Consider the following 95,127-nt stretch of genomic DNA (forward strand, 5'->3'; position numbering starts at 1 on the left):
AATGTATCAACAAATACATTCGTTAAAAAATACCATTCATATTCTTTCGCGTTATGTTCCTATAGAGGAAAGAGATAACCCCGAGTTAAAACTTTGTATTGCCCGTGGGCATCAATCTACGATTTCTTTAGTTCGCTTTTTATATAAACACGATGAAACTGAGTTTTCTTCAAAAGATTATGAGTTTTCCCGAAAAAGTATTTCGGAACGCATAAAACATGGCTATCTTGATGGACAAAAAGCCATCAAAAAATCTCCCTGGGACCAACCCGTCTCACACACAGCAGGTATTGCCGTATACGATATGTCCCCCAATCAACATTTAAAAGAGGAGCCTGAAAATGAATGAAGCAGAAGTAAAAAAGAATGCTTTTGCCATGCCACTCATCAGCCCATCTTATCCTCGTGGCCCTTACCGCTTTATTAACAGGGAATTCTTAATAATTACCTATGAAACGGATATCGATCTGCTCCGCGAAATAGTTCCCGCACCCTTAGAAGTAGTAGAACCTTTGGTCAAGTTTGAATTCATTCGTATGCCTGATTCCACAGGATTTGGAGACTATACGGAATCAGGTCAGGTGATACCGGTACGTTATAAAGGTAAAATGGGAGGCTACACACATGCCATGTTTTTGGATGATCTCCCACCTATAGCAGGCGGCCGCGAAATTTGGGGATTTCCCAAGAAACTGGCCCAACCTAAACTAGAAGTCGTTCATGAAACTCTATTAGGTACTCTAGAATATGGCCCTTATCGTGTTGCTACGGCAACCATGGGTTATAAATACGAAACCATGGACTTGAAAAAAGTAGCTGAATCACTAAATACACCAAATTATTTACTTAAAATAATTCCTCATGTGGATGGCAGCGTTCGAATTTGTGAACTTGTTGAATATTATCTTGCAGATGTTGATATCAAAGGGGCGTGGCAAGGACCCGCACAGTTGCAATTAGCACACCATGCATTAGCTCCGGTAGCTAACCTTCCCATACGACGCATAGTAAGTGGTGTACATTTATTAACAGATCTCACTTTGCCTTATGGTCGTGTTGTTCACGATTATCTTAAATAATGGATTTAAACGATTTAAAAAGGACTTGGAGATCGAATATATATGTTAATTATAGTAGGCTATTTAGTTATATTACTCTCTGTTTTTGGAGGCTTCGCTCTATCTGGCGGTCATCTTGCGGCGGTTTTTCAACCCATAGAATTGCTTATCATTGCTGGAGCAGCGGTAGGGTCGCTTATTGTAGCCAACAGTGTAACGGTATTAAAATCTCTCTTAAAAGCATTGCCTAAAGTTTTTCGAGGAGAACAATCAGTTAAGGAAAATTCCAATGACCTATTAGGCCTGTTATACAATCTGTTGAATAAGTCGCGGCAGCAAGGACTGATGTCATTAGAAACAGATATTGAAAACCCTCAAGAAAGTCCGATTTTTAATGCTTATCCTTCGCTCATGAAGAAACATCATATCATTGAGTTCATTTGCGATTACTTAAGATTGATCATTACTTCGAACATACAGCCTTTTCAGCTTGAAGCGTTAATTGATATGGAAATTGAAACCCATCATGAAGAAGAAATGATCCCGGCAAATGCCTTAGCAAAACTTGCTGATGCCATGCCTGCTTTCGGTATTGTTGCTGCGGTTCTTGGCGTGGTCCATACGATGGAATCGATCAACTTACCGCCACCAGAACTAGGGGTACTCATTGCTCATGCTCTTGTAGGAACCTTTTTAGGTATTTTAATTGGGTATGGATTTGTGGGTCCTGTAGCTTCAGCAATGGAACATCAGGCCAATCAGACTCAATTGATACTGCACTCTATAAAAGCCACGATATTAGCAAGTCTACACAATAATCCACCTATTATTGCTGTTGAATTTGGACGTAAAGTTTTATTTTCTGCACAACGCCCTTCTTTTACCCAGCTTAATGAAGAAATTAAAAATTCCAAACCAGTGTCATCTTCATCTGGCTCTGAAGAAAACTCCGCTGCGGAAACGACACCGGGTTAATGAGGTTACAGTATGAGTGAAAACGGTGGTAAAGGAAAAACTGGTCCAACCCCTATAATTCGAAAAATAAAAAAGAATAAGCACAAACTACATGGGGGATCATGGAAAATTGCTTTTGCTGATTTTGTTACAGCAATGATGGCTTTCTTTTTGTTAATGTGGTTGATTGCTTCACTAAATAAAGCACAAAAAGATGGTATTTCCGAGTATTTTAAACAGCCCATGAAAATCACTTTTTTTGGCGGCGAGAACGTAGGTAATCAGCAAATTAACCTTAAGGGTGGAGGACCTAATCTCAAAGACACCAATGGTCAAGTTTCTAAAACGGAGCTGTCATCCGCACCAAATAAAAAACCCCAAAATATTCAAGTAATTCAATCCACTGAAAATGAGACACAGAAACTCGAGGAATTAAAATCAAAAATTAATTTAAGTATCCAACAAGATCCTTCACTTTCTGGTTTAAAAAATCAATTAATCATGGAGGTAGTAAAAAATGGATTGCGTATCCAATTAATCGATAATCAGAAAAAACCCATGTTTGATGTGGGCTCAGACAAACTTAATCCGGGAATGGAGCCGCTTTTTGCGCAGATCGCCAACCTACTTAAGACAGTTCCCAATAAAATTACTATTGAAGGACATACCGATGCCCATCCTTACCATAATCCAGATGAATTAGAATATACCAACTGGGAGCTCTCCACCCAAAGAGCCAATGCTGCCCGCCGTGCTTTGGTTAAGGTAGGTTTGGATCCTGATAAAGTGATGCGCGTATCCGGCTTCGGATCAACTTTGCTTCTGAACACCAAAGATCCTTTCAGCCCAGAAAACAGACGAATTAGCATCATCGTCATTAAAAAAGGAGATGAAAAACAAGTGATGAAGAGTAAATAACACTAATGACACCTTCAAAAGCAAAATAGCCTGGCTGCTTGCAACAGGGATTTTCCTGGATATATTCCAGTGGTTCAGGGCTGTGAGCAGTCAGGCTATGATAATGGTTTTAGCAACAGAGTTCTAAGCAGCAGATGCGTTCAACATCCATCGTGCTTTTTCATGCGCAGCAATACGTTCACTGAGTAAAGCTACCGTTCCTTCATCATCATGTTCCTGAGCGAGTTTAACTGCTTTGTTTAAATCTTTAACCAGAATCCCATTGTCCTGGGCCAACTCACTCACCATCTGATTCGCATCAATATTGGAGTTGCCGTCTTGAATTGTTTTTAATTGGTTCAATATAGTAAAGGTAGCAGGTGCCTTATGACCCAAAATCAGAATTCGCTCTGCAATTTCATCCACCGCTTCTGCCAATGCTCTATATTGCATTTCAAACAATTCATGCAAGCTTTTAAACTGAGCTCCCTTAACATGCCAGTGATAATTTTGTGTTTTAAGATATAAGGCGTATGTATCCGCTAAAACTATTTCCAACTTTTTAATTATTGCATCCATCATTACTCCTAACTTTATAATTCCACATCATTGTGGACGATACATTGCAAAAATTCCAGGGTTTGTTCCATTTCCACTAGAGTCAATTAAATTTTGAATCACTAATTTTCTTTTTTATTCGGTAATTACTTGTGATATTCAATAATCTACCCTAATTTCCTGAACGTCTTCATAATTCATAACGAAATTACTTATTGTGTTAAAGGTTATTTTTTGTAACTATAAAGTTCGGCGTTCGTGAATGTATCACTTGCGTAAGCCCATTTGCATTTAACTGATGAATTTTATCTCACAACGGAGTGTCTGGCATGCATCTTAGGTTAAAAAAAGTCGCGATCTTTTTGTTTACGGTAGTACTACTCCCTGCTTACGCAGGTGATATGGGGCCTGTAACATACAAAAAAGAGCAGGGTTTTTATGTAGTGGGACTTGCCACTTACAACGCATTTAATTTTAACCGAGCAGAGACTGCTTCTTTTTTTTCTCCCAATGCAATTACGCCACCAGCGGCTTCTATAGGAGATCATTGGGGATACTCCTTCGGAGTTGGTTATCGTTTCAATCCTTTTTTCCGAACAGATTTTCGAGTGCAAGGGCTGTCAGACATTCCTTTCTCAGTTACAGATGATGGAAATGAAACAGCTCACGGGCGAGTTGACACTTACACCTATATGATCAATGGGTATTTTTCTTATCCCCTGCCTATGAATCATCGCATAGAACCTTATCTCGGTGGCGGTTTAGGTGCAGCAAACTCGAAAACCAATACCATTTATTGGCCTCTAGCGGTCCAACATGAATCAGGACTTACTACCACCCGCTTTGCCTGGCAAGTCGGTGCAGGCAGCCTTTATCGAGTGACCGAGCACTTCGACATCGATATCAGCTACAGTTATCTAGCCATAGGCCAAACGAGCAATAGCGGTCAATATGATGTAATAGCCTCGAACGGTGTCCCAGCTAGTGGCGCCCCCACCAGGTTTTTGCGAGTCTACAGTAATCAATTGAGCTTTGGACTGAATTATCGCGTTTAGATTAATTGCTACCAAATAGCTTGTGGGCAGACCGTAATTAATAAACTGCTTATATCCCATATAATATATTATAAACCATTCATTGGCTTTGATATTTAATGGGGTATATTTAATCCAAATGAGCAGAAATAGAGTAATAAAAAACCCGCCATAAAGGCGGGTTTTTAAAGGAATAGGAACGAGAGAGGCTTACATCATGCCACCCATGCCTCCCATACCGCCCATTCCACCCATGCCGCCCATATCACCAGCAGCTTCCTCTTTCTTTGGCAGATCAGCAATCATGCACTCGGTAGTCAGCATTAAACTTGCTACAGAAGCAGCGTTTTGTAATGCCATACGAGTTACTTTAGTTGGATCTAAAATACCCATGTCAACCATGTCACCAAATTCACCAGTCGCAGCATTGAAACCATAGTTGTCTTTGTTTTCAGATACTTTGTTTACAATTACTGAAGCTTCGTAACCAGCGTTTGATACGATCTGACGCATTGGTGCTTCAATAGCACGACGCAGAATGTTGATACCCATGGTTTGGTCGTCATTGTCGCCTTTCAAAGAATCCAGAGCTTTTTGTGCACGAATTAAAGCAACACCACCACCTGCTACAATACCTTCTTCTACAGCAGCACGAGTAGCATGTAATGCATCTTCAACACGAGCTTTTTTCTCTTTCATTTCTACTTCAGTAGCAGCACCAACTTTGATAACCGCAACACCGCCAGAAAGTTTAGCGACACGCTCTTGTAATTTCTCACGATCGTAATCAGAAGTAGTTTCTTCGATTTGAGCACGAATTTGAGCAATACGGCTGTTGATTTCGGCAGCTTTACCTTCACCATCAATAATTGTAGTGTTTTCTTTGGTTATTACGATACGTTTTGCAGAACCTAAATCTTCTAAAGTAGCTTGCTCTAAGCTCTTACCGATCTCTTCAGAAATTACTTCGCCACGAGTCAGAATTGCGATGTCTTGCAACATTGCTTTACGACGATCACCGAAGCCAGGAGCTTTAACAGCACATACTTTAACAATACCACGCATGTTGTTAACAACCAGAGTTGCTAAAGCTTCACCTTCAACATCTTCAGCGATAATCAACAATGGACGACCTGATTTTGCAACACCTTCCAATACAGACAGCATGTCACGAATACTGGAGATTTTCTTGTCAACCAACATAATGAATGGTTGCTCAAGCTCGCAAGTCATGCTTTGCTGATTGTTGATGAAGTATGGAGAAATATAACCACGATCAAACTGCATCCCTTCAACAACAGATAATTCATTTTCAAGACTATTACCGTCTTCAACAGTAATAACCCCTTCTTTACCTACTTTATCCATAGCGCTAGCAATAATTGCACCAATTGCTTCATCAGAGTTAGCAGAAATAGTACCTACTTGAGCAATTGCTTTATTGTCTTTGCAAGGCTTAGACATAGCTTGTAATTTTTTAGTGATTGCAGTAACTGCTTTGTCAATGCCGCGTTTCAGATCCATAGGATTCATGCCGGCAGCAATTGCTTTGTAACCTTCAACGACAATCGCACGAGCCAATACAGTAGCTGTAGTAGTACCATCTCCAGCAGTATCAGAAGTCTTGGAAGCAACTTCTTTAACCATTTGAGCGCCCATATTCATGAAGCGTTGGTCAAATTCGATTTCTTTAGCAACAGACACACCGTCTTTAGTTACTGTAGGCGCACCATAAGCCTTTTCTAATACAACATTACGACCACGTGGACCCATAGTCACTTGTACTGCATCCGCTAATGCATTAACACCAGCTAACATTTGTAGACGAGCATCGTCACCAAAACGTAATTCTTTAGCCATTATCTCTATCTCCTAATGAAACGATTACTTCTCGATTACACCCATGATGTCGTCTTCACGCATCACAACCAGTTCTTTACCGTCGATTTTCACTTCGGTACCTGAATATTTACCAAACAGGACGATATCTCCAACTTTTACTGCTAAAGCGCGAACGTCACCGTTGTCTAAAATCTTACCAGCGCCAACAGCAATGATTTCACCGCGCATTGGTTTTTCAGTAGCGCTATCTGGAATAACAATACCACCTGCTGTGGTACGCTCTTCTTCCATACGACGAACAACAACTCGATCGTGTAAAGGACGAATTTTCATACTTTTATCTCCTGATTAATTAAACTTTAAAGTCAATTTGCAATGTTACTGATTGCCATATGGGGTCAAGACAAAGAGTTTCAAGGGTAAAAATAAAAAAAATTTTTGGTTTTAATTTTATTCACACTCCATGATGTTCTGATATAGTTACATATATGTTTTTACTCCTCTGTATTATAAAGGTTTTCAGAATGAGAAAATGGTTTTTACTGTTATCCTGCTATATAACTACATTTGCTCTATATGCAAACCCGCTTCCTGCTGCAGAAGTATTCCATGTCAATGTCAGTAAAATTGATCCTAATACTTTTGCCATCAATTTTCAGGTAAAGCCAAATTATTTTCTTTACAGTGATCGCATTAAATTAACTGAAAATACGAACGGTGCAATTCACTTAGGCCCTTTGCGTCTCCCACCAACAGAGCAAAAAGTGGACAAACAAGGACATAAGTATACTGTTTATCGCAATCAAGTTTCCATTCCTGTTGGAATTTTAGGGGATAAACAAGGAACAGCCTTAATTGATTTGCATTATCAGGGTTGTTCTGATGATGGTTTTTGTTATGCCCCTGAAACGAAAACAGTTCAGCTTACCATAGATGACAGTTTGGCGTTAGCGCAAGTAAATCTGAAACAGCCTCAAAATACTCAAACCGCAGACACTGAAGAATCACAAAATGACAGCATCGCTAAAATCTTTTTAAGCCACAACTGGCTACTGATTCTGCTTACTTTTTATGGTTTTGGTTTGCTTTTATCATTCACCCCATGCATTTTACCAATGGTTCCAGTTTTATCCGGGATTGTTATTGGCCACGGTAAGGAAATTACAACAAGCAAAGCCTTTTTTCTCTCATTAAGTTATGTGCTAAGCATGTCAATTACCTATTCCATCCTTGGTGCAGTAGTTGCCTTGCTTGGAGCCAATCTGCAAATTAGCATGCAATCTCCTTGGTCCATTGGCGTGTTTAGCCTGATTTTTGTTCTATTGGCCTTATCCATGTTTGGATTTTATGAATTCAAACTACCGCATTCCTGGCAGGCAAAAATACACGGTTCCAGCAATCAACGAGGCGGCCACTACCTTGGGGCAGCAATAATGGGTTGTCTCTCTACATTAATCCTTTCGCCTTGTGTTACTGCCCCATTGATTGGAGTGCTAACCTACATTGCCCAAAGTGGCAATGTTCTTTTAGGGTGCCTGACTTTGTTCGTTTTAGGCCTGGGGATGGGCACACCATTACTTCTCATAGGTACTTCCGCAGGTAGATGGTTGCCGGAGACGGGCAACTGGATGAATACCATCAAGGCACTGTTCGGCATTTTTTTTATTGCCGTTGCCATTGAGCTTGTTTCTCGAATAGCCCCCCCTTTAGCCAGCATGATCTTATGGGCATGCTTATTCATTTTTTCCGGAATTTACAGCGGTGCTCTTACATATTCTGCAACACATCGCGAGAAATTCAACCAAGGAATAGGACTTATCTTACTCGTCTATGGTTTCTTGATTTTGGTAGGCGCGAGCATGGGTGCAACAAATCCCTTACAACCCTTAACAATCCAACCAGCAAGCGCTTCCCCAGCTCGGACACAGGGCGAGCAGAATTTAAGCACGATTAAACAAGCCATCGCAGATGCTCGCGGCACACCGGTAATGCTAGATTTTTATGCTGACTGGTGTACCTCATGTAAAGTGATGGAAGCAACTACATTTAAAGATCCTCGTGTGCAAAAGGCCTTAACGCGTTTTAGTGTGATTAAAATTAATGTCACAAAAAATAACGCAGACAATAAAGCGCTACTCAATTACTTCCATGTTATAGCCCCACCTACTTTTATTTTTTTAGATACTCAAGGCAATGAGATCAACGAACTCAAATTGGTTGGTGAAATTTCTGCAAATAAATTTTTAACCATTTTAAAGAAAATAAATTAGGGAGCTGTTTATATATCGCAGGCATCCCTGCGCAGGGAGGGATATAGTCACATTGCACATTTCTTAATAGATTGAATACGATTAGTCATTTTTCCAGCTGATGTGTTGTAAAATCATAGAGTTATGATCTTTTTTTACAACTTTCCTTCCGTTGTAATGATTGGTTTGATTTCTTTTTTCTACCCCATACCCGAAAATTAATTAACCACAAATCCTAATCTTATCCCATCGTAAATTTTTTTAAGGTGTTTATGACTATTTTATAATTTTTTTGAATAAAATTTGACCCATACTCTTAATGAACTATAGTTATAAAGGCACTGAGAAACATAAGAGTCGGAGATTCCGTCTAAGGATCAGATTATGGATAATCAGCTCATTGTTAAAAAAGAAGTTTCTGCTGCAATTCCTTCAAAATATGGTTCTTTTGAACTTTCATTATTTACTACAAATCAAGATGATAAAGAACATCTTTTACTTACATTTGGAGCAGTACACAATGCAGATGATATTTTAGTACGAATACACTCAGAATGCATGACGGGCGATATTCTGGGCTCTTTACGTTGCGATTGCGGTGAGCAACTGCAAATGAGTATGAGCCAAATTGCTATCGAAGGCCGCGGCATTATTATTTACCTCCGACAAGAAGGAAGAGGAATTGGCTTAATTAACAAATTGCATACCTACAATTTGCAGGATCAGGGAAAAGACACCGTCGACGCCAATCTCGAGCTAGGTCATGAAGAAGATGAGCGCTCTTATGAAGTGGCTGCTCATATTCTAAAGGAGTTACAGATTAAATCCCTGCGGTTGCTTACTAATAATCCTCAAAAAATAGAGGCACTAAATCAGTATAATTTGAACGTTATCTCAAGAGTTCCAATAAAAGGCTCCATTCATCCTCAAAATGCTTTTTATCTATTAACTAAAAAGCAAAAAATGAATCATTTTTTTGAAGAGAATGATCTTAGAGAATTGTATGAAAAATGTTCCTCTTTATTTAAAAAAAGAAAACCTGTCGTTACCTTGGCTTATGCACAAAGCCTGGATGGATCTATTTCATTTCACCGAAAGAAAAGACTCATGCTCAGTTCCCAAGAGTCGCTGGTGATGACACATAAGTTACGTTCCGAAAATGATGCAATATTGGTTGGGGTAGGTACAGTAATTGCCGATGATCCCCTTCTCACAGTTCGCCACTATAAAGGAAAAAATCCACAAGTAGTTATTTTAGACAGTAAGCTTCGCACTCCTTTAACTGCGCGTGTTCTAAAAAACTCCAATCCACCGATCATTTTTACTACAAATCAAGCCGATCTTGAAAAACAAAAACTACTTACAGAAATGAAGGCTAAAGTCGTTGTAGTGAACTCAACTCCAGATGGTCGTACTGATTTAAGTCAAACTCTAGAACAATTATTTATTTTGGGTATTGAAACGGTAATGGTTGAAGGAGGAAGAGGCATTATTACTAATTTCATCAGTGAAAATCACGTGGATAAGGTAATTATCACTGTAGCTCCGATTTTTGTCGGTGGCATTTCTGTTCTATCAAAAGAAATTAAGGACACTTTCGGTTTTCCTCAATTAAAAAATGTACTTCAATACAAATTAGGCAAAGATATAATTATAATGGCAGATATAGAAAGGAATCTCACTTGAAAAATCATGTACTCTATTTTAATCAACCCAAACAAATCTCTGTCTTGGAAGAGTCGATTCCACGACCTCAGACAGATGAAGTGTTGATTCAAAACATTATTTCAGGAATAAGTTCCGGTACAGAAATGCTTTTTTATCGAGGGCTAATGCCAACCGATATCTGCTTGGATGAAACAATTCCTGCGCTCAAAGAGAAGCAAAATTATCCATTCAAATATGGTTATTGTTCTATTGGTAAAGTAATTGAAACAGGTAATAGAAAATTAAACCATTTATTAAATCAATGTGTCTTTGTATTTAATCCACATGAAAGTTATTTTTGCGCAAAGGAAACGCAAATTATTGTGTTACCGGAGCACATATCTCCTTATGATGCATTATTTATACCCAATATGGAAACAGCAATAAACCTAGTATTAGATGGTTCCCCTTTAATCGGAGAAAATGTACTTATTTTGGGGCTTGGAATTGTAGGCCTTCTTACTACGGCCTTATTGCAACAATTTCCGCTAGCCAGTCTTCTGGGAGTTGATTTGCATGCTAAAAGGAGAGAGCTATGTATGGAGTTAGGGGCTAGGCATACTTTTGACGCCTCCCAGTCTGATCTTCATGTGCAAGTGACCAATTACCTTAAAAACGTAAAATCAAACCCTATTGATCTTATTTATGAATTGACAGGTAATCCTGATGCACTCAATAGCGCTATTTCATTTGCAGCTTATGAAGGACGGATCATTCTGGGATCTTGGTATGGAAGAAAACCATGTGCTATTGATTTAGGAGGCCGTTTTCATCGAAATCGAATTAAAGTCATTGCCAGCCAAGTCAGTACGATTGCCTCGGAACTGCAAGGAAGATGGACAAAGGCTCGACGATTTGAGGTTGTTTTTAAAATGTTGGAGAAAATAAATCCGACACGATTCATTTCGCATAAATTTCATATCACTGATGCAAATAAAGCCTATCAATTATTGGATTCTAATCCACATGATACGTTATTTATCACATTAACCTATGGGGAGTAAATGATGCATCATTTAATGTTAAGAAAAAATTTCATTGCACAACACTTCTTGATTGGGAAAGATTTTGGCGCAGAAAATTTACGCCACTCCCACCACTATAGTTTTGAATTGGAAATTGAAAATACAAAGCTTGACCCGCTCAATTTTCTGATTGATATTGTGGAAATCAGAGCGCACATCGATCAATTAATATCCTATTTTCAGGATAAGATATTAAATGAGCTTCCTGAATTTAAAAACCAGAATCCAAGCCTCGAACTTTTTTCTAAAATTCTCTGGCAAAAATTTAATAATCACATTGAGCTTCCAGTTGACAGTCAAATCACGGTTAGATTATGGGAGGACGATATTGCTCAAGCCAGTTATCGAGAAAACAAATGCGCGTAGGATTAATTCTTTATGGCTCTATCAATACAACTACCGGTGGATACATTTATGATTATAAGTTAGTCGAATACTTACGTGCGCAAGGTGTGGTCGTTAAGATTTTTTCACAAGAGAACAAGAATTTTTGGGGATTAATCAAAAATAATTTTTCAAAAAAATTAATTAATGAAATTATTGAGTTTTCGCCTGATGTTCTTTTACAAGATGAGATGAATTTTAATTCATTATTTATCTTAAATAAAAAACTAAAAGAAATAGGAAATTTTCCAATTATAAGTATTGTCCACCTTTTACAGGCAGATGCATTGCAAAATTCTTTGGTTAAATGGTTCACTAAAAAAATAGAGGGCATCTACCTTAAATCGGTAAATGGTTTTATTTTCAATAGCATTTCCACAGAAAAATCCATTTCGAAAATTATTGGAACAAACAATAACTCCTTGATAGCCTATCCAGGTAAAGATCGCCTGCAACTTAATAGAATAAAAGATGGCTTTGGGTTTAAGTATCAGGACAAGAAACTCATGATTATTTTTATTGGTAATTTATTATATAACAAAGGACTGCACCTATTACTGCAAGCTTTATCACAAATAGATTCCCACTCTTGGCAGTTATCGATTGTAGGAAGTCTTCATTTTGATGCGAAATATACCCGTAAAATATTCAAGATGATCACCTATTTAAAACTGGAAAAAAATATAAAAATTCATGGGGCACTCGATACCAAACATTTAACAAAAGAACTTCTCTCACACCATGTATTGGTTGTTCCTTCCTATTTTGAAAGCTATGGAATTGTTTATACTGAAGCAATGGGGGCCGGTATTCCCGTTATTGCATGCAATACCGGAGGTGTACCGGAAATTGTTAACGATGCGATTAATGGATTTTTGATTACTCCTGGCGACAGTACGATGCTTAAAGAGTACATTAGCAAATTAATTAAAAATCGAGGCTTGTTGAAAAAAATGAGCCTTTCTTCTCTTGCAGCATATCAAAATTTCCCTTCATGGGATGAAACTATGGCAAAAATTCATGCATTTTTAAATCAACATAATCAAGTGGACACAATAAAAAAAAAATAATGGGAGTATACGGATAGATAATGAGCCTCCCTACCCGTGCTTGGCCAGGCGGCTCCCATAAATTGTAAAGTTTCAGTCAGGGCTGAACGCACTTCCATCCCTGTTTAGGAAAGGATCCATCCATCAAAATACTTCATAACTCAAATGCATTCACTAAGCTCAATTAAATTAATTTTCCATTGCTTTTGGAGGGATAATCCATTCTATTAAAGCTTATACATTGCAAAGGGATCCCTGCTATTCAATGATTACAGAATATGAGAACTCCTCAGATATAAAGCTCGGTACATAGGGTGAAAAAAATTTTAAGGCCCCCCATAATTCCCGTATAAAATGCAAATTTAAATAACTTAAATTTACCATAATCCTGTCGACAATATGGCTCTTAAAGAGTTATAATTCGTTCACTTTTTTTACAGTTAGAGTTTTATGAATCATAAAGTAGGATTTGTTAGTCTGGGTTGTCCCAAAGCTCTGGTAGATTCAGAACGCATCATCACCCAATTGCGTGCTCAGGGATATGAATTAGTGTCCAGTTATCAAGATGCAGGCGTAGTAGTCATCAATACCTGTGGATTTATTGATAGTGCCGTTAAAGAATCGCTGGATACGATTAAAGAAGCAATGGCAGAAAACGGGCGTGTTATTGTCACAGGTTGCCTAGGTGCCAAAGCAGAGATTATTAAAGAGGCATGTCCAGATGTACTGCATATTAGTGGTGCACATGCCTATGAGGAAGTGGTCAATGCAGTTCATCAGCATTTACCTCCACCTGCAGACCCTTTTACCCAACTTATTCCCCCTCAAGGGATTAAATTAACCCCACGCCATTATGCTTATTTGAAAATATCTGAGGGATGCAATCAAAAATGTACTTTTTGCATTATTCCTACCATGCGTGGAAAATTACAAAGTTATCCAATGGCTCAAGTCTTGACCGAAGCCCAAAAATTAAAAGATGCAGGCGTTAATGAAATTTTAGTGATTTCTCAGGATACCAGTGCCTATGGTGTGGATACACGCTATCAGCCGGTAAGCTGGAAAGGAAAAACCGTTAACACACGTTTTTATGATTTATGCGAACAATTAGGAGAACTCGGCATTTGGATACGACTGCATTATGTGTACCCTTATCCGCATGTAGACGAGATTATCCCCTTAATGCGAGACGGCTTGATTCTTCCCTATTTGGATATTCCGTTACAACATGCCAATTCGCGCGTGCTCAAAGCAATGAAACGTCCTGCAAGCAGTGAAAATACCTTGTTACGCCTTGCTTCTTGGCGAGAAGTTTGTCCCGATATTACCCTGCGTTCGACTTTTATCGTTGGTTTTCCCGGAGAAACAGAAGAAGAGTTTGAAGAACTGCTCGACTTCCTTGAAGAAGCTCAGTTAGATCGGGTTGGTTGTTTCAAATACTCTCCTGTTGAAGGGGCAAAAGCAAATGATTTAAGCGAGCCAGTACCAGAGGAAGTTAAAGAAGAACGCTATCACCGCTTCATGCAATTACAAGCAGAAATTAGCCGTGATAAGCTAGAAAACAAAATTGGTAGTATGCAAACTGTGTTAATTGATGAAGTAAATCAGGAACAAATCATTGCACGCAGCCCAAGTGATGCTCCAGAAATTGATGGTCTCGTTATTTTACCGCCAACGCCTGGAGTTAAAGTGGGATCTTTTGCAGAAGTCATAATTACAGATAGTGATGATTACGATCTTTATGCTGACTTCAAATAAATAGCCCGCGGTACAGGGGAAACTCGTGCCTTCCATTTTATTCTAAGGTCAAAGAAACATCAGGGAGATCTCTTTGGCCATCTATCACCAAGTCAGTGAACACATGAAATGGAGTTATGTTAAAGTTTTATTGAATAGTTCCTTGCACACCCTCAATATCTCCTCCTGCATGCTTCTATTATTCACAGTACCTGGACGCAATAAATTTTGATGCAATAACTGATGGTGTTTTTTGTATGCTTTTTTTAAAAAAGAGTAATATTCTTTATTTAAAACCCCTGCTAAAAACAAATGCTGGAGTTGGCTTAATGTATTTGTATATCGAGCTAAGGAAGGGTTTCCTAAATGAAGTATTAAATACTGTATTAAAAATTCCAAATCTAACAAACCACCAGAAATGGAATTGCGATCCTGATGTTGCTCCATTTTGGATCTCATTGCCAATACATCCTGTAACAAGGCAGGATTATCTCGTCCCAATAACAATACCGATTTTTTCAATTGCAAAAAAGCATGCCTAATCCTTGCGTTTCCTGTCAAAATACGTGCTTTTAATAAAGCCTGATGTTCCCAAGTCCATGCCTGATTTTTCTGATATTCAACAAAAGCATCAACATGGCTCACCAGTAATCCCGCTGCTCCCGATGGTCTAAGGCGCGTATCTACCGTATAAAGTACTCCAGATTGAGAGCGAGTAGTCAGCATATGCAAAATTTTTTGAGTTAAACGAGTAATTAATGCTTCTTCTGATATTTTTGCGGTGTGTAAAAACACCAAATCCAAATCAGAAGCGTAATTCATTTCACGGCTACCCAATTTTCCATAGGCAATGATTGCAAAGTGTGATTTGGCTCGTTCCATTTCAGGATACCGCGAACATAATTGTTCACTGGCGATTATTAAAACCTGGCTTACAATGACTTGAGCCACATCCGACAAAAATTGTCCAATGCGCACCGCATTGCAGAATCCATAAAGTTCAGCGCGAGCAGCCATTAAACAATTGGTTAGCTTAAATTGACGTAATATTTCCTCTTGTACTTCAACATCATGGTGATGCGCTAATTTTTCAATTAATAGTCTTTGTAATTGATGCAGCGACTGGGGTCGCCATTCTTGGCCCTGATCCAGCAATACTTCCAATAAAAAAGGTTGGTTTACCAGCAAGGAGGTAATAAATGGACTTTGTGCGAACCAAAACAATAATTCAGTTAAAACCTGCGGATTCTCGGTTAATAAAGCAAGATAAGCGCTACGACCCACAATATTTTCGAGCAAATGCATCACTTGTAATAAAACTTCATCCGTTTTTTTAACGTGAGTCAGTTCAGCAAGTAACATCACCATGAATCGGTCCAAACGCATTCGTGCGCCTTGTGTTAAACGTCGACAACGTGGACTATGACGAAAGGAATGAATCATTTGATAACAATGAGGGGCATTCGCAAAACCGAGGCTAGCTAGCAAATTAGTTGCCATCGTGGTTTCAACATGTCCTTGCCAAAGGCTAGCTAACTGATTTGTGAGTAATCTTTTCTCATCTTCATAATCTTTGACTTTACCAAGGACTGAATGAAAAGCATAACTGATAATCCGCTGATATTTATGCAATCTGTTAATTAAATCGTCCCAAGAAAGATACCCCATAGCCAAAATAATTTGCTCCTGCTTCACAGGATCTTCTGGCAATGAGTGTGTTTGCTGATCATTTAAGCTCTGGAGTGTGTTTTCGAGTTTGCGTAAAAAAAGATAAGCTTGTTTTAAAGCATCAGTATGCGGCAATAATTTTTCATGTTTTAAAACAGCAAGGGCAAACAAGGCATTTTGCTCTTGTAATTGCGGCAAACGTCCGCCACGAATTAACTGAAAATTCTGAATGACAAACTCCACTTCCCTGATTCCGCCTTTACCTCGTTTAATATCATCCAACCGGGGATTTATTAGCACTTCGCGCTCTATCATCGCCTTCATGCTACGTAAGGATTCAATGACACTAAAATCTACGTAACGCCGGTACACAAAAGGCACGATCAATCGCTGAAACCATGGTTGTATCTCATCCACCTTTTCAGCAATGACCCGGGTCTTAACCATCGCATAGCGTTCCCAATCACGACCTTGTTCCTGATAATAAGTTTCCATGGCCGCCAAGCTTGAAACCAGTGGGCCACTGTCACCATTAGGCCGTAATCTTAAATCTACACGAAATACAAAACCATCCGGGGTTACATTTTGTAAGGTCTGCACAAATTGCTGGACTAAACGACTGAAATAATGCTGATTATCAATGCGTTCTTCCCCGTCTGTTTCTCCTACAACGGTATACGCAAAAATAAGATCGACATCTGAAGAGTAATTCAACTCTCTTCCCCCTAGTTTCCCCATAGCCAGGGCAAATAACTCTACTTCATTTCCAGCTGCATCACGCGGAATACCATAACGCAAGGACAATCCTTGTTTACAATAATCAAGTGCATGCAAAATAAGCGCATCGGCACAATCAGACCATGCGCGCAGAATCTCCTCAGTATTGGCAATACCCGCTATTTCAAGAAGAATTAACCGCAAAAAATGCGTATTGCGGAACTGACGTAATAAACGCAAATAAGCTGCTTGTGGCAAATTAAAGGATACGTTTTTCAAAATACGAAAATAATTTTCTCGTGTCATCAAGGAACAGCATTTATCCTCCATGAGTAATGCTTTCAATAATTGAATCTGCCTGCATGCATAATCGCTCGTAAGGAGTAATTTGATAACACTTTCACGCAAGGGATGGTGCAAATCGGACAAGTGTTTTTCAATGAACCATGCTTTTGATTGCAATAACTCAGGGATTTCGATTTGCATAAATTTTCTTTTTTTCATTCCAAAATGAAGACTCTCGTTATAATATAGTCTATAAAAATCAATAACAATTCCATAAATTTAAAATGATCCGATTAATTCTGATTGCATTTATTTGTTTCTCTTCCCCGCTTTTTGCTCAAGGCGAAACCTTAAATGTAGGGGTCGAAAGCTTTGATCCTCCATTCGTCATGCAAGGAAATCATAGTCAACTCTTTGGTTTTGATGTCGATATGATGAACAGTTTATGCAAAATCATGAATAGAACCTGTACCTTTCAAGTGATGCGCTTCAACCAATTACTCGATGCAGTTGTTAATCAAAAAATAGATGTTGCAGTCAGCTCGATAACCATTACTGGCGAACGCGCAAAAATAGTTAATTTCAGCCTACCTTATCTGCAAAGCTTTTCCCGATTTTTAGAAGGAGCATCAAATAAAAAAGTACCGTTTAGCCTGGATCTTTTAAATACTAAAAAAATAGGATTGGAAGAAGGCACTGTATTTTTTGACCAGCTCATAGAGATGGGAGTAAAAAATCCCAATGTTAAGTACTATGGCGGTATACAAGAGCAACTTGCAGCTTTAAGTGGAGGAAATGTAGATATTATTCTACTGGATAATCCAACAGCAAATTACTGGGCATCCAATTCAGCAAACACATTCAGATTAATCGGTCCACGTTATACGTATGGTTTTGGTTATGGGATAGCTGTCAGCCCTGCTAATGGTGACTTATTAACAAAGCTAAACCAAGCATTGATCCAATATCAAAATTCCGATGAGTTCAAACAAAATTATAATAAATATCTGTATCAATTCTAAGCGCGTATAAGAAAAGTACCAAATCTGGAAGCTTAAGTACTATGTCACAGCTCATGAGAATTTTCTACAACCTGCACTCAAAGTAAATCGTTCGATTGGATATTAATATAAAGAGCCTAAGCGACTCCATTTGAAATAAAGATTTAATGTAATGTGTGTCCTTGAGTCAGGCATCGCGTAATGACTTGTCGTGTTATAAAATCACCCTGGCTCACGCCATACGTTGAATTAAAATGTTTTGCTAAAATGACTACCCATCCAGATAAACGGAAACTCATTTTTTTTTCCGCTTGATCGACAACAATTTCAAAAAGACCTAACGTATCACTTTCACGCTCACTAGCGTATTCTTCCATAATCACACGAGCGGCTTGTAAATCTTTGTCTCTGGTAGGCCAGTTTTGACTCATATTATTCTCCCTACAAAGCATGATTAGGTCTCTGTAATTTCTCTCGGATCTGTTTCCATCCATTATCTTAGCCAGACTGGCCTAACTTTATGTGTTCCGATGCGCACATACTACGTGATGCTGCGCGTCGGTACTCGAAATCAGACCATTTTAGCTCAAGCTGGCGTAAGGTAAACAATCTCCATTACCAAAATTACAAGAGCAGAAATAGAAACATATTGTCTCATATTTTGACCAAATTCTCAAGATGCAAGAACCCTGAGAAACATTAACCTTATTGTGTTAAAAATTAAATACCATACTCTTTACTTAACATCGTAGAATGTTTTTTCAAGACAGCATATGATATAGCTACTTATCCAAATTAAAAAATTACCCCATGACTTATCATATTTTACCCTCAATTTTATCTGCAGATCTTACTTGCCTGGGAGATGAAGTAGAGTCCGTTATGAATGCAGGAGCTGATTATATTCATTTTGATGTTATGGATAATCATTATGTACCCAATTTAACATTTGGCCCTGCTTTCTGTGAGGCTTTACGCAAACGTTTCCCGCAACTCCCTATTGATGTCCATCTCATGATTAATCCAGTTGATGCACTGATTGAATCATTCGCAAAAGCAGGAGCAAAACGAATTAGTATTCATCCCGATGCAACCATACATGTGGATCGCAGTTTAAAACTCATCAAAGATTTGGGGTGTGAAGCAGGTCTTGTATTAAATCCGGCCACACCAATTGAAGTATTAACCTGGTGTGCTCATAAACTTGATTTTGTCCTAATCATGACAGTAAATCCCGGCTTTGGAGGACAAAAGATTATCACTGAAGTTATTGATAAAATACCTCAAGTCCGCAAACTTTATCCTCAACTCGACATTTGTGTCGATGGCGGCGTGACCATAGATAATATTGCTACTTTGGCGCGCGCAGGTGCAAACCAATTTGTGGCTGGTTCTGCGATATTCAATAGCAAAAATTACAAAGAGACAATTGATGCCATGCGAAAACAATTAGCAACCATCAAAGGACATTAATTAAGAAAAATTATGAAAAAATTTATTTTATTCTTATGTGTATTTATTAGTTTCCAGACTTGCCTCGCCCTTTCGGGAGAACAATATATGGAACGTTTTAATACCTATTTGTCCTTTAGTCAAAACTTACCTCCTGCAACACCCAGTCCCTCATTTTTGGAGTTCATTAATGGAACCACTCCTTTATCGACCAAATTACGCGAAAAATGGCTGTATGAATTAGCGAAAAGTAAGGATTGGATTCGCTTTAGCCAATATTATCAGCCATCTAATGATCTCAATCTCGTTTGTTATGAGCAAATTGCAAATTACAATACAGGGAAACAACAAGAAGCGTTAAAAGCATCCATTCCACTGTGGCTAAGTGGTGATTCAAGACCACCCTCTTGCAACAGTTTGTTTGACTTGCTGCTGAAAGATAATAATTTTGATCAAAACTTAATTACTCAACGAATTGCTCTTGCTTTGGAGCGACGCAATATCCAGTTAGCGCGCTATTTATTGACGAAATACAATAAACCTCATCCCCTGGAGCTGAATGCTTTAAATGCTGTTTATCAAAATCCTGGGAATATCAGCAAGCTAAACCCTGGTGAATTAACAGATGACATCTATCTTTACGGACTGAAGCGTATGGTTTCGATTAATATGGATAAAGCGCTTAAGTTATGGCAGCAAAGCCAAACCTCGAAAATGCTGAGCCAGGCACAACAACAAGCTTTTTTAGCTCATGTAGCTCTTTATAAAGCCATGCGTAATGATGAGGATGCATTAGAGTGGTTCGCCAAAGTAAAACCACAATACTACAATGATGTGTTGTTGGATTGGCAAATCCGCTTTGCTTTAAAACGAAAAAACTGGGCACAAGTCACCGCGTTAATTAATGATTCAAAAGATAAAGAGGAACCCTGTTGGCAATATTGGCTAGCACGCTCTTTAGAAGCACAAGGGAAAAAAGCAGAAGCACATGCGCTATACGAAGCCCTGGCAAAAAATAGACAATATTATGGGTTTCTTGCAAGCCTTCATCTCAATATAAAACCCAGTTTTACCAATGAAACTCCTACAACAAATCTGGATGTATTAAAACCCTATCAAGCTTTTATTGATAAAATTCAAACGCTTTACATGACCAGGCAAATGCTGCAAGCATCACGCCTGCTCAATGATTTCATCAGTGAATTGCCTAAAAACGAGGCAAGCGCTTTAGTCTATTGGATAGATCAGAAATTACAATGGCATGGTAAATCTGTTTACTTAAGCAATAATGAGACGCTGAATAATCAGCTATCATTAAGATTTCCATTGGCATATAAAGACAGCATTGCGCTTTTCTCTAAAAAATATGGAGTTGCTCCAGAATTTATTTACGCCATCATTCGTCAGGAGAGCGGATTCAGAGACGACGCGACTTCTTCTGCGGGTGCTCGGGGTTTAATGCAGGTCATGCCTTATACCGCGAGAGTGGTCTCAAAAGCAGATAAGATTCCTTATAATGATCAAAAACAATTGTTCCTGTCTCAAAAGAACATCAATATCGGGGTGGCTTATTTAAAACAACTTGCAAAACGATTCGATAATCATCCCATACTCATCGCTGCAGCATATAATGCAGGACCAAAACAGGTGGTTTATTGGTTAAAAACGCACCCCCCTAAAGAAATTGATGTATGGATAGAAACACTTCCCTGGCAAGAAACACGTAACTACTTAAAAAACATTATGGCTTTCTATGTCGTTTATCAATACCGTTTGGGTCAAAAACCTAATCTAGGAAATTTCCTAGAACCACTATAGGATAGGATTTATAGCCTGGTTGCTTGCAGCCAAGATTTTCTTTGACTGTGATCCAATGGAGCCCGGCTACAAGCAGAAAGGCTACATTCCCCCAATTAAATGATAAATTAATAATCATTTTGATCTATAATTATACAAACAAACCAAAAAGGTAATACTCTTTATTTTCCTGTATGCCTAAAGGCGTTTTTTATGATGAAAGTTACCTGTTTTATTAGCTTGGGAATGATACTTCTACTAACAGGGTGTGGTACTCCATCAGCTTATGTAGTTGGTACAACATATGAACCAATCCATTACACTTATTCTCCTGGATATAATCCACCACAAGTAGCTTATCCAGATGTACCAGTAGATGCAGATACATCTATAGACAGTGAAGCCGTCGTCGAGCAAGAAAATGCGATTAATGCAATGAATGATTCGATTGCCGCAACCCAACAGCAAAAGGAGGCTGCTCAACAGCAAATAATTATGCAGCAACTTAATGCACTACCAAATCTTCGATAAAACTCTTACATAGTTAAGAAAACAGTATTTTAACAGATACAGTAATTCATAGCTTACGAAGTGACATTGATCGTGAATTCAATTGTGAGAGAAAAAAAAGCAAGCAATTTTGCTTGCTTAATGATTTAAATTAACGCGCCCTGCCGAAATGTGGATGAATTTGATGCTCCTCCAAGACTTCATTGAATTTATTAGCATCTTCCGGGGTAACGGAAATTGCTGGTTTAGCCACTAACTCCAGCATTATCTCTAATTCTTCTCTTGTGAATTTAGTCATCAGAGGAAGATTAGTTAATGTTGTAACGATGTCTGGCCTTTCTAAAAGACTATTATTTTCACAAATGTTTCGATAATTTTCAGCATTCAACATACCTGCTTGCTGCAAGTAGTTCATGAAATGAAACGCCCCAATACCCAATTGGCTTACCTTTAAGAATTCTTCTTTTGATGAACAGTGACTAATTAGTGATGCACTGTCTAGTAACAATAGATTTTTGGCAAAAATATTAGCATTCTCGGGATTTCTTTCAAGTAATACGAAATAGTTATTTAACAATTCGGGGACTTCTAAAAGCTTTCTCGCACCTTCATAAATTATATCGATGAATTGTTCTTGTCTTGCAAGAATATCAAGGATATCCAAATCATAAATCTCCTTTGTTAATAACAAACCAAGCAGATTGAGCGTTGTATTCATGCATGCAGGTGAAATCAAACTCGCACGAAGTTTATCTACCAAAGCGGCAGGATTGTATGCATGATCCTGAAGCTCAATAAGTAATCGAGAAATATTGAGTGACTCTTCAGGATAAGCAAGGAGTAAATTAAAACTCGATTTATCAAGCAAATCTCTCTCGTGTAGATCCCGGGTAGCTTGCACCACAGTTGAATCAGTCCTTGCAGCCTGAAATATAATCTGTATTGACACAGAATTAGGGTTGATCTCTAAATCGTTCATCACTCCCAATAAATTGACGGCCCCACCAATATTGGAGATATTTTGGGCAATAACTTTCTCAACATGTTCAGTCAGATTAATTTTAAGATCTTTCAATGCCTTAAATACGGAAATTAAACGGTTACCAGAATGAGGATATGCAGCAATAAGATTGATCATTCGAGGATCACATCCCAGACCCAATTTATTCAAACGGTTAAGAAAAACAGTACTTACAGTTGCATTTTCTTCTTTATCATTTCCTTCTCCAGGAGAAGAAGATTGCATTAATTCTCGAACAACTTCAGGCTTTAAACTTTGGATCATCGCTTGAGTACTCACACTCGTTGTCTCTATGTTTTTAGTATCATTATGTCCAGACATAAATTGTCCCTGAATTGACCTTAAAGGGCTAAAATATAACACAAACGACTAAGTTAAAGCAAATTTCATTGTTTCAAACTTGAGTTTTTAACCAATTGATGCTTTTCAATTATTGCCATAAACTCCTCTAAATTGGTTTCAGAACTTGGTTCAGAAATCAAGCGAAGCATTTGTGCTAATTCGGATTTATCAAATCCCTCGAATAAAGGAAGATTAATAAACGATTCCATGACATCCTTCTGCGTGAGGATTGAACTGTCCTGACAGACTTTTTTATAATTTTCAGAATCTAACATACCGGCTTGCTGCAGATGAGACAAGAAATGAAAAGCTCCTATTTCCAATTTACTTACCATGGATAAATCTTCTGTTTTTCTATAATCAATGAGCGACTCTTTATGTAATAGCAGAATAAGATTGGCTAGGACGTTGGCATTTCTTGGATTATTCTCAATGACACTGAAGTAACTTGCTGCGAGTTTATTTTTTGCAGTAAGTTTTAGCGTACCCTCATAAATTTTATCGATATATTCCTGGTGCGTTGAAAGAACTTCGAAACATTCAAAATAATAGAGATTTTTATTTAAAAGGAGGGTAAGCAGTCTTATAGCCGTATCCATATTTTTTGCAGAAAACTTATGGAGCTTTTCGACTATTTTCTCTGTAGGATAAGCGTGCTGTTGAAAATTAATGATTAAATCAGCAAGCAATAAAGAGTGCGCAGGATATGCAAAGAAAAGATTTAAAGTAGTCAAATCAAGGGGGGCACGCGTTTTGAGCAGCTGCATTCCCTGTATTAGCACGGTGTCTGATTGTGCACAAGCAAATAAACGTGCTAGAGGAAAAAGAGTTACATCAATTTCTTCATTGTGCATAAAATCTAATAAATTGCTCAGACTTCCTGCACAAGAAACGTTACTTGCAATGAGGTCATGAAGGGTATCATTCAATTTAATGTTGCATTTTTTTAAGCGCATGAATAAGGAGGCAAGCCGATTAATATACTCAGGATTCTCTTCAAGGGTTTTCAGCATTCGTTCATCAGGATCCAAACCTAATTTTTTTAAGAGAATCATAATTTTACCTTCTGCCGCAGTTATTTGATTAATCTTAAGATATGTCATTACCGCCTCACTGTCCTGTGCATTTTCTCTTTAGTATCTCAAATAAACATCAATGAATTTTTATTTATTATTTGGCTTATATCACCAAAAAAAGAGTCATTGAGATCAAGATAGTAACAAATAAAGTATATTTTAAATATAGTAAATAATAAAAATACAACCTCTTTCTCTTCTTATAAACCCCTCAGTAATGCTTATTTTATTTTCAATCAAACCACTTAATGGTCACTTAAGATTCATTTTATATAATGGCAAACATTAGGTAAATTGTGGCCTATATATCCAAATAAGACCCACAATGATCTAACTTAAAAAATCAATGTAGAAAAAATATATTCACGGGGGAGTTTAAGATGGGCGCAAGTCGAGAAATTGTTGAACAGCAAATTAAAGATCTAAAAGATTATACAGATACCGTTGCTGCGGTTCATTTGTTAAAAGAGGTGGTAACAAATGGTGCAGTAGTAACAATAGGAAGTGCGAAAGAAAGTATTGATATAGAAAACAATAAAAAAGATCCGAAGATCGGAAATGTAGTAAAAGCGATTTTAGCAAAAGCCGGTAAGCCAGGGGAAAGCACTAAATGGGAAGATAAAGGCGACGGAAAACCACATCTTGAAGCTGCTATTACTATAGGCGGCGCAGTTTATACAATTGATTTAGTTTTTGAAGGCAATGATCAAACTGTAAGCACCACACAAAATTATACTGTAAATATCACCAGTAAGTTAAATTCTGAAGTAAGCAGAGGAAAATTATTCTTCGATCATGACCATACAGCTACTGTAAAACTCACCTATGATAAAGATGGTGATCTTCGTGCAGTAACCAAAAAAGGATTAGCCGTTGATACTAAATCGTTTGTTCCATATGCATATCAAAATGAAATTTTATCTAAATTTCATGACAGTTTAAAAGATCATAAAGAACAACGACTAGCGATTATGGGTACCGGTTCGGGTAAAAGTATTGTTATGGCAGGTATTGCTCAAGCCGTTGGGCGCACCGTCATGATTGTTCCTGATCAAACATTAGTAAACCAACAATCAAAAGAAACATCTGACCTGATTGGTGCTGGAGTGGTCAATGGTGTTAAAGTGACTCCACGAGTTTTCACTTTAGATACTCTTAAAGGTAAAGTGGACGTCCTTTGGGAAGCTTTGGAAAAGGATTTGAGTGATATAGAAGAAGAGGATGTACTAAAAATCCAAGCATATTTTCGCAAAGTGATTGCAGGCACTGAGCCTTTCGATCAAATTGTTTTACAAGCTGAGCACCCCCTATTCAAGATCATTGCAAACGAAATAAAAGATTCTATGGTTTTAATCGATGAAAGTCATCGCCATACATTTAAACCAGAAGATGCAGAACTTTTGAAAGGAATAAAAGCTCGTAATTCAGTCCTGGCATTAACAGCCACTCCAACTTCTGAGTTATATAATCTCTTTACAGGTAATCCTTTAGATGACTTAAGTCTTGGTGCTGCAATTGAACTTGGAACTATTCGACCAATTAAAGATGAAGTCGCTTATGTGAATGAAAAAAGTTTGACTGATCAAGCTGTGGCTCACTACTTTGATGATTACTATCTTGAGGAAGGTATGAGTGGTTATGTTGATCCCGTTGAATTAAAGAAACAAATCATCGAAGCGGAATCAGGAATTGAAGACTCTATAGCACAAGAAAGAGCTATTAATCAGGCTTTAGCATTGAACCGCATTCGTTGCCAACGTAACATGGGGTTTTCTGACGATAAAGCAACTCGTGAAAAATTGGCTGAGATCTATCAAAAAATCGCCAATGGAGATAGAGAGACTATTGAAAAATACCAAGGTGAAGTTGCAAAACTTAGACAAAAATCTGAATGTGACGCACGCTTGCAATTGGTTCAGAAATTTGGTGCCGTAGAAGAAGTAGAGTTCCGAAAAACTGTAGGTCTTCCGGTAGTGAATTTACAACAGGATATCGCTACAGAACAACAAAAAGATATTCAAAGAGCAATCAATAGCTATGCGCTTGCTCTTGTCTTCAATGAAAAGCATACAGATATCGCGGAAAAGGACAGAACTCACAAACTTGAGGACTATTTGAAAGAATGGGATCAGCATATTGCGAAATATAAAACGAAAAATGATGAGATACCTAAACCATTTCTTACCAAGCTTGAATCATGTGAAACAAAAAACAGGGAAACACTAAAAGAAGCTTTAGAAAAGTTAGGTGCACCAATTTCCAAATTGCCTACTGCACAAAAGGAAGCCATTACCAAATTGATATTGGACAGAGCAGAAACAATGGTAGCTAAAGTCAAAGCATCACAACCTGTATCTGAAGTGATAGCTGGAGCACCTCAGCCTAATTTAGTCACTTTGAAAGCAACGGAGAATTATTCTGGTGCAATTGATATGAGTACACCACAATCCACAATTGATGAACAACTCGCTCAAATCGAAGTAGGTTTGAGAACTCATATCGTAGCGGATCAGGTGATTGCAACAGGGGTGAGTATCAGAGATATCTTGAACGTGCAAATTATCAATACTAATTCGCCCGTTATTGAATCAGATATCAATGTGATTAACGGAATCCTGTCAGGACCACAGGCGGCTGGTCGTTGCGTAAGAAATAAAGACACTGAGGCTCGTGTTCAACAATACATTGATCAACGATATGAAGGCAAAGGTCTAATTCTTACTGTAGATGCGATCATTGATCCTAAAAACTCAGCAGAAAGAACAAGAGAAGTTATGAAGAACAGGGAAGAACAAGCTCAGAAAGAAGCGGCTGTTGTTCGCCTGTTGAAGTCTGAGTTAAAAGGTTTCGACGCGTTTACCTTGTTCCAACAATGTCTACCTTTACATGATAAAATTGAGGGGCTTGTTAAAAAATTAGACGTTCTCGATAATCTTTTAAGAGATAAAGAAAAGAGCGTGATTACTTACCGATTAACAAGGGATAGAACCGAAGAGCAATATGAGTCTCAGAAAGAATCTCTCGAACAAGATATAACAACTCTTGCGAAAGAGTTAGAAATAATCCCTGGAAGGAAAGATAAGGCTCCTGAAACCAGACTTCCATCTGAGTATTCTCGAAATGCATCACTTTATTTAATGTGGGTAAAAATAACTCTGAAACAAGCAACCCTGAATGCTGCAACAGAAGAAGTACGCTCCACTCTTGAACAAATAGATAAAGAGATAGAAAAACTGGAAGACGTTATCAAAGAAATTAAAGTTACGTACAAAGAAGGAAGTTTAGAACTGGAGAAGCTGAGAGTCCAAGAAGAGCGTATGATACAACAAATAGAAGAGGCCAATAAACGATTTACTTCTGTATAATCATGGAATAAATATTCTTCCTAGCACCTTAAACCCTCCCCTTGCGGAGGGTTTTTTATTATGTACTGGCAATGAGATCCCCAAGCTGGTCTTTACTCATCTTTAATAGTTAAGTAGATCAGAAGAACTAAAAAAGTAATAAATATTTGGAAGGCTGTTGTTATAGCCCCTCTTAGCGAGGATGACATCCATATGCCAAACCACTCACCAGCTACAGACATAAATACCACTTGCCAGGTTAAAAATCCCAAAGTAAGACCTGCTACAGCCCAATTCTTAGTACCATTAAATATGAAAGCGTTTGCATCCCGCACTTTAAATAACTTCCATGCTCCTACACCGCAAATTATCGTAGTTAACAATTCTAAACCAATGATAACCAGATACATTGCATGATGCAGTATGGGATTGGTAATGGCTCGATAACCAATTAAAGAATCCTGAAATATATCGTTCATCATCAGCGTGCGTTCAACCACAGCAAAATTGACATAATAATCAGAAACATTCCCGAAAACATCCAGAAGACAGTAAAAAGCAATTACCAGGATACATAGTATTTTTGATTTTCTTATCATTATTGCCCCCTGGTATTTCTGACAAAACGCAATAATATATGATCGGTTCGCGCTGTAGATTCATGAATGGCCTTTTTTGGGCTTAGCAAACCAGCAAACATCGCTTCCAAAACCTCGTCATTGATACTGCGAATCTGATTTTGTGGACCAAAACTTTGTAACGGCTTTTCTTGTAACTCACCTGCTAAATCAGCACGCGCCATCAATAAGGTAGGATGGCGACTGCTGCGCAAAATATCTTCATAAATACCTTGTAACCCTATGGGTAGATACCCTGTATGCTCATGCCAACGTTTTTGTGTTTCGGGTTTGGCAATATAGGCAAAAAATTGAGCTATCCCTTTATATTGTTTCTTCGTTTGTCCGGCAACTGCCCATAATGCAGCCCCCCCGGCAACATTTGCATGCCTTAGCTTACTTACTTCCGTATCCAAAGGCATACTGGCAATGCCTAAATGAAAGGGAACTAAGGCGGATAAACTGTTATAAGCTCCAGAAGATTGGCTAAATAAAGGACAAACACTACTAGTAAATAAAATGGTGGCATCATCTACCCTGCCTGCATAGCGAAAATAATGCAATGAGTGCCACCGTTTCAAGCGCTCAAAATGATGGAGTAATTGCGGCGTTGCATAAACAGCGCGTGCAGGATTATTCTGGGTTAACGGTAATCCATGAATCGCCAAAAACGATTCAAAAAGCACCCATCCAGGATAAGCTGTTGTATAGGTGCACTCATAACCCGCTTTTTTTAACCTCTCAGCCAATACCTCCATCTCAGACCAGGTACGCGGAAAATTAGCTTGGGAATAACCTACTTTCGCAAGTACATCTCGATTGTAATACAATGTTGCAACTGAGAGATTAAAAGGCAAAGCCATTAATTGCCCTTTATTGCTATAAAACTCCCGGACCGATGGAATAAAATCTTCTTGAGCCAAGCTCATCCCTTGTTCTTGCATCAGCTCATCTACCGGTTTGATTACTCCCTTTGGAGACTGCATAATAGCGGCGCCTACCTCAAAAATTTGCACGATTGCAGGAGAATGATGTGCTTTGAATGCAGCAGCAAAACTTGTTAATGTCTCTACATAATTTCCCTTATAAACAGGTTTAATAAAGTATTCACTTTGGCTTTGATTAAAGTCATCAGCAAGCAATCTGACTTCATCACCAAGATGTCCTGCCATTCCATGCCAAAACACCAGTTCAACCCGTTTTGCCTGGGCAGACAATGTAGAAAAGAGAATGAATAAAAAAAGAAATAATTTTTTCATGCCAGTAAATCAGGATAATCACTAAAAACCGCATCAACTCCCCAGCCCAATAACTTATTAGCCAAACGTCTGCGATTCACCGTATATGTACAAAGTACATATCCCGCTGCTTTAATTGCCTTAACCCGCGCCTCCGTTAAAACCCTGCGATTAAGGTGAATGGAAAAACAATCTAACTGCTTTGCTTTTTGCACCCATTGCTCATCCCAAGCATGCAGCAGTAAACCTAATGGCATTTCAGGAGCAATACTGCGACATAAAACTAAAGCATCCCAAGAAAAACTGGAAACCAAAGGCAAATCTTTATCCTGTGGCCAATAACGTTGAATGTGGCTCATTACTGTTACCGCAGTTTGCTCTTCGGTACCGGGATAAGGTTTAATTTCCACATTAGCCTGAGCACCTGAAAAAGATAACCACTTCAGCACCTCTTTAAAATGCGGAATATGTTCGCCTTTAAATTGTCGTGAAAACCAAGAACCTGCATCCAAAGAATGCAAATATCCGGACTCAACCATGCCTACATCACCGCGCCCATTTGTTGTTCTTTTTAAATTATCATCATGAATAACAAAGGGCTCTCCATCAGCACTACACATCACATCAAATTCAACAAAACGACATCCTAAAGCCAAAGCCTTGTCAAAAGCGGCCAACGTATTCTCAGGAGCATAAGCAGCGGCTCCCCGATGCCCAATAACTTTTTCAACCACCAACAAATTGATTCCCCTTTTATGAAAATGTAACTCCGAATTATGACTTGGCTTTACTATCTGGTTAATATTAAATGCTATAGCCTGGTCCCGCCTCCGCAAACAAGCATTTCTTGGATGCCACAAACAACCTCTTGGAAGATCCTCACAAATTTTACTCCACGTACCGTGCTTTATGCGCGAGCTATTGCTTACGATTCGAAGCAACCTCAACGATTGCGGTTAAGATTAATTCATTACTGACGGTCAAAACCGGAGCCGGGGTTGCTGCTTCTCCTACCATCATTGTATTCATTGTCTTCGCTTGATAAGGTCTTGGCAAAGGAGGATTGGTTCCCTCAGCAAAAACCAAATTACTGACGCTGTAATTTTGTCCTGGATATGCCTTATTAATACGAGCAAGCTCATCATTCACTTGTTGATACAAGCGTTGGCGAATTTGCCCTAAAACAGCTTGAGTTTCATCAAAACTTGGTTTGAAATCAACACTGGATATCTCATATTTAGCGCCAGGCAAACTCACATCTTTGGCATTCTTATAAATATCAGTTAACGCTTCCTGATTTACCCGTGCTTGTGCTTGCACATATAACTTTTCAAGACCAGAACTATCCTGTGATCGATCGAATTCGATCAAATGCCATTCTCCTTTTGCGATTTTGTTTAATCGCTCCATAATATCAGCACGTGCCTTCACTAAATCAGCACTGGTTAAAGTCACATTAATATTGACACCCAATAAAGCAGTTTGAGTTGTAACCCATTGTTTTGCTGAAACTTGGAAATCAATTTTATCAAGAACTAACTGAGGAGCAAAAATGGGAGGCGGTAAAGCATTTTCAGCAAAAGCTAATGGTGTGACTAACATTAAAGCCAACATTCTGACAGCTACTTGGCGCATGACACTCTCCAACTTGGTGAATAATGAAATTAAGTGTATACCAGCATACCTTAAGACACCAAATTATTAACCTTACCATTGATTTAATCAAAAAATAGGAATATAACTTCTGCAAAATATTTGCAAGAGGAGCATAAACAATGATGTCAGTGGACAATATATCAAGTACTAACCCAACAATAACCGAAGACGATTTCCTCGATTACGCTCTCTCTCATGGTTTTGGTGACTTACATTTTAAAGTGGATCCTGCAACTGGAATGAAAGCAATAATCGCAATTCACAATACCAAACTAGGTCCTGCTTTAGGTGGATGTCGTTTTATCGAATATCCGAGTACTTATGCCGCGATCCAAGATGCCATGCGTCTTGCTCGGGGAATGAGTTTCAAAGCGGCATCAGTCAACTTGCCTCTGGGAGGCGGTAAATCTGTTATTATCAAACCTCAGGGTGCATTTGATCGCGCGCAATACATGCATCAATTTGGTCGATTTGTTAATGAATTGAATGGACGTTATATCACTGCTCTTGATAGCGGAACTGAATTGCCAGATATGGATATCATTGGGGAACATACTCCCTATGTAGCCAGCTTATCCAAGTACCATGGCGATCCTTCACCGTCTACCGCCAGAGGGATTCTACGAGGCATTCAAGCAGCTGTGGCTTTCAAACTAGGAAAAGAAAGCCTCAACGGCATTCATGTAGCCATTCAAGGTTTAGGTCATGTTGGATTTTTGCTCGCCAGACATTTACATGAATTAGGAGCTACACTAACTGTTGCAGATATTTCTCCAACAGCAGTAGATCGTGCTGTTACTGAATTTGGCGCTAAAGCAGTTAGTACTGATCAAATTCATAAAGTTCCCTGTGACGTTTTTGCACCTTGTGCCTTAGGTGCAATTATCAATGACATCACTATTTCTCAACTGCAAACTACAATTATCGCCGGCGCAGCAAATAACCAGCTAGCTCATACCTATCACGGTAAAAAGCTGCATGATAAAGGCATTTTATTTGTTGTAGACTACGTTATTAATGCCGGGGGATTAATTTTTGCAGCATCTAAATATCTTCATACTCCTGAAGAAAAAATTAACGAACAGATCGATGCAATTTATGGCCATTTAACCGAAATTTTTGCCCTGTCTGTTAAAGAAAATTTACCTACTAGTGAAATTGCGGATAATTTGGCAAAAGAAAAATTATCTTAAGGGTTTGACAATTCACAAGATTGAGCCAAAATGAGGTGATTTTAAAGCATTGAAACGCAGCACGTAATGAAGTACGTGCGCATCAGTTGCATAAAATAATCATTTTGGCCAAGATAGTCTATTTGTATCAACAACCCCTGAAAGGATACTATGAAGCATTTAAGCCTAACTTCAAATCTTTATGAATACATGCTGGATAAGTCTTTGCGGGAACATCCTTCTTTGACTGGTCTGCGCAAAGTAACATCTGCTATGGAGTTGGCAAACATGCAAGTCGCACCAGAGCAAGCACAATTTATGCAATTGCTCTTGCGTTTGATTCAGGCAAAAAATGTTCTGGAGTTAGGTACATTTACCGGCTATAGTGCTTTAGCCATGTCTTTGATGCTGCCTGATGATGGAAAGCTGATTACCTGTGACATCAATGCGGAATGGACGAGTAAAGCACATTCTTTCTGGAAAGAGGCAAAACAGGACCATAAAATTGAATTACGACTTGGTCGTGCGTTAGATACCTTACATGCATTAATCGCTGAAGGTTGGGAACAAAAATTTGATTTTATTTTTATCGATGCCGACAAAACCAACTATGTGAATTACTATGAATTGGCATTAAAACTAATTCAACCTCAGGGGCTAATCGCTATAGATAATATATTTTGGGATGGTAAAGTAATCGACGAGAATGAAACAGGTGGCCAAACCAGAGAAATCAGGAAACTTAACGAATTGATTAAAAATGATCAACGTGTGTTTATTAGTTTATTGCCAATAGCCGATGGATTATTTTTAGTACAACCAACTTAAGAAACATAATGTAGCCTGGGTGTGTCCCAGCAGAATCCAGGGATTTTGAAAACCCGGGGTTCGTAGCACATTCACCTAAGCTACGGATATTTTCCTTCCCCATAGCCTCTGTAGAAGAAGGAATTGTTATTAAGTACCGAATAATTTTAAAGGAGTAAATAGACAATGCCAACAAACAACAACCCCTGTGGATTAGATGGTTTTGCTTTTCTAGAATTTTCAGGTCCAGAAAAAAAACTTCTGCATCAACAATTCACTGACATGGGTTTCCAAGCTATTGCACAGCATAAAAACCAAGACATAACCTTATTTCAACAAGGTGAAATTCAATTTATAGTCAATGCAGCAGCAAATTGCCAAGCTGAAGATCATGCCAACACTCATGGAGCAGGTGCCTGTGCTATGGGATTCAAAGTCAAAAATGCCAAAGCAGCATTAGAATATGCAATCAAACACGGAGCAACTGCTTTCGAAGATTGTACGCATGCTCATCATGGCTTACTTGGTATCCAGGCTATAGGCGGAAGTGTTATTTATTTTGTTGATGATCAACATCGACCCTTCTCTGCTGATTGGGAACATCAACCTAATAAAACAGTAGAAGGAAATGGTTTAATGATGATTGATCATTTAACTCATAACGTATTTCGCGGCAATATGGATAAATGGGCCCAGTTTTACGAATCCATTTTTAACTTCCAGGAAATTCGTTATTTTAATATTAAAGGCAAAATGACTGGGCTATTAAGCCGTGCTCTGGGTAGCCCTTGTGGAAAAATCAAAATCCCCTTAAATGAATCCAAAGATGATTTGTCACAAATTGAAGAGTTTCTTCACGAATATAAAGGGGAAGGCATTCAACATATCGCATTAACCACTAACAATATTTATCGTACAGTGCATACATTAAGAGAACAAGGAGTTAAATTCCTTGATGTTCCAGATACCTATTACGAAATGTTGCATGATCGCCTTCCCTGGCATGAAGAGCAAGTCAATCAACTTCAAGAAGAGAAAATTCTGATTGATGGCGAGAGAGATCCCAAACATGGTTTATTGCTGCAAATCTTTACTGAAAATATCTTTGGTCCTGTGTTTTTTGAAATTATCCAACGCAAAGGAAATCAGGGATTTGGTGAAGGTAACTTTCAGGCATTATTCGAAGCCATTGAACGAGATCAGATCAGACGTGGGACTTTGAAAGAAACATCGGTATAAAAATACAGCCGAGAGATGTTATAGCCCTGGGCGCGGCGCAGCAGAACCCGGGATTGAGAAGTAATTCATGCTCGTAAAAACCCGGGTTCGCTGCGCTGCACCCAGGCTACACCTATTAATGAGGGGCTTATGAAACTTGCCAGTTTAAAATCAAAATCACGAGATGGAGAATTATGCGTAGTCAACCAAGCATTGACTCTTGCAATACGTGTACCCCAGATTGCAGCCAATATGCAATATGCTCTAGAACATTGGGACACTGTAAAAGAAAAGCTGCAAAAGGTCTATCAACAACTCAATGAAGGGCATTTGGAAAATACCATCAGCTTTGATCCGCAACACTGCACATCCCCCTTACCCCGTGCTTATCAATGGGCTGATGGCAGCGCCTACGTTAACCATGTTGAGCTTGTGCGCAAAGCCCGTGGGGCTGAGTTGCCCCCAAATTTTTGGACTGATCCTTTGATGTACCAAGGAGGTTCCGATTCCTTTCTTGGACCAAGAGATCCCATTTTAGTTGCCGATGAGGCGTACGGCATTGATTTTGAAGCAGAAGTTGCAGTGGTAACTGATGATGTTCCTATGGGCATAAGTTCTAAAGATGCAGGTCAACATATTAAACTATTGATGCTGGTTAATGATGTCTCATTACGTAATTTAATTCCAGACGAGCTGGCAAAAGGTTTTGGGTTTTTCCATTCCAAACCTTCGAGCAGTTTTTCTCCTGTAGCCATTACCCCCGATGAATTAGGTACTGATTGGGACGGTCAACGAGTACACTTGCCTTTATTGAGCCATCTAAATGGACAATTATTTGGCCAACCTAACGCAGGAATCGACATGACCTTTTCTTTCCCGGAGTTAATTCAACACGCTGCAAAAACCAGAATCCTCAGTGCAGGAACAATTATTGGTTCAGGTACTGTCTCCAATCTTGATCGCAGCAAAGGTTCTTCGTGCATTGCTGAAAAAAGAATGCTGGAACTCATAGAAAACAGCCAAGCTAAAACGCCTTTTATGCGTTTTGGAGATCGTATTCGAATTGAAATGCGCGATAAACAGGGTACAAGCCTGTTTGGTGCAATCGATCAAGTCGTTGAGAGATATAAGCATGAAACTTTATGACTATTTTCGCTCGACAGCCTGTTACCGCGTTCGTATTGCCCTGAACCTGAAAAATATTGCTTATGAAAAAATTAATATTCATTTAGTGAATCATGGCGGGGAGCAACATAGTCCTGAATATCGAAAGATAAATCCTCAAGAATTGGTTCCTAGCTTGGAAATCAATGGAAAGGTTATCAACCAGTCACTTGCCATTATCGACTATCTGGATGAGACTTACCCAACTCCTCCTCTATTGCCTCAAAATCCGCTGGATAAAGCCACTGTAAAATCACTCGCCTTAATCGCTGCTTGTGATATGCATCCTTTGAATAATTTAAGAGTATTAAATCGATTAAAAGAGCAATTTCAGGCAAATGAAACACAAGTAACCGAATGGTATCACCATTGGCTTAAAGCCGGATTTGACGCTTTTGAAGCGAACTTGCGGCCTATTGAACGCAGTCAATCTTTTTGCTTTGGTAATACGGTTACTTTGGCAGATCTCTGCCTTATTCCTCAGGTCTACAATGCCAACCGGTTTTATTTTGCAATGGACAACTATCCTCTTATCAATGAAATCAATAGTCATTGTTTGACCCTGGAACCCTTCAAAAAAGCAGCCCCAGAAGCACATCAGATATAGTTTGTAGTATCTATTAGCCTATGTGAAGCATAGAATAATGACTTTTATGATATCTAAACCCGGGTTATGCTACGCATCACCCTTTAAAAGAAGGGATGGGATTTCCTGATTTTTTTTACAACATAATCAATTAAAATTTATCTAAAATTAAATAGTTAATTTTAAGGTAGCAAATAATTTCTCCTCATATACTGTTCAGAACCAAGCCTTACTCAGCTCTACAGTCACAACACCTTGGGGAGTTTTTTCAAGTATGCTCCATACCGTTTTACATCGTTGTAGATGACCAACCAGGTAATTTTTATTGCTGCATTTGTAACGTACTGGCATTTGATCATAAGTTTTTCCCGAATGAATTGCTTTACAACGCTCTCCAGTGGTTAACTCGACTCCCCAAGGATAAGCGCGAGACATATCCAATGTTTCATTGAGCTCATTATTCAAAGGCTGTTTCACATTAATCTGCACACTATCTCCAACCCAGGGAGATTCAGGACATAAAGCCTCTGTCCTGTTTGGACCTGCTTTAACAAAACAAGGATCATAAGTTTTGCCATTTGCACTACACCGCCAGGCATCTTCGCGGACGATAAGTTGTGATTGAGAATAGCACTCTCCTTTGAGTATCTTTTTCACTTGTGGAGTTACCTGTTCTATCGCATCACCGTAAGGTCTGTATAATTTTAATATCGTATCATTTGCTGCAGCCATAAAAGAACAAAAGAACAACGAAATACACAGTACTATTCCCAACATAATGTTTCCTCAATGATTCCTGGGCTCGCTTATAATTCTGTTATCTTGCTGCAAGCCCTTGATTCTCCGTACTCCGATACCCACATACTTTATATACAGCTGCTTCGGTGCCAGAAAAATCAACTCAATACAACTAAATCTCGGGAATTACACACAGCTCCCAATTAAGCACTTCATTTTTGCTGATATGAAATTTTAAAAGTTTTGTTTTAGGAGTACCACACTGGAGCAGAAAATCCATGCCTTTTAGTACCAAGATAGTAGAAATGCGGATAACCCCGGTGTATCATCTCATTTTTAGTTAAAGGTATCTATACTTCATGAGGTCACAAATTGCGATTTTTTGGCATATCCAGTCTCGCTAACCTAATGAATTCTTCAATCGAAAATGTATATCAGACTGATAGAATTTAAAACGTACTAAGGCTTGTTTACATTTCGCTAGCTTGAACCAAAAACGTCTGATTTTCAAGCGCCAAAGCGCAGGTAGTATGTGAGCATAGCAGCGCAGGAAATCAACACAGTTTGGACAAAGCGTAGCAATGGAGTTAGAACCATAAAAATACTTGTGACCGAGCAAATATATACAGAATGAGGAGTAAAAAATGACCAAAGTTTTTACCATAAAACAGTGTTTAGATGGTGAGATCCGCATTAATGAACATGTTACTGTTAGAGGCTGGGTAAAGACCCGACGTGACTCCAAAATGGGCTTATCTTTTATCAGCCTGCATGATGGCTCATGTTTTGCTCCTATCCAAATCGTAGCGACAGATGCTTTATCTAATTATAATGAGGAAGTCAGCAAACTGACTGCTGGATGCTCTCTGATTGCCTCCGGCAAATTAGTCGCTTCACAAGGAAAAGGCCAAGCTTTTGAAATTCAGGCTGACTCGATTAAAGTCGTAGGTTGGGTAGAAAATCCAGATACCTATCCTATTCAGGCGAAACGTCATACACTGGAATTCCTACGTGAAGTAGCTCATCTGCGGCCTCGTACAAATACAATTAGTGCGGTTACGCGAATTCGTCATTGCCTATCCCAAGCTATCCATCGTTTTTTCCACGAACAAGGCTTTTTCTGGGTACATACCCCCATTATCACCTCAAGCGATTGTGAAGGTGCGGGCGAAATGTTTCGCGTATCCACTTTAGATCTTTTAAATGTACCTAAAAATGAATACGGTCAAACTGACTTTAGCAAAGACTTTTTTGCTAAAGAAACTTTTCTTACTGTTTCAGGCCAGTTAAACCTGGAAGCCTATTGTATGGCTATGTCCAAAGTATATACTTTTGGACCAACTTTTCGTGCTGAAAACTCTAATACAAGCCGTCATCTCGCAGAATTTTGGATGATCGAGCCTGAAGTCGCTTTTGCTACTTTACACGATATTTGTGATTTAAGCCAAAGCATGTTGCGCTATTTATGCAAAGCTGTTCTGGAGGAGCGTGCGGATGATATGGACTTTTTCAATCAATTCGTGGCCCCCGGATGTATTGAACGCCTGGAACATATTGTTAATTCAGATTTTGAAGTCATGACCTACACCGACGCCATTAATATTTTAGAAAAAAGCGGTCAATCTTTTGAATTTCCCGTGAGTTGGGGATTGGATTTACAATCTGAACATGAACGCTATCTGGCAGAAATTCATTGTAAAAAACCCGTGATACTTACTAACTACCCTCAGGAAATCAAAGGCTTTTATATGCGTCTCAATGATGATGAAAAAACGGTCGCAGCTATGGATGTTTTAGCACCTGGAATCGGTGAAATCATCGGTGGCAGCCAGCGGGAAGAACGCCTGGATATTCTGGATAAGCGCATTGAGGAATGCAATCTAAATAAAGAAAGTTATCAATGGTATAGGGACTTGCGTCGTTACGGCAGCGTACCTCATGCAGGATTCGGGTTAGGTTTCGAGCGATTGGTCAGCTATGTTACCGGTTTAGCCAACGTACGCGATGTTATTCCTTTCCCACGCACGCCAGGACATGCCGATTATTAAGAATAAATTTATCTTCTTGCAATATGAAGCAGAACTCCATACGGACTCTGCTTCTTCAATTCATTAAAATGTTATAAGGTCAATTCACTATTAGAAGACTCTTCTTCACTTGAGTCTTCGAGTATGGTTGCTAGTTTCCCAGTATAAGGCAATTGCAAATCTTTTTCTTTTGAGGGATTACGGCTGCTTTTGGGAGACAAAAAACCATGGGAAGTTAATGGAACTCCAACATCTGTAAGCTCATACTGATTTTTGTCTGCTTTGATCTTAGCTATTAAATTTTCTTCAGGGTTACTCGAGTGGATATCTTGAGCGGATGAAAGTTTTTTACCAATCTTTTGGGCTTTATTAAACATCTTATTTTTTCCTGTTGTATAGTTCTAAACACTTTCAGTTGGATCTTGGTTCATAGTCCAAAGCTACTTAAAGTCAGATAAAACACCCTCTCCTAATACCAAAACCCTATCCATCTGTTTTGCTAACTGATGATCATGGGTGACAATAACCAAAGCAGTACTCATTTTTCTATTCAACTCCAGCATTAAATCAAATACCTTCGTTGCAGTTGTCTGATCAAGATTTCCCGTAGGTTCATCTGCCAATACACAATAAGGCTGGTGCACCAAAGCACGAGCTATTGCAACCCGTTGCCGCTCTCCACCTGAGAGCTGTGCAGGTTTATGTGTTTTTCTTTCTTTAAGTCCAACATCATCCAACATTTTATTTGCTTCAGCCTCCGCAGCCTTCACGGAGATATTTGCTAATAATAAAGGCATGCAAACATTTTCAAGTGCGGTAAACTCGGGTAACAAGTGATGAAACTGATAGATAAATCCTAAACCCTGATTACGTAGTTTACACCGTTGTTTTTCGTTTATCTTTTGCCAATTTACATCCTTAATCCATACTTCTCCGCTTGTTGGTTTATCCAAACCACCCAACAAATGCAATAAAGTGCTTTTTCCAGATCCTGAAGGCCCAATAATTGCCAAGCGTTCACCTTGAGCTATGGACAAATTAATCCCTCGCAATACGTCTACTTTAGAAGTACCGTCATTGTATGACTTACACAGTTTTTTCGCATTTAAAATAATATCATTCATAATGCAAAGCCTCCGCAATCACTGTTTTTGAGGCGCGCCAGGCAGGATAAATGGTTGCAAGAAAACTCATTAATAACGCCATAACACAAACTTTCCATAGATCGCTAAACAGGATCTCTGAAGGTAAATAATCAACAAAATAAATACTGGACGATAAAACTTTAACATGAAACCAGGCTTGTAGATGATTCACAATTGCGGTCGCATTTTTTGCCAATACTAATCCACCAAGTAAACCAAACAAGGTGCCTACAATTCCCACCATCATTCCTTGCACAATAAATGTCCATAATATGGTAGAAGGAGTCGCACCAATAGTTCTTAAAATTGCAATCTCTGCTTGTTTGTCATTTACAACCATCACCAGGGAAGACACTAGATTAAATGCAGCCACTGCGATAATTAGTAATAAAATAAGGAACATCATTGTTTTTTCCATTTTAACCGCTTGGAAAAATGCACCATATTGCTGCGTCCAATTGCCTACCTGGTATTCACCACCTAATAGATGAGATAACCGATAAGACAATTCCGGGGCTTGGTAAACATTATCTATTTTCATCTTGATTCCTGTTACCTCATCACCCATTTGCAATAATTTTTGCGCATCCCCCATATTGATAAATGCTAATTTAGTATCAAAATTAAACCCGCTTCCAGCAGAGAAAACCCCAACTACAGTAAATCGCTTAAAGCGAGGAATCATGCCCGCAGGAGTAACTGTTGCCTGGGGAATCATGACGGTGACCTTATCCCCGATCATTGTTCCCATACTATCCGCAAGTCCTCTACCCAAGATAATGCCGAAATCTTTTAAATTATTTAGACTCCCCGCAAGCAACTTATCTTGCAAGTGACTCATCTGTTGTTCTTTTTCGGGTAAAATTCCCGTCAAGACAATAGGTAAAACCTGTCCGTCATTCACCATTAATCCCTGTCCGCCAACATAGGGTGAAAGTGCTTTAATTTCAGGAATCGTTTGGATTTTTTTAGCCACTTCAGGCCAGTCACTAAGTCGTTCATTAGGTCCGGAAACCGTAATTTCAGGAGCCATCCCAAAAAACCGGTTATGGATTTGCTGATCAAATCCATTCATTACTGATAAGACCGTAATAAGAACCATCACTCCTAAGCCTATACCTAACATTGAGCTTAACGAAATAAAAGAAACAAAATGATTCTTCTTTCTGGAACGCGTGTAGCGTAACCCCATAAAGAGAGCTAATGGTTTATACATATTTGCTTTAATTTTGGTTAAAGTCTTATTGTAGAGAAAAAATCATCTGAGAGATATACCTTATACATAGTTCGACTTATTTATTATTTTCTTCATCAGTTAACCCACATACTTATCCACAGAATTTGTGGATATTTCGTTGCTGTCGCCTAATCACTTGCATGATAATAATCAGCAACACATAAAATCAGCAAGTGCTTTCTATCACACCAATCATAAGGAGAACCTTATAAATCAATTACTATGCAATGCGTGAATTAATCTTATCGGAGTTGCTGTATGGCACAAGAGAAATCAGGGTGTCCCTTTAGAGATGTCATAACGCGTACTTCGAGTCATTTAAGTAAAACAGATGAGCCTCAAGAAATAAAAAGTCTTCTCGTTTAAATCATCATAAAACACACTCATGTCTCGAATTAACTGCTGGTGCGAGATGGCTTTGTAAAAGGATTTAATATCGACGAGTTACCTGCTGAGAATTTTGTAAGGTCCTTGATTTTTTTAAATTTTTTTCAAAAAAGAGTGCTGCCTATAATCAACATGTATGTATCGTAGGTCGATGGACTTTCTCATACACCATATTCCCATAAAAATCATTAATTTTACAAATTGTTAATTTAATCTATTTAAAGTAAGATGTTTTACCAATAAAACTATTGATATAAAATAAGGACGATTATGGCCTCATCGCAAGTAGAAGTAAAAAAAATCATCTTCAGTGAAAAGATTATTGCCTTGGTCAATAAACCTGATGTTCATTTTGATGAGATAGATGCATTGGTAGATGAAGAACTTGCGGTAGTACCGGGTGGCAAAGCACTTGATCAGCTAACTGATTTCACTCATCTCGTTTCCTTCATTAAAGCAAAACGCTTTTCTCATCCTGTCTTGGCCCTGCAGGTGTTTATCAGTGAAAATACAAGCCAGGATACACGTCAGGCTCTGATTAAAGCAATTGGGATGGCTCCTGCACGCGACGATAAAATTTATGAGCTCATCTGTTTTTTAGCCCAAAAGGATAAGCTCGCCCGATATACGCAAATAGCCCATGTTGCTCCGTTACGTTTTACCATGGGTCAAGGTGAGCGCGAACATACAGAAGAATATAGTGATTGGTATTTAATATTTGACCTGTTTGGACTCTGTAAAAGTCTGCCTTCTGAATTAATTCCTTTAATAGCGGAATTATTAACTACAACGACTCCCTCAGTGGAAGATCTTCGAATGCTTGAAAAATTTCTTAAATTCGTAGACAGGATTGATCTTTTACGGAAAGACATAATAGAAGCTATGCTTCCTCAATTAAGATATAAAAACAGTATAGAAAAACTTCAATCTTTCCTGGGCTATTTACAGAGTAATGATTTGTTACACCCCACCATTTTAAAACATACTCTTCCCTTGTTGCACCATTTAGACGCGCTTAAAGTTTTTTTCAATGCCTACCTGCAAGAGCTGCAATCGGACAGATCATGCCGAGAGACATTAGAAAAACTCAATCCATTTTGCCAACTTTCTCTGGCTGAAAAGGGAAGTTATGATGATGTAGTATCAACCAATACCCCTCTACATCTAGCTATTATTGAACGTAATCTCTTTAATCTGGAACATGCATTGAACTTGGCAAACTCGAACCTTCTCTTGGCAACTTCTTATGACAATACAGCCCTGCTCTTAGCCTGCAAACTGGCTGATAAAGAAGCAGCAAAGCATATTTTGGAAAAAATGCGCGAGTTAAATTGTAATGTAAATCAAACAGACCATCATGGAATGACGGCACTTCATTGGGCAAGATTTTATCATTTTGATGATTTAAGTATGGAACTAATTGAAGCTGGCGCCCATGAAGATTTGAAAGCAACAAATGGTAAAAACTGTGCTTACTTTGCAAAGCATCAATTTACGCTTCTTGATTTTAAAATAGAAGGTCCTGAAATTGTTGAAGATTTCTTCAAATTAAAAAATTGTGCTTTGACTGACATTGCCTTTCATGCAGATAAAATTGCTTTAAATCTAAAATTAACTACCTCAAAAGAAGTGATGGATTTGTATCAAAATGATGAGATGGCTCAAATTCGCTCATCCAATCGTTTCTTATTATTTTTTAAACCGTTTCGTACCCGATTAGTTGAATGGTTAGGAAAACAAAGAGAACTGGATTATCAATCCCGCTCGTTAGCAGCTGAACAAAGAGTAGTTCCAAGCTGAGGCAATAAAATGTGGTCGGAAATCAAGAAAGGATACTCGGTAGCGTATTTTTTTAATAAACTACCGGTTATCCTATATAACATATGTAAAACCTGCTATCAGATAAGGTAAATTTGTATGAATCCCAGCTCTTGGTATTATCCTTCGCTCATTGCTTTGTGTCTTTATGGTGCCTGGGGATATTGGGGCACAAGAGCATCAAGTTTTATTAATCCCCTGTCCATCACTTTTTATTCAAGCATCGGGGTATTAATTTCTGGCATCATCGCTTTGGTATTACTTGATTTCAAACTGGATCTTTGTCCTAGAGGTAGCGCGTACGGACTATTGAACGGTTTAGCAAGTGGTGTCGCCTGTATTTTTTTTATAGCCGCACTTCGTAACGGACCCACAATGCCCGTAGTGCTTGTCACGTCAATGTATCCTATGATCACTCTCTTGTTATGCGTCGTCTTTCTCAAACAAGGACTAACATTCAAACATGGATTGGGGATGATCTTTGCTATACTTGCGTTAATCTTATTTGCTACTGAATAACTTATGATTGGTGCCCAGGGCCGGAATCGAACCGGCATGGTGTTACCACCGAGGGATTTTAAGTCCCTTGCGTCTACCTGTTTCGCCACCTGGGCAATCGATTGTGGAGGCTGAGGCCGGAATCGAACCGGCGTACACGGCTTTGCAGGCCGCTGCATGACCACTCTGCCACACAGCCTCAATTAATACTTCTATATCTTCACGGCTCTAAAAAAAAAAGCGACTTTTTGTCGCTTTAATTTGGAGCGGGAAACGAGACTCGAACTCGCGACCCCAACCTTGGCAAGGTTGTGCTCTACCAACTGAGCTATTCCCGCGTCTCTACGGGGTGTGATTCTACCGAAATTTAGCACCCTGTCAATAATAAAATTAATTTTTTTTCGTTAATTCTGGCCAAGCAATTGCCAAGTAAATAATCATCGACCAAATCGTTAAAATTGCTGCCACATAAAGTAAAACAAAACCAAAAATACCACCCCAAGTATCCGTGGGATTAAAAGCAAGCAATAAAAACAGAGCTATCATTTGTAAAAACGTTTTTATTTTGCCCACATATCCTACGGTAACACTCGCCCTTCTACCAATTTCAGCCATCCACTCTCGCAATGCTGAAATGACAATTTCACGTCCAACAATAACAATGGCAGGGATCGTAATGTAATTAATTTCCTTAGCCCCTACTAATAACAGTAAACTAGTGGAAACCAACAACTTATCTGCAACAGGATCAAGAAAAGCGCCAAAAGGAGACATCATCTGAAGTTTACGTGCCAGATAGCCATCTAACCAATCAGTAAAGCTTGCTGCAGCAAAGATACTTGCTGCCAAAACATGTGCAAATGAAAACGGTAAATAAAAAACAATAACAAATACCGGAATCAGCATGATCCGCAGTAACGTTAGTAAATTCGGCAAACTGGTTAATGTACTCAACGCTTGATACTCCCTATACATATAACGAAATAAAGCAACCCCCATCCTATGAGTAGCCCTAAAAATTAAACCTAGCCTGAATAAGCAAAACAGAGCCCCGCTGCCATTAAGTTCAGTGTATTTATTGTCATCCCCGAACAGACAGGGATCCAACTCTAAATCGAAGGCCAAAATCAATTTAGAAAATAGGTTCCCGTCTACGCGGGAATAATAAATTCCTTAACAATCCCTCCATCCCTACTCGATGTGAGAAGAAACTTTTTCCACTTAAAGTTGCACCGATTCATCTGCACCCAAACTCCTGAAAGGCTATGTTAGCGACTACTTTTCGATAAATTTAAAAAATCTGCTATTTGTTTATAATCATCAAATACTACGATTGCACCAGCAGCCTTAAGAGAAGCCTCTTCTTGTTGATGATAAATATCTATTCCTACAGCAGTAACTCGAGCATTTTTTGCCATCTCCATGTCGGTCAGTGAATCACCAATCATTAAGGTTGTAGCAAAAGTTCCCCCATATTCTTCAATAATTTCTTCCAACATTTGCGGGCAAGGTTTTGCAGGAGCCTGTCCTGCAGAACGTGTTACTTTAAACAGTGTATCAAGACCCGCCGCCTGCAAGGCGCGTAACAAAGATTGATGCCCTTTGTTGGTTGCAATTGCCAGGTTTACCTTAGCCTCGTGCAATTGATAGATCAGTTCCCGCACGCCGGGCATCAAACATACATCAGATGAGCGAGAGTTCAAGCCCATCTGTACGGCTTGTAATAATTGCTGATGTTGTGTTGCAGTCAAATGAGGATATGTTTTCCTCAAAGCCTGTACTAAACCCAAATCAACATATTTTCTCGCCTGGTGGGGATCAAAATCTCCAAAGCCTAACAAGTTCGCTTCTGTAGCAACTACATGTAAAATTATCCCTAAAGTATCCGCAATAGTACCTTCCCAGTCAAATACTACCAAATCATATGGATTGCTCATTACTCACTACGCTCCTCGCACGTAATTGTTTTAGTGCGGTAGAAAAATGGTTATCCGCATCCGCTTGAAACAAATGTTTTGTACCATTCAATTCGAATTGGATGGATCGTGCATGTAAAAAAAGACGATGATGCTGATTATCTATCCCTTCGATTTCTCCTGCAAGTGCTCCATATTTTTTATCTCCGACAATAACATGTCCTAAATGGGCACTGTGTACACGAATTTGGTGCGTACGCCCCGTTTTGGGGCTGGCTTCAACCCAGCATGCCTGTTGATAATTTTCAAGAAGCCTAAATTCTGTTTCAGAAGCTTTTCCTTCTTCTCTAACCGATACAATACGCTCTCCTGATTTTAAGGTGTTTTTTTCAAGCGCAGCACGTACAGTCACCTGTTTTTTATTTTCCCAACGATGTGTGAGTAATGCCCAATAAGTTTTTTGCACCTCGCGTGACTCAAGCAAAGCATGCACCGCCCTAAGAACACTTCTTTTTTTGGCTAATAAAAGGCACCCAGAAGTTTCCTTATCAAGCCTATGAATTAATTCCAAATAATGCAAATCACTCCTGGTTTTTCTCAACGCTTCAATTACACCAAGACTCAAACCGCTACCACCATGTACAGCGATTCCTACTGGCTTATTAAGCACCAAGAAAGAAGAATCTTCAAAGATGATGCTGTCCTTCAACCGTTTTGCCAAAGCATCACCGACAAATACCTCTTTTGATTCTGACAAGCGAATTGGAGGAATACGAACACTGTCCCCTGCATGCAATCTGGAATTGATTTGTGCTCTTTTTTTATTAACCCGGACCTCTCCGCCACGTATAATCCTGTAAATATGGCTTTTGGGAACACCTTTTAAAATACGAATCAAGTAATTATCCAAACGTTGGCCTTCTTCTTCATTACTGATTTCTTTATAACTTACTTCATTCATTGTCAATAAACCTGTTTTCTGGGCGTGATTTTTTTGATATGATCACCCGTAGCATGGGAAAATTTCCATGCAACCGAATTATAACGCATTTAAATAAAAAGCGTGACTATTTACTTTAAAGTATATGCTAGTCATTGAGGAAATGGGGGTTTAACCCAACCTAAATGAATAATTACGTGTTAAATATTATTAAATAAAAAATAGCGCTTCCATTTAAGCTAAAAGATATAAGGAAGCGACCCAATGCCAGAGATAAATTGAGCATATTTTTGACAGAAACCTACGCATGCCAGACATGCTTTATACCGATTACGAATTACTTCAGGGTTTTCGCACGCCTTTGGCTTCATATTTCAACCCGTTTGATTTGTAACCAGTATATTTCACAGTATGCACCTCTAATTAGACCTCTTTCGAAACTCGCTGCAGAGAGACAAATGCCGGAAGGAGCGGAGCGCGGAACCGGAGTGTACGTATCAGTACATGGGGATTCGCGCAACGTATCCACACCGCAATTATCCTCTACTTTTCAAAAGAGGTCGGTTAAGCAGGGAACATGCGTAAGGTCTGTTCACACGGCCATGGGTTCGCCTAAAGATCACATCGCTTATTGTTCGATTCCAGATTCTACTGATCTATCACCTACTTGCGGTGAAAAACCCGGGGTTCCAAACAGTGCAATAAAGCATACTACTGTATGCAGCGTAGCACGGAAAATCGCGACATCAGCCAATAACGTAGAAATGTCAGTAAATCAAATTGAACCTCTAAGGTATTTTTTGAGCCTTATACTATCTCAGCTTAAATGGCTGCGCCCAATTATGGGGTAATAGATGGAAAAAATGTTAATCAATGCAATACAAACTGAAGAGGTTCGTGTTGCACTTGTGAAAGACCGTTATTTATTTGACCTGGATATTGAATGTCCTGGTGAAGTGAAAAAAAAGGGGAATATATATAAAGCAACCGTTACCAGACGAGAGCCAAGCCTCGATGCTGTTTTTGTAGAGTACGGTTCTAAACGTCAGGGCTTTTTGCCTCTCAAAGAAATTGCACCTGAATATCTAAGCAAAAATCCTGACGAATTTGGCGATGAAAAACCACCAATTACTGCGTTAATCCGTGAAGGCCAGGAATTACTGGTCCAAGTAGATAAAGAAGAACGGGGCAGCAAAGGTGCCGCGCTGACAACTTTCATTACCTTAGCCGGTTGCTATCTGGTTCTAATGCCTAATAATCCTCGTTCTGGTGGTATCTCACGACGTATCGAAGGAGACGAGCGCGATGAGCTGCGTGAAACACTCAATGCACTGACTTTACCCGAAGATATGGGACTTATTATCCGCACAGCCGGAGTAGGTAAAAGCCAAGAAGAATTGCAAGATGACCTGGATATGCTGTGCAATCAATGGCAATCAATCAAACAAGCTTATAATACAGAGCTTGCTCCCTGTTTGATTCATCAAGAAGGTGATGTCATCATTCGTTCTATTCGCGATAACTTACGCAAGTCAATCAGCGAAATCATCATTGACGATCAGATTTCTTACATCAAAGCCAAACAATATATTGAGCGAGTAAAACCAGAATTTTTACCAAATCTGAAGCTCTATAATAGCAGCATCCCCTTGTTTAACTTTTATCAAATTGAAAGCCAAATAGAGACTGCATTTCAACGGCAAGTGATGTTGCCTTCTGGAGGTGCTTTGGTGATCGACAGAACCGAGGCTCTGGTTTCAATTGATGTCAACTCAGCTAAAGCAACAGGTGGGGCAGATATTGAAGCAACAGCCTTCAATACAAATATCGAAGCCGCTGATGAAATTGCCCGTCAGTTGCGTCTACGTGATTTGGGTGGCTTGGTCGTTATTGATTTTATCGATATGAGCTCCAGTAAAAATCAACGTGATGTAGAAAATCGCTTGAAAGAAGCATTACAGGCAGATAGAGCACGTATCCAGATTGGACGTATCTCTCGTTTTGGTCTTTTGGAAATGTCTCGTCAACGTCTCAGATTATCATTGGGTGAGAGTGCTCAGGAAGTTTGCCCACGTTGTGAGGGGCGTGGTACTGTTCGTAACATTCAGTCTCATGGGCTGGCTATTACGCGTCTAATTGAAGAAGAAGCATTAAAGGAAAAGACCGCTGAAATACAAGTACAACTTCCTGCGGAAATGGCAACCTTCATCATCAATGAAAAACGCACTTTCATTCGAGAGATTGAAAAAAGACATAGCGTCTCAGTAATGATTATCGCCAATCCCTATATGCACTTACCACAATATTCAATCACGCGTCTAAAAGAAGATAATGTGGGTAAATCTAAAAAGCCCAGTTATACTTTAATCCAACAACCGGAATTACAGGTTGCCAGTAATGAGGGAGAAGCCTCTTTACGTGATGAACCTGCGGTAAAATCATTTACAGAACATCCACCTGTAAAAAGTTCCCAGGCTAGTTTTATCAAACGTTTATGGTCAAGTTTATTTGGAAGTGGGCAACCAGATTCTTTAAGTACGGCACCCCAAAGCCAATCTAAAAGAATGAATAGCCGCAATCAACCTCAAACAAAAACATCCAAAGGTCCTGGAGACAGAAGACCACAAAACCGACGACGCCGGCCCAGTGGTAATCAACAGCAAAGAACCAGTCCAAGCACGAGTCAAGCTCAAGCTTCTTCAGGTCAAAATCGTAGAAAAGGACCCCAACAGCAAGGAAATATTAAATCCTCTGCTGCCAAAGGAGAGAGCAATAAAAAAAGAGAACCGGCAATAAAAGAATAAAGTTGATCTATTAAATCCTGAGCTTCACCTTCGCTCAGGATTTAATGCTCTGTTAAAACGCTACTCTGGATTAAGGGCTATATGTTCACCAGCCAAAAAATAAATCATCCGGAGGGCAATTTTATAAGGTTCCCAGCCCCACAATTACTGAACACACAAGGAGAGTTTTGAATGATACCAGTAAAAGGATATGCTGCTCAAAGTGCAAAAGCTCCACTCACCCCTTATTCATTTGTTCGCCGCGATGTTGAGAAAAATGATGTCCTCATTGACATCCATTATTGCGGTATTTGTCATTCAGACATCCATCAAGTGAAAGACGAATGGGGTGGCTCTTTATTTCCAATGGTTCCAGGACATGAAATTATTGGTGTAGTAAGTCAGGTAGGTTCATCCGTTACGAAGTTTAAGGTGGGTGATCCTGTTGGTGTTGGTTGTTTTGTTAATTCTTGCCGACAATGCGAAAGCTGCCATGAAGGAATAGAACAGTTTTGCGAAAAAGGGATGACTTTAACCTACAACAATCTTGAGCAAAATAGTAGCAACCTTGCTCAAGGCGGCTACTCTACCAAAATTGTCGTGGATGAAAATTACGTCCTGAAAATTCCTAAAAATTTACCGATGGATGCGACAGCTCCCCTTCTTTGTGCAGGAATAACTCTTTACTCCCCTCTAAGACATTGGCATGCTGGCCCTGGAAAACGTGTAGGTATTTTAGGTTTAGGCGGACTTGGACATATGGGAGTTAAATTAGCCCATGCAATGGGAGCTGAAGTAACTGTATTGAGTCATTCTCTGAGTAAAGAAGCGGACGGTAAACGCATGGGCGCAGATCATTTTTTTTCTACTTCGGATCCTGAGACTTTTCAAAAATTAACTAATTATTTTGATCTTATCATCTGTACTGTTTCCGCAAAAATCGATTGGAACGAATACATCAATTTACTGAAGCGCGATGGAACCATGGTCGTTGTTGGTATTCCAGAAGAGTCCATCCCCGTTAATCCATTTTCCATGATAAGAAGACGTAGAAGTTTAGCGGGATCAATGATCGGAGGCATTAAAGAAACTCAGGAAATGCTCGATTTTTGCGGCAAACACAACATCGCATCTGATATTGAATTAATCCCTATACAACAAGTCAACGAAGCATACGAACGCGTCGTGAAAAGTGATGTTCGCTATCGTTTTGTTATTGATATCGCATCCCTAACATAAAAAATTCTATGGGTAACTGTGCAGCCCAATAGGTCCAACTTAAAGAAAGTCAAACATCTAGCAAACTGTCTTAATTTTAAAAGTTAAGACAGCTCTGCTTTATTATTTAGGTATCCTGGCACAAATAACTGATTCCCTTTGTTATCTTTCCATGCCTCGCGTCATCCGGATCACGGTACCGCCGTAAGTGATGCGGTTCCAAATAAACTCAAAATCAAAAATGCCAGAAAAATAATAATAAACAAAAAGAAGAGCACTTTGGCAATACTGGTAGCCGTAGACGCAATCCCACGAAAACCAAATAAACCTGCAACAATGGCAACAACTAAAAAGATGAGGGCCCACTTTAACATAATGATCTCCCTGTCTAGAATAAGGTAGTACTTACCTTTTGATTATAGCCGAAAAAATAAGTGAAATGACCTTTGTAGCTTGAACATCGAAAGGCTAGAAAATCATAAATCAGTGGCAATGGGATTAACACCAATATTAGGATTGATACCGCAATCATCAAGAATTTTAAGCAAATTATTCCCTTTTTTTGTTAATCTTTTAATGCAATATTCTTCAAGATAACTTTTCAAAATGTACTCATAATCAGGGAGAGTTAAAATTTTAAGTATTTTCTCCGCCATCTCTAAATGCCGCCTGTTAGCGTAGTTGCATGCTTGAAATAAAACACCCCCTAGCATTGCCGCAATGCTTGCTTTACGCACAGGATTAGCCAAATAAAAACGTTGGATGCATTCATCTATAGCCCGTTCCTTATCCCATGCTACCCACTCGTTATAAAAGGCCATAGCAGAGTCTGAATTAAAAACACTGCTTTGCTCCAATTTTTGAATCGCATAAGCAACCGCTACAATCGCTTGTATATTAGCCCAAGAGCAATTGCCACTTATTTGTGAACTAATCGGCATTTTTGTCACTGGTACCAAACCTAATTGTTGATTAATCTGCTGGTGAAAATAACGTCTTGGCTGTTTTTTATAGAGAAAACTTTGTAAAAAACGTGCATTGAGTGCTTCAGGAGTAGTAATTTTATAGATATTAACACTTCCTTCCTGCAGGCTGTTTTCCCCTCGATCAATTTTTGCCCACCATTGGCCAAAACGGATAAAACCCATGGCATGACCACGACTTGCTGCCGGAAGAATTAACATAGGAGCTTTCAATAAATCATTCAGTCGCTGCATATGCTGTTTATCCAGAAAAGGCAAGTGTTGATATTGCAACAGCTCTTCTGCAAGTAAAAATGCATCCATGATGACATGGGCCAAGGGAAAATACTCACGCAAATGTCGGGTTGAATAACTACTGATAAAACGCCTTAAGGCATCTCTTATGACTGCAACAGTAAATTCAAGGATAAATCCTTCATAATCCAGTTCAATAAACTCACCCTTGGCATTGACTATATCCACATCTCCTTGTAATTCAAAACGATGTCCTATCAATTTGCCATTAATAAAATCAAGGGCAAAATCAAGCTTAGCACCATTTTGATAGAGTAAATGCTTGAGTGTTTCCTGATTGCGCAATACAGGATAAACCAAAATAGATAGTCCATTGCGCGTATAGGCATTGGGATCTGCTCCGTTATTTAATAACAACTCCGCCATCGCGACATCATTATTATCTACAGCCCAATGCAAAGGGGTACGCCCGGTTACATCCGCTTTATTGATGTCAACTTTACGAACAATTAGTTGCTCAGCAATTTCAATTTGACGCGTAATCACACACTCAATTAGAGGCGTAAAACCGTATTCATCAATGTCATCTAACGACTCTCCTGCTCGAAGGTAAGCTTCAAAATCAGGCATTCGATGACTGATTATGTCACTTGCTATTGTCATTAATAAGGACCTCTAGGTTTAGGTGTATTGGTAAATTTTGGCATATGACCTAAACGCAGTTGCTTTTCTTGCTCCTGATTACGTCGTTCATTATCATATTCTCGCCGCGCCTCGGTATTTAATGGAGGTTCAGGGTTTAAAGGAGAATCAACACCATCAAAACGCTGACTATCTAATGCTGGATGTTGCAAAATATTATTTTGCAACTCCCCTTCAGGACCGGGCTGAGCTTCGTAGTCAGAGTGTTCTCTAGCTTTCACTAATGCGATCCTTCGCTCCCCTTGCTGTTCGGCCAAACGTCTCTGACGTTCCATAGCCTTAGTCTCAACAACTAAAAAGGAGGTACTTTTTTCGATGCGAGTTGGTTTCGGAAGATCCTGGGTTGTTTTAAGCAAAACATACACTGCACCAATGCCACCATCTTTAGGTTGTGCACTGTGAAAAGCTGCAACCTCTTGGATTTGTGGCAACCAGTGGTTGATTAAATTCTTTACTAGAGGGAGAGCATTTTTAGGGCCTTCTACACCATGAATAATGAGTATGCATTGTTTATTATTTTTCACCTGTTTTCGAATAAATTCCAACAAGGAATTGCGGGCACTCTCGGGCTGTAATTCAGAAAGGTCCAGTTTTGCTTCCCAGGGGATATATCCTGTCTTTAATTCATGATACCGTTTAGCAGAAACATTATGAGTAGCATAAGATAAAATACTACTCGCGAGAACAGGCTCATCGATATCATCGGTTAAATAATATTCATTTAGCATATTTTCAAAAATCCAATTGTGTTAATCAAAGTATAACGTACGTTATAAAAAGTAGGAGGATTTTTAAGGCCTATTTATAACGCTACTCTCTTGAGCGCAAGATCTTGCTTTGCTGTGCTCCGATACTCACATACTTATATATATTGCGCTTCGGTACTCGAAAATCAAGGTCTCGCGACTCAATCTAGCAAATTTTAAATAGGCCGGTGCCATTTGGAGCTATAAATATTCTCGTTGCAGAATTTCAGCAATTTGCACGGCATTAGACGCAGCGCCTTTACGAATGTTATCTGCAACTACCCACAAATTTAATCCATTGGGATGTGAAATGTCTTGTCGGATTCGACCGACAAATACTGCATCATGACCTATCGCATTTTTTAGTGCAGTTGGATAACTTCCTTTACTCACATTATCCACCACTTTAATACCCGGAGCTTTAGAAAGAATTTGACGTGCCTCTTCAGCTGTTAAAGGCTTTTTTAGTTCCAAATGAATGGCTTCGGAGTGTCCATAAATAACTGGCACCCTAACCGCTGTAGGATTGACCATAATATTATCATCTTCCATAATTTTACGTGTTTCCCACACCATCTTCATTTCTTCACGGGTATAACCATTGTCTTCAAATTGATCAATATGCGGAATCGCGTTAAAAGCAATTTGTTGGGGGTAAACACTGACATTGGCAGGCCGGCCATTCAACAGATCCCCTACTTGTGAAACCAACTCACTAATAGCTTTTTTCCCAGTACCCGAAACAGATTGATACGTCGCGACATTGATACGAGTAATACCTGCTGCATCATATAAAGGCTTCAGGGCAACTACCATTTGAATCGTGGAGCAATTGGGATTGGCAATAATGCCTCTGTTTTTATACTCAGCAATACGGTGTGGATTAACTTCCGGAACAACCAGAGGAATGTCCTCTTCATAACGAAAACACGAGCTATTATCGACAACTACACATCCGCTTGCAGCAGCTTTAGGTGCATATTCTTTAGATACAGAACCACCCGCTGAGAATAAAGCAATATCGGCCTTGCTAAAATCAAATTCTGCGAGATCTAAAACGTCCAATTGCTCTTTTTTATACGTTACTGTTTTACCTACGGAACGAGAACTAGCCAATGGATAAAGAGTCTTTACAGGAAAATCCCGCTCTTCCAGTACAGTTAAAAAAGTTTCACCAACTGCACCAGTGACACCAACAATGGCTATATTTAATTCTCTGCTCATTCTTAACCTCTTCTATATCTTAAGTATTTCCTCTCTTAATTAGGAGGGAACATGTAATCTCATTGCCATTAAATTCAATCCTACGCTTTATGCGCGGTATCCAGAATCTCTTTAGCCGTCTGTAGCGTCTTTTTGTTGTACTCTCTATGGATACGCTGTAGAGATTTTTGGAAAAAATTATTAATTGGTTAATGCCTTATGTCTCAAATAATGATCCATCAACACTAAAGCCATCATTGCTTCGGCTATTGGCACAGCTCTAATTCCCACACAGGGATCATGCCGACCTTTAGTGACTACAGTCACTTCATCCCCAAAAACATCGAGTGTTTTTCCTGGAGTAGTTATACTCGAAGTCGGTTTTAATGCAATACTAACCTCTATATTTTGTCCTGTGGAAATGCCCCCTAAAATTCCACCGGCATGATTACTGAGAAATCCCTGGCGTGACATTTGATCGCGATGTACTGACCCCAATTGATTCACTGCTGAAAATCCTGCACCTACCTCAACGCCTTTAACTGCATTAATAGACATCATAGCATAAGCTAAAGTTGCATCCAGTTTATCGAATACAGGATCACCCAATCCTACAGGCACATTTTTAGCGATTAACTTTACCCGAGCACCTGCCGAATCTCCTTCCCTTCTTAAATGCTCGATTGCATCGGCAAGATCCTGGATTTGAGTAGCATTGGGACAGAAAAAAGGATTATTATTAATTTCTGCCTCATCTTCAAAGTGCAAAACCAAATCACCCATTTGCTGTAAATAACCCACTATTTCCAAATTTAGATGACGTTGTAAATACAATCGAGCAATTGCTCCGGCTGCTACACGTGCCGCTGTTTCGCGTGCGGAAGATCGCCCACCTCCACGATAATCTCGATGACCGTACTTATGGTAATAGGTAAAATCCGCATGTCCCGGACGAAATAAATTTTTGATTTCTTCATAATCCCGAGATCGTTGATCAGTATTATGAATTAACAAGGCAATAGGCGCACCTGTAGTTTTACCTTCAAAAACACCAGAAAGAATTTGAACCTTATCTTCCTCTCTGCGTTGTGTTGTGTATTTGGATTGTCCAGGTTTTCGTTTGTCCAGGAAAGGTTGGATGTCTTCTTCCCGCAGCTGCAGCCCTGGAGGGCAGCCATCAACCACACAACCAATAGCAGGGCCATGGCTTTCACCAAAAGTGGTTACTGCAAATAAAGTTCCAAATGTATTACCGGACATTAAAGTACTCTTGTAGTTGTTGCTTAGTTAATAAAAATACACCATGCCCACCATAACTCATTTCAAGCCAGGTGAAAGGGACATGGGGATAAGCATCACATAAAGCCGCCTCACTATTCCCTACTTCTACAACCAAAATGCCTTGTTCGTTTAAATAATCATGGGCATTATGGAGAATTGTTTCAACAATAGCCAGTCCATTATTGCTTGTTTCCAAAGCCAAAACAGGCTCGTGGCGAAACTCATCTGGTAGCATTTGCATCTCTTCCTTACCTACGTACGGAGGATTGCTGACAATTAAATCATAGCCTACCTGAGGCACTTTCGAGAAGCAATCTGATTCAATTAAAGTTAGTTGATCCTCAACACCTAACTGTTCGCGATTAATTGCCGCAACGGCAAGTGCTTCGCTGGAAATATCAACTGCATCAACCTCTGCTTCAGGAAAAGCGTAGCAACACGCTATAGCAATGCATCCGCTGCCAGTGCACAAATCCAAAACTCGATGTACTCTATCCGGATCGATCCAGGGGGAAAATTCATTTTTTATGAGCTCAGCTATGGGCGAACGAGGAATAAGGACGCGTTCATCTACATAAAATGGAATATCACAAAAATAAGCTTCTTTTATCAAGTAGGGAACGGGCACACGTTGATTAATGCGCTTTTCCAGTTGTTGATATAAATGTTTTTTTTCACTCGCAGTTAAACGTGCATTAAGCCAGTTTGACTCTAAATCATAAGGTAAAGACAAGCTTCTCAGAATCAATGAATGCATGTCATCCCAAGCATTATCGGTGCCATGACCATAATACAAATTTGCATTAATTGCACAAGACACGCTAAAACGTAAAAAATCCAAAATTGTGACTAATTCTTCCGTTTCCTTAAGTATATAATTGCTCATTGGATGTTAATTCTCATTAAGAAAAAGTACAAATTGTACCCTATGTTAATCAACAAAAGTAGTAATCGCGGTGAAGCCAAGTGTAACTCAAGTTTATTTAGGCTGCTGCGGAAACTCATCAGGATAGATAAGCGAGGAAATATGAAGCAATTCTCCATAGCGAGTTACAAAGAAAGGCTTATTCAAGCAGCCTAACAATCTGGGTTATACTTCAAATATCACTCAATTATTTATAGTAAAAAATGGCTGATGATTTTTTATCCGATGAGGACAAAGCCCTATTTCGCGAATCCATGCGTTCGGTAAAACCATTAAATGAAAAAACAAAACGGGTAAAAGTTGAAATGCCTAAGCCTTCAATTCAGCCTAAAAAAAATAAATCCCTGGAAACCCAAAGGAAAAAAGAATATTACTTATCTGATACGATTGTGGACACCGTTTTTTCTGAAACAATTTTGTCCTATACCCGCCCAAGCCTTTCCAACCAGCAATTTAAAGCATTAAAATATGGAAAAATCCCATGGGAAGCCCGTTTGGATTTACATGGTTTAAAGAGTGACAAAGCCCGTGATATCTTATGTCACTTTATTCAGACTCAGACAGAAAGCAGCAAAAAGTGCTTACTCATTATTCATGGCAAAGGAGGTTATCTTGGTGCACCCCCTGTGATTAAGAATTTATTGAACCGCTGGTTACCACAGTTAGATGAGATCTTGGCATTTCATAGTGCTTTACCCAAGGATGGCGGAAGCGGCGCCGTGTATGTACTCCTCAAAAGAAAGAAAGATCAACCTCCAGAATCGTAGCCTGGGTGCCGCGTAGCAAAATCCGGGATTTTGAATGCACATTTTTATTCCCAGCTTTCAGTACGCTACGCCCAGGCTACATTTAAATAATTCCTATACTTGCGTTAAGACCTCATTCTGGGGATAATTCGCTACATTATATTCATATAACATCAAGAGAGAACATGGAACATTTAGGTCAATTTATCATGAATCATTGGCAGCTATGGCTCGCCCTCATTGTGATTTTACTCCTTACTTTTATCAATGAGTTAGTCACGCAAAAAAAGAAAGCAAAAGAACTGACTCCCCAGACCGCTGTTGATTTAATCAATAATGAAAATGCTGTAGTCATTGATTTGCGTGAGAAAGAAGCTTTTAAACAAGGGCATATTATTGATTCAATCAATGTCAAAAGCGAAGATTTTGAACAACAAAAAATGGATAAATATAAGAATGTACCGCTCATTCTAATCGCTGCACGAGCTGTTGAAGCTCAAACTATCGCCAGCAAAATTCGCGCTCAAGGTTACCAAGCCCATGTTCTTAGCGGTGGAATTACTTCCTGGCAAAATGCTGAGCTACCTCTGATTAAAGGGAAATAAATTATGGCTGAAGTGATTATATACAGTACTGCTTATTGCCCATACTGTGTCAAAGCCAAGGAATTATTGCAACTAAAGCACACTTCATTTACGGAGATTCGTATTGATTTGCAACCAGAATTACGTGATGAAATGATAACCAAAAGCGGCAGGCGGACTGTACCGCAAATTTTCATTAATGGCCAACATATTGGTGGCTGCGATGACTTATATGCCCTGGATGCCCAGGGAAAACTCGACCAATTACTAAGAGGATAACAATATCATGAGTGAACAAGCAAACCAAACACAACAAAATCAAAATGAAACTCAATTCATGATTCAAAGAATTTATACTAAAGACTTATCTTTTGAAACACCGAATACCCCTGCTGTATTTCAGCAACAATGGGAACCTGAACTGAATCTTGAAATCAACACCAGCAACACCCAACTTGAGGCAGGCGTTTATGAAGTTGTTTTGACAGTGACGACTACAGTAACCAACAAAAAAACTACAGCTTTTCTGGTGGAAGTAAAACAAGCAGGTATTTTTACCATTCAGGGTGCTCCTGAAAACCAATTAGACCATTTATTAAATAGCTTCTGCCCCAATATACTGTTCCCTTATGCTCGTGAAGCGATTACTTCGCAAGTAATTCGCGGTAGTTTCCCCCAACTGGTATTGGCACCCATTAATTTCGATGCATTATATATGCAGCAAGTTGCAGAAAAACAAAAAGAAGGTCAAGCTTAATAAGTATAAGTACGTACACTGAAAAACAGTCTCTGAGGACAAACCTGAGGAATAGATACACGCTCATTAAATGATAAATTTTTATAAAACCTCTCTACTTACTGCGCTTTATGTACTGTATCCAGAGATTTTGCTTTAAAAAACTCAGCAATACTTCAAAGCATCGTTCTGGATGCCGCACATAAAGCGCGGTACGTAAGGTAAAAACTATTCCTCAGGGACAAGCCAAGTCGTTAAAGGGAGATAAAATTCTTTAACTTAATGACATTGCACCCAAGCGCTATTTAACCTCTGTTTAAGAGCATAAAATGAACAAAAAAAATATTGCTATATTAGGTGCCGGCTCGTGGGGCACTGCAGTTGCAATTCATCTAGCCCAAGCAGGACATCGCGTTTTGCTCTGGGGACATGATCCGCAGCATGTTGCTCTTATGAAGGAAAAAAAAACAAACTCACGCTATTTACCTGGTATCGATTTTCCTAAAACCCTGGAACCCACAGCTCATTTTGAGCAGTGTATAGACGAAGCCAGTTACCTCATTATCGCCGTGCCCTCCCATGCATTTGCAACAATTATTACTAAAATTAAAAATGCACCTCGTGGCTTAACCTGGTTAACTAAAGGAATTGATCCACAAAGCCATCAATTACTAAGCAATTTAGTGAGTCAAACCTTTGGTTCCACCTTTCCGCAAGCAATTATTTCAGGACCATCATTCGCCAAAGAAGTAGCAAATTTTTTACCTACGGCTGTGACTTTAGCCTCTAATGATTCAGAGTATCAAAAAGAAATCCGTGAATTGCTTCACCACAATAATCTTCGTGTTTACTTGAGTGATGACCTGATTGGTGTCCAAATTTGCGGTGCGATTAAAAATGTTTTAGCGATTGGGTGTGGTATTAGTGATGGTTTGGGATATGGAGCGAATGCCAAAGCAGCATTAATCACACGCGGCTTAGCAGAAATGGAACGCTTGGGGCTTGCTTTAGGGGCTCGAGCAGAGACATTCCTTGGCTTGGCCGGTGTGGGGGATTTAGTCTTAACCTGCACAGATGATCAATCACGAAACCGCCGTTTTGGTTTACTTCTGGGTAAAAATATCAGTATCCCTGAGGCAGAAAAGCAAATTGGTCAAGTGGTAGAAGGAAAATATAACGCCTCACAAGTCTGCTTTATCGCCAAACAACATCACGTTGAAATGCCTATTTGTGAGCAAATTAATGCCCTTTTACAGGGAAAAATTAGTCCAAAACAGGTAGTCCAAAATCTAATGAACCGCCCGCCTAAAGAAGAATAATTCCACCCATATCACGGCTTCATAGCCGTCAAACCAAGAACAAAAGCAGACTATGTCATTCCTGCGTAAGCAGGAATCCAATCCCTGATGAGTTACATTACCAATTTAAAAATGGAGCCCGACCTGTGCGGGGATGACAGAGTTACTTGCGTATTGAATGAAACGAAAGCTTTAATACTCTGAGCTTGAAGCTAGGGCTCAGCTTCGCCCCCTAAGATCCATGAAATCATCTTAGGATTTCACATCCACAAGTTCAATATTATCTAACATCAGTTGTTCGCCCAAAAATATCTCGCCTACAATCTGGAAACGTTTGATTGAATCAGTTACTAAATAATCTACTCTACAACTTAAAGAAGGAGCATCATTCAACAAATCCTGTTTTTCGAGCAACTGATGCAGTGCCAGCGCCGTTGCATGTGCTGAATCGACTATAGTAACGCCTTGAGGGAGTAACTTGTTTAACAAAGGCTTAAATACCGGGAAGTGCGTACATCCTAACAGAACTGTATCTTCGTTAGTAAAACCATCCAGATAATGCTTTAAGGCCTCGCGAGCTACTTGATTGGTCACCATTCCTTCTTCTGCTAAAGCAACCAGAACGCTGCATGCTCGAGTATTAATGATGGCCTGGGGCAATTGTTGGGTAATAAGCTTCTGGTATGCATTCGATGCAATGGTTGTTTCAGTCGCCAAAACAATAATGCGATTGTTTTTAGTCGCTGCAGCTGCTGCCGCCGCACCTGGAGCCACTACTCCAAGTACCGGCATATCAGGTAACATTTCTTGCAAATAGGACAATGCTGCTGTCGTTGCGGTATTACAAGCAATCACTAATGCCTTAATTCGTCGTTCTACCAGCAATTTTGCCATTTGCATGGCATACTGTTTTACGGTATCCGGACTTTTAGTACCATATGGAAGTCGAGCAGTATCCCCTAAATAAATAAATGATTCTTGCGGCAACCCCTCTCGTAACGCACGCAAAACAGTCAAACCACCCATCCCTGAGTCAAATACACCAATCGCCAATTGGTTTGAGTTCAATTGTATAACCCCTTATTGTTATTCATTAGTGTTATTAGTGTATAACATTAACTATTATTAGCTATTACTCGTGCAACCTCCGGCGATATGCCTTCTTGTTTTTGTTTTTCCCTAGTCTCTTTCTCAATCTCCCTTCCCACACTGAACTCTTCCTTCATAGTACTTTGCAGGTTGCTACTTACTTTTTCTGTTTTCTTTGCTTGCGTTTTCTTGTCCTTATGTTGGTCTTCGAATTTTTCAAGATGATTCTTGACAATTCCATCTTTTCTGGATTCGAAATGCTGCTTATACCAAGAGGTATCAGAAAATCCTCTGTCTATGCCAGCTGTTTTCTTTCTTTCATTTTGCGGATTATAATTAGCATCGCCAACAACCTTAAAGTCACCAGGTTTAAGGCCTATCTTTTCACCAGTAAGAAGTAATGCTGTGTGTAAAAATTTTACTTCGTCCTCTTTGCCACGAACACCCTCTATTACTATTTTTTTATTAAGCGGGAGTTTGACATTAGAAAGGATCTGTGAAGCCATTTTCATATAAAAATCGACTTGCTCATCTACTACTTCCTTCCCTCTATGCTTGCCCGTGTCATTATCCTTAGGAGATTGTACGACCTCATATTTTCCTGGCATAGCTCGTGTAACATCAGTTCCCGTCATCGTTCCAGAAATACCGCCTTTGGGTGAGGGATCATAAGTAAAACGTCCTTCAATAGTGACGCTTTTATTTACACCACTCCTTGGATTAGTAGGATCTGGAACTACAACGGTTGCGTTTCTAGATGTATCAAAGCAGATCACCTCGTCTGTGCCTGGTTTTCCCGTTGATTTAAAAAGTGACTCAGGAGTTTGCCCCGGCAGAACAGAAGTGTTTCGAACTTTTGGTTTAGCGATGATGTGGGGATCATCTGGATCGGTATATTTATGCCCCATATTCAAAGCATCTTTATGGCTCCGACGAGTGATTGTAAGATCATAAGATTGATACGTTACTCTCTCAGAGTCTTTATATGCCTTTTCAAGTGCAGGTAATATCTCTTTTGTTGTTACCTTATAGGCCGTTCGATACTTATCCAATAGAACTGACAATTCATTGAGTTGATAGTTAATATTCCTATCCAACTGCTTTGCTTCTGTTATTTGTTTTGCACGATCTGCTACCTGTTGATTACTTGCGGGAGGATTTTGCAGCGGCACAGGGATGGTAGGTCTTAAGGCTTGAATTTCTTTGTACGCTTTATCCAAGTAGCTGATACTATTCAAGCACTCTTTTTGTAAAGACTTATAGGTCTCATGAGATTTTCTAAGTTTTTCCTGGGATTGTCCTACAAATTGAGGGGCCTTCTTGCCATGACTCGGACTAATGTCGACAATGACAGCTATATCATTCAGACGCCCTTTAAGCGCCTGAGTTCTTTCTTCAACCACTTCATAGGCTTTTTCTGCTTCATCGATATCATTCTTTATTTTAGTGGTATCATTTACATTAGTACTTTTAGCTGTATCGGTTTTGAGTCCTTTTCGTATATTATTAAAATCCTCAGTAGAAAGTTGCTGTTTGAGTTGGTCTTTTACAGGTTGTAGCAACTGAGAGGCAGTAAGAAATTTATCTAAAGTCGAGCTTTTATAAAATTCATCTCGTAAGTTCACTGGAGCATCAGGATTAAGTGGGGCTTGTTTCTCTACCCTTAATAAAACATCCAGTAATTTTTCGTAACCAGGCTCAAGAGGGGGGGGAGGAGCGCCCACGGGATTTCTAAGGGTATGCAACTTAGCATACAATTGCTGGTTATGACTATGTTGCGTTTGGATTTTATCGCTGATTGTATTACCACCTACAGCTACTCGATTAACAAAAGCCGTCCCTGCTGGATTTAAATTGAATGCTGCATAAAAATTTTGTTTATTAAGACCAGCAACATCGTTTGTTATTCCGCATTGCGTGAAAAGCTCATCAATCACCGCTTTATAATCAGCTATGTTGGCATCCTGGGCCAAATCAACGGCACGCTTTGCCAATAAAATATCATTGATTGCTTTAATTTTGTCAGAGTTCAATCCCGTAATTGTGACAGGCGATTCTAAACCAACCAAAATCTTCACTATTTCAATATTATTTATTTGTTTTATAAAAGCATTGCTTTTATTTTCTGTAATTATCCCTACAAGATAATCGTCTTTTCCGTTAACATCATTTCCCAAATAAAACTTGAGTTCTCCTTTAGTCTTTGCATTCAATATAGAACGGAAGCTCTCAGGCTTAAGGTTAAGGAGCTCCTGTTGTTTTTTATCAGGCAACGAACTAAATGCTTCAATTAATTTAGAATGATTTCCTTCTCCAGCTAACAACTTGAATGCTTCACGACGAGCAGATTCTTTTATCTCTTTCAAATCAGAGTCTTGCAGGCACTCTAAATGCCCCTCGGTGATACCATTACCTATTTTTGCTGCTAACTCTCTTCTAATTTCCTTAATGTCTGTTTCTGGTTTGGCAAGCTTTTCAATAATCGCTTTGTTAGGTGTACCTGTTAATTCCTTTACATAACTTTTTATTAAAGACGCTTTAAATAAACGGTTTTGCTCTGGATTATCCACTATAGCTCGGTTACGGATATGAGCTTCGGGGATAAAACCATGAGTGTCTATTTTAGTTTTTATTCCAACATGAGTCGTTTCTTTCAATACCTCAGCCATATGAACTACATTCATAGGGGAAACTTTTTTTAATTTTTCTTCAACGTATTTAGCGCATAAACGCTTATGCATGTCTTCGACAAGCGTTTTCACGTTTCCATCACCTTTCGCCCTATTTATATAATCGTCGGGAGGAGGAGGAGGGAACTTTGCTCCCACATCATTAAGGAAGGGAACTGTGTCTTTACCTAAAAGCCCGGTTTCTTTCAAAAGATCCTCAGGTTTTTTAAGACTGTCTTCAAACTTTTGCAGTTCTTCCTTAAATTTAGCTATAGCAATTTCATTTTTTAGAACGTCTACACGATCTTTTACTGCGCGCTTAAGAGCTGGATCTAATTGGGCAAACAATTGTTCTGAACGTACAGGAATACCCAATGCCTCCATAGCAAGCTTTAAATTATGCGGATCGTTTTTATGTGTAAGAAGATTTTCTAATAATTGAAGTTTATCTGCTTTTGCTTCAGCGATAACTGTTGTCAAAAATTGATTCGCTGCCTGTTGTTTAATTCTTTTAATCGCATCATCAGTCAAAATATTGGTGGAGCTATTAGTATCCGGAGGTTGGACAGTTCCTACCAAAGGGGGTTTTACTGAGGGTACCCAGCCGTGCGCTCCAGTGATTTCAGGAACTTTTGTCGCCAAATAAGCCCTACATTCATCTGTATTATGAGATAAAATTTGTAAGAGTACGCTTTGATCCTTTATTGCACTGATACCAAATTTTATTCGTTGTTCAGCTGCGGCTTGTTTCATCATCAGGAACGTATCAGTAGTGTCCCTTGCGTCCAATAGGTCGTTTCCTGTCCTACCATCTTTCATCTTCCATTTAGACACTTCATATACCGGATCAATATGCTTCCAAAGTGCCTGATGATCACACACAGCATTACGAAAATCGTTTGCTTGAGCTGCATCAACTCTTAATATTGCATCTAACGCGTCAGTTATCTCTTTTGTTGTTCCTAATCCATTCAACAAAGAAGTATTTTGTAACGTTTGTAAAAACTCTTTATTCCTAGCCATAATTACACACTCCGCAAACCATTATGTATTTATTTTAAACTTATTTTATTAACTAAACATTAAATTTTCATCGCATAAGTACATTCCGCTTGAATAAAGACTGTAAGATGAACTAACTTTATATATTAGTATAGCAAGATTAAAGGATTAAGTGATGAAAATCATACTATTTGGCTTTTCCTTAACATTAGCACATTTTGCTTATGCTCAAGGCTGTGTCATTGGTGAGATTCCTTCACAGCCTCGTTATGTATGTTTTGATGGCAGAACATTGCAGCTTGCTGAAGACGGCCGTTATCGCTGGAACGCGAAAAGAGGCTGTTTTGTCAGTGCAGTCCCCTGCTGTGCATATAAAGCAACCCACTATGCATTTTATCCCAATCCTGCCAAGATTGGCGCCGCCTACGCCCGTTGCCGACATAATTATCCCTTCCAATTAGGGCAGATGCAAACGCATTAACTCATAGGGGTCTGAATAAAAATAAATAGATGAATCCTGGTTCCGCTGTGTCACACCTATTCCAGAGGCAAGAGATAAGAATATTGGAAGAAAAGTAAGACGTGAGCGCAAGAGGTTTCAGATCACTACCTGCGGCTCAAAAGCAAAGGGTTTTTCCATTTCATCACTGCAAGAAAAGAATGAAAGAGAACTGGGTTCCTTGACTTTTTTCCCTACCAGCGCTTTATTAATCATTGTATGAATTTCCCATTGCGTTGAGGTCCAACCATATAACCCCCGCAACTGGCGAATAATCCAGAACCTGCTGCGTAACTGGCGTATATATTTTACACCCGCAGATTCTTCTTCAGATGAATACCCGTTTATATCATCTCTTAATCGCTCCAATCGCTTCTCAAAATCAGGTCGCCCCTCGTTCACTTTGATAAACTGCACAATGCATTCACGTGCCAAATTTTTTTTATATTTGAGGCAAAATCGATGATCCTCACCTATCTGGGTTAAAATAGCCTTAAAGGATCTATAGTGCATGCTGGTATTAATTCCCTCCAGATAAGGATTATTAAAAGCATAAGCGTGAATCATTGGCATGAGATCGAAGTATTTTCTTGCGATATCCGCTCCATTCTCAATTAGATGCTTGCTGATTAGCTTTGCATTTTTCTGCACATCTTTTTCATCTATGTTCCCAGAGCGAATCAGTTCCAATGCAATATCAAGGGGAGTTTCACCAGCAGCATTTTCTACATTAATAAACTCGCTAAACATGCTTATAGTTTCTTCGTAACGATATTCACCCAGCCTGATTGCTATATGTAACGGTGTATCTCCTTTCTCAAATCCATCAGCATTTCTACACAAATTTCGATATTGATTAAAAGTATCCTGTACCTGTTGCTCAAGCGTTTCAGTCAAATTTGGAGGTATGATTTCTTTAAATAAAGCCCGGATTTGATCTTCTTCCAATTCATTCACATAGTTGCGAAATTCTTTTATCGAAAACAGTGCCGCCCGCAAACGCGCAAGCCGTGCTACGGCAGTTTGAGTCATTAACGCGACCTCTGCCCGATCAGATGCCTTCTTCATATCCGCACATTCTTCTAATGTCTGCATTATGAGCTCATTCGGAGTTAAAATATGCTTAAAAAAAGACTTCCATTTTGCTTGGATAAATTGAGGATTATTGAGTAAGCGGGAGAAGGCATTAATATCAGCATAGTTATGGCATTCTTTATTGTCAAAAGGATTAGAAATATAGCCAAATTTTGTTGGCCAATAGGAATTAGATGAATTGGCTAAACATACCAGAGATTTGAGATCATTTTTTGTGATATCAAAAGCATGAGGACCATGCAGTAAATGGAAAGGGCGACGGGTATGAAACCCCATGATACTGTCTACAAACATCAAATCATGATCAATTTTGAAGAATACTACCTGGGGTTTCCCTGCTCGATCTACCAGATAAAAACCATAGTTTCCTTTATGTAAATCATCCTCCTCCAAGGTATAGGAAGTAGCGAGAATACTGGCTAAAGATTCATAATCAATGGTTAATTTTCCATCTATCTCTGCTTCGACTAAACTTGCATAAAATCCCTGAGGCACTTTATCCATAAAATAAATGGGTATTTGAGTAGGATCATCGTATTGTGTTGGAGGGTCATAGTCACATCCTGTTTCCTCGTCCTTAAAAGCATAAAAAAAGGTGCCTGGCTTTTCATTGTTTGCGATGACATAGCCAAGATGCTCCACTGCCAAACCCTCAACATTATTGTCAGCATCAACTACCAGATTACTGAGAGGCGTTAAATTAGATAATAATAGCAAACGAGCCAATTGCCCAAACATCACTTCCAAACGAGAGAGTTCAGCGCGACCGTATTTATTTTTCTTACCTATGACTCGATAAGGAGGTCTTTTTTTATCGGGAGGAGTATATATCGCATGCAGGTACGTTTCATGACCCGTTGCATGTGAAGCAGGACCTAGTTCAATGTCTTCAAGTTGGAAAAATTCAGGCATGAATCATAGATCTTAATCGAAATCAAATTGTCCTAAATTTTAACATAGAGACCAAAAAAATCAATCCTCTTCTATTGTCAGATTATCATCTTGTGAATCAAAGTCGGCGCTGTTTAAACGAATTTGCAGACCGACATTATTTTTTGAATCAGCATATTTAATTGCATTTTCCTTGGAAATTGCACCATCTCGATATAATTTTAATAAAGCCTGATCAAAAGTCTGCATGCCTTGCTCTGTACTTCGCTCCATGGCTTCTTTAATGTCATCAATCTTTCCTTTTTCAATCAAATCAGAAACGTAGGGTGTATTAAGTAATAACTCCACGGCTACCATGCGTTGGTTATTCAAGCCAGGAATAAGACGCATTGAAATAATAGCGCGCAAATTAAGTGACAAATCCATCAATACTTGTTTGCGTGCATCTTCAGGAAAAAAATTAATCACGCGATCCATAGCCTGATTCGCATTATTGGCATGCAGTGTTGAAATACATAAATGTCCTGTTTCTGCATAAGCAATAGCATGTTTCATAGAACTTCGTTCCCGAATCTCACCAATCAGAATTACATCTGGGGCTTCGCGCATTGCATTGATTAATGCATTATCATAGCTCATTGTATCAATACCCACCTCTCGTTGGTCGACTATGGATTTTTTATGTTGATGAATAAACTCTATAGGATCTTCAATAGTTAAAATATGTCCGCTTTGATTTTCGTTACGGTAATCAATCATTGCCGCCAATGTGGTTGATTTACCTGATCCTGTAGCACCTACTACTAAAACGAGGCCGCGCAACTCCATAACGATCGATTTTAAAATTGGGGGTAAATTTAACTGCTCAATCGAGGGAATCTTGTTCTGGATATAACGCACCACCATGGAGATATCGCCGCGTTGACGAAATAAGTTAATTCTAAAACGCCCAACTCCTGAAATAGAGAGGCCCATGTTAAGTTCCCAAGTAGCCTCAAATTCTTTACGCTGATCATCATTCATCAATGATAACGCAATTTCAGCCATTTGCTGTGCTTTGAGCGGCGCATGCCCTACAGGTGAAATAACTCCTTCGATTTTAATATTAGGAGGAGCTCCCACACTAAAAAACAAATCAGAAGCATCGCGATCTACCATTAATTTAAAAAAGGGAGTTATGTCCATATATCACCTTATTCTCGCCCTATGCTACCCATAGCCTCCGGGACTTAGATTTAACTCTACTCAAATCTGTCATCCCCGTACAGGCAGGAACCCATTTTTATATTGGCAAGGTGCTCCTGCCTGCGCAGGAATGACAATACCTTCAAATTTAAGCAATAACCAAATCACGCAGCCTTCGATTTTCCAATTCAAGCTGGCAAGTCTTTAAAAAAGTCGCCTTGGCATTTTTTGCTGCCTCGCCCTGTATTGGAATTAAATTAATTACCTCACATAAACGGGTTAAAAATGTTACATATTCCTCTTTAGTATATTCTATTGGTTCCGTTTTTGGTGAAAGATTTTCCCATACGATACTCTTCTTCTCCAACTCACTTTCCAAACCTGGACTCAGATCAAGCATTTCCTGGAAATAATTTGTGTAATAAGGAGCCATAGCCAAACGTTCTGCTCCATCATCTTTGTTCGGTGTTGCATTCCAACGTTCCGCAGCTGCTATAAATTGCTTCATGTTTTGAGAGTCCAAGAACTGGGCATAACGAACCACGCCAGCTGGAAAATTTTTACCTAAATGATTCCTTACGTCTAATTTTTGTTCTTTCAAAAACGCTAAAAACTCTTTTTCAAAACGAGCAATACCTTGTGCTTGAGGATGTGTGACAACATCCAAAGCAATAACATGCTCATCTTGTGCACTCGTACCTGTTGTAGACAATCCGCCATTAGTTCCTTTCAAATAGCGAACGTACACTGCATAAGTAATCGGATATTCTCCACGTTTTGCCGACTTGTTTACCTGCAATTCAATTTGCTGCAAAATATTTTCCAAATGCTCCCCTGCCTTGTCATCTTTCACAGGCATAAAATAATCCACATCACGGAGTTCTTCGGGGAAAGCCACTTGCGGATGCGTAATATGGTTTTCAAAATCGACTATAGGCTTTGTTCCACGTGCTTCAATTGATTGAGCTGCAGCAATTAACATAAATTCCGGCAACAAAACTTTTAAGTCCGAATTAACGAGAAAATCCATTAAATCCTCACCTAATTTCACTCCCAGCTCCTGAAGTAACGAAGTAATTGATGGCAGATAAGTAGCTTTGCTATTTTGAGTTGGTTTCTCAGTCGTGAAATTCCACATACGCACTTGCCACTGGTGAATGTTTTCACCAAGTTTAGACTTGGAAGAGCTTGGCATTCCCATAACACTCACGTAGTGATTATTCTTTAAGATATCTCCCAGTTTACCTTTCATTTCTTCAGTGTTGTGGAATAATGCGATTGTCTCACGTAAATTATATGCTTTCACAGCACGCATTTTCACACTAAGAACAACTCCTAAAAAACCGCTATGTGCTGCTCGTAACGTTTGAAAATCAGGATGGTCAGGAGTCAACTCACGAATGTTTCCATCCATATCACACACTTTTATTGACTCAATCAAGCCACTAACAGCTGATTCATCACGGCCGGTGCCATGACCGCCAGTGCCTACTAATCCCACCAGACTCGCCCAACTGAGCATACTAAGCGTGGTTGAAGAGAGATTATTTTTCCGTAAAAATTCTACATAGTCGTCTATTTGCATTCCTGCATTTACTTCGACCAGTGATGCAGGAAGCTGATGAATTGGATTATCTGGATTAAACCAAGCCGGTTTGCTCTCTAGAGGCCCAAGAACTTTCGCTTTGTGATATTTCTTTTTGAAGCGAATAATAATGTCTGTGCCTTCGCCTTGAGGCGAGGCTCTGCCGCCTACTACTTCTGAAAAAGAAAAGCTCCCTTTACCGTATTTGTCGTCCTGAACTTTAGACCAGGGAAAAAAGCAACAGCCTTCAGATTTATCTTTATTTTCCCAACCGGCAGTAGCTCTTAATGTAATTTTATCTTTTGGAGTCCTATTCTCATTCATTCGTTTTACTTCTTTCATGATTAATTGGACCTGTTCTTCATTTTCTACATCAACAACCACAGCAGAGGGATTGCGTACGTTCCCCATAAAATTTGACCAACCCTGAGTGTATGAAATTTTGTTGCGGGTTAGCATATCCATAAATGCAAATTTTAGCTTGGCTGGAAAAGTCATCATTGCTCCTATAGTTGATTAAACATCAAAAAGGTAAAGACTTTATATTTTTATCATGCATAATTTTTTGAAGCGCTACAACACGAATCATTGTAGACGAGGTCAAACGAAGTACAACCGGAAAAGCGGAAAAAACATCCCTGCATGTTTCACTTTATCCAGATTACATCCAAGAGCTACATTTTTTCCAGAACTTCATGCAAATATTTAACAGGTTCGATAACCATTGAAGAATTATGTTGCTTGGGGGCATTGGCAAAAGGCACTATAGCACGCTTAAACCCATGTTTTGCTGCTTCTTTTAATCGCTCTTGTCCACTTTGTACCGGTCTAATTTCACCAGCAAGACCGACTTCACCAAAAATAATGGTTTCCCTATCAAAAATCCGATTGCGTAAACTAGATACTACAGCAGCTAATAATGCCAAATCGGAACCCGTTTCCGTTACTTTTACGCCACCCACTACATTAATGAAAATATCTTGATCATAGGTAGCAATTCCTCCATGTCGATGTAATACAGCAAGTAAAATGGCTAAGCGATTCGACTCAAGGCCAACAGTGACGCGTTTGGATTGTTGTCCGTGTGCCTCATCAACCAGTGCTTGTACTTCAACCAACATAGGGCGTGAGCCTTCCCAAGTCACCATAACTGCACTGCCTGAGGTAGGCTCTGGTTGGCGCGATAAAAAAATCGCTGAAGGGTTAGCCACTTCTTTTAAGCCTTTATCTGTCATTGCAAATACACCCAATTCATTGACTGCGCCAAAACGGTTTTTAATAGCACGAATTACTCTAAAACGGCTGTCGCTTTGACCTTCAAAATATAAAACACTATCCACCATGTGCTCTAAAACCCGAGGTCCTGCCAGTGCACCCTCTTTCGTAACATGTCCCACCAGAAATACTGCTGTCTGGGTCAATTTGGCAAAACGAACTAATTGTGCTGCTGACTCACGCACCTGACTTACCCCACCCGGAGCAGAACTTATCGTTTCCGTGAAAATAGTTTGAATCGAGTCAATCACAATCACTTTAGGATTCTCTTTTTGTGCTTGAGCAATAATTGATTCAACCTGTGTCTCTGCTAAAAGTCTTAACCCTGCCAAAGGCAAACCCAGACGTTTGGCTCGCATAGCGACTTGCTGCAAGGATTCCTCTCCCGTTACATATAAAACAGCCTCCTGCATCGAGAGATTAGCTAGAGTCTGCAATAACAAAGTGGATTTACCAATGCCTGGATCCCCCCCAATAAGAACCACAGAACCATATACCAAACCACCGCCAAGTACTCTATTAAGTTCTGATAAGCCACAATCCATCCGTAGTTCATTATCCATGACCACATCTTCTACGGCAGTGATCACCGAACGTTGATTTGCCCATGACCCGCTGCGCGCGTTTCGACTTACTGACATACCCTCTTCTGCAATCGAATTCCATGCGCCACAATGGGTGCACTGTCCAGCCCATTGCTTAAAAATTGCGGCACATTGACTGCAGACAAATTGGGTCTTTGTTTTCATATTTATTCCATCCGCTTCAGTTTTATAGAGCTTTTGCAAGAGTTCTAATATACACGATTTATCTTAGCGAATCATGATTGTTAGTACGGATACTCCTGAAGGAACATCAATTTTCTGATCAGAAGAATTAATGTGTTGAGCCATATTTAATAAATAGTACACTGACTTACTACGTCTCGGCCCGCGAACAAGTCGTGGGGGGACGTAAAAATTAGTTTTCTTACATTGAATCCTGAGAACAACTCAGTATAATCAGTACATTTTGCACAATCAGGACAAAATCTATGAGCCAAGGCATGCATTTTGAACAGTCCATCACGGAACTAGAGGAAATTGTCAGACAACTGGAAAAAGGAGAACTCTCTCTAGAAGACTCGCTTAAACAATTCGAAAAAGGGATTAGTCTGGCCAGACAATGTCAGGATGTATTACAAAAGGCAGAGCAAAAAATAGAAACTTTAACCTCTGCAGAACCTAGATCGGATGAACAATTAAGTGATTAGTAACTACATAAAAAGGCACGAAGAATTTCTCAAGCAGATTATTAATGACTCTTCTGTACCTGCGACAACGATATGTTCTGCAATAAATTACTCTCTTTTCCCTGGAGGAAAGAGAATCAGACCTATTTTGGTCTATTTAACTGGGAATATATTTGATCTCGATCTCAAAATTCTGGATGTTATTGCTGCAGCAATCGAATTAACGCATTGTTATTCTTTAATTCATGATGACCTCCCTGCCATGGATAATGATGATCTTCGCCGTGGCAAACCCAGTTGTCATAAAGCTTTTGATGAGGCAACAGCGATTTTAGTAGGAGATGGCATGCAAGCCTTGGCCATTGAAGTACTATTAACTCATCTTTCTCCCCTGCTGCCACCCAAACAAGTCATTGCGATCACTCTTGAGCTGGTTAAAGCAAGCGGCATCAGCGGCATGGTGAGTGGGCAGAGTCTGGACTTGTCTGAGTTGGCAAAATCATCTACTGGCGAAGAGACGCTAAGAGAAATTCACTACCTTAAAACTGGACGTCTTATTTTAGCTTGCATAGAAATGGTTCTGAATGCTCACTCAGCACCTGAAGCATATAAAACGGCTTTACGAATCTATGCGAGCCATTTAGGCCTGGTTTTTCAAATGCAAGATGATTATTTGGATCGTTTTGCTCCTACCGAGCTATTGGGCAAAGGTCGTTCTTCTGATTTGGCCAACCAAAAAATAACATTTGCAACTTTATTTTCCAAAAAAAAATTAGAAGAAGAGATCAACAAGCATTATCAAACTGCTCTTGATGCATTAAAAATATTTGATCAAAAAGCATTTGCATTGATTGACTTAACCAAGAAATTACAAGAACGCACCTAGAGGGCTTAACAGCCTTTATTATTTAGGTAGCCTTGCTGCGTACAGCAGGATCCATTTGGGCACGAAAAAGCCTGTTTACAAGCAAACAGCCTCCATGCTGAATTAATAATATTACATTTCATTTAAACTACTTTTACGCCGCGCTATCTGTGAGATGGGAATCATAGTTTCTATTCCCAGTGCTGTTTTTCTTTGCTCTCCTTTCCAGGCATGTCCATAAACGACTTCGTACGTCAACGGATATTTACCCTTCTCAGTTTGCAACGTAGAGTAGTTTTGTTCAAATTGTCGCCAAGCCATTTTCCCAGTTAACCCTTGATTTCTTTGAGGATTAATATTTTTTACTCCTTGGGCTTTTAAAGCACGTAATAACTTGGGTAGCGTTTCATAATGCACAGCCAATAACTCCATATCCATTACTGGCTCTAAAAAATGCTCAGACATCAAGCAATCACCGATATCATGCATGTCAGCAAATTCATTCACATGAGCATAATGATTTACCCCTGCCCACGCATGCTTTAATTCTTTAAATGTATCAGGGCCCAAAGTCGTAAACATCAAACAACCATTCGCTTTCATAACACGATTCAATTCACGAAAAACTGGCGTCAAAGGACCGCCCCAATGAATCACTTGATTGGTAAAAATTAAATCAAACGTACCTGTAGCAAACGGCATCAGCCGCATATCTGCAGCCACTAAAGGCCACTTTCGTCGCCAACTTTGCTTTTTTTTTGCCTGAATCAACATGAACTGAGCCAAATCCAAACCAACAACTTGTGCTTTTGGATAAACCTGCTTCAGCTCATAAGAAAAAAAACCTGGCCCGCACCCAAGATCAAGAATGCGTTGTGGCTTAATACTCAAATATTGCAATCGATCTAATAGCCGCACTCCAATTTCTTGTTGTACTTTGGCAGCAAGTTCATATTCAGTGGCATGTTGATTAAATGCCTTGCTAATTTCGTTGATAACAGCCATTATAAAACCAGGAAAAATTAAAGGAATCCAACACTCGTGCGCCAGAAAATATGGAGTTTAACACAAAGTTTACGCTTGTACTCAATATGTATTTTATGTAATCAGTTTCATAACGGCAAAATGGCAGTATGTACCCCATGCATTGAGTTCATGACTCGTTTAGGTCCTGCATGCCGCTACTGCGCATGTCCTTTACCTGATACTTATTTATCGGTCTGCGGACGCTGCATTAAAAAAATACCTTATTTCGATCGTGCATACATGACCTATGCCTTTGAGGAACCTCTACGTAATCTTTTGCACCAATTTAAATACCACAATGGTCTTTATCTAGGATCCTTTTTAAGTGAATTAATATATCTCTCACTACCAAAAAATGAAAAAATGCCTCAATGTTTAATTCCTGTCCCTATGCATCCACAACGAATTAAATCACGCGGATTTAACCAGGCCGCAGTTTTAGTTCGTTTACTCGCAAAAAAATTACAGTTGCCTTATGACCTAACCAGTTGTCAAAAGATCATTAATACAGAGCCCCAAGCAAGTCTTGACAGCGAACAAAGAAAAAAAAATTTACGTTGTGCCTTTAAGGTCAAAAAAATTCCCTGGCACCATGTAGCAATTGTTGATGATCTCTTAACTACCGGCAGCACAGCCAATGAGCTGGCATTTACGTTAAAAAAATCGGGGGTAAAAAAGGTAGATGTATGGTGTTGTGCTCGAACCGTGGATAAATCTTAAAAATTAGATCTGATTTTTGAATACCGAAGCACGGCATACATATAGTACATGAGCATCGGAACGCAGAAAATCGGGGCAGTTTGTCCAAGAGAGTAGAAAGGTAAACAGCCCCTAGATTCGCTGCAAATCATTCATCAACAAATGGACTAATAACACACAAAACACAATTACTACAAGCCGATGCAATAAAAGCTCCATGGGTACAGATACTGCTTTGCCTCGGACTTTTTCAATCATTGCATAAACAATAGAACCTCCATCCAATCCTGGAATAGGAAAGAGGTTAATCACGGCAACGGCTAGACTTAAGGTGGCAATAAAAAATAGAAAAACAACCACTCCTTGTGTCAGCGAAGCCACGGAAGCCGCAAAAATACCTATAGGGCCTAACAATACTGAAAATGGAATCACTCCTGTAAATAATTGTTTCAATATCATCAGAAAAAAATAAACCATATTGAGCATAAATTCGTTCGTTTTTTGAATTGCATCCATAAAAGATGAGGCTTGCAGTATGCTTTTGGCTGCAGTGGTATTGGGTTTAATCCCCAATTGCGATAATAAAGATCCTTTTACCCCATGGAATTGCTCATCGCTTAAATCAAGCGTTGTTTTTGATTCTTTGCCATCAGCTTGTATAAGCGTTACTGGAATATCCTTCTTCCCCCAAAGAATAACCAAGCGCATTCCCACATCGCTCCAAGTCGAAGTAGTAGAATTGTCAATGGATTCGAATTGATCACCTGGCTGCATTCCTGCTTGGGACGCGGCACTATTAGGAAGCACTTCTTTAATTTCTGGTAATGTAAAACTCAGTCCTATGCAATATACAAGAACCAAAGCAAACCAAGCAGTAATTAGATTCGCGGCAGCTCCGGCTAATAAAATTAAAATGCGCTGCCAGATGGGTTTTTTATCAAAGCATCCTGTCTGCTGTGCAGGCTTTACTGGACTAATTCGCGTATTTTCTAGCTGGACGTACCCTCCTAAAGGAAAAAATGCCCATACCCATTCGCAACCGCTTCGACTTTGCCAACGCAACAGCGGTTTGCCAAAACCTATGGAAACTTTCTTGATTTTTACTGCAAAAATGCGCGCTGCAATTGCATGTCCACCTTCATGGATTCCTACTACCAAAATTAACGTAAGTATTATGGCGATAATTGCCAAAAACATAAGCTACTCCTTCACCGCGAGCGTGTGTTATCAACAACTAATTGTAGTACGGGTGTTCCTTTTTTGCCATCTAACTCATAGCCTTGACGATACACTTCAAAAATACGATACGCCTGATTCGATTCACTATCAACTAATTCAACGTCATCGCCTTGCTCATCAATTAACGTCACTGTTAAATGAATTTCTCGAAATCCGGCGATATGATATCGTTCTTTAAACAATTCCAGTACACGCGCGAGACTTTGTGCCGCCTCTTCGCCGCTATGTTCACCTTGCAGGACTATATCCATGATGATCTCCCCATAACTTGGGATTTTGTATAAAACCCTCTACTATTGTTAGCGGCCAAATAAAAATGTACTTTAATTTTACAGCTATTTTTTTATAGTCTAGTCGGGTGAAAAATTATCGCATAGGTCCTGATCTGGCTTCATTCAGGTTTAAAAATCATTTTTCTTGAATCAGAATAAAGAAATACAACTGCTTACACTACAAATTTGATGACTAATCGTTTACAATCCCACGATTAACTCAATAATTCATATTCAACTAATTTATATTCTATGGTGTTTGTTGCTTGCGGATTGAATCACAAAACTGCTCCAATAAACGTGCGTGAAAAAGTCGCCTTATCTCCGGCTATCCAAGATTCCTTGCTCCATAGCCTGTTAAAACTGCCGGAAGTAAATGAAGCTGCTATATTATCTACCTGCAATCGCACAGAAATTTACTGTGATACCCAAGATTCTCAGGTCATCGCACATTGGCTTACTAAAGAACATCAATTACCCTTGGATTCCTTATCCCCATTTTTTTATGTACATAAAGGAAACCAGGGAATCAAGCATCTTTTACGTGTTGCCAGCGGTTTAGATTCCATGATGATTGGCGAACCTCAAGTTCTTGGGCAAATGAAGCAAGCGTACCAACATGCCTGCAATCTTGGGACGATAAAAACCGTGTTACGGCCAATTTTTGAATATGTATTTAGTGCGTCCAAGCGGGTGCGCACCCAAAGTGGTATTGGTACAAATCCTGTTTCTATTGCCTATGCGGCAGTCCAATTAATAGGCCAACTTTTTACAGACTACAAACCATTAAATGTTTTTCTGATTGGTTCTGGTGAAACCGCTTCTTTAGTTGCAAAATATTTGCACCAGCAAGGTGTTGAGTGTTTTATGATAGCAAGCAGGACACTAGAAAATGCAGAGAAGCTTGCCAATTCATTTAATGGGCAAACCATTCCAATTACGGACATTGCTGAATATTTACCCCAAGCAGACGTCATCGTTTCTGCTACCAATTGTCCTATCCATTTCATTAATAAAAGCCTGGTCGAACAGGCATTAAATCAACGACATCAGAAGCCAATGTTCTTTTTGGATTTATCTGTTCCTCGAGATGTAGAAGAAAACATCAAGGACTTGGGAGAAGTACATCTTTATAACATTGATGATTTACAAACCATGATCGACAAAGGCATGGAAGAAAGACGCCATGCCGCATTACATGCAGAACAATTAATCGATGAGGAACTGAATAAATACATTCGCAAGCATCGCTCGCTTAAAGCGAAGAAGGTCATTTGCGATTACCGCAGCCAAATGCAAGACTTGGCACAAAAAGAATTGCAGCGTGCCATGAAAAAACTCTCTGCTGGACAATGTCAGCAGATCGTTTTAAATGAATTTAGTGAACGCCTGGTTAATAAACTCACACATAATCCCACCGCAGGTTTAAGGCAAATCGCTAAAGATGGCCGAGAAGATTTATTTACATTGGCACAATATCTTTTTAATACAACAACACATCAATCATCCTATGAAGAAATCTCTTGAACTCAAATTGCAGCAAATGCTTGAGCGATATCAGGAAGTAGGTCGCTTATTATCTGAAGCTTCGGTTATTACTGATCAAAATCAGTTTAAAACACTTTCCAAAGAATATGCACAACTAGAACCTGTTGCAACATGTTATGAAACCTACATTGAGGCGAAAAAAAACTTTTCTTCCCTGCAGGAGTTACTCGAAAGTGAGGATCCAGAGCTGGCATCGATGGCAGCAGAAGAATTGGAAGTTGCGCAACAAGAAGTAGAAGAGCTTGACGAACAATTACAGTGGCATTTGATTCCTAAAGATCCGGATGATGAACGTAATATTTATCTCGAAGTCAGAGCAGGAACCGGTGGGGATGAGGCCGCAATTTTTGCCGGAGATCTTTATCGCATGTACAGTCGATATGCAGAAGATCAGGGCTGGCAACAAGAGTTAATTAGTGCAAGCCATGGAGAACATGGTGGATATAAAGAAATTATCGTGCGTATTAGCGGTAACGCGGTCTATTCACAACTCAAATTCGAATCGGGTGCTCATCGTGTACAACGTGTTCCTGAGACTGAATCTCAAGGACGTGTCCATACCTCTGCATGTACTGTGGCGATTATGCCTGAAGTGGATGAAATTGATGAGATTCAAATTAATCCGGATGATTTGCGTATCGACACATACCGTTCTTCAGGAGCTGGAGGGCAGCACGTCAATAAAACAGATTCAGCCATACGCATAACGCATATTCCAACTGGCGTTGTAGTGGAATGCCAAGATGAGCGTTCGCAACATAAAAACCGCGCCAAAGCGATGTCGTTACTTAAAACACGCTTGCTTGATGCAGAACAGACCAAACAGAGAAAAGAACAAGCGCAAACGCGTAAGTCACTGGTAGGTTCTGGTGATCGCTCTGAGCGAATTCGTACTTATAATTACCCACAAGGGCGGCTAACCGATCACCGAATTAATTTGACTATCTATCAACTTAGTGATGTGATGGAAGGCAATTTGGCCTTGGTAATTGAACCTTTAAAACGTGAATACCATGCAGAATTGCTCGCAGAACTAGGGCGAAATGATTAGTATTCGTAACGCTCTGGGAAAAAACCCTAATCTAGAAACAGAAATTTTACTTTGCCACGCATTAAACAAAACAAGGGCTTATCTCTTTGCACATCCTGAAGCATTATTAACTGCAAAGCAATGGGAAGCCTTTCAAAATTTAATGGCCCGAAGAGCGCAAGGGGTTCCCATTGCCTACCTCCTCGGTGAGCGCGAATTCTGGTCACTCAATTTAAAAGTCAATGAGCATACTTTAATTCCACGCCATGAAACAGAACGAATAGTCGAGTTAGCTCTCGAACTTATCCCTAATCAACCAGATAGGTACATCCTGGAATTAGGTACAGGAAGCGGGGCAATCGCCCTAGCGCTCGCTAAAGAAAGACCGCATTGGCATATTATTGCTGGTGATATAAGTCAGGAAGCCTTAAATATTGCGCAAGAGAACGCACAAAAACATATGATAAAGAATGTCAGTTTTTATCAATCCAATTGGTTTAATAACATTCCTCAACGGCAATACCATGCCCTTGTCGCTAATCCTCCTTACATTTCAGAATACGATCCCCATTTAAAGCAAGGTGATTTGCGTTTTGAACCACGAAATGCTTTAGTGAGTAGTCAAGAAGGCTTAGCTGATCTACAATATATTATTAAACAAGGTTACGAGTACCTTCTACCTGGCGCCCTGATCTTGCTAGAACATGGTTATGATCAAAAATTTGAAGTACAGACTATACTTAATCAGTTACAGTATAAAAACATACAGTGTTGGCAAGACATTCAGGGAAATGACAGAGTAAGTGGGGGTTGGCGATAATTTTATTGATGATACAATAGTTTTTTGGTATACCTAACCGCTTTCTGTAAACCAAAGTTGTATACGAGTTGGGGACGGAGGCTAAAATGACTGAACAATTAATCGATAAAACCAATGAGAGACGACACAACGTGAAAAACGACGCAATAGGTAGTATGGGAATTACCCCTTACAAGGAAGCCCCAGGGGAAGAGTATATGAATGAAAAGCAGCTAGCACATATTGAAAAAATATTGCTAGCTTGGCGTCAATCATTGATGGAAGAAGTCGACCGAACTGTGACGCACATGAAGGATGAAGCGGCTAATTTTCCTGATCCCTCAGATAGAGCCAGTCAAGAGGAAGAATTCAGTATTGAATTACGTACTCGTGATCGTGAGCGAAAACTAATCAAGAAAATTGAGGATGCTTTAGAACGTCTGCGCAACGAAGATTTCGGCTATTGTGAAGCTTGCGGTATCGAAATCGGCCTCAAACGTTTGGAGGCAAGACCTACTGCGACATTGTGTATTGATTGTAAGACTTTGTCTGAGATCAAAGAAAAACAAAATCAAGGTTCGTAGTAAAAGTTTAATTATAGCTAAAAGGCAATCATCCCTGCGTACGCAGGGATATATTTCCCCAAATAGTCCATAGTTCAAAATTATTCCACGGAGGATTATTTTGCTCAATAAAGTTAATTTCTAATTATCGTTCCATTTTTTATTTGTCTTTCATACGTGATAAAAAGCACGCACTTGGGAATTGGACAATTATATACATATCCTGACTCGCTTAGATGTACTTTGTATTGGTAAATGGATCCCTGCCTTCACAGGGATGACCCTACGCAAAGTTGACGTAATATAGGGATCACCGCGACACATAAAGCGCGTTACAAAGTGGAGGTAATGTAACGTAGTGACGGATAACTATCCTAAATCACTCCTTCAATTTGCTGTAAATGGCGAGTAACAGACCCTTTGTTTTTTTCAAAAACAGCGGCAGCATTTTGAATCATCTGCTGACGAAACTTCGAATCAGAGTGCAATTTAATAATTCCATCAATGAGTTCATTTGCCTGGTGTACCAACAGAATACCGCGAGCAGCCTCTAAATCGTTGCAAATGGCTTTAAAATTATGAACCAGACTCCCACTTAGTACGGGAACATTCATTGCAATTGGCTCCAAAACGTTATGTCCACCGACCGGAACCAAACTACCGCCTACAAAAGCATAATCACTAATCTGATATAACCCTAAAAGCTCACCCAGACTGTCTAACACCACAATTTCATTTTCGGGGTTTAAGGTATTTAAATTAGAACGTAATCCGGTTTTAAATCCTGATTGCATACATAACTGATAAACTGCCTGGAATCGTTCAGGATGCCGTGGAGCAATTAATAAGACAACATCAGGTATTGCTTGTTGCAAGCGTTTTAAATGAGATAAAATCTGTGCCTCTTCATTCTCATGAGTGCTTGCTGCAATAACGGTTACACGTTCGGTTCCCCAACGGTTTTTTAAATCACTAAAGCCTTTGCTGTCTATCGTATTAGTTTGCAAATCAAATTTCATATTCCCTAAAACATGTACTATCTCTTTTCTTGCCCCTAGGGTGATATAACGTCGCGCGTCTTCATCTCCCTGCGCTAAAATGGCAGAAAATTGATTCAGAATCGGTTTAATCAAAAATTTAATCTTCTTATAACCATTCAAAGAATCATCAGATATTCGTGCATTGGCAAGCAATAAAGGGACTTTTGCGGCTCGGGCCTGATAAATTAAATTCGGCCATAGTTCAGTTTCCATAATGATACCCACACGCGGGCGAATTTGTTTAAAGAAGCGTTTAAGTATGCCGGAAAGATCATAGGGCAGGTATTGATGAGCGACCTTGTTACCAAAGCGTGCTTGTACTCTTTCGGAACCTGTTGGAGTAATGGTAGTAACCAATAAAGACCAATTTTTCTCCAGCATGGCATCAATGAGCGGGATAGCCGCAATAACTTCACCTAAAGATACTGCGTGAATCCATACATCAAAAGGTTTATACTCGTGTTTACCAAGAAAAAAGCGTTCTGATATGCGCTCCCTATATGCAGGCAAGCTTTTTCCTTTCCACCACAAGCGAATGAGTAAAAAAGGAGTCAGCAAATACATTAAAAAAGAGTAAAAAAATCGCATATAAAACCCAACCCAAAAAACGACAGTATATACTTAAAATGTGGTATAAGCGATAAAATCAAATTTTAATGACTTAATTTAAGGGATCCTTTGTAATGTCTTTTCGGGAATTTTTCATTGTATCCACTTGGTGGGGAAAGATTATTGGCGCATTTTTTGGTTATTTAATCGATGGTCCTATCGGGGCAATTTTTGGCCTTTTAGTAGGTAATTTTTTTGATCGTGGTTTGTATACTTATTTTTCTAATCCTCATTGGATATATTACGCTGAAAAACGTCAAGCGATCCAGAAGGTCTTTTTTGAATCCACCTTTTCCATTATGGGACATTTAGCTAAAGCCGATGGTCGCGTCAGTGAACAAGAACTGAATATGGCACGTTTATTCATGGATGAGATGCGCTTGAGCAGCGAGCAAAAAGCATTGGCAAAACATTTCTTTAATGAAGGAAAGCAACCGCAGTTTAACTTAGATAGCGCGCTCGAAAATTTAAAAGAAATCTGCGAAGATAACCGTGACTTGTTAAAGCTATTTATTGATATTCAATATCGTGCAGCCCAGGCTGATGGATTGGACACAAAAAAAATTAAAGTACTGGATAAAATTTTTTCCAAGCTGGATTTCGCACCGCTTCACAAACAATATCGCTTTTATGAAGATTTTGGCGCGGATTACTCAGCAGAACCACAAAATGACAAACAACAATCAGAACAATCGCAACAATCCTATTCATCCTCTCACTCCTATTCCTCCTACAGTAGATACAATTATCGACCCACACAAACAAAATTGGACTATGCTTATGCGCTTTTGGAAGTAGCATCTGATGCTAGCAAACAAGAAGTGAAAAAAGCCTATAGACGTTTGCTAAGTCGTAATCATCCGGATAAATTAATCGCCCAGGGCTTACCTCAAGAAATGATAAAAATGGCAAATGAAAAAACCCAGAAAATTGTAAAAGCATATGAATTAATTTGTACCAGTAAAGGCTGGTAAACTTCAAAGAAAGCACGGATGCAGTTCAGGAGATTGCTCAAAATAACAACGCCAATCACACTTCTTATTTTCTGCTAATTGATTCAGGAAAAAAGCAGCGATCGATACCCAATTAAGAGTACATAAGCGGTGGAGATTTAGGTCGAAGTTTAGGAAGTTTTACCATCCAACCGTGAATAAATGAAAAAAGAAGTTGTCTACTGTATTCATAATCATGATGGGCGCCGGGTATTTCTATAGCTAAGTAATTGTTTTTATTGATCCCAAATTCCTTTTTCCTCGCTGCCATTTCTTGCTTGATCAGGTCAAAATCAAACTGGCCAACAATATCAAAAACTGGCATATGTAATTCAGGCTTTTTATCTGCAGTCCGGGGAGTATTGAAAGCAGATAACAGAATCAAACCTTCAATTTCGGGTACAGGAGGCTTTCCCAGATAATCGAATGTTTGTTTTAATTGCTCTCCGTAATGCACCATCACTACGCGTATATTTTTTTGCTTGCGTAAAACGGCAACTACTTCAGGAAATTGTTTGATCCAGGGCACAGTAATACTGCTGTCATTATTGAGCAATACAACCTGCCATCCATTTTGGGCTAATTCATTTGCCAAGCTATCTAACAATATAGAGGATTGTGCTTGTGCACCACCATTTACCAGGAGAACTGCCCCATATTTTTCTTTTTTCGCAGGCCAATAAGATAAATCGATGTTTTTGCCATCAACGTTAATCGCCAGTTTGTCTGCAAATGCAGCTGAACATAAGAATAAAAAGAGTAGAACTATCCTGGTAATATATTTCATATCATCCTAATAAATGATGGGATCAATTCAACTAGTGCGCATGAGCGCACCTAGACATTTAAAAATGCTCTCTAATCCGTCAGCTCTACACCTGCTTGATCCAACATTTCTTTGGCTCTTTTCCCTAGAATCTCATGCGCCAATGCAGTGGGATGCACTAAATCAAAAAACAAATAACCGGTGCATCCATCCGCGTTTATTTTAGGTTTAACGGATATCGCCATTTTTAAGACTGATGTTTTTGTTATGTCCTCAACTACAGAATTAACACAGGTACCTGTTATATTGGTAAAACCATAGTCTTCGGGGTGTGTCATAACTTCTTCAAAAGCTTGGTGCAGATCATAATAGAGCCATTCCACATCCGGGTATTCTTGTCGAAAATCATCCATCGATTTACTTAATAAATTGTTATGTTCCTTCGCAAAATAGGTCATTGTATCCACTGAACCAAATTCAATTGCTGCGGGAGTTCTTCCCAAATCGGGTAAGTTGACTACTAAAATATGTTTCGCACCCTTTTCTACCAAACGCTGGATGCTATGCACAATACCTGCATGCACATCGTGAAGTGTTTGTTCAATTTCTGCAGGAAATGCGAGGTAGTTATTTGAACCTATCCATAAAACAAAAAGACTGTCTTCACTCGCTTTGTCATTATGTTCTAATAAATAGTTGTTCACTTCTCTTCTCAAAGTAAACAATACATCATCAGCCCCTTCCTCCTCAGACACACCAGCACCGCCATAAGCATAATCTAATAAATGCACCTCAGGATTTTCAGGAAAGTAAGAAGCAATTACATGTTCTATCCACACGGGTCCATTTGAAAAGCGACCTTCGAAGTAAGGAGGGGATGGAGGTAATTGATACTTCATAAATTTATATAAATTGCCGTTATCAGACAAACTATCACCAAATACAACTATATTATGAAGAGGTGTAGCCCAAACAATTCCAGAAAATAAAAATGCCCCTATAGTTGCTAACAGTTTCATGAATACCCTTAAGTTCTAATCCTAAAAAAAGCAGTGACATCATATCACGAATGGCTACTGCACTGAATTTTTGAAGAGTGTATCTGGTTATTTTAAAAACAAAGTCAATCCGCATTATAGTATGAAAGATCATTGATAAGCAATTTTTTTGCATAAACCAATTTTTTATTATTTTTATATATTTATCAATTAGTTAAATAAAATCAACCTCCATAAAAATAGCCCTCCAAGTCAAAGTTATGCTTATTTCGTAGACAAAGAAGCACCCTTTGTTTTTTTTCGATTGCTCCTTAATTAAAAGGTATTTATATTAGTATTTTTTGCCATGGAGGCTCAAGCCATGACTTTTGAACAAAACTTCATCCTCAAATGTCTTGAATGCATGGAACAAATTCTTTCTAATAATATGGAGCTAGAAGACGCAATACAGCATTATACCGAAAATAAAGCCCCTAGTTCACGCTATCAGCTCAATAGCAAAATAACTGACTCAGCACAATGGAATGAACAAGACAAGCTCAGTTTGAGTGCCACTGTATTTGAAGCAATTGCTCGTAGCTCTTTATCATTTTATTCGGAAAGTGATACGCGAGCCCAGGAACTAAATGCTGCCAATAAGGAGTTTCTGGATCAATACCTACCCATGATCACTGAAAAGACCAACCCCAATATCAGAATTGGTTCAGTAAAAGAAAATATTAAACGAATTAAAACAGATCTTAAAAATAAAACAGAAAACAGTGAAAACCCTTACGCGTTTTTTACTCCAGTTACAGCAGGTTTAGTTGTAATGGCTGCAGCTGCTACAACAATAGCATTATTGTCTTACAAAGCGTAAACGCAGCAGGTCACGGACATTTTCTTCATATTGTTGGGATGCAGGACAGCGAAACCGGTTTCGCTGTCCTGCATCCAGACTACTATACGGAGAACAGGTCGTTCTACTACCCGAGTTGCTTATCCTGCGCTACCAATCAAGGTTATTTTTAACTGACGCCCACAAACCCATGCTTTAGTTAAATCATTCATTACTTCTTTAGGCATATCTTTTGGTAAGCGTACCGTTGAATGATCTTCATGAATTTTAAGACCAGTAATGTGTTTGCTTTGCAAACCCGCTTCATTAGCAATAGCGCCGACAATATTACCTGGTTTTACTCCATGAATTTTACCCACATCAATGCGGAATAAATCTTGCCCTGAAAATTCATCACTAACTTTTTTACGTCCTTCCCGGGAACCTTTCTTGTCTGCAGTAAATCCTTTTCTCTCATCGCGAGAACGCTCAAATTTGCCGCCACGCTCAACACGTCCTTCTTTAGTCGCACGTGGTGATTTAGGTAAAACTTGTTCTTTTTGCCAAGGTAAGTCTTTGTTTAACAATAAGGCAAGCGTTGCAGCAACATCCAAAGCAGAAACATCATTTTCTTTAATGTATTCTTCAATAATTCGTCTGTAAGGAGGTAGGTTTTCATGTTCTAATCGTGCAGTGATGTTTGCTACAAAACGCTGTTGTCGTGCGACTTGGATCATATGGTCATTAGGGACAGGTACTTTGGTAATACGCTGACGAGTATGTCGCTCAATGCTGCTAATCAAGCGTGATTCTTTAGGGGTTACGAATAAAATAGCTACCCCAGAACGCCCTGCTCTACCTGTTCTTCCGATGCGATGTACATAGGTTTCATTATCGTGCGGTAAATCATAGTTAATGACATGAGTTACCCGCTCCACATCCAAACCCCGTGCGGCAACGTCTGTAGCAACCAGTATATCAATTGCTCCTTGTCTGAATTGCGCAATAATACGTTCACGTAAAGCCTGGGTAATATCGCCATGAATGGCCATCGCGCGCAATCCTTGTTGTTGCAATACTTCTGCAACTTCTTCCGTGCTGCTTTTAGTGCGCACAAATACGATAACGCCTTGATATTCTTCTACTGCCAACAAGCGCAATAATGCGTCAGGCTTTTGATGTCCCGATGCAAATAAAAATCGTTGCTCAATACTTTTTACTGTAGCTGTTTCTGAGCGTATTTCTATTGAAACAGGATTATGCAAATAAGTATTGGCAATTTGGCGTATGCGGTGAGGCATAGTTGCTGAAAAGAGACCTATTTGTTTCTTCTCCGGCAATTTCGCCATGATGGCTTCAATATCTTCAATAAAGCCCATCCGCAGCATTTCATCTGCCTCATCCAGAATGAATGTACGCAATTTATCTAATTGCAAAGTACGTCTATCGATGTGATCTAAAATACGGCCTGGAGTTCCCACCACTACCTGAGCACCTGCTCTTAATTGTTTTAATTGACGGCCGTAATCTTGACCACCACATAGAACAGCAACTGTGATTCCACGTTGATTGGCACTTAATATTTCAAACTGTTCTGCAACCTGAATCGCTAATTCACGGGTAGGAGCTAAAATTAATGCTTGAGTGTCCTGTACATTGGGGGATAAATTTTGCAATATGGGCAAGGCAAAAGCAGCCGTTTTTCCTGTTCCTGTTTGTGCCAGAGCAATTGCATCCCGACCTTCCAGAAGTAAAGGAATCGTTTGGGCCTGGATTGGAGAGGGCGTGGTAAACTTCATATCCTCTAGCGCTTTGTTTAAAGCATCTGAAAAATTAAAGGACGAGAAGCTTGTGATTTCTTGAGACATAAAAATCCTGATCGATTAAAAAATAACCTACAAAAGGTTTGGTGATATAAAATTGAACAGTATAATAACAAAATAAACAGAGTAATGCACTATATTTATGAAATGATTAGGGAATGTCATTAGTTGAGATATATGCTCAAGGATCCAAAGCGATAATGGAAGCCAATGATTATAACACGATTTTTTTCTGGATTATAGCCTCGCCTCACTGCCATCAAGTTAATGATCTTGGACGTAACCAAGATCTATTTGGTCGTATTCCAGGATAAACCTGGTGTAAGAAGCTGAATCTTCTACTCATCGCTGAAAAACCAGCCCAGGCATATTCGGATGTCCGCCCCACGACTTGCCCGCAGGGTGTAGACAGAGATACCAAGAGCCAGTTGCATGATACCCATCTGACTTCAATTCATCGGGGCTGCATTTTAAATCAAGGCCGCCAAACGACATGCCTGATCAATCGCGTGGCGTGCATCAAGCTCCAACGCTTTATATGCGCCACCCACTAAATGCACACTCTTTCCAGCTTCTTTCAAAGGGGTGAACAATTCAGCTAATTCAATTTGTCCCGCACAAATCACTACTGTATCTACGGGGAACACCTGTGCTTTTTCATTGATTTGGACATGCAACCCTTCATCATCGATCGCATCATAATTCACTCCAGAAATCATCTTAACCTGTTTATGTTTCAAACTTAAACGATGAATCCATCCAGTTGTTTTGCCTAAGCGTTTGCCCATTTTTTCTTTTTTACGTTGTAATAAATAGACCTCGCGAGGGCTAGGAATAATTTCAGGGGGTTTAATGCCACCACGATATTTTCCATAGATATCAATGCCCCACTCATTATAAAACTGCTCCGTAGGCACAGGATGCTCATGCGTTAAAAATTCGGCCACATCAAAACCAATTCCACCCGCACCAATAATAGCAACTCGTTGGCCAATTTCTTTTTTTCCAGTAATCACATCGATGTAACTCGCGACTTTAGGGTGATCAATGCCCTTGATGTCGGGAATTCGCGGTTTAATTCCACTGGCTAAAACGATTTCATCGAAATCCTGTAGTTGTTCTAGTGTTGCTTCAGTATTTAAAAGAATCGTTACCTTAAATTTCTGCAATTGATAATTAAAATAATCCAGAGTATGTTGAAAAATCTCCTTACCCGGGATTCTTTTTGCCAGATTAAATTGTCCACCAAGTTGAGCACTTTTTTCGAATAGAGTCACTTTATGCCCACGTTCGGCCGCAACTGTAGCAAAAGCAAGTCCGGCAGGCCCTGAGCCCACTACAGCAATAGTTTTGGGTTTCGGTGTCACCTCATAAATCAATTCCGTTTCGTTGCATGCACGCGGATTCACCAAACAGGAAGCTGTTTTATTCACGAAGACGCGATCAAGACACGCCTGATTGCAGGCAATACACACATTAATGGCTTCACTTTCCCCTTTTTTGGCTTTTTCAGCAAATAAGGGATCGGCTAAAAAGGGTCTCGCCATAGAGACCATATCTGCGAACCCCGACTCAATTAATTGATTCGCCAATTCAGGTGTATTAATGCGATTTGAAGTAATTACCGGAATTTTGACTTCGGGCTTTATATGTTGAGTTAGAGGAGTAAATGCTGCGGCAGGAACCATAGTGGCAATCGTTGGAATTCGTGCTTCATGCCAACCAATTCCTGTATTGATCAACGTAGCACCTGCCTCTTCGATTGCTTTAGCGAGAATTACCACTTCTTCCCAATTACTGCCCTCTGCAATCAAATCAAGCATCGACAAGCGGAAAATGATGATAAATTTTTCGCCTACTGCTTCACGGACACTTCGGACCACCTCAATAGGAAAGCGAATACGATTCGTATAACTACCACCCCATTCATCCTGACGCTGATTGGTATGCGTCACGATAAACTGGTTAATTAAATAGCCTTCACTGCCCATAATTTCGATTCCATCATAACCGGCCAATTGGGCAAGGCGAGCGCACCGAGCAAAATGTTTGATGGTTTTTTTAATGCGATATTGGCTCATTACCCAGGGTTTAAAAGGACTAATGGGTGATTTGATGCGGCTGGGCGCAACAATAAACGGATGATAGCCATAACGACCGGCATGCAAAGCTTGTAAAATAATTTTACCACCTGCTTCATGAACTGTATGTGTGATTAATTCATGTTTGCGCTGCTCTTTACTGTTTGTCAGTTTAGCAGCAAAAGGTGCTAAACGTCCGGCTCGATCCGGTGCAAAACCACCTGTTGTGATTAATCCTACTCCCCCAAGCGCTCTTTCCCGATAAAATTGTGCCAAGCGATTTAGGCTGTCCTTATCTTCTTCAAGACCGGTATGCATAGAGCCCATTAACAATCGATTTTTTAATTGAGTGAAGCCTAAATCTAAAGGCTGAAATAAAGCTTTAAACGGGGTATTATCAATTCTCAATTCCATGAGTACTCTCACAAATGACTTCAAAATCAAAAGTATAAACCCTGTTTCTCTCTTTTCACAGAGAATAAACAAGAAACTTGTAGCTTGGGTGCAACAAAGCAGACCTTGGGAAGCAATTCAACACAATCCGGGTTTCGCATCGCTCACCCAGCCTACATGTTCAATTAGAAAGTTGCTTTTCCTGCGTAAAAGAAAAGCGCATTTGAAAGCGATTGGCAATGAACGCGCCTACCAAAGTAATGCTGCATCCAACGAGAGAAAGGAATGAAGGCTGTTCATTCAGCAAAAGAAATCCCATTAAGGTTGATACAATAGGTAGGGCATAGAGCATAATGGACGCACTGGAAGCAGGTAAGTATTTCAGCACATAAGCCCATGCCAGATATGCGAGTGCTGCAGGAAAAATACCCATATAAACAACTGCTGCGGTAGTTTGAAAGTCTGCTCTTTGAATTTGCTGAAGCATGTCAGGCAGAAATATGGATAACAACAGAGTTCCACCCCACATCACCCATGCAATAATTGCTACAGGATGATAGATACTCACGAATTGCTTTTGAATAATCGTTAAAATCGCGCCCATCAAAGCAGACACCAAAATTGCCAAAATTCCCTGTTGCATTCCAGGCTCTGAGTTGTTGTCGATCGCCAATAAAGCCAGTCCAGAGATACTAATGATGATGCCAACCCAAACCCCTCGCGCCAGCTTTTCCTGTAAAAAAATCAACGATAAAATGACCGTTAACACTGGCATTAACCCAAGAATAAAGCTGGCTATACCGGCAGAAACACTCAGCTCGCCATAATTTAAACAAATATTGTAAATCCCTATACCAGCCATTCCAGTAAGAAGTAATTGAAGCCGATCTTTCCACGCTACGCGTTTTTCAATGCCCAGACTGTAATAGATAATCAACATGCACAGTGACGCAACAATAAAGCGTAAAAGAGCAAGCGCACCCGGAGAATAGGCAGCTAATCCGATGCGTATTCCAACGAATGCTGAAGCCCATAATACAATGGCAATAGTAACCACAAAGCCCACTTTGAAAGACGGCATATCCCACCACATAAAAATTGCAAACTTATTAGACTTCTTTGGAAACTCACTACAGATAGAAGTGACGGAGCAGGGGTGTACACAAAGTCACATGAGGATTCGAGTATCGTATCGACGAAGCGACTCTCTCTGAAGTAGCGTTTCCGAAGGAGTCTATTGTATCAGAATTGCTCGAAACAATCACTGAGACAAAGCGCATAACACCGCTAAATTGATTTTTGGAAGTTAGTTGAAAATTTAGGCGGCATTGCACCCAAAAAACCCAGAATTAAAGCGCATTTTTTACCAAATCCATTTTTTTAAGAGGCATTATGTAAAAAACTTGGCATTTTCTTTTTTATAATCTACTTTTAAAGAAGGGCCTACTCCTGTTGAGGACGAATCTATGGACGACCCTTTTTCTGCACTATCAGAAGCCGTTGAGTCCGTTTTTCATTTGGTAAAACCAAGAAATAGCGGAAAATATACATATTCTGAAATTCAGGGGCTCAAGGAAGCGTTGGACAATTACCGGCAGCGCAGGGAAGAAACTGCGTTCATTGAACTGGTGCAAGCATTAGGCGCAGCTTTATATCTTTTCGAAAAGTGGCAAACTAATGAAAAGCAGATTAATTTTGCACTTATGAAAAATTCAATTGATACTATGGCAGCCCAATATCAAATGCCCCCTGTTGACTGGAACAAATATATCGCTCATCCTAAAGTTTCACCAAGATTCTCATTTCGAAATCCTCAACAAGATATCGAATTTATCCCTTGGTTAAATGCCATATCCGAAAAAGCTTCTACTGAGCAAGAGCCCACCCTGCATTCTCAGTTAATCGCTCATCGAGAGCAGCTTGGATTTAGTCAAAAACTTATTTCTCATTTGAAAAAAGATCCAGAGTTTCTATCACGCTTAATTATGGAGTCCAAAGAAAATTTTATTCAGATTTCAGGTACACGCTTAATTTTTTATTTAACTGATGTGCAAATAGCCCAAGCAATAATCCAATATTTGCCTGAGTTGCTGCAAGAACATCCAAATCCATTCGTCCAGGTAGAACAGCTTATAGAGAGACTAAATGGAGTATTATCGAATGGGCGCTCAATTTCTACGCTTTTACGTAATTCCGAAGCCAAAGCGATTTTAGACGGCTCTGAATTTTTTCAAATATACCAAAGTGACGAATATAAAAATCGTCAAGAATACCCTTCATTTGCAGAAGATGAATATTCGAAGCCACAAATTTAAATGATCGGTCGATGAGCAAGAACCCAGGTTCCGCGGATGGCCTCCCCCGGGTCATATGAGAAATTATCCTTAGTCCAACAAGCCTAAAGACTTCACTGTATCGCGCTCTTGTCTTAGCTCATCTAAAGTTCTGTCAAACATTTCACGGCCATAATCGTTAAAAGACAAGCCTTCAACTACTGTTAACTCACCATGTTCACGTCGGCAAGGGAAGGAGAATATTAAGCCTTCATCCACACCATATTCGCCCTTAGAAGCACGGCACATAGAGAATGACTCTCCAGCAGGAGTATCAGTAACTAAATGATTGACACCCGTGATAATGGCATTGGCAGCTGAAGCAGCAGAAGAAGAACCACGCGCTTTAATTACTGCGGCACCACGCTGTTGTACAGTCGAAACAAAAGTGTCCTTCAGCCATGACTCATCAATCGCCTTAGCAGCAGAAACTCCATTGATTTTCGCATTATAAAAATCAGGATACTGAGTCGAAGAATGATTTCCCCAAATGGTCATTTGCGTGACTGCAGTAATATCAACTCCTGCTTTTTTAGCCAATTGAGTACGCGATCTTAATTCATCTAACGTGGTCATGGCATAAAAACGATCATTAGGTACGTCTTTAGCATTATTCATAGCGATTAAGCAGTTTGTATTACATGGATTACCGACTACAAATACGCGCACATCATCGCTTGCATGATCATTAATCGCCTTACCTTGCTTGGTGAATATTCCGCCGTTAATTTGCAATAAATCAGAACGTTCCATACCTTGCTTGCGAGGAACAGAGCCTACCAATAACGCCCAGTTTATTCCATCCATCGCCTTATTTATATCTGAAGTGCAAACCACACGTTTTAATAAGGGAAAAGCACAATCGTCCAACTCCATAGCAACCCCTTCCAGAGAAGGAAGTGCCGCCTCAAGCTCAAGTAAATTTAATTCCACTTCAGTATTTGCACCGAACATTTGTCCCGAAGCGATCCGAAACAATAATGCATAACCAATTTGTCCTGCAGCTCCGGTAACAGCAACTCTAACTCGTTTATTTGTCATGTGATTTCCTCTTGTTTTTCAGGTAACCATCGAAAATTCTCTCTCGCTAAAGCGGAAGAACATAACGTGAATGATTACATTTTTTGTTAGAAAACTCGCAACATGATACTATTGCATTCCCAAACAAGCCAGTCTAAAAAGAGTAATGATTCCTTTATCGTTGTACATTCACATCCCATGGTGCATCCGCAAATGCCCTTACTGTGATTTTAATTCCCATAAAAGTCCTGAGATTTTACCGGAACAAAATTATGTCCAAGCACTGATTGCTGATTTGAAAAATGATTTGCAGTACGTCGATTCTCGTGAAATTTGCTCTATTTTTATTGGTGGAGGCACTCCAAGCCTTTTTTCTGCCCAAGCCTACGACACCTTATTTACTGAACTAAGGCATCTTTTGTCCTTTGTCCAAGATATTGAAATCACTATGGAAGCAAATCCAGGAACAGTAGAACAGCAACGCTTTACTGAATATCGACAAATCGGTATTAATCGGCTTTCTCTAGGTATTCAAAGCTTTAATTCGGAGCATCTTCACACTCTGGGTCGCATTCATGACGCACAACAAGCTCATCGGGCCATTGACTCAGCACGTAACGCCGGTTTTAACAACTTAAATCTGGATATCATGCACAGTTTACCCAAGCAAAGCGTAGCTCAAGGACTTGAGGATTTGCGTACTGCAATTGCGCACCAACCAGAACATTTGTCTTGGTATCAATTAACCATAGAACCCAATACAGTATTTTACAAACAAAAGCCTCCATTGCCTTCTGAAGATGAAGTATGGCCACTGGAAGAGGAAGGATTCGCTTTACTTAAAGAGTCAGGTTTTGAACGCTACGAAATTTCCGCCTTTGCCAAACCTGCGCGGCAAGCCCAGCATAATTTAAATTACTGGCTATTTGGTGATTACCTGGGCATAGGTGCAGGTGCTCATGGCAAAATCACTACCCCAAATGGAATACTAAGAACACGCAAACACCGCCAGCCTAAAGAATATCTTAGCTCAGAAAAACCTTTTTTGGCCAGTATAGAGACGGTAGAAGCCCAAGATCTTCTTTTTGAATTTATGCTTAACGCTACGCGATTGGAACAAGCTATCCCCTTAGAACTCTTCTCGCAAACTACAGGCTTGCCATTGCATGACTTACTCCCTAAACTCAAAACAGCAGAACATAAAAAACTGATTGCACTCACAGATACATCCTGGCAAGTCACTGCTTTTGGCAGACGTTACACTAACGACTTACAAGCCTTATATTTATAAACTCAAATCAATAACTACGTTCCCCGCTTTTTCGCGCGGAATCGATGAATGCTCGCTAAATCCGGCTCCCGCGGACAAGCCGCGGGACGTCC

Annotated in this window: 85 protein-coding genes and 3 tRNA genes; 45 read left to right on the plus strand and 43 right to left on the minus strand. The window is 39.5% G+C overall.

What is annotated here, in order from left to right; translation table 11 throughout:
* From Lpar_RS19385 to motB, 4 genes are all read left to right on the plus strand, one after another.
* On the plus strand, positions 1–349 hold a 349-nt coding region (locus Lpar_RS19385), incomplete at its 5' end, for a DUF3734 domain-containing protein (RefSeq protein ID WP_237759398.1).
* Positions 342–1,079, plus strand: coding sequence for an acetoacetate decarboxylase (locus Lpar_RS10915; protein ID WP_058517967.1), 738 nt, complete (start codon positions 342–344; stop codon positions 1,077–1,079). The genes Lpar_RS19385 and Lpar_RS10915, both read left to right, overlap by 8 nt.
* A 42-nt stretch (positions 1,080–1,121) precedes the next feature.
* The gene (motA, locus tag Lpar_RS10920; protein WP_058517968.1) at positions 1,122–2,033 is read left to right on the plus strand and encodes a flagellar motor stator protein MotA; all 912 of its coding nucleotides are present in this window, start codon (positions 1,122–1,124) and stop codon (positions 2,031–2,033) included.
* 12 nt (positions 2,034–2,045) lie between these two features.
* Positions 2,046–2,930 (plus strand): flagellar motor protein MotB, encoded by an 885-nt coding sequence (motB, locus tag Lpar_RS10925; RefSeq protein WP_058517969.1) that lies wholly within the window; start codon positions 2,046–2,048, stop codon positions 2,928–2,930.
* A gap of 123 nt (positions 2,931–3,053) precedes the next feature.
* On the opposite strand, the gene Lpar_RS10930 is transcribed toward motB, so the two are convergent.
* Positions 3,054–3,488: a Dps family protein gene (locus Lpar_RS10930; RefSeq protein WP_058517970.1), complete on the minus strand. Its 435-nt coding sequence runs from the start codon at positions 3,486–3,488 to the stop codon at positions 3,054–3,056.
* A gap of 308 nt (positions 3,489–3,796) precedes the next feature.
* Here Lpar_RS10930 and Lpar_RS18535 point away from each other — a divergent pair, with 308 nt between their 5' ends.
* Complete coding sequence (locus Lpar_RS18535) at positions 3,797–4,522, plus strand: outer membrane protein (protein WP_082650373.1); 726 nt, start codon at positions 3,797–3,799, stop codon at positions 4,520–4,522.
* 189 nt (positions 4,523–4,711) lie between these two features.
* Here the strand turns inward: Lpar_RS18535 and groL are convergent, their stop codons facing one another.
* Both groL and groES read right to left on the minus strand, forming a co-directional pair.
* The gene (groL, locus tag Lpar_RS10940) at positions 4,712–6,361 is read right to left on the minus strand and encodes a chaperonin GroEL (RefSeq protein WP_058517971.1); all 1,650 of its coding nucleotides are present in this window, start codon (positions 6,359–6,361) and stop codon (positions 4,712–4,714) included.
* Between the two features lie 24 nt (positions 6,362–6,385).
* Positions 6,386–6,676 (minus strand): co-chaperone GroES, encoded by a 291-nt coding sequence (gene groES, locus Lpar_RS10945; protein WP_058459691.1) that lies wholly within the window; start codon positions 6,674–6,676, stop codon positions 6,386–6,388.
* Positions 6,677–6,867: 191 nt separating this feature from the next.
* On the opposite strand from groES, the gene dsbD reads away from it, so the two are divergent.
* The 6 genes from dsbD to rimO all read left to right on the plus strand — a co-directional run bounded on the left by dsbD (position 6,868) and on the right by rimO (position 14,515).
* Positions 6,868–8,613 (plus strand): protein-disulfide reductase DsbD, encoded by a 1,746-nt coding sequence (dsbD, locus tag Lpar_RS10950; RefSeq protein ID WP_058517972.1) that lies wholly within the window; start codon positions 6,868–6,870, stop codon positions 8,611–8,613.
* Between the two features lie 363 nt (positions 8,614–8,976).
* On the plus strand, positions 8,977–10,278 hold the full coding sequence (gene ribA / locus Lpar_RS10955) for a GTP cyclohydrolase II (protein ID WP_058517973.1): 1,302 nt from the start codon (positions 8,977–8,979) through the stop codon (positions 10,276–10,278).
* Positions 10,275–11,303: a zinc-dependent alcohol dehydrogenase gene (locus Lpar_RS10960; RefSeq protein WP_058517974.1), complete on the plus strand. Its 1,029-nt coding sequence runs from the start codon at positions 10,275–10,277 to the stop codon at positions 11,301–11,303. Before ribA ends, Lpar_RS10960 begins: the two co-directional genes overlap by 4 nt.
* A complete protein-coding gene (locus tag Lpar_RS10965) occupies positions 11,304–11,690 on the plus strand; it encodes a 6-pyruvoyl trahydropterin synthase family protein (protein WP_237759399.1) in 387 nt (128 codons plus the stop codon).
* Positions 11,681–12,778, plus strand: a complete 1,098-nt coding sequence (locus Lpar_RS10970) for a glycosyltransferase family 4 protein (protein WP_058517975.1) — start codon at positions 11,681–11,683, stop codon at positions 12,776–12,778. The genes Lpar_RS10965 and Lpar_RS10970 overlap by 10 nt, the downstream gene beginning before the upstream one ends.
* Before the next feature lie 429 nt (positions 12,779–13,207).
* On the plus strand, positions 13,208–14,515 hold the full coding sequence (gene rimO, locus Lpar_RS10975; protein WP_058517976.1) for a 30S ribosomal protein S12 methylthiotransferase RimO: 1,308 nt from the start codon (positions 13,208–13,210) through the stop codon (positions 14,513–14,515).
* A gap of 114 nt (positions 14,516–14,629) precedes the next feature.
* Here rimO and glnE read toward each other — a convergent pair whose 3' ends face one another.
* Positions 14,630–17,365, minus strand: a complete 2,736-nt coding sequence (gene glnE, locus Lpar_RS10980; protein WP_237759400.1) for a bifunctional [glutamate--ammonia ligase]-adenylyl-L-tyrosine phosphorylase/[glutamate--ammonia-ligase] adenylyltransferase — start codon at positions 17,363–17,365, stop codon at positions 14,630–14,632.
* 83 nt (positions 17,366–17,448) lie between these two features.
* Here glnE and Lpar_RS10985 point away from each other — a divergent pair, with 83 nt between their 5' ends.
* Positions 17,449–18,186, plus strand: coding sequence for a transporter substrate-binding domain-containing protein (locus tag Lpar_RS10985; protein WP_058517978.1), 738 nt, complete (start codon positions 17,449–17,451; stop codon positions 18,184–18,186).
* Between the two features lie 143 nt (positions 18,187–18,329).
* Here the strand turns inward: Lpar_RS10985 and Lpar_RS10990 are convergent, their stop codons facing one another.
* The gene (locus Lpar_RS10990; RefSeq protein ID WP_058517979.1) at positions 18,330–18,596 is read right to left on the minus strand and encodes a hypothetical protein; all 267 of its coding nucleotides are present in this window, start codon (positions 18,594–18,596) and stop codon (positions 18,330–18,332) included.
* A 379-nt stretch (positions 18,597–18,975) separates the two neighbouring features.
* On the opposite strand from Lpar_RS10990, the gene rpe reads away from it, so the two are divergent.
* The 3 genes from rpe (at position 18,976) to Lpar_RS11005 (ending at position 21,945) form a co-directional block, all read left to right on the plus strand.
* Positions 18,976–19,638 carry a ribulose-phosphate 3-epimerase gene (rpe, locus tag Lpar_RS10995; protein ID WP_058517980.1) on the plus strand — a complete coding sequence of 221 codons (663 nt, stop codon included), beginning with the start codon at positions 18,976–18,978 and terminating at the stop codon, positions 19,636–19,638.
* Positions 19,639–19,650: 12 nt separating this feature from the next.
* The gene (locus Lpar_RS11000) at positions 19,651–21,435 is read left to right on the plus strand and encodes a transglycosylase SLT domain-containing protein (RefSeq protein WP_058517981.1); all 1,785 of its coding nucleotides are present in this window, start codon (positions 19,651–19,653) and stop codon (positions 21,433–21,435) included.
* Between the two features lie 192 nt (positions 21,436–21,627).
* The gene (locus Lpar_RS11005) at positions 21,628–21,945 is read left to right on the plus strand and encodes a hypothetical protein (protein ID WP_058517982.1); all 318 of its coding nucleotides are present in this window, start codon (positions 21,628–21,630) and stop codon (positions 21,943–21,945) included.
* A 130-nt stretch (positions 21,946–22,075) separates the two neighbouring features.
* Here Lpar_RS11005 and Lpar_RS11010 read toward each other — a convergent pair whose 3' ends face one another.
* Together Lpar_RS11010 and Lpar_RS11015 are read right to left on the minus strand one after the other, a co-directional pair.
* Positions 22,076–23,266, minus strand: coding sequence for a hypothetical protein (locus Lpar_RS11010; protein WP_058517983.1), 1,191 nt, complete (start codon positions 23,264–23,266; stop codon positions 22,076–22,078).
* A 65-nt stretch (positions 23,267–23,331) separates the two neighbouring features.
* A complete protein-coding gene (locus Lpar_RS11015) occupies positions 23,332–24,390 on the minus strand; it encodes a hypothetical protein (protein ID WP_058517984.1) in 1,059 nt (352 codons plus the stop codon).
* A 353-nt stretch (positions 24,391–24,743) separates the two neighbouring features.
* On the opposite strand from Lpar_RS11015, the gene Lpar_RS11020 reads away from it, so the two are divergent.
* The gene (locus Lpar_RS11020; RefSeq protein ID WP_058517985.1) at positions 24,744–27,728 is read left to right on the plus strand and encodes a DEAD/DEAH box helicase family protein; all 2,985 of its coding nucleotides are present in this window, start codon (positions 24,744–24,746) and stop codon (positions 27,726–27,728) included.
* 92 nt (positions 27,729–27,820) lie between these two features.
* On the opposite strand, the gene Lpar_RS11025 is transcribed toward Lpar_RS11020, so the two are convergent.
* From Lpar_RS11025 to Lpar_RS11040, 4 genes are all read right to left on the minus strand, one after another.
* Positions 27,821–28,306, minus strand: a complete 486-nt coding sequence (locus tag Lpar_RS11025) for a DUF2165 family protein (RefSeq protein ID WP_082650374.1) — start codon at positions 28,304–28,306, stop codon at positions 27,821–27,823.
* Positions 28,306–29,583, minus strand: coding sequence for an extracellular solute-binding protein (locus Lpar_RS11030; protein ID WP_058517987.1), 1,278 nt, complete (start codon positions 29,581–29,583; stop codon positions 28,306–28,308). Before Lpar_RS11030 ends, Lpar_RS11025 begins: the two co-directional genes overlap by 1 nt.
* Positions 29,580–30,299 (minus strand): glycerophosphodiester phosphodiesterase, encoded by a 720-nt coding sequence (gene ugpQ, locus Lpar_RS11035; RefSeq protein WP_172465785.1) that lies wholly within the window; start codon positions 30,297–30,299, stop codon positions 29,580–29,582. The genes Lpar_RS11030 and ugpQ overlap by 4 nt, the downstream gene beginning before the upstream one ends.
* A gap of 181 nt (positions 30,300–30,480) precedes the next feature.
* Entirely contained in the window at positions 30,481–31,197 is a 717-nt protein-coding gene (locus Lpar_RS11040; protein ID WP_058517989.1) for a hypothetical protein, read from the minus strand.
* A 140-nt stretch (positions 31,198–31,337) separates the two neighbouring features.
* Between Lpar_RS11040 and Lpar_RS11045 the strand changes: the two genes are divergently transcribed.
* The 5 genes from Lpar_RS11045 (at position 31,338) to maiA (ending at position 36,186) form a co-directional block, all read left to right on the plus strand.
* Complete coding sequence (locus Lpar_RS11045; protein ID WP_058517990.1) at positions 31,338–32,411, plus strand: Leu/Phe/Val dehydrogenase; 1,074 nt, start codon at positions 31,338–31,340, stop codon at positions 32,409–32,411.
* 150 nt (positions 32,412–32,561) lie between these two features.
* The gene (locus Lpar_RS11050; protein ID WP_058517991.1) at positions 32,562–33,218 is read left to right on the plus strand and encodes a class I SAM-dependent methyltransferase; all 657 of its coding nucleotides are present in this window, start codon (positions 32,562–32,564) and stop codon (positions 33,216–33,218) included.
* Between the two features lie 165 nt (positions 33,219–33,383).
* A complete protein-coding gene (hppD, locus tag Lpar_RS11055) occupies positions 33,384–34,436 on the plus strand; it encodes a 4-hydroxyphenylpyruvate dioxygenase (protein ID WP_058517992.1) in 1,053 nt (350 codons plus the stop codon).
* A 129-nt stretch (positions 34,437–34,565) separates the two neighbouring features.
* A complete protein-coding gene (locus Lpar_RS11060; RefSeq protein WP_058517993.1) occupies positions 34,566–35,561 on the plus strand; it encodes a fumarylacetoacetate hydrolase family protein in 996 nt (331 codons plus the stop codon).
* A complete protein-coding gene (maiA, locus tag Lpar_RS11065; RefSeq protein ID WP_058517994.1) occupies positions 35,548–36,186 on the plus strand; it encodes a maleylacetoacetate isomerase in 639 nt (212 codons plus the stop codon). Before Lpar_RS11060 ends, maiA begins: the two co-directional genes overlap by 14 nt.
* 195 nt (positions 36,187–36,381) lie before the next feature.
* Here the strand turns inward: maiA and Lpar_RS11070 are convergent, their stop codons facing one another.
* The gene (locus tag Lpar_RS11070; protein WP_058517995.1) at positions 36,382–36,942 is read right to left on the minus strand and encodes a hypothetical protein; all 561 of its coding nucleotides are present in this window, start codon (positions 36,940–36,942) and stop codon (positions 36,382–36,384) included.
* A gap of 605 nt (positions 36,943–37,547) precedes the next feature.
* On the opposite strand from Lpar_RS11070, the gene asnS reads away from it, so the two are divergent.
* Positions 37,548–38,951, plus strand: a complete 1,404-nt coding sequence (gene asnS / locus Lpar_RS11075) for an asparagine--tRNA ligase (protein ID WP_058517996.1) — start codon at positions 37,548–37,550, stop codon at positions 38,949–38,951.
* A 71-nt stretch (positions 38,952–39,022) separates the two neighbouring features.
* On the opposite strand, the gene Lpar_RS11080 is transcribed toward asnS, so the two are convergent.
* The 3 genes from Lpar_RS11080 to Lpar_RS11090 all read right to left on the minus strand — a co-directional run bounded on the left by Lpar_RS11080 (position 39,023) and on the right by Lpar_RS11090 (position 41,291).
* The gene (locus Lpar_RS11080) at positions 39,023–39,307 is read right to left on the minus strand and encodes a hypothetical protein (RefSeq protein WP_058517997.1); all 285 of its coding nucleotides are present in this window, start codon (positions 39,305–39,307) and stop codon (positions 39,023–39,025) included.
* A 63-nt stretch (positions 39,308–39,370) separates the two neighbouring features.
* The gene (gene lolD, locus Lpar_RS11085) at positions 39,371–40,054 is read right to left on the minus strand and encodes a lipoprotein-releasing ABC transporter ATP-binding protein LolD (RefSeq protein WP_058517998.1); all 684 of its coding nucleotides are present in this window, start codon (positions 40,052–40,054) and stop codon (positions 39,371–39,373) included.
* Positions 40,047–41,291 carry a lipoprotein-releasing ABC transporter permease subunit gene (locus tag Lpar_RS11090; protein ID WP_058517999.1) on the minus strand — a complete coding sequence of 415 codons (1,245 nt, stop codon included), beginning with the start codon at positions 41,289–41,291 and terminating at the stop codon, positions 40,047–40,049. Before Lpar_RS11090 ends, lolD begins: the two co-directional genes overlap by 8 nt.
* A gap of 678 nt (positions 41,292–41,969) precedes the next feature.
* On the opposite strand from Lpar_RS11090, the gene ankQ reads away from it, so the two are divergent.
* Together ankQ and Lpar_RS11100 are read left to right on the plus strand one after the other, a co-directional pair.
* A complete protein-coding gene (gene ankQ, locus Lpar_RS11095) occupies positions 41,970–43,499 on the plus strand; it encodes a Dot/Icm T4SS effector AnkQ/LegA10 (protein ID WP_058518000.1) in 1,530 nt (509 codons plus the stop codon).
* Between the two features lie 117 nt (positions 43,500–43,616).
* Complete coding sequence (locus Lpar_RS11100) at positions 43,617–44,036, plus strand: EamA family transporter (protein ID WP_058518001.1); 420 nt, start codon at positions 43,617–43,619, stop codon at positions 44,034–44,036.
* A gap of 8 nt (positions 44,037–44,044) precedes the next feature.
* Here Lpar_RS11100 and Lpar_RS11105 read toward each other — a convergent pair.
* From Lpar_RS11105 to Lpar_RS11130, 6 genes are all read right to left on the minus strand, one after another.
* A tRNA-Leu gene (locus Lpar_RS11105) sits at positions 44,045–44,131 on the minus strand.
* 9 nt (positions 44,132–44,140) lie between these two features.
* Positions 44,141–44,214: transfer RNA gene (locus tag Lpar_RS11110), tRNA-Cys, on the minus strand.
* Between the two features lie 63 nt (positions 44,215–44,277).
* Positions 44,278–44,353: transfer RNA gene (locus Lpar_RS11115), tRNA-Gly, on the minus strand.
* Positions 44,354–44,405: 52 nt separating this feature from the next.
* Positions 44,406–44,969: a CDP-diacylglycerol--glycerol-3-phosphate 3-phosphatidyltransferase gene (pgsA, locus tag Lpar_RS11120; protein ID WP_058519247.1), complete on the minus strand. Its 564-nt coding sequence runs from the start codon at positions 44,967–44,969 to the stop codon at positions 44,406–44,408.
* A gap of 314 nt (positions 44,970–45,283) precedes the next feature.
* A complete protein-coding gene (locus Lpar_RS11125; protein ID WP_058518002.1) occupies positions 45,284–45,952 on the minus strand; it encodes an HAD family hydrolase in 669 nt (222 codons plus the stop codon).
* Complete coding sequence (locus Lpar_RS11130) at positions 45,936–46,892, minus strand: RluA family pseudouridine synthase (RefSeq protein WP_058518003.1); 957 nt, start codon at positions 46,890–46,892, stop codon at positions 45,936–45,938. The genes Lpar_RS11125 and Lpar_RS11130 overlap by 17 nt, the downstream gene beginning before the upstream one ends.
* Before the next feature lie 269 nt (positions 46,893–47,161).
* Here Lpar_RS11130 and Lpar_RS18545 point away from each other — a divergent pair, with 269 nt between their 5' ends.
* The 3 genes from Lpar_RS18545 (at position 47,162) to Lpar_RS11140 (ending at position 50,893) form a co-directional block, all read left to right on the plus strand.
* A complete protein-coding gene (locus Lpar_RS18545; RefSeq protein WP_156416202.1) occupies positions 47,162–47,722 on the plus strand; it encodes a hypothetical protein in 561 nt (186 codons plus the stop codon).
* Between the two features lie 3 nt (positions 47,723–47,725).
* Positions 47,726–49,675: an Rne/Rng family ribonuclease gene (locus tag Lpar_RS11135; RefSeq protein WP_058518004.1), complete on the plus strand. Its 1,950-nt coding sequence runs from the start codon at positions 47,726–47,728 to the stop codon at positions 49,673–49,675.
* A gap of 171 nt (positions 49,676–49,846) precedes the next feature.
* Positions 49,847–50,893 (plus strand): NAD(P)-dependent alcohol dehydrogenase, encoded by a 1,047-nt coding sequence (locus Lpar_RS11140; RefSeq protein WP_058518005.1) that lies wholly within the window; start codon positions 49,847–49,849, stop codon positions 50,891–50,893.
* A gap of 170 nt (positions 50,894–51,063) precedes the next feature.
* On the opposite strand, the gene Lpar_RS11145 is transcribed toward Lpar_RS11140, so the two are convergent.
* The 6 genes from Lpar_RS11145 to prmB all read right to left on the minus strand — a co-directional run bounded on the left by Lpar_RS11145 (position 51,064) and on the right by prmB (position 56,907).
* Positions 51,064–51,246, minus strand: a complete 183-nt coding sequence (locus tag Lpar_RS11145) for a DUF1328 domain-containing protein (RefSeq protein WP_019234766.1) — start codon at positions 51,244–51,246, stop codon at positions 51,064–51,066.
* A 102-nt stretch (positions 51,247–51,348) separates the two neighbouring features.
* Entirely contained in the window at positions 51,349–52,752 is a 1,404-nt protein-coding gene (gene ankH, locus Lpar_RS11150; protein WP_058518006.1) for a Dot/Icm T4SS effector AnkH/LegA3, read from the minus strand.
* Positions 52,752–53,519: a Smr/MutS family protein gene (locus tag Lpar_RS11155; protein WP_058518007.1), complete on the minus strand. Its 768-nt coding sequence runs from the start codon at positions 53,517–53,519 to the stop codon at positions 52,752–52,754. Before Lpar_RS11155 ends, ankH begins: the two co-directional genes overlap by 1 nt.
* 219 nt (positions 53,520–53,738) lie before the next feature.
* Complete coding sequence (locus Lpar_RS11160) at positions 53,739–54,761, minus strand: aspartate-semialdehyde dehydrogenase (protein ID WP_058518008.1); 1,023 nt, start codon at positions 54,759–54,761, stop codon at positions 53,739–53,741.
* Between the two features lie 180 nt (positions 54,762–54,941).
* Complete coding sequence (gene aroC / locus Lpar_RS11165) at positions 54,942–56,000, minus strand: chorismate synthase (protein ID WP_058518009.1); 1,059 nt, start codon at positions 55,998–56,000, stop codon at positions 54,942–54,944.
* Complete coding sequence (prmB, locus tag Lpar_RS11170; protein ID WP_058518010.1) at positions 55,990–56,907, minus strand: 50S ribosomal protein L3 N(5)-glutamine methyltransferase; 918 nt, start codon at positions 56,905–56,907, stop codon at positions 55,990–55,992. Before prmB ends, aroC begins: the two co-directional genes overlap by 11 nt.
* Positions 56,908–57,149: 242 nt before the next feature.
* Between prmB and Lpar_RS11175 the strand changes: the two genes are divergently transcribed.
* The 5 genes from Lpar_RS11175 to Lpar_RS11195 all read left to right on the plus strand — a co-directional run bounded on the left by Lpar_RS11175 (position 57,150) and on the right by Lpar_RS11195 (position 60,331).
* Positions 57,150–57,713 carry a Smr/MutS family protein gene (locus Lpar_RS11175; RefSeq protein WP_058518011.1) on the plus strand — a complete coding sequence of 188 codons (564 nt, stop codon included), beginning with the start codon at positions 57,150–57,152 and terminating at the stop codon, positions 57,711–57,713.
* 164 nt (positions 57,714–57,877) lie between these two features.
* The gene (locus Lpar_RS11180; protein ID WP_058518012.1) at positions 57,878–58,297 is read left to right on the plus strand and encodes a rhodanese-like domain-containing protein; all 420 of its coding nucleotides are present in this window, start codon (positions 57,878–57,880) and stop codon (positions 58,295–58,297) included.
* Between the two features lie 3 nt (positions 58,298–58,300).
* Positions 58,301–58,555: a glutaredoxin 3 gene (grxC, locus tag Lpar_RS11185; protein ID WP_058518013.1), complete on the plus strand. Its 255-nt coding sequence runs from the start codon at positions 58,301–58,303 to the stop codon at positions 58,553–58,555.
* A 7-nt stretch (positions 58,556–58,562) separates the two neighbouring features.
* Positions 58,563–59,033, plus strand: coding sequence for a protein-export chaperone SecB (gene secB, locus Lpar_RS11190; protein ID WP_058518014.1), 471 nt, complete (start codon positions 58,563–58,565; stop codon positions 59,031–59,033).
* A gap of 308 nt (positions 59,034–59,341) precedes the next feature.
* Complete coding sequence (locus Lpar_RS11195; protein ID WP_058518015.1) at positions 59,342–60,331, plus strand: NAD(P)H-dependent glycerol-3-phosphate dehydrogenase; 990 nt, start codon at positions 59,342–59,344, stop codon at positions 60,329–60,331.
* Positions 60,332–60,562: 231 nt separating this feature from the next.
* On the opposite strand, the gene murI is transcribed toward Lpar_RS11195, so the two are convergent.
* Positions 60,563–61,378: a glutamate racemase gene (gene murI / locus Lpar_RS11200; protein ID WP_058518016.1), complete on the minus strand. Its 816-nt coding sequence runs from the start codon at positions 61,376–61,378 to the stop codon at positions 60,563–60,565.
* A 47-nt stretch (positions 61,379–61,425) separates the two neighbouring features.
* Complete coding sequence (locus tag Lpar_RS11205) at positions 61,426–65,091, minus strand: hypothetical protein (protein WP_058518017.1); 3,666 nt, start codon at positions 65,089–65,091, stop codon at positions 61,426–61,428.
* 154 nt (positions 65,092–65,245) lie between these two features.
* Here Lpar_RS11205 and Lpar_RS11210 point away from each other — a divergent pair, with 154 nt between their 5' ends.
* The gene (locus Lpar_RS11210; RefSeq protein WP_115341217.1) at positions 65,246–65,551 is read left to right on the plus strand and encodes a hypothetical protein; all 306 of its coding nucleotides are present in this window, start codon (positions 65,246–65,248) and stop codon (positions 65,549–65,551) included.
* Between the two features lie 117 nt (positions 65,552–65,668).
* Here the strand turns inward: Lpar_RS11210 and ankK are convergent, their stop codons facing one another.
* The 4 genes from ankK to radA all read right to left on the minus strand — a co-directional run bounded on the left by ankK (position 65,669) and on the right by radA (position 72,349).
* Entirely contained in the window at positions 65,669–67,576 is a 1,908-nt protein-coding gene (ankK, locus tag Lpar_RS11215; RefSeq protein ID WP_058518019.1) for a Dot/Icm T4SS effector AnkK/LegA5, read from the minus strand.
* A 60-nt stretch (positions 67,577–67,636) separates the two neighbouring features.
* Entirely contained in the window at positions 67,637–68,740 is a 1,104-nt protein-coding gene (locus tag Lpar_RS11220; protein WP_058518020.1) for a PilT/PilU family type 4a pilus ATPase, read from the minus strand.
* Between the two features lie 148 nt (positions 68,741–68,888).
* On the minus strand, positions 68,889–70,823 hold the full coding sequence (locus Lpar_RS11225) for an FAD-binding oxidoreductase (RefSeq protein WP_058518021.1): 1,935 nt from the start codon (positions 70,821–70,823) through the stop codon (positions 68,889–68,891).
* Between the two features lie 176 nt (positions 70,824–70,999).
* The gene (gene radA, locus Lpar_RS11230) at positions 71,000–72,349 is read right to left on the minus strand and encodes a DNA repair protein RadA (RefSeq protein ID WP_058518022.1); all 1,350 of its coding nucleotides are present in this window, start codon (positions 72,347–72,349) and stop codon (positions 71,000–71,002) included.
* Positions 72,350–72,633: 284 nt separating this feature from the next.
* Here radA and Lpar_RS11235 point away from each other — a divergent pair, with 284 nt between their 5' ends.
* Both Lpar_RS11235 and Lpar_RS11240 read left to right on the plus strand, forming a co-directional pair.
* Positions 72,634–72,852 carry an exodeoxyribonuclease VII small subunit gene (locus Lpar_RS11235; RefSeq protein WP_058518023.1) on the plus strand — a complete coding sequence of 73 codons (219 nt, stop codon included), beginning with the start codon at positions 72,634–72,636 and terminating at the stop codon, positions 72,850–72,852.
* A complete protein-coding gene (locus Lpar_RS11240) occupies positions 72,845–73,717 on the plus strand; it encodes a polyprenyl synthetase family protein (protein ID WP_058518024.1) in 873 nt (290 codons plus the stop codon). The genes Lpar_RS11235 and Lpar_RS11240 overlap by 8 nt, the downstream gene beginning before the upstream one ends.
* 111 nt (positions 73,718–73,828) lie before the next feature.
* On the opposite strand, the gene bioC is transcribed toward Lpar_RS11240, so the two are convergent.
* Positions 73,829–74,701: a malonyl-ACP O-methyltransferase BioC gene (gene bioC, locus Lpar_RS11245; RefSeq protein WP_058518025.1), complete on the minus strand. Its 873-nt coding sequence runs from the start codon at positions 74,699–74,701 to the stop codon at positions 73,829–73,831.
* 36 nt (positions 74,702–74,737) lie between these two features.
* On the opposite strand from bioC, the gene Lpar_RS11250 reads away from it, so the two are divergent.
* Entirely contained in the window at positions 74,738–75,442 is a 705-nt protein-coding gene (locus Lpar_RS11250; protein ID WP_420324262.1) for a ComF family protein, read from the plus strand.
* Positions 75,443–75,553: 111 nt separating this feature from the next.
* On the opposite strand, the gene Lpar_RS11255 is transcribed toward Lpar_RS11250, so the two are convergent.
* Together Lpar_RS11255 and Lpar_RS11260 are read right to left on the minus strand one after the other, a co-directional pair.
* Positions 75,554–76,618 carry a M50 family metallopeptidase gene (locus tag Lpar_RS11255; RefSeq protein ID WP_058518027.1) on the minus strand — a complete coding sequence of 355 codons (1,065 nt, stop codon included), beginning with the start codon at positions 76,616–76,618 and terminating at the stop codon, positions 75,554–75,556.
* Between the two features lie 11 nt (positions 76,619–76,629).
* Entirely contained in the window at positions 76,630–76,911 is a 282-nt protein-coding gene (locus tag Lpar_RS11260; RefSeq protein WP_058518028.1) for a hypothetical protein, read from the minus strand.
* A gap of 273 nt (positions 76,912–77,184) precedes the next feature.
* Between Lpar_RS11260 and hemA the strand changes: the two genes are divergently transcribed.
* The 4 genes from hemA (at position 77,185) to dksA (ending at position 80,893) form a co-directional block, all read left to right on the plus strand.
* On the plus strand, positions 77,185–78,459 hold the full coding sequence (gene hemA / locus Lpar_RS11265; RefSeq protein ID WP_058518029.1) for a glutamyl-tRNA reductase: 1,275 nt from the start codon (positions 77,185–77,187) through the stop codon (positions 78,457–78,459).
* Complete coding sequence (gene prfA, locus Lpar_RS11270; RefSeq protein ID WP_058518030.1) at positions 78,443–79,531, plus strand: peptide chain release factor 1; 1,089 nt, start codon at positions 78,443–78,445, stop codon at positions 79,529–79,531. The genes hemA and prfA overlap by 17 nt, the downstream gene beginning before the upstream one ends.
* The gene (prmC, locus tag Lpar_RS11275; RefSeq protein WP_058518031.1) at positions 79,524–80,330 is read left to right on the plus strand and encodes a peptide chain release factor N(5)-glutamine methyltransferase; all 807 of its coding nucleotides are present in this window, start codon (positions 79,524–79,526) and stop codon (positions 80,328–80,330) included. The genes prfA and prmC overlap by 8 nt, the downstream gene beginning before the upstream one ends.
* 86 nt (positions 80,331–80,416) lie before the next feature.
* Positions 80,417–80,893: an RNA polymerase-binding protein DksA gene (gene dksA / locus Lpar_RS11280; RefSeq protein ID WP_031562609.1), complete on the plus strand. Its 477-nt coding sequence runs from the start codon at positions 80,417–80,419 to the stop codon at positions 80,891–80,893.
* A gap of 353 nt (positions 80,894–81,246) precedes the next feature.
* On the opposite strand, the gene waaA is transcribed toward dksA, so the two are convergent.
* Positions 81,247–82,500: a lipid IV(A) 3-deoxy-D-manno-octulosonic acid transferase gene (waaA, locus tag Lpar_RS11285; RefSeq protein ID WP_058518032.1), complete on the minus strand. Its 1,254-nt coding sequence runs from the start codon at positions 82,498–82,500 to the stop codon at positions 81,247–81,249.
* 95 nt (positions 82,501–82,595) lie between these two features.
* Here waaA and djlA point away from each other — a divergent pair, with 95 nt between their 5' ends.
* Positions 82,596–83,495 (plus strand): co-chaperone DjlA, encoded by a 900-nt coding sequence (gene djlA, locus Lpar_RS11290; RefSeq protein ID WP_058518033.1) that lies wholly within the window; start codon positions 82,596–82,598, stop codon positions 83,493–83,495.
* A 112-nt stretch (positions 83,496–83,607) separates the two neighbouring features.
* Here djlA and Lpar_RS11295 read toward each other — a convergent pair whose 3' ends face one another.
* Positions 83,608–84,300: an alpha/beta fold hydrolase gene (locus tag Lpar_RS11295; RefSeq protein ID WP_058518034.1), complete on the minus strand. Its 693-nt coding sequence runs from the start codon at positions 84,298–84,300 to the stop codon at positions 83,608–83,610.
* 71 nt (positions 84,301–84,371) lie between these two features.
* Positions 84,372–85,298, minus strand: coding sequence for a GDSL family lysophospholipase PlaA (plaA, locus tag Lpar_RS11300; RefSeq protein ID WP_058518035.1), 927 nt, complete (start codon positions 85,296–85,298; stop codon positions 84,372–84,374).
* A 340-nt stretch (positions 85,299–85,638) separates the two neighbouring features.
* On the opposite strand from plaA, the gene Lpar_RS11305 reads away from it, so the two are divergent.
* Positions 85,639–86,136, plus strand: coding sequence for a hypothetical protein (locus tag Lpar_RS11305; protein ID WP_058518036.1), 498 nt, complete (start codon positions 85,639–85,641; stop codon positions 86,134–86,136).
* Between the two features lie 119 nt (positions 86,137–86,255).
* On the opposite strand, the gene Lpar_RS11310 is transcribed toward Lpar_RS11305, so the two are convergent.
* Positions 86,256–87,962: a DEAD/DEAH box helicase gene (locus Lpar_RS11310; RefSeq protein ID WP_058518037.1), complete on the minus strand. Its 1,707-nt coding sequence runs from the start codon at positions 87,960–87,962 to the stop codon at positions 86,256–86,258.
* Between the two features lie 113 nt (positions 87,963–88,075).
* On the opposite strand from Lpar_RS11310, the gene Lpar_RS18880 reads away from it, so the two are divergent.
* A complete protein-coding gene (locus Lpar_RS18880; RefSeq protein ID WP_156416203.1) occupies positions 88,076–88,231 on the plus strand; it encodes a hypothetical protein in 156 nt (51 codons plus the stop codon).
* Positions 88,232–88,387: 156 nt separating this feature from the next.
* Here the strand turns inward: Lpar_RS18880 and Lpar_RS11315 are convergent, their stop codons facing one another.
* Both Lpar_RS11315 and Lpar_RS11320 read right to left on the minus strand, forming a co-directional pair.
* The gene (locus Lpar_RS11315; RefSeq protein WP_058518038.1) at positions 88,388–90,412 is read right to left on the minus strand and encodes an NADPH-dependent 2,4-dienoyl-CoA reductase; all 2,025 of its coding nucleotides are present in this window, start codon (positions 90,410–90,412) and stop codon (positions 88,388–88,390) included.
* Between the two features lie 160 nt (positions 90,413–90,572).
* Positions 90,573–91,472 (minus strand): DMT family transporter, encoded by a 900-nt coding sequence (locus tag Lpar_RS11320; protein WP_058519248.1) that lies wholly within the window; start codon positions 91,470–91,472, stop codon positions 90,573–90,575.
* Between the two features lie 385 nt (positions 91,473–91,857).
* On the opposite strand from Lpar_RS11320, the gene Lpar_RS11325 reads away from it, so the two are divergent.
* The gene (locus Lpar_RS11325; protein WP_058518039.1) at positions 91,858–92,706 is read left to right on the plus strand and encodes a hypothetical protein; all 849 of its coding nucleotides are present in this window, start codon (positions 91,858–91,860) and stop codon (positions 92,704–92,706) included.
* 69 nt (positions 92,707–92,775) lie between these two features.
* Here Lpar_RS11325 and Lpar_RS11330 read toward each other — a convergent pair whose 3' ends face one another.
* Entirely contained in the window at positions 92,776–93,765 is a 990-nt protein-coding gene (locus Lpar_RS11330; protein ID WP_058518040.1) for a malate dehydrogenase, read from the minus strand.
* Positions 93,766–93,910: 145 nt separating this feature from the next.
* Between Lpar_RS11330 and hemW the strand changes: the two genes are divergently transcribed.
* Complete coding sequence (hemW, locus tag Lpar_RS11335) at positions 93,911–95,035, plus strand: radical SAM family heme chaperone HemW (RefSeq protein WP_058518041.1); 1,125 nt, start codon at positions 93,911–93,913, stop codon at positions 95,033–95,035.
* The last annotated feature ends 92 nt before the right edge of the window (positions 95,036–95,127 follow it).

The organism is Legionella parisiensis (genome assembly GCF_001467945.1).
In the GTDB taxonomy this organism is placed as follows: Bacteria; Pseudomonadota; Gammaproteobacteria; order Legionellales; family Legionellaceae; genus Legionella; species Legionella parisiensis.

Coding starts and splice junctions, on each gene's coding strand:
- ankQ (WP_058518000.1), top strand. CDS start 41,970: ATGGCCTCATCGCAAGTAGAAGTAAAAAAAATCATCTTCAGTGAAAAG.
- prfA (WP_058518030.1), top strand. CDS start 78,443: ATGAAGAAATCTCTTGAACTCAAATTGCAGCAAATGCTTGAGCGATAT.
- Lpar_RS11020 (WP_058517985.1), top strand. CDS start 24,744: ATGGGCGCAAGTCGAGAAATTGTTGAACAGCAAATTAAAGATCTAAAA.
- groL (WP_058517971.1), bottom strand. CDS start 6,361: ATGGCTAAAGAATTACGTTTTGGTGACGATGCTCGTCTACAAATGTTA.
- grxC (WP_058518013.1), top strand. CDS start 58,301: ATGGCTGAAGTGATTATATACAGTACTGCTTATTGCCCATACTGTGTC.
- Lpar_RS11130 (WP_058518003.1), bottom strand. CDS start 46,892: ATGAATGAAGTAAGTTATAAAGAAATCAGTAATGAAGAAGAAGGCCAA.
- Lpar_RS11320 (WP_058519248.1), bottom strand. CDS start 91,472: ATGCCGTCTTTCAAAGTGGGCTTTGTGGTTACTATTGCCATTGTATTA.
- aroC (WP_058518009.1), bottom strand. CDS start 56,000: ATGTCCGGTAATACATTTGGAACTTTATTTGCAGTAACCACTTTTGGT.
- Lpar_RS11330 (WP_058518040.1), bottom strand. CDS start 93,765: ATGACAAATAAACGAGTTAGAGTTGCTGTTACCGGAGCTGCAGGACAA.
- radA (WP_058518022.1), bottom strand. CDS start 72,349: ATGAAAACAAAGACCCAATTTGTCTGCAGTCAATGTGCCGCAATTTTT.
- Lpar_RS11235 (WP_058518023.1), top strand. CDS start 72,634: ATGAGCCAAGGCATGCATTTTGAACAGTCCATCACGGAACTAGAGGAA.
- asnS (WP_058517996.1), top strand. CDS start 37,548: ATGACCAAAGTTTTTACCATAAAACAGTGTTTAGATGGTGAGATCCGC.
- Lpar_RS10990 (WP_058517979.1), bottom strand. CDS start 18,596: ATGAGTCAAAACTGGCCTACCAGAGACAAAGATTTACAAGCCGCTCGT.
- hppD (WP_058517992.1), top strand. CDS start 33,384: ATGCCAACAAACAACAACCCCTGTGGATTAGATGGTTTTGCTTTTCTA.
- Lpar_RS11040 (WP_058517989.1), bottom strand. CDS start 31,197: ATGCGCCAAGTAGCTGTCAGAATGTTGGCTTTAATGTTAGTCACACCA.
- Lpar_RS11050 (WP_058517991.1), top strand. CDS start 32,562: ATGAAGCATTTAAGCCTAACTTCAAATCTTTATGAATACATGCTGGAT.
- Lpar_RS11195 (WP_058518015.1), top strand. CDS start 59,342: ATGAACAAAAAAAATATTGCTATATTAGGTGCCGGCTCGTGGGGCACT.
- maiA (WP_058517994.1), top strand. CDS start 35,548: ATGAAACTTTATGACTATTTTCGCTCGACAGCCTGTTACCGCGTTCGT.
- glnE (WP_237759400.1), bottom strand. CDS start 17,365: ATGCAAATCGAAATCCCTGAGTTATTGCAATCAAAAGCATGGTTCATT.
- Lpar_RS11145 (WP_019234766.1), bottom strand. CDS start 51,246: ATGTTAAAGTGGGCCCTCATCTTTTTAGTTGTTGCCATTGTTGCAGGT.
- Lpar_RS11155 (WP_058518007.1), bottom strand. CDS start 53,519: ATGCTAAATGAATATTATTTAACCGATGATATCGATGAGCCTGTTCTC.
- Lpar_RS10915 (WP_058517967.1), top strand. CDS start 342: ATGAATGAAGCAGAAGTAAAAAAGAATGCTTTTGCCATGCCACTCATC.
- Lpar_RS11090 (WP_058517999.1), bottom strand. CDS start 41,291: ATGTATAAACCATTAGCTCTCTTTATGGGGTTACGCTACACGCGTTCC.
- Lpar_RS11255 (WP_058518027.1), bottom strand. CDS start 76,618: ATGTTTTTGGCAATTATCGCCATAATACTTACGTTAATTTTGGTAGTA.
- Lpar_RS11000 (WP_058517981.1), top strand. CDS start 19,651: ATGAAAAAATTTATTTTATTCTTATGTGTATTTATTAGTTTCCAGACT.
- secB (WP_058518014.1), top strand. CDS start 58,563: ATGAGTGAACAAGCAAACCAAACACAACAAAATCAAAATGAAACTCAA.
- Lpar_RS11180 (WP_058518012.1), top strand. CDS start 57,878: ATGGAACATTTAGGTCAATTTATCATGAATCATTGGCAGCTATGGCTC.
- Lpar_RS11010 (WP_058517983.1), bottom strand. CDS start 23,266: ATGTCTGGACATAATGATACTAAAAACATAGAGACAACGAGTGTGAGT.
- ankK (WP_058518019.1), bottom strand. CDS start 67,576: ATGCCTGAATTTTTCCAACTTGAAGACATTGAACTAGGTCCTGCTTCA.
- Lpar_RS11325 (WP_058518039.1), top strand. CDS start 91,858: ATGGACGACCCTTTTTCTGCACTATCAGAAGCCGTTGAGTCCGTTTTT.
- Lpar_RS10965 (WP_237759399.1), top strand. CDS start 11,304: ATGATGCATCATTTAATGTTAAGAAAAAATTTCATTGCACAACACTTC.
- Lpar_RS11070 (WP_058517995.1), bottom strand. CDS start 36,942: ATGTTGGGAATAGTACTGTGTATTTCGTTGTTCTTTTGTTCTTTTATG.
- lolD (WP_058517998.1), bottom strand. CDS start 40,054: ATGAATGATATTATTTTAAATGCGAAAAAACTGTGTAAGTCATACAAT.
- plaA (WP_058518035.1), bottom strand. CDS start 85,298: ATGAAACTGTTAGCAACTATAGGGGCATTTTTATTTTCTGGAATTGTT.
- Lpar_RS10970 (WP_058517975.1), top strand. CDS start 11,681: ATGCGCGTAGGATTAATTCTTTATGGCTCTATCAATACAACTACCGGT.
- bioC (WP_058518025.1), bottom strand. CDS start 74,701: ATGGCTGTTATCAACGAAATTAGCAAGGCATTTAATCAACATGCCACT.
- groES (WP_058459691.1), bottom strand. CDS start 6,676: ATGAAAATTCGTCCTTTACACGATCGAGTTGTTGTTCGTCGTATGGAA.
- hemA (WP_058518029.1), top strand. CDS start 77,185: ATGGTGTTTGTTGCTTGCGGATTGAATCACAAAACTGCTCCAATAAAC.
- Lpar_RS11260 (WP_058518028.1), bottom strand. CDS start 76,911: ATGGATATAGTCCTGCAAGGTGAACATAGCGGCGAAGAGGCGGCACAA.
- Lpar_RS10930 (WP_058517970.1), bottom strand. CDS start 3,488: ATGGATGCAATAATTAAAAAGTTGGAAATAGTTTTAGCGGATACATAC.
- Lpar_RS11045 (WP_058517990.1), top strand. CDS start 31,338: ATGATGTCAGTGGACAATATATCAAGTACTAACCCAACAATAACCGAA.
- Lpar_RS18880 (WP_156416203.1), top strand. CDS start 88,076: ATGTCATTAGTTGAGATATATGCTCAAGGATCCAAAGCGATAATGGAA.
- Lpar_RS11030 (WP_058517987.1), bottom strand. CDS start 29,583: ATGAAAAAATTATTTCTTTTTTTATTCATTCTCTTTTCTACATTGTCT.
- Lpar_RS11080 (WP_058517997.1), bottom strand. CDS start 39,307: ATGTTTAATAAAGCCCAAAAGATTGGTAAAAAACTTTCATCCGCTCAA.
- rimO (WP_058517976.1), top strand. CDS start 13,208: ATGAATCATAAAGTAGGATTTGTTAGTCTGGGTTGTCCCAAAGCTCTG.
- Lpar_RS11205 (WP_058518017.1), bottom strand. CDS start 65,091: ATGGCTAGGAATAAAGAGTTTTTACAAACGTTACAAAATACTTCTTTG.
- dsbD (WP_058517972.1), top strand. CDS start 6,868: ATGAGAAAATGGTTTTTACTGTTATCCTGCTATATAACTACATTTGCT.
- motB (WP_058517969.1), top strand. CDS start 2,046: ATGAGTGAAAACGGTGGTAAAGGAAAAACTGGTCCAACCCCTATAATT.
- dksA (WP_031562609.1), top strand. CDS start 80,417: ATGACTGAACAATTAATCGATAAAACCAATGAGAGACGACACAACGTG.
- Lpar_RS11160 (WP_058518008.1), bottom strand. CDS start 54,761: ATGAGCAGAGAATTAAATATAGCCATTGTTGGTGTCACTGGTGCAGTT.
- Lpar_RS11060 (WP_058517993.1), top strand. CDS start 34,566: ATGAAACTTGCCAGTTTAAAATCAAAATCACGAGATGGAGAATTATGC.
- ribA (WP_058517973.1), top strand. CDS start 8,977: ATGGATAATCAGCTCATTGTTAAAAAAGAAGTTTCTGCTGCAATTCCT.
- Lpar_RS10985 (WP_058517978.1), top strand. CDS start 17,449: ATGATCCGATTAATTCTGATTGCATTTATTTGTTTCTCTTCCCCGCTT.
- prmB (WP_058518010.1), bottom strand. CDS start 56,907: ATGAGCAATTATATACTTAAGGAAACGGAAGAATTAGTCACAATTTTG.
- djlA (WP_058518033.1), top strand. CDS start 82,596: ATGTCTTTTCGGGAATTTTTCATTGTATCCACTTGGTGGGGAAAGATT.
- Lpar_RS11315 (WP_058518038.1), bottom strand. CDS start 90,412: ATGGAATTGAGAATTGATAATACCCCGTTTAAAGCTTTATTTCAGCCT.
- Lpar_RS11135 (WP_058518004.1), top strand. CDS start 47,726: ATGGAAAAAATGTTAATCAATGCAATACAAACTGAAGAGGTTCGTGTT.
- prmC (WP_058518031.1), top strand. CDS start 79,524: ATGATTAGTATTCGTAACGCTCTGGGAAAAAACCCTAATCTAGAAACA.
- motA (WP_058517968.1), top strand. CDS start 1,122: ATGTTAATTATAGTAGGCTATTTAGTTATATTACTCTCTGTTTTTGGA.
- Lpar_RS11220 (WP_058518020.1), bottom strand. CDS start 68,740: ATGGACATAACTCCCTTTTTTAAATTAATGGTAGATCGCGATGCTTCT.
- waaA (WP_058518032.1), bottom strand. CDS start 82,500: ATGCGATTTTTTTACTCTTTTTTAATGTATTTGCTGACTCCTTTTTTA.
- Lpar_RS11310 (WP_058518037.1), bottom strand. CDS start 87,962: ATGTCTCAAGAAATCACAAGCTTCTCGTCCTTTAATTTTTCAGATGCT.
- Lpar_RS11015 (WP_058517984.1), bottom strand. CDS start 24,390: ATGACATATCTTAAGATTAATCAAATAACTGCGGCAGAAGGTAAAATT.
- Lpar_RS11295 (WP_058518034.1), bottom strand. CDS start 84,300: ATGAAATATATTACCAGGATAGTTCTACTCTTTTTATTCTTATGTTCA.
- Lpar_RS11175 (WP_058518011.1), top strand. CDS start 57,150: ATGGCTGATGATTTTTTATCCGATGAGGACAAAGCCCTATTTCGCGAA.
- Lpar_RS11005 (WP_058517982.1), top strand. CDS start 21,628: ATGATGAAAGTTACCTGTTTTATTAGCTTGGGAATGATACTTCTACTA.
- Lpar_RS11100 (WP_058518001.1), top strand. CDS start 43,617: ATGAATCCCAGCTCTTGGTATTATCCTTCGCTCATTGCTTTGTGTCTT.
- Lpar_RS18535 (WP_082650373.1), top strand. CDS start 3,797: ATGCATCTTAGGTTAAAAAAAGTCGCGATCTTTTTGTTTACGGTAGTA.
- Lpar_RS11210 (WP_115341217.1), top strand. CDS start 65,246: ATGAAAATCATACTATTTGGCTTTTCCTTAACATTAGCACATTTTGCT.
- Lpar_RS11025 (WP_082650374.1), bottom strand. CDS start 28,306: ATGATAAGAAAATCAAAAATACTATGTATCCTGGTAATTGCTTTTTAC.
- Lpar_RS11305 (WP_058518036.1), top strand. CDS start 85,639: ATGACTTTTGAACAAAACTTCATCCTCAAATGTCTTGAATGCATGGAA.
- rpe (WP_058517980.1), top strand. CDS start 18,976: ATGACTTATCATATTTTACCCTCAATTTTATCTGCAGATCTTACTTGC.
- Lpar_RS11225 (WP_058518021.1), bottom strand. CDS start 70,823: ATGACTTTTCCAGCCAAGCTAAAATTTGCATTTATGGATATGCTAACC.
- hemW (WP_058518041.1), top strand. CDS start 93,911: ATGATTCCTTTATCGTTGTACATTCACATCCCATGGTGCATCCGCAAA.
- Lpar_RS11125 (WP_058518002.1), bottom strand. CDS start 45,952: ATGAGCAATCCATATGATTTGGTAGTATTTGACTGGGAAGGTACTATT.
- ankH (WP_058518006.1), bottom strand. CDS start 52,752: ATGACAATAGCAAGTGACATAATCAGTCATCGAATGCCTGATTTTGAA.
- Lpar_RS11140 (WP_058518005.1), top strand. CDS start 49,847: ATGATACCAGTAAAAGGATATGCTGCTCAAAGTGCAAAAGCTCCACTC.